The organism is Micromonospora sp. NPDC047762 (assembly GCF_043204655.1).
Lineage (GTDB): Bacteria > Actinomycetota > Actinomycetes > Mycobacteriales > Micromonosporaceae > Micromonospora.
Map to the genome: position 1 here is coordinate 227,543 of NZ_JBIDCQ010000003.1, position 113,743 is coordinate 341,285.

Consider the following 113,743-nt stretch of genomic DNA (forward strand, 5'->3'; position numbering starts at 1 on the left):
CGCACCAGCACCGAGGGCGCCGCCGAGCACATCGACCAGTTGGCGCAGCGTTACCTCGGTGGGCCGTACCCGTGGTTCGGTGGCCAGGACCAGGTCCGGATCATTCTGACCATCGAGCCCGACCGGGTGCGGTCGATGGGCTGACAGTCGGCGGTGGGTATGAATGGCCCGGTCAGGGGAAGACCGGCCGTTCCACCGCGGAACAGGAGAGCCGGGATGAGAGCCGTCGTCTACACGGACGTCCGGACGGTCGCGGTGCGGGAGGTGCCCGACGCGATGCTGGAGGCGGAGACCGACGCGCTCGTGCGGATCACCTCCACCGCCCTGTGCGGTACCGACCTGCACATGTACGACGGACGGACCAGCGCCGAACCCGGCCTGGTGCTCGGTCACGAACCGCTCGGCGTGGTGCAGGAGGTGGGCGCCGCGGTGCAGACCGTCCGGCCGGGGACCCGGGTGGTGATCCCCACGCACCTGTTCTGCGGGACGTGTGTGATGTGTGCCCGCGGGCTCTCGGCGGCCTGTCTACGGGCCCGGGCCGAGGGGCCGGGCGCGGCATACGGCTACGCGGGGATGGGTCCGTACCGGGGCGCGCAGGCCGACCTGCTGCGCGTGCCGTGGGCCGACGCCAACTGCGTGGCCCTCCCGGGCGAGCCGGGGGACGCGTACGAGGACGACTTCGTGCTGCTCGCCGACGCGTTCGTCACCGGGTGGCATGCCGCCGCCTCCCTCGCCGAGGTCGAGCCCGGTGACACAGTGGCGGTGTTCGGCGCGGGCACCATCGGTCTGCTGGGCGCCTACGCGGCGCTGCTCCGAGGCGCCCGGGTGGTGTACTCCGTCGACGGGGTCGACGCCCGACTCGACAAGGCCGGCGAGATCGGCGCCGTGCCGATCGACTTTCGCCGGGGCGACCCGGTCGAGCAGATCCGCGCCGACAGGGCCCGGACCGGGCTGCCGCTCGGCGAGGAGAAACTGGGTGGGGTCGACAAGGTCATCGACGCGGTCGGGTTCCAGGCCCGCGACCGGGAGCACCCCGCACGGGAGCGTCCGAACCAGGTGATCGCCGACGCGGCCCGGCTGGTCAACCCCGCCGGTGCGATCGCGGTCGCGGGCGTCTATCCGGACCGGGACCCGCACCCCGGTCCCGGCGCGGACGGTCACGAGAACCTGGTCGCGCCCTGGGGTGCGCTGTTCAGCAAGGGGGTCGCGGTCCGCTTCGGTCGCACCCACGACCGCCGCTACACGGTCCTGCTGCGGGACCTGGTGGTCGCCGGTCGGGCACGGCCCAGCGTGATCGTCACTCACCACGGCACTCTGGCCGACGCCCCCGACCTGTACCGCCGCTTCGACCGCCGGGAGGACGGGGTGATCAAGGCGGTGCTGCGCCCGTCCTGAGCCGTCGACGTGGGAGGGGCGGTGGCGCAACCGGCCCGATCCGCACTTAAGGGACGTTAAGTCGCACGTCCCCCTCCTGGTCGCGCACCTGACGAGACGATCACCGTCGATCGGGCCTCAGGACCGAGGCGTGGGTCACACCGTCGGCCATCGGCCGTCGTCGCGTCGTGGGTGCGACGTCGGGGTCCTGGCCGAATCACGATCACTCGATGACGACGAGATCGCCCGCCCACCGCCCGCGCTCGGCGGGTAGTGGATCGTGCCTGGTGGCGGGCCTGTCGAGGATGACCCGAGCCGATCGAGCCGCCGCGCTACATTTGACAACGTTGCCACCGGCAGGCCAAGGTGCCCGAAGGGGCTCCTGAGGTAGCAGTGACAGGCGAATACTCTGCTACGTCGATATTGCCGGATTGTTACTTTTTCAACAGTCCCTCGCCTTGCGGATGGCCCTCCGGCCGCAATACGTTGCCGTCAACAACAAAACCAAGTGAAGGTTCAACCTTCCGGAGGCAACCGATGACGTTGGCGAGGTGGTACGAGCAATGAGCAACGTGCCCACCCTCCTTGAGATGCGCTCCATCACCAAGGAGTTCCCCGGAGTCAAGGCCCTCTCCGACGTCAACCTGGTGGTTCGCGCCGGCGAGATCCATGCCATCTGCGGCGAGAACGGTGCGGGCAAGTCCACCCTGATGAAGGTCCTCAGCGGGGTGTACCCACACGGCACCTACGACGGCAAGATCATCTACCAGGGGTCGGAGAGCAAGTTCTCCGACATCCGGGCCAGTGAGAACGCCGGCATCGTGATCATCCACCAGGAGCTCGCGCTCATTCCAGGGATGTCGATCGCCGAGAACATCTTCCTCGGCAACGAACCGCGCAAGCGGGGCGCGATCGACTGGAAGGCCGCGAACCGGATGGCGCTGGACCTGATGGCCCGGGTCGGCCTGGAAGAGGACCCGGACACCCTGATCAAGGACATCGGGGTCGGCAAGCAGCAGCTCGTCGAGATCGCCAAGGCGTTCGCCAAGGACGTGAAGCTGCTCATCCTCGACGAGCCCACTGCGGCGCTCAACGAGGCCGACTCCAAGCACCTGCTGGACCTGCTGCGCGGGTTCCGCTCCCGCGGCATCACCTCGATCATGATCTCGCACAAGCTGAACGAGATCGAGGCGATCGCCGACCAGATCACCATCCTGCGCGACGGCCGGACCGTGGAGACCCTCGACGTCAAGGCGGACGGGGTCGACGAGGACCGGATCGTGCGGGGCATGGTCGGCCGCGAGTTGAGCAGCCGGTTCCCGGACCACACCCCGAAGATCGGCGACGTTTTCTTCGAGGTCCGCGACTGGAACGTCCGGCACCCGATCTCCGCCGAGCGGCAGGTCTGCAAGAACGAGAGCTTCGTGGTGCGCCGTGGCGAGATCGTCGGCTTCGCCGGTCTCATGGGCGCGGGCCGCACGGAACTCGCGATGAGTGTCTTCGGCCGCTCCTACGGGGTGTTCGAGTCGGGCACGATCATCAAGGACGGCAAGGAGATCGTCCTGAAGTCGGTGGCGGATGCCATCGACAACGGCCTCGCCTACGTCAGCGAGGACCGCAAGGCGATCGGCCTCAACCTGCTCGACGACATCAAGACGTCGACGGTGGCCGCCAAGCTGTCCAAGATCACGCACCACGGCGTCCTGAACGAGGTCGAGGAATACCAGGCGGCTGAGTCGTACCGCAAGGAGTTGCGGACCAAGGCCCCGACGGTCGACGAGAGCGTCTCCAAGCTCTCCGGCGGCAACCAGCAGAAGGTCGTCCTGGCCAAGTGGATGTTCACCGACCCGGACCTGCTGATCCTGGACGAGCCGACGCGCGGCATCGACGTGGGTGCCAAGTACGAGATCTACGGCATCATCCAGCGGCTCGCCGACCAGGGGAAGGGCGTCATCGTCATCTCCTCGGAGCTGCCTGAGCTGATCGGGCTGTGCGACCGCATCTACACCGTGTTCGAAGGCGCCATCACGGGCGAGATCGCCCGGGCCGACGCCACCCCGGAAACCCTCATGAAGCAGATGACCTCGACGAAGAAGATGGCCACACGATGAGCCGATTGAAGGACCTTCAGAAGAACCTGTTCGGAGGCACCACCTCCAACGCTCGCCAGTTCGGAATGATCTTCACCCTGGTGGCGATCGTCGTCCTGTTCCAGATCCTGACCGACGGCCTCACCCTGCGGTCGGACAACCTGATCGCGCTGTTCCAGCAGAACTCGTACATTCTGATTCTGGCCATCGGCATGCTCATGGTGATCGTGGCCGGGCACATCGACCTGTCGGTCGGCTCCGTCGCGGCCTTCGCCGGCATCCTGGTCGCCAAGTCGATGACCGAGTGGGACCTTCCCTGGCCCGCTGCCATCGTGTTCGGCCTCGCCATCGGCGCGGCGATCGGCGCCTGGCAGGGCTTCTGGGTGGCCTACATCGGTGTGCCGGCGTTCATCGTCACCCTGGCGGGCATGCTGCTCTTCCGGGGCGGCAACCAGTTCATCGGTAACGCCAGCACCGTCCCGGTGCCGGAGGGCTTCCGGGAGATCGGCTCCGGCTTCCTGCCCGAGTTCGGCCCGAACACCGGCTACAACAACGCCACGCTGCTCCTCGGCCTGGCCGCGGCGTTGGCGGTGGTGTGGCGCGAGATCCAGGCCCGCAAGACCCGACGGGCGATGGACGCCGACCCGGCACCCATGTGGATCTCCATCCTGCGGATGGCCATCATGGTCGGCGTGATCGCCTTCGCGGCGCTGCGCTTCGCCAGCGGTCGCGTCGGCACCAGCTTCCCGATCTCCGGCATCATCCTGCTGGTCCTGGTCATCGCGTACTCCTTCTACACCCGCAACACGGCCGGTGGCCGGCACATCTACGCGGTGGGCGGCAACTCCCGGGCGGCCGAGCTGTCCGGTGTGAAGCTCAAGCGGGTCAACTTCTTCGTCATGATGAACATGTCCGTCCTGGCTGCCCTGGCCGGCATGATCTTCGTGGCCCGTTCGGCGGCCTCCGGACCGCAGGACGGCAACGGCTGGGAACTGGACGCCATCGCCGCCGTCTTCATCGGTGGCGCGGCCGTCGCCGGCGGTATCGGCACCATCAGCGGCTCCATCGTCGGTGGTCTCGTCATGGCCGTGCTCAACAACGGCCTCCAGCTCATGGGTGTCGGCACCGACCGCGTCCAGATCATCAAGGGTCTGGTCCTGCTGCTGGCCGTCGCGATCGACGTCTACAACAAGAGCCAGGGGCGCTTCTCCATCATCGGGAGCCTGATGCGGCCGTTCCGCCGCGAGGACTCCGCCCCACCCGCCTCACCGCCGGACGCGGAGCGCGAGCCCGCCAAGGCAGCGGTGTCCGGCTGACGGCCACCGACCTCTCTACCCGCCTCACCATCTAGAAAGGCAAGTCCTCACCATGCGTAAATTCTTCGGCACTTCGGTGGTGGCCATCAGCGCCGCCGCGATGCTGGCCCTCGCCGGCTGCGGTTCCGGCCGCGACGGCGACAGCGGCTCCGGCGGCGAGGCCGCCAAGGGCTTCCCGGCGAACTCGCTGATCGGCGTGGCCCTGCCGGCCAAGACCTCGGAGAACTGGGTCCTCGCCGGTGACCTGTTCAGCAACGGTCTCAAGGAGGCCGGCTTCCAGGGTGACGTGCAGTACGCCGGCGCGTCGACCACTGTCGCCGACCAGCAGGCTCAGATCACCGCCATGGTCACCAAGGGCGCCAAGGTCATCGTCATCGGCGCGACCGACGCCGCGCAGCTGTCGACCCAGGTCGCGGCGGCCCACACGGCCGGTGTGAAGGTCATCGCCTACGACCGGCTCATCACGAACACCCCGGACCTCGACTACTACGTCGCCTTCGACAACTTCAAGGTCGGCCAGCTCCAGGGCCAGGCCCTGCTGGACGGCATGAAGGCCAAGAAGCCGAACGGCCCGTACAACATCGAGCTGTTCTCCGGCTCGCCGGACGACAACAACGCCGGTGTCTTCTTCAACGGCGCGATGGACGTGCTCAAGCCGGAGATCGACAAGGGCAACGTCGTCGTCGCCTCGGGTCAGAAGGACGTCAAGCAGACCGCCATCCAGGGCTGGAAGGCCGAGGGTGCGCAGGCCCGCATGGACCAGCTGCTGACCTCGACCTACGGCAACAAGGAGCTGGACGGCGTCCTCTCCCCGAACGACACGCTGGCCCGCGCCATCCTGACCTCGGTCAAGGGTGCTGGCAAGCCGACCCCGGTCGTCACCGGCCAGGACTCCGAGGTCGAGTCGGTCAAGTCGATCGTCAAGGGCGAGCAGTACATGACGATCAACAAGGACACCCGCAACCTGGTGAAGGAGACCATCAACATGGTCAAGGCTCTCCAGGCCGGCGACAAGCCGCAGGTCAACGACACCGAGTCCTACAACAACGGCAGCAAGGTCGTCGACACGTACCTGCTCCCGCCGGTCGCCGTCACCAAGGCGAACGCGGCTGAGGCGTACGCCAACGACCCGAAGCTCGCGCCGCTCACCAAGTAATCACCGCACGGTAGGTAGCAACGCCGATGGGTCCCGGGTCTCCTCTACCGGGACCCATCGTCGTCCCTGCACCCCCGCACCAACCGGCCTCGACCCGGAAGGAGGTCTGACCGTGGCGACACCAGTACGGGCCAGGCCAGCCGGCGTCGGCCGCAACGCGGAAACCCCGCTTCCGGCGCTCCCCGGCGCCAGCCAGGAGGAGATCCGGAGGCAGAACCTCGGCGCTGTGCTGCGCTACGTCCACCTGCACGGACCGACGTCCCGCGCCGAGCTGACCAGCCGGCTCGGCCTCAACCGAAGCACCATCGGCGCCCTCGCGGCCGACCTGGTCACCAGCGGCCTGGTCACGGAGGAGGTGCCGGCCACCACCCGCCGCGCCGGCCGACCCTCACTCGTGGTCAGCCCTCGCTCCGACCGGGTCTACGCACACGCGTTGAGCATCGACGCGGACCGGCTGCGTGCCGCCCGGGTCGGCCTGGGCGGGCAGATCCTCGATCTGCGGGAGATCCCTCGCCCCAGCGGCATGTCGGCGATCGACGCCGTCGGACCCCTCGGCGACCTGGTCCGTGACATGGGACGCTCGGTGGCCGGCGACGGCCTGCTGGTCGGCGGTGCCGCGGCGGTCACCGACACCACCCGCGACCCGGACGGCAGGCTCCGGATCGCCAGCATCGACGAAACGCTCGGCGTCGCGCTGGAGGCGGAGTTCAGCCCCGGGCCTGGTTTCGTCGCCGGCGACCTGGCGGACATCGCCGGCCTGGCCGAGCACACCAGGGGCGTCGCGGTCGGCATCGACGACGTCATCTACCTGCACGGAGACCTGGGCATCAGCGCCGGCATCATCGTCGGCGGCCGACTGGTGATCGGCCACCGGGGCCACAGCGGCAAGGTCGGCCACATGGTCGTCAACCCCAACGGCCTGCCGTGCGGATGCGGTTCACGCGGCTGCTGGGAAACCGAGATCTCCGAAGCCGCGCTGTTGCGGCACGCCGGCCGTGATCCGAGCGACCGCGCGGCGGTGGCCGAGGTCCTGCGCGCCGCGGCTGCCGGCGACCCGACCGCCCGCGCGGCCGTCGAGCAGGTGGCGGACTGGCTCGGTTTCGGCGTGGCGAACCTGGTCAACGTGGTCAACCCGGACGCCGTGGTGTTCGGTGGCTCGCTGCGCGACATCTTCACCGCCGGTGCGGACGTGGTCCGGGACCGGCTCGACACCATGCCACTGCCCGCCTCCCGCGAGCACCTGCGGTTGCGCGCGGCGGCGCTCGGCCGCGACGCCGTTCTGATCGGCGCCGCCGAGTTGGCGTTCGACAAACTCCTGGCCGACCCGTTGAACGTCGGTGTCGTGGGCCAGGTCGGGACCGCCGACCCCGAGTAGCCGCGACTTTCCACCGGCGTGTGATCCAACGTCTGCCGCGATGCTCACCGCTGGCACCGTTCTGCCCCCTCGCTCGGGCCTTCACTGGCGTTCCCGTACGCACTATCGTACGTTGTACGGTAACGGGGACACGGTTTCAGGAGGGGAGCGCTCTGATGACAGGAGCCGACGCGATAGTGGCGCACGGGCTGCGCAAGCGGTATCGGGACCGGTACGCGCTGGACGGGTTCGACCTGCGGGTGCCGCGGGGAACCGTGTGCGGCCTGCTCGGCCCGAACGGGGCCGGCAAGACCACAGCGGTACGGATCCTCACCACCCTGCTCCGACCCGACGAGGGTCGTGCCGAGGTGGCCGGCTTCGACGTGACCAACCAGGCCGATCAGGTGCGCTACCGCATCGGGCTGGTAGGACAGCATCCCGCGCTCGACGAGGCGCTGAGCGGCCGGCAGAATCTGGTGCTCTTCGGCCGGCTGTTCCACCTGGGCCGCCGCCGGCCCCGCCAACGGGCGGTCGAGCTGCTGGAACGCTTCGGTCTCGCCGACGCCGCCGAGCAGCCGGTCAGCACGTACTCCGGCGGCATGCGCCGACGGCTCGACCTGGCGGCCGGCATGATCCTGGCCCCCGCGGTCCTCTTCCTCGACGAGCCCACCACCGGGCTGGACCCGCGTGGCCGCAACGAGGTGTGGGAGTCGGTCCGGGAGTTGGTGCGTACCGGCACCACAGTGCTGCTGACCACCCAGCAACTGGACGAGGCCGACCAACTCGCCGACCGGATCTCGGTGGTCGAGGCCGGCCGGGTGATCGCTGAGGGAACTCCGGACGACCTCAAGGCCCGGCTCGGCGGCGATCGCATCGAGGTGGTCGTCGCGGCGCCGACCGACCTTGCCGCCGCCGTCGCCCAGATACGCCGGGCGGCCGACGACGAACCGACTGTCGACGTGGACCGACGGATGGTGAGCGTCCGGGTCGGCCACCAGGCCGGTGCGCTCGTCGACGTGTTGCGGGCACTCGACGCCGTGAACGTCCCGGTGGCGGACGTCGCGCTGCGCCGCCCAACCCTGGACGATGTGTTCCTGCACCTCACCGGCCACCGGGCGGCGACCGCGGAGGTGGCGGCATGAGCGCGGTGAGCATTCCGGCCCGGCCGGTGGATCTGACGCCCGGCCGGCCCACCCTCCTGGCCGACAGCGGCACGCTGATCTGGCGCGCCCTGGCCCGGTGGGGACGCGATCCCGGCCCGCTGGTCGCCTCGCTCGGCTTCAACATCCTGATCGTGCTGATGTTCGCCTACCTGTTCGGTGGCGCGTTGCAGGTGCCCGGCGGTGGGAGCTACCGAGAGTTCCTGATGCCTGGCATGTTCGTGATGACCATGGTCTTCGGCATCAGTCTCACCACGATCGCCGTTGCCGAGGACCTGGAGCGCGGGGTGACCGACCGGCTCCGATCGATGCCCGTCTCACCGCTGGCGCCGCTGGCGGCCCGGGCGGTGGCCGACATGCTGTTCGCGCTGGTCACCCTCGGGGTCCTGCTGCTGACCGGTCTCGCGATCGGGTGGCGGGCACACGGTGGGGTCGGTGCCACGCTGGCGGCGGTGGGGTTGATCCTGCTGCTGCGCTTCGCCCTGATCTGGGTCGGTATCTTCCTCGGGTTGGTCACCCGCGGCCAGACGGCCGTGGTGGCCGTGCAGACCCTGGAGTTTCCGCTCGGATTCCTCTCCAACGCGTTCGTCGCACCGTCCACAATGCCCGCCTGGCTCGGTGCGGTGGCAGCGTGGAACCCGCTGTCGGCGACCGTCGGTGCCACCCGTGAGCTGTTCGGCAACCCCGGTTGGGGTGGCGACTCCTGGGCGGCCCAGCACTACCCGGTGCTGGCGGTGCTCTGGCCACTCGTTCTGGTCGCGGTCTTCCTGCCGCTCTCGGTGGCCCGGTACCGACGGCTGGCCGGCTGAGCCCGAACGGACGCCGGGTTCGCCTCTCCGGGCCCGATCGGTGTCGGTGGGCGTCGTTAGGCTCACCGGCGTGGACGTGCACCGACTCGACCGGGCCCAGGCGCGGCGGATCGCCATCCGGGCCCAGCTGCTGGCCGCTCCGCGTCCGACCGACCTGCTGACCGTGGTCCGCCAGTTGACGCTGGTGCAGATCGACCCGACCGCAGCTGTCGCGCCCAGCGCCGACCTCGTCTGCTGGAGCCGGCTCGGCTCGTCGTACCAGCCAGCGCACCTGCGTGAGGCCCTCGAACGGGACCGGACGCTGTTCGAGCACCACGCGATGGTGCGACCGATGGATGACCTGGGGCTCTTCCTCGCCGAGATGGCGGTCTCGCCCGGTCATGAGCGCCACCGCGAGTGGCTGCGCGTCAACGACTTGTTCCGGCGCGACGTGCTCGACCTGCTCGGCCGCCGTGGCCCACTGCTCTCCCGTGACATCCCGGACACCTGCGTCGTGCCCTGGCCGTCCTCCGGTTGGACGAACAACCGCAACATCACCCAGATGCTGGAGTTCCTGGTCCTGCGCGGCGAGGTCGCGATCGCGGGCCGCCAGGGGCGGCAGCGGCTCTGGGACGTCGCGGAGCGGGTCTATCCCTCCGGGGTGCCCGTCATCGAGCTGGAGCAGGCGCGCCGGCTTCGCAACGAGCGGCGGCTGCGGGCTCTGGGCATCGCCCGGCGGAAGGCGGTCATCGTTCCTGGAGAGCCCGCCGAGGTCGGTGACGCGGGGGAGCCGGCGGTGATCGAGGGCGTCGTGGGGGAGTGGCGGGTGGATCCGGCCGCGCTCGGGCAACCCTTCACCGGGCGTACGGCGCTGTTGTCACCGTTCGACCGGCTGGTGCATGACCGGGTCCGCCTGGCCGACCTCTTCGAGTACGAGTACGTGCTGGAGATGTACAAGCCCAGGGCGAGTCGACGGTGGGGCTACTTCGCGCTGCCGATCCTGCACGGCGACCGGCTGGTCGGGAAGGTGGACGCCACTGCCGATCGGCGGCGCGGCATGTTCACCGTGCACGCCGTCCACGAGGACGTGCCGTTCACCCCGGAGGTGACCCGGGCCGTGCACGAGGAGGTGCGCGACCTGGCGTCCTGGCTGTCGCTCACCGTCGAGGGTCTGCCCTGACGGGTGATCGCCGAGCCCCGTGGCCCCGGCGATCACCCGCCGTCGAGCTACGCGATCCGGCGCACCCGGCGAATGGCGAGGTAGAGCAGCAGGAAGGCCAGAGCGACGAAGATGCCGGTCTCGATGCCCTGGAACAGCCAGAACCGGTCCGCCGGTTGGTAGAGCTGCCAGTTGTACGCGCCCGGTTCGAGGCCCAACTCGGCACCGCAGACCCGACCGTCCGGCCCCTTCCCGCCCGTTGGGCACTGGATCCGGCCGTCCGAGACCCACTCTCCGTCGGGGTTACGGATGCCCTGGGCGAGGACCCAGTCCCCCCGGCTGACCTCCGGCGGCCCTTCCCCCTCGATGGGGAAGGTCTGGGTGCGGGCCGGCTGGTAGTGCGGTCGGGCCAGGATCGCCACAGCCGCCCGCACCCCGATGAACCCGGCGAGGGTGATGCCCATGGCGGGCAGCATCCGCTTCCAGACGGTGCCGACGAAGACGCCGAGCGCGACGGCGAAGAGGGTGTAGCCGATCGGAGCGACGCCCTGCAGGTCGAAGACGATCACGCCGAACCGACCCTCGAACGCGGCCTGGGTGAGCGGGTCGACCCACCACGACATGCCCAGCCCGTAGACCACCGCGAGGAGCACGACCGCCGCGCCCACCAGCCCGAACTTCACCACGGCCCAGCGGGTCCGGCCGACGCCCTGCGTCCAGACGAACCGGTGCGTGCCCTGCTCCACCTCGCGGGCGACGAGCGGGGCACCCCAGAACAGGCCGACAAGCGCCGGCAGGGTGATCAGCAGTACGGCCACCAGGTTCAGGCTGCCGTACTTGTTGCTGAAGCGGTGGAACCCCGCGTCGCAGGTCTCCCGGGTCGCCTGCGCCACGTCGGCGCGGGCGAGTTGGCTGGCACAGTCGGTCAGCCCGAGGTCGGCGAAGGTGTGCCGCATCGCGATGCCGATCGGCACCAGCAGGGCGGCGAGCGCGGCGAGCGCCAGCAGCGTGTAGAACGCCTGCTTGCGGTGTTGCCGCCAGGTCAACCAGATCATGCTGCTACCCCCCACTCGCTGTGACTGGTCTTCGTGGTGCCGTCGGCCAGGTATGCCAGCACGACGTCCTCCAGGCTCACCTCGCGGACCGTCCAGGCCGGATCGGTGACCGGCCCGTCGGCGCGGACCAGCAGAGTGGACTGCCGGTCGGTGTGGCTGGCCCGGATCACTGCGGCGACGCCCCCGATGACGCCGCCGTCGTGTCGTGGCCCGACGAGCTGCCGGTGCTCGGCGACCAGGTCGTCGACCGCGCCGGTGAGTTGCACCTGGGAGGCGTTCAGCACGATCAGGTAGTCACAGACCCGTTCCAGGTCGGCCAGCAGGTGCGAGGAGAGCAGGACGGTGGTGCCCGACTCCGCGACGCTGCCCATCAGCGACTGGAGGAACTCCCGTCGCGCCAGCGGGTCGAGGCTGGCGACCGGCTCGTCGAGCAGCAGCAGTCGGGGCTGCTTCGCCAGCGCCAGAGCCAGCGCGACCTGGGCCCGTTGACCGCCGGAGAGCTTGCCGACCGGCTTGTCCGGCGGGATGCCGAGCTGCGCCAGCCGCTGGCGGGCCAACGCCGCGTCCCACCGCTTGTTCAGCTTGCCGCCGGCGATGACCAACTCGGCCGCCGTGAAGTCCCGGTACAGCGGGGTGTCCTGGGCGACGAAGCCGATGTCGGCCAGGCCCTCCGTGTCGCCGTACGTGGATCGGCCGAACACCCGGACCGCACCGGCATCGGGCTTGAGCAGCCCGACGGCCAGGTGCAGCAGCGTGCTCTTACCCGCGCCGTTCGGCCCGACCAGCGCGGCGATCCGGCCGGCCGGCAGATGCAGCGAGCAGTCCCGCAACGCCCAGGTGCTGCCGTACCGTTTGCCGAGCCGGTCTGCTTCCAAGACCATGTCCATTCCTTGTCCTCTCGTTCCGTTCACGCCACCGTTTCGCGGTCGCGCGGGCGCTCGTGCTGTCTGATGGTTCGTTCGATCTGCTCGCTCACGCGCGTTCCGGCTGCGGGGCGTCGTCGGCGAGGGTGGCGCGCAGCGTCGTCTCCACCAGGGCGATGACGTCCTCCGCCGTGAGGCCGGCCGCCTGCGCCCGGTGCAGCCACGCGACCAGGTCGTCGCGCAGCTCGGCCTGGTTGGGCAGGGACGCGCTGGCCAGCGTGCGCTGGACGAACGTGCCCACCCCGGGTCGGCCGCCGACCAGACCCTCGATCTCCAACTCCCGGTACGCCTTCAGCACCGTGTTCGGGTTGATCGCCAGGGATTGCGCGACGTCCCGGACCTTCGGCAACTGGTCGCCCGGCGTCAGCAGACCAACCCGGAGCGCCTGTTTCACCTGCTGCACGAGCTGCATGTAGGTGTTCACCTTCGACCGGCTGTCCAGTACGAACTCGATCACTCCCGATGACCCTTCCTGTTGTCCTACGACAGTAGGACTAATAGACAGCTTCATCGGTGGCCCACCGGCTGTCAAGCCCGAAGGGGCACGTTCTGTTCGGGCGCGGCGCGTCTCGCCCGGCGCGCCGCGTTGCCTGCCGGCGGGCGCATCGAGTCCTGCCGGGCGGGCCGACCCAGGTGGCACCGGCAGGCCACCGGTTGGCACCCAAGGGTCAGCACGGGGGGAAGGGACCGGCAGCGATCCGCGCGGACGGGAGGTGTTCGATGGTCACCAACGAACTGACGACGTCGAGGGCGACTCCACTCCAGGCAGCTCGCGCCCGGGGCCGCGTACGCGGGCGGTTGATCCTGCTCGGTCCGGCGTTCGTCGCCGCCGTCGCGTACGTCGACCCCGGCAACTTCGCCACCAACTCCGCCGCCGGCGCCCGCTACGGCTACCTGCTGGTCTGGGTCGTGGTGGTGGCGAACCTGATGGCGATGCTGGTGCAGACGCTCACCGCGAAGCTCGGTCTGGCCACCGGGCGCAGCCTGCCCGAGCTGTGCCGGGAACGCCTGCCCCGACCGCTGAACCGGGTGATGTGGGTGCAGGCCGAGTTGGTAGCCATGGCCACCGACCTGGCCGAGGTGATCGGTGGCGCGGTCGCCCTGTACCTGCTCTTCGGCATCCCCCTGCTGCCCGGCGGGATCATCATCGGCACCGCCGCCTTCGCCGTGCTCGCCCTGCGCTCACGCGGGTACCGCGCCTTCGAGATCGCCATCGCCGTCCTGCTCGGGGTGATCGTGCTGGCCTTCGCCGCCAACCTGCTCGCCTCCGGCTCCGATCCCGGCTCGGCCATGGCCGGCATGGTGCCGCGCCTACAGGGCACCGACAGCGTGTTGTTGGCCGCCGGCATCCTCGGCGCGACAGTCATGCCGCACGTCATCTACGTGCACTCCGCGCTCACCCGCGATCGCATCCCCGCCGCCGACGACAGCGAGCGTCGGATCCTGTTCCGCGGCCAGCGCACCGACGTGCTGCTCGCCCTGAGCGCCGCCGGCGCGGTCAACCTCGCCATGCTGCTGATCGCCGCGGCCAGCTTCCGCGGTGGCGGCCCGGGGGGTGCGGACAGCCTGGAGGGGGTGCACGCCGGGCTCGGTCAGACCATCGGGATCGCCGCCGCGTTCGGCTTCGCCGTCGCCCTGTTGGTCTCGGGGCTCGCCTCGACGAGCGTCGGCACCTACGCCGGAGAAGTGATCATGCAGGGCTTCCTGCGGCGGCGGGTACCGTTGCTGCTGCGTCGGCTGGTCACCCTGCTGCCCGCGTTGGCCGTGCTCGCCATCGGCCTCGACCCGACCCGGGCGCTCGTGTTGTCCCAGGTCATCCTCAGCTTCGGCATCCCGTTCGCACTGATCCCGGTGGTCGCCTTCACCCGCCGACGCGACCTGATGGGCAACCTGGTCAACCACCCGCTCACCACCGCCGCCGCGTCCCTGGTGGCCGTGCTGGTGGTCGCGCTGAACGCCTTCCTGCTCTGGCAGGTCGTCGCCGGGTGAGTAGCCCGATCACGCGTGCACAACCCCGTCAACCAGATCGACCGACAACGGCTCGGCTGTTCAGGCTGGGGCTCAGGGGTTCACGACCTGGTAGGAGCCGGAGCGCACGTCGTCCGGCAGGGCGGGACCGCTGGTGCTCCAGCCGAACGTGTCGCGCGCCTTGTGAGAGGTGATGCGCGCCGAGGATCCGAGCAACGCGGCCATCGGCCCCATGGCGCTCTCGGCCTGTTCGGCGGTGATCGAGGTCGCGGTGGTTCCGGTCAAGTCCGCGATCGCCTCGGCAAGCTCGCGGAAGGTGAACTGTTGCGGTCCGGTCGCGTTGTAGGTGCCCGCCACCGGGCGCTCCAGCGCCGCCAGATACAGGCGGGCGAGGTCGTCCACGTGCACCGGGGTCCACTCGTTGTCACCAGCGTCGATGTAGGTAGCCGCGCCCGACTGGGTCGCGGCGCCGATCAGACTGGTCAGCAGCAGGGAACCCCCGCGACCATAGACCAGACCCGCGCGGATGATGATGCTGTTCAGGCCCGCCGCCTCGCGCACCAGTCGCTCGCCGACGAGCTTGAACGGCTGCAGGCCCGGCTCCGGCAGTTCGGCGTCTTCATCGCGGGAATGGGTGGGGTCGAGCCCGTAGACCAGGTTCGTGCTGGTGTAGAGGAACGGCTTGCCGGTTCCCGCCGCGCCCGCCCCACGGGTCAGCGCCTCCACGGCAGCGGCCTCTGCCCTGATCGCGTCCTCGCCACCGAAATAGTCGACTGCGGTGTGCACCACCGCGTCGGCTTCCGCCGCAGCCTTCTCAAGGAGCGCGGTGTCGGTCAGGTCGCCGAGCAGGGGAGACGCACCGGCCTTTGTCATCTTGGCTGCTGATTCCGGGGACCGGGTCAGCGCCACCACGTCGTGGCCCGCGGCGACGAAGTGTTCGACGAGCACCGAGCCCAGGTAGCCGGTGCCGCCGGTGATGAGGATCTGCATGTTCTCTCCAGAGCCGAACCAACGGTAAAACGGATGGATCATCCGTTTGCCAACTGTAGCACGAACCGGATGAGGCATCCGTTTCACCGTTCATGGCTGCCGCTCGGGGCTACGGACACAGGCTGGGCAAGTGGAGCTGTTATCCGCTTATGCTGGAGGGGTGACCGCTTCGCCGCCCCGTAAGGACGCAGTACGCAACCGCCAGCGAATCATCGAGATCGGCCGGACGTTGGTCGCGGACGGCACCCCGATTCAGCTGAACGAGGTGGCACGCGCGGCCGGCGTTGGCGTCGCCACGGTGTACCGGCACTTCCCAACGCCTCAGGCGTTGATCGAGGCGGTGTCGGTGGACGGACTTGAGGCGCTGATCCAGGCCGCCGAACGGGCCGTGCAGCAGGACGACCCCTGGACCGCTTTCCGTGATTTCCTGGTCAGGGTCGTGGACGCGCAACTACTCGACGTCGCCCTGTCCTCGGTGCTGTCCACGCCCGCGGCCACCCTGCCGGGCACAGCGCACCTGCTCGATGAGCTGTCCTCGTTGTTCGACAAACTGTTCGTACGGGTCAGGGCGGCAGGCTTGCTGGCGCCCGGCATCACGCTCGCCGACATGACGCCACTGATGTGTGGAGTCGCCTTCTCGGCCAGGATGCATGCAGCCACCGATTCGCAACAGCAGCAAGCCGCAGCCGGTCGCCACTACCTCGATGTCGTACTGAACGGGATCCGGACCCGCTGAGCGCCAGGGGATCGAAACCTGACCTCACGCGTCACGTCCGACGGCCCTCGTCGCGGACGGGAATCTCCTGGAGCTGTTCGAGGGCGTCCGCCGGGTTGGCGTCGGCAGGCAGGGACGTCACCTCCTCCAGCGTGCCCGCCGGAAGGGCGCCCTGCTCGGCCAGGTCCGCCTCGGACGCTTCGGGGTCGACGTCACCCGACACCCGGTCCGGTGGCCCGACGTCGAACGCGTCCTGTCGTTGCTCCTGGGCGTCCGCCTCCGGAGGAGGGAACGTTTCGCCCTGATCATCCCGGTACGTGCTCATCGAAGCCTCCCACCCGGCGGGTGTCGACATGCCGCCGGGCCGCTGCCTACCCGCCAGCGCCCCAGTCAGGCCGGCACGTCGGTCGAGATCTCGGCAGTTTCCGGGACGATGCTGCCTCGGTAGCGGCGGAAGCAGCACTGTCCCGGTAGTTGCGCGGATCTTGAGAGGTACGGCGTCATGCGCGCCGGCAGTGGGCAGCGGTCGGCGTCCGCACCCTGGTGGGTGCGCCCAGGTCGACCGGGGCCGGGCCGCCCGAGCAGGCCAACGCGCCGACCTCGCCGCCGGCGAGGATGGGCGCCGATGCATTACCGGTCAGCGCCAGCGGCCCGGCCACCCGGGCCCCCACCATCGTGACGTGGTTGGCGGTGCCGGTCAGCGTCACCGCGCCGCGTACCTCGGTGTTCAGCACCTCGACGGCGGTGGCGCCCGACGCCGTCAGGTTTCCGGCGATCGTGGAGCCCTGGGTGACCAGTGCGGCGCCGGGCGCGACGGTGACCTTGCCGGTCACGGTGGCCGCGCGCAGACAGGTGACACCGGCCGTGACGGTCAGCGGGCCGGCGTGCCGGCCGGTGACCACAGTGGTGCAGGCCGGTGGTGGCGGGATCAGCGTGGCCACGAACGCGCGGGCCGGCCCGATGTTGCCGACGGCGTCGATGCCCCGGTATTCGACGCGGTGCCGGCCGTACCCGGGAGACCGCTCAGCGAACGGGGACACCGACAGGCCGCCCGAGCCGAGGTTGCCGTAGACCAGGCCGTCCACGTCGGTGCCGGTGGCGGTGAACAGGAACGGCGATCGGGCGTCGGTGGGCCAGCCGTAGTAGTTGTGCCACCCGTCGCCGTCGAGCCGGAACTCCGACGTGACCTGGCCGGTGCCGTCGTCGGTGCCGGTCAACCCCATGGTGAACGGGCCGTTGAACACGTACTCGGTGGGTCGGCCGGGCCGAGTCGCGGTGAGCAGCGGCTCGGAGAGGGCGTACGCCACGTCGGGTCGTGTCGCGTCGACCGTCCAGGTGCGGGTCACCGCCCTCCCGGTGCCCGGCTCGCTGACCCGGGCGGTCAGCCGGTGGGAGCCCCGCGACAGGCGCAGGGTGCTCAGGTCCACGTCCCGGTCAGTGCCGGTGTCGGCCACCGGCCGGCCGTCGAGCGTCCAGCGCACGCGTGGCGCCCGATCGGTGGGCTGGCTGGTCCGCACGTACACCACGTCCTGCGCGCCGACCGGTCGGTCGGTCGCGGTGGACGCCGTGATCGCCAGCGGCGAATCCACCGTCGGGGTACGCACCGCGGTGTCCACGGCCCAGGTGCGGGTCTGGGTCAGCGCCGGTGAGCTGCGGATCGCCGGGTCGCGGACGAACTCCGTCGGGTCGGTCACCGTGGCGGTCACCGTGTGCCGGCCGGGGGAGAGCCGTAGTTTCCGCAGGTCCAGATGGCGCGTGTTGCCGGTGCGGGGCACCGCCCTGCCGTCCACGGACCACGTCACCGTCAACGTGTGGCTCACCGGGTGCAGGGTGTCCACCCAGAGCAGTCGGTCCGCGCCGACCGCCTGATCGGTGGCCGTGCCGCCCTGCACGATGCCGACCCGGGCGGCGATCCGTTCGGTCATCCGCTCCCGGCCGACCTGGTCGAAGTAGAAGCCCAGCGACTTCATCATCGAGTGCCGGCTCGGTCGCCACACTCCACGCTGGAGGTACAGGCCGCCCTCGTAGCGGCCGATCGTCCCGCCCGCCTCGCTCGGCTCACCCAGCCAGCGCCACCACTTGGCCCGGGTGTCGCGCATCTGCCCCTCGGTCAGCACGGTGTGGTGCACCGAGCCCGGTTCCGGCCCGCTGTAGGTGTCGCCCGGCACCCCACGACCGTAGTAGTCGTACTCGTCCTGCAGGCCACCGAGCGAGTGCCCCAGCTCGTGCGGGCTGATCAGCGCGGAGAGCGCGTTGCCGCCGGAGGCGGTGGCGTTGCTGCCGCCGGCCCCACCGTAGGTGCCGCTGTTGGCCAGCGCGATCAACTGCCGGTTGCCGGGGTTGGTGCCGCCGGCCAGGTCGGCGTACGCGTTCGCGGCGACGCCGTCGACGGTGAGCAGGCGTTGCACGCTCGCCGGGTTGCAACCACCCCAGAAACCCATGCCCAGCGCGGTGTCGCGTCGCGGCGCGGACAGGCCGGGGTCGCAGTCCACCCCGGACTCCGCCGAGACGATCTCCACGGCGTAGACGTTGAAGTAGCTGCGGTAGGACTTGAACGGCTCGATCGTCCACAGGGTGTTGAGGTGCCGGTCCACGTGTGCTCGAAAGGTGGGCAGATCGGCCTCGGTGTAACCGTCGCCCAGCAGCACCAGGTTGAACCGCGTCGCCGGGTCACCGGTGACCTGGATCGGCACCACTGTGGCACCAGCCGTCGGGGTGACGGCCGGTGCGGCGGCGGCCGGTGTGCCGACCGTCAGTCCCGCCGCGACGAGCGCCGCGACACACAACCCCGCTCTGATCCGCACCCTGCGCCCCTTCCATGGCCGTTCGGCCTGGCGGAGACGGGCGTCGGGCCCGGCGGGGCGCCGTCGTCCGGGCCTGCCGTGACCGTGGACATCTCGGACCGTACCGGTCTGACGAGCGACAGGTAACCCTCGGCGGTCAGTCGGCAGTCGCCTCGGGCGTGGTGTTCCGGCGGGTACCGGCGGCCAGCCCCAGCCCCAGCGCCAGCAGCACGCACACCGCGCCGACCAGAAAGAGCAGCGACGCGGCCGGCTGGCCCAGCCACTCCCAGTACGGGTGCCAGGCCGGGTGCGGCTCGCCGAGGTGGTGCGACAGCAGGGACGGGACGCGCAGCGGCAGCGGCAGCCACCACAGCACCGTGGCCACACCCAGCAGACCGTTCACAGTGCCGCGGCTGCGTCGTCCCTCGGTGCGTCGGCTGACCCAGCCGAAGACCAGCCAACCGGCCACCGCGCCCAGCACCGTGCCGAGCACTCCGGCGGGGACCACCAGGGGTGGCGGCGCGCGGTGCAGCTCGACCGAGAGGTAGCTGGCGTCGGCGGCTGTCTGCGAGGAGATCGAGGCGTTCAGGATGGTGTCGTCACGTCGGGCGGTCAGCGCGGTGTCGGTGACCGCCTGCGGGGTGGCGCACATCTTGTCCGCGCAGCTGACACGGTCGGACACCTGTGGGTCGTACACCCGCCAGCCGGCACCGGTCAGGCGCTCCCGGGCCACCGTGACGATCTGCTCGGCGGGCACCGGTGGCGCGCCGAGGGCACCGGCGCCGGTGGCGCTCTCCTGGTACTCGCCGCCGTCACCGAGCACGAGGGTCTTGACCGTCGACAGGCGCAGCGCGTGCCCGTAGACGACGAACAGCGCCGGCGGGGTGTCGATCTCGTCGAGGTCGTGGCCGGGAAAGACCTCGGTGAGGATGGCGGCGGCCTCGGCCCGGTCGGGTTGCGGTCGGGAGGTCTCCCAGGCGGCCCGGCTGGCCAGGGCGCCGGTGAAGAGGCCGCAGACGACAGCGGCGAGCGGCACCCAGGCGACGGCGGGGCCGCTGGCCGGGCGGCCGAGGCGGCGCAGCAGCCGCCGTGCGAACCGGGTGGCCGGCGCGGTGTCGCTCACGGACATGTCCACCCCCGGCGTGAAGATCAGGCGGAGCGACAGTACATCGACCAGGGGTCCCGGCGCGTCCCCCCGATCACCGCCGACCGTGGCCGGGATCGGCCAGGATGGGCGGGTGGCCGGTCACGGCCGCGACGAGGAGGGTGGGCGATGCGGGTACGTGGACGGTTGACCTGGGGGCGGCGTGCTCGTGCGGGGGCGGTGGTGACCGCGTTGCTCGCGGGCGTGCTGCCACCGGCAGTGGTGCTGGCGCCGGGCGCTGCCACGGCGGGCGCGGCAGCGGGGACGCCGGTCTGCCAGGTGCGCGACGACCGGCTGCGCGAGATCTCCGGGATGGTAGCCACCGACGACGGGTACGTGGTGATCAACGACGGGGCCGACGACGAGGCCCGCCGCCGGATCTTCTACCTCGACCAGCGCTGCGCCGTGGTGCGCACCGTCTCCTTCCCGTCCCGGCCCCGCGACACCGAGGACCTGGCCATCGGCCGGGACGGCACCGTCTGGGTCGCCGACATCGGTGACAACGACCGCTCCCGGCCGACGGTCGGCGTGTGGCGGCTGGCACCGGGGGCGAAGCAGCCGGTGCTGCACCGGATGACCTACCCGGACCGTCCGCACGACGCCGAGGCGCTGCTGCTCGACGCGTCCGGTCGGCCGCTGATCGTCACCAAGGGCGGCAGCGGCACTGTCTTCCTCTACGCGCCGGCCACCGCGTTGCGGCCGGACGCGACGACGCCGCTGACCGCGCTCGGCCAGGTGACAGTGCCCTCGACCACGACCAGCAACCCGTTCTCGTTCCTGGGGCGCGGCGTGATCACCGGCGCGGCCAGCGCACCGGACGGACGGCGGGTGGTGCTGCGCAGCTACGCCGACGCCTTCGAGTACGACGTCCCCGACGGCGACGTGGTCCGCGCGTTGACCACCGGCACCCCGAGGATCACCCCGTTGCCGGACGAGCCCCAGGGCGAGTCGATCACCTACAGTCGCGACGGCCGGTCGTTGCTGACCGTCTCCGAGTCCGCCGGTCAGCCAGCCGGCACCCGCTCGACGATCCTGCGCTACCCGGCCACTGCCACCACTGTCACCGCCGCGCCCTCCACGGAGTCCGTCGACCCGGTGTCGCCCACGGCGCTCCGTCCGGCCGCCGGAGAGGCCGGCGCAGGGGGTGGGCGGACCTGGCCGCTGGCCCTCGGCGCGGGGACACTGCTGGTCCTGCTCGGGGTCGGCGGCGTGCTGTGGTGGAGACACACCGCGCGCCGCTGAGCGGGCCGGGGCTGCGGCAGGATGGGGGGATGTCCGTCCTGTCCACGTTGCGCCACCCGATCATCGCCGCCCCGATGGCTGGTGGCCCGTCCACGCCCGCGCTGGTGGCCGCCGTGTCCGCCGCGGGTGGGCTGGGCTTCCTCGCCGCCGGGATGATCGACACCGGCGGGCTGCTCGCCGACGTCGCCGAGGTCCGCTCGCGTACCGATCGGCCGTTCGGTGTGAACCTCTTCCTGCCCGATCCCGGCGGCGTCGACGAGGCCGCCGTCCGGGCGTACGCCGAACGGCTCTCCCCGCAGGCCGCGCGACGCGGCGTGAGCCTGGGCGAGCCGGTGGGCGGCGACGACGCGTACCCGGAGAAGCTGGCCGCGCTGCTCGCGGACCCGGTCCCGGTCGTGTCCTTCGTGTTCGGGCTTCCCGACCGGACGGCGGTCACCGCCCTGCGCGAGCGCGGCACCGAGGTGTGGGCCACCGTCACCCGCCCGGACGCCGCGACCGCCGCCGCCGACCTCGGTGTGGACGCGGTGGTGGTGCAGGGCACCGAGGCCGGTGGGCATCGCGGCGGCCTGCCGGACGACGACGACTACGGGTTGCTGCCGCTGCTCCGGCTGGCCGCCGCCCGCTGCGACCGGCCGCTGGTGGCCGCGGGTGGCCTCGTCGACGGCCCCTCGGTGGCTGCCGTGCTGGCCGCCGGCGCTGCCGCCGCGCAACTCGGCACGGCCTTTTTGCGCTGCCCGGAGGCGGGCAGTTCGCCGATGCACCGGGCGGCGGTGGCCGGTGCCGCACCGACCGCGTTGACCCGGGCGTACACCGGTAAGCGGGCCCGTGGCGTGGCCAACGACTTCCTGCGCGAGCACGACGCGGTGGCACCGCGTGGTTACCCCCAGGTGCTGCACCTGACGCGGCCCCTGCTCGCCGCCGCCCGGCGCGACGCGGACGCATCGGTGGCCAACCTGTGGGCCGGGCAGGCGCACCCGCTGGCCCGGGACGTGCCGGCGGCGCAGGTGGTCGCCGAGGTGAGCGCCGACGCCCGGGCCGCGCTGGCCACAGTGGTCGAGCGGTCCAGCCGCTGGGGCTGACCAGGCCGTCGGCAACCGGCTCGGGCGGGCGGGACAGGCCGGGCGGGCAACCCGTTAGAGTCTCGCCGTGATCGAGATCGGTGCGCAGGTCGAGCTGTCCCACCCGGCTGAGCGGGTCTGGCGCGCCCTGACCGATCGGGAGTTGCTCGGCCGGTGGTTCGCCGAGGCCGAGATGGTCGAGGGCGTACCGGACCGCATGCTGCTGCGCACCGCCGGCCTGCCCGGCTTCCAGGCCGACGTCGAGGTCGAGGTCACCGAGCGGCAGGAGCCGGACCTCCTCGTGCTGGCCTGCGACGAGGCCGGTCGGCTCAGCGAGGTGACCTGTGACGTCACGACCACGACTCAGGGCTGCCGGCTGGAGGTGCGGGAGGTCACCACGCACGGCGGTTGGTCGGTCGAGCAGCAGAAGCCGCGCGAGCAACAGCTCCGGCAGGCGCTGACGGTACGACTGCCGGCCATTCTCGACTGGCTCGCCTTCCAGCAGGTCGACCTGCGCCGGGCCGACGGTGGGATGACCGCGGAACTGCCGCTGATCGGCGTACGCGGCAGGGCCGGCCGCAACCCCCGTCGGCGTCGCACGCTGGTCGCCGTGGTCGCCGGGGCCGTGCTGCTGGCGGGGACGGCGGCATGGGTGACGTTGCCGCGCGACTCGAAGCCGGTCGCCGCGCCCGCACCGACCGCGACCGCGTCCGCGTCGCCGACCGCGACGGCCGGCAGGGCCACGGTCGCCTCCACGGCGACCCCCTCGGCGCGCCCCTCCCGGGCCACCGCATCGGCGACCACCCGGCCGAGCCGGACCCCGTCGGCGAAGCCCTCGCTGACGCCCACGTCGGCGGCGCCACCTCCGCCACCGGCGCCCGTCACGGCCCGCTACGAGACCGAATCCGACCGACTGTTCGGCTACACCGGAGAGATCGTGGTCGGCAACCCCGGCGGCGCACCGGTGGCGGACTGGGCAGTGGTGGTCACCCTCGCCGAAGGCACCACTGTCGACGACGTCGACGGCGCGAACTGGCGACAGGACCGACGGGTGCTCACCTTCACCGGAGCCGCCGTGGCGGCCGGGGGATCCCAGACGATCAGCTTCGACGTCCGCGACAGCCGGCCGAACGCCAGGGAGCCGGAGAGCTGCACGATCGGCGGGCAACCCTGCGCGGGCCTCTGACTAGGCTGCCGTCATGGCACTGCTGCACAGGGCGACCCTGCACCCCACGAAACTGGACCTGCTGACGGCCTGGCTGCCCACCCGACAGTGGTACGCCGGACCGACCGGCGTCGAGGTGGTCAGCCGGGGCGCCTACCGCTTCGACGACCCGGACGGCGAGGTCGGCATCGAGACGATGCTGGTCGGCGCCGCCGACGGCCCGGTCCACCATGTTCCGCTCACCTACCGCGCCGCGCCCCTCGACGGTGCGGACGGCTGGCTGGTCGGCACCACCGAGCATTCGGTGCTCGGCCGGCGCTGGGTGTACGACGGCTGCGTCGACCCGGTCTACGCGGCCGCGCTCGCCCACGCGATCCTCACCGGCAGCGGTCAGGCGGAGCAGTACTTCGAGGTCGACGGTCGGCGCGAGGTGCGTGAGCCGACGGTGACGGTCGTCGTCGACGGCGCCACCGCCCAGGTACCGGCCGTCGGCGCGGTGCGACGGGTGGTCGACGAGGACCGCACGCTCATCGCCACCGACACCGTCGAGCTGGTCGTCGTGCGCCGGCCGGGGGCCGGGGCCGACGGCTCGACCGGGGGCACGCTGAGCGGCAGTTGGGACGGTCAGCCCACGACCGTTCCGCTGGCGTACGCCAGGACGCGCTGATCCGTGTGCGGTGGGCGGCCCGATCGATCGGGCCGCCCACCGCTGTCACCACTGTGCCGGAGGCGGGGGCGGCGACACGGGCGGCCGGTCGTCGCAGGTGATGGTGTTGGGCAGCAGCCACGGCGCGAGCCACCCGCCGTCGTTACCGCCGAGGTCGGTCAGTGTGAACTCCGAACCGGCCGGGGTGAAGTGGAACGATCCGCAGTTGTTGACGCCGACCGCGCCCACGTTGCGAGCGTCCACGTTGGCGAACGAGGCGGACCCGGCAGCGCGGGCGCTGAGCACCGAGGTGCCGGTGCCGTCGACCCGGACGTCTCGGAACCGCGCGTCGGAGATCGAGTAGAGGTCCTTCACCGGCCAGTCGCTGACCAGCATGATCGCGTTGTACGTGTTGTCCAGGTACGCGTCGCCGGTCACCTCGATGGGCGCCTCGATGCTGCGATCCAGGGCGAAGACCCAGATCGCGCCCAGCCCGATGTTCCAGTTCAGCTCGTACGTGCCGGCGCGGGCTGTGGTGTTGTTCGTGAAGCGCAGGTGCCCGGTGAACGGCTCCGCGCCGAAGCGGGCCCCGGCGTGCAGGCCGCTGCCCTCGCGTACCGGGTCGGCGACCAGGTTGTGCGAGACGGTGGTGTCGGTGCCGCCGTAGATGGCGATGCCGTTGGCAAGGGTCGGTGACTGCACGGTGTTGTGGTCGAACGTGTTCCGTGCGTTGGCCGTCTTCTCCGACCACATCGCCAGGCCGTCGTCGCCGGTGTTGCGGACGAAGTTGTGCGACACGAGGGAGTCGGTCACGCCGGTGTGGAAGTTGAGCGCGTCGGCGATCTGGTCGACGATGATGTTGTTGGTGACGCGGACGTTGCGCATCGGGCCGTCGAACCACAGACCTGCCTTGGTGTGGTGCAGGTAGAGCCCGTCGATCGTGGAGTCGCTCATCGCCCCACCGATCGCGTTGACCTGGTCGGTGTCGATGCGTTCCCGCACGTCGCCCTCGATGGCGAAGCCGGAGAGGTGCACGTTGCGGCTGCCGCCGTCGGCGGCGTCCCGCCCGTAGAACCCGACCCCGGTGTGCACGGAGCCGTCCGGCGCGGGAGTCGGCAGGGCGACCTCGCGGCCCTTGATCGTGGTGTACCAGTTGCCGGCGCCCTCGATGGTCACGTCGTCGACGATGATGTGCCGGTTGACCTGGTAGGTGCCCGGCGGAATGTAGACCTTGAGGTGGGCGCGCCGGGCGAAGGTGATGGCCCGGTCCAGCGCGTCGGCGGAGTCCCGCCGGCCGGTGGGGTCGGCGCCGAAGGCGAGCACGTTCGCCGCGAGCAGTCGGACGTGCGGCGGTGCCACCAGCTCGGAGTCGAGCAGGTCGATGACCGTCCAGGCGGCGGCGCTGCCGGGCAGCGCGGTGAGCCGGACCTTGTCGCCGGCCCGGTAGGTACGCCCGAGCAGCAACCGCTGCTCGTCGTAGAAGTGGGTGGGCCGGAACGGCTTGGTGATGCTCGGGTACGGCGTGGTGGCCGACGGCACGCACTGGCACTCGGTGATCCACCAGTCCGGGTGCAGCAGCCCGGCCTGCGGGTCGTTGGTGAACGGGTACTGGTTGTAGAGCCACGAGTACTGCGATGTGAGCGTCATGGTGCGCAGGTGCTTGCCGTTGACGGCGACCCGCAGCGGCGCGGTGATCCCGCCACCCTGCGGCGCGTCCGGGATGCTGTACCGGACGGTGATTCCGTTCGCCGCGCTGGGCAGGACGAACTCCACGTACTCCCCGGGGGTGAGCCGGACCGCCCGTCGGCCGGAAGCCTCCGCGGGCAGCGTGTAGGCGGTGCGGTCGGGCCCGATGATCTCGCCGTTGGTGCGGGCGTTCTCCGCTTCCTGCTCAAGGAAGTCGACGTCCGCGCCGCGTCCGGCGACCAGCGCCGGATCGAGGGCGGCCCGGGTGACCACCGGCTGCGCGCCGGCGGACGCGGGTGGACTGGCGACGGCCGCGGTGGGTCCGGCGACCAGCACGGCGAGACCGGCCGCGAGCGCGACGGCGGTGCCGCTGGGCCGGCCGGGGCGTCCCCGCGCCGGCGTGAGGCTGCGAAACATCGGTGACCCTCCTGGGTGGGTGGTGGTGGAGGTCCGCCCGGCGTCCCCCCGACGCCCGACATTGATCGTCATGATGCAGCACCAGACAGGGCGCTGCAAGACAACTATCGAACAACGAAAATAAACGACTATCAGGCCGCAAGAAATGGACGGTCGACGAGTTGAGGTGCCGCGCGTCGCCTGCCCCCACCAGCTCACGCCCGGCGTAGGCTGATCCGCGTGGATCAAGAAGACCGGATTGCCCTCTTCCTCGATTACGAGAACCTCGCGTTGGGCGCGCGCGACCATCGTGGCGGCGCGGCCTTCGACTTCCGGCCCATCGCCGACGCGCTGGCCGAACGAGGTCGGGTGGTCGTCCGGCGGGCGTACGCCGACTGGTCCTACTTCGACGAGGACCGCCGGATGCTCACCCGGTCCCATGTCGAGCTGATCGAGATCCCGCAGCGGATGGGCGCGTCCCGTAAGAACGCCGCGGACATCAAGATGGCTGTCGACGCGATCGAGTTGGCGTTCGAACGCGACTACATCTCCACCTTCGTGATCTGCAGTGGTGACAGCGACTTCACCCCGCTGGTGCACAAGCTGCGCGAGCTGAACAAGCGGGTCATCGGCGTCGGGGTCGAGGGGTCCACCTCGGGGCTGCTTCCCCCGGCGTGCGACGAGTTCCTGTACTACGACCGCTTGGAGGGCGTGGACATCCCGCCGGCCCGTGGTCGGCGCGCTCGTCCCGCCACCCGGCAGGCCGGCGCGGAACAGCGCCCACCCGAGCCGGAGCAGGAGCTGGAGCGTCGTACGCAGGACGCGGAGCCCGATCGGGATGTCGACGCCCTCGCGGTGCTCGTCGCCCAGTCGGTCGCCGGGTTGCAGGGCAGCGCCAACGGTGAGGTCACCGCCTCCCGGCTCAAGCGGACCCTGTTGCGCAAGGACCCCACCTTCAGCGAGTCCGACTACGGCTTCCGCACCTTCGGCGAACTGCTGCGCCACCTCGCCGAGCGCAACGTGATCGAGCTGGCCGAGGGGCCGGCGAAGGGTGACCCCGAGGTCTCACTGCCCGAGCACGGCGACCGGGAGGTGGCGTTCGGTCTGCTCCGGGGCGTCGTGGCGGACCTCGGTAGCGGCGGCAACCCGGTGGCGTTGTCCGGGTTGAAGAACCAGGTGCGCCGGGCCCGCCCCGACTTCAGCGAGAAGAAGCTCGGCTACCGCAGCTTCCTGCAGTTCTGCAAGGCCGCCGCCACCGCCGGCGTACTGGACCTGCGCTGGAGCCCCGAGGCCGACGACTACCTCCTGACAACCCAAACCTGACCGCCCCGCCGACCCACACCCCGCCCCCTCCCCGCCCTCCCGCCCTCCCGCCCTCCCGAGCTGATCAAGAGGTTTCCGTCAGTGGGAACGCGATGCCTGACGCGAACTTCTTGATCAACAAGGTTGGGGATTGCGGGCGGGCTGCACGGCAGAGCTTCCTGATTCGCAACTCAGGAGCGGGAGAACCGCCCGTTATGGTTTCGAACCGCCAACGGTTGGCCCGAAATGCGCCTGGATTGTCGCCCTTGCCCCGGTCCGGGCATACCTGCGCCGTACCCTCCGCGCGGGAATTGCTATACGGTCGGCGAATGAAGGTGGAGGAGCACTGGTGGAACGGAGACACGACCCCGCGCGGGCGCCGGGACGTGTACATCCGTACTGACGGGCAGGGTTGGGAGGTCCGCGCCCAGATCGGTGGGGCGTCGGGTCGTGAGCGGGTGCAGCAGTGCCCAAGCCGGGCCTCGGCGGCCATCCTCGCCGACGCCTGGCGCGGCACCCACCCATCCTGGCGCGAGCTGAAGCAGCGCTGATCCGGCACCGGGCCGGGTCGGCAACGCTCCCGGGCTGCAGCCCGGCGCGCCCGCCGACCGGCCCGGCGCTCGGTTACCACTCCACAACTCGGCGGGCCGGCTCGACTACTCGTCATCAAGTGATCAAAAGTAGGTCCCGGCGAGCGGATTGAGCTACTTTTCATCACCTGATCAAGGGATGGCGGCGGATCTCCGTGTCCCCGCCCTCAGGTCGGGTATCCGGAGGGCTGCCGGTCGCGCCCGATGGAGGTCGCCCATGTCGCAGGGTCCCGACGAGGAGAACTTCAGGCTCGACGAGGAGGTCCGAGAGGCCGAGCGTCGGCTCGCCAACCTCGGCGCCTCGTCGGACGACGCGCTGACCGACGACGACGCCCGCGCGCCGGACGGTGCTCCCACCGAGGAGAACGCCGAGTAGGGCCTGCCCGGCGTCCTGCCGGACAGGCCCCCACGATCGGCTCAGCGCTTCAGCGTGAAGGTGAAGTCGCCGGAGAGCTGGCCGCTCAACCGGAACGCCGAAACGACCTTGCCCTCCATGATCAGTCGGTCGATCTCGCCGCGCGACAGACGGCAACCCTCAGCGATCAGTCGGGTCGGCCGGACCGGGACCCGTGCCGCGTTGCGGACCGCGACGTCGATCACGTCGAGGTCCAGGTGCTCCAATCCGCCGGTGTCTAGACGCCAGGCGTTGGTCCAGTCCAGGGCGAATCGGTTCCGGTGCTGGACGGCCGGATCCTGGAGCAGCTCGGCGACCAGGCCGCCATCGTTCGCATGGAGCCGGTCCAGCAGTTCGGGTGGGATGGTGCGGACGGTCATCCGTTCCAGGACGGTGAGTTTCGCCGTCTCCCCGCACTCGGTGCAGAGCACGAGAAGCCAGACGTCGAGGAGCTTGTGGTTGGCGTTGACACGGAACTTGCCGCTCGCCCGAAAGCGTTGGGACGGGCACGCGTGGCAACGGCGGTTGACGATCGGCAGGCAGGTGGGCACGACGGCCCAGTGAAAGAGCACAGAGGTACACCGGTTTCAGTGAGAAGTCCGCAGCAAAAAGGAGCGCGGCGCACAGGCGCGACGCGCGACAGATCAGCTCTCGGGAGGTCTCACAGGGTGTACAACGGCACGTCCTTGCCTAGACGACCTGGTTGCGCAGCAGGGTAACGGCGCACGGCGGCGCCGCTCCACTGGTTTTACGCGTCAGGAGCCCGGGTGGCGGGACGAGCGGACCGGTCAGGCCTTCGGGACCGGCAGGACCACGCCCTCGGCCGCCGACCGGTGGGCCAGCTCGATCAACTCGACAGTGTGGACAGAGTCCCGTGGGTCCACCGGCATCGGCGTGCCGTCGCGCAGCGCAGCCGCCACCTGGGCGTAGAAGCTCTGGTACGCGCCGGGTTCGGTCGGCACCGGCCGCAGGTCACCGTCGACGCCGAGCAGGCCGTAGCGGTCCGGCGGAACCTCACCCCAGCCCGGCTGGTCCGGGCGGCCACCCTCGTGCAGCGCCGCCTCCTGCACGTCCAGCCCGTAGCTGGTGTAGCCGGCCCGGTCGCCCAGCACCCGCAGGCGCGGCCCGAGCTGAGCGGTCACCGCACCCATCCACAGGTGCGAGTGGACCCCGCTGGCGTGGGTCAACGCCACGAAGGCGTCGTCGTCGACGGCCGCGCCCGCGCGGCGACGGTCCACCTCCGCGTACACCCTCTCGACCTGGCCGAACAGCTGCACCGCCTGGTCGACGAGGTGGGCGCCGAGGTCGAAGAGGGCGCCGCCGGCCTCCTCCGGACCGGCAAGCTCCCGCCAGCCCGGCTTGATCGTCGGACGGAACCGCTCGAACCGGGACTCGAAGCGCAGCACCTGCCCCAACTCGCCCTGCTCGACCAGGCGGCGGACGGTCAGGAAGTCGCCGTCCCAGCGCCGGTTCTGGAAGACCGTCAGCGGCACCCCACGCTCGGACGCCTCGTCGATCAGCACGCGGCCCTCAGCGGCGGTCGGGGAGAGGGGCTTGTCGACGACGACCGGCAGGCCGGCGGCGAGCGCCGCGCGCGCCATCGGCACGTGCTGCCGGTTCGGCGTCGCCACCACGACCAGGTCCAGTGCGTCCGGGGTACGCCACAACTCGTCGGCGTCGTCGACCAGGCGGGCGTCCGGGAAGTGCTGCCGCGCCTGCTCGCGTCGCTGCGGATCACGGGTCACGATGGCGTCGAGCCGCAGCCCGGGGGTCGCGGCGATCAGCGGCGCGTGGAACACCCGGCCCGCCAGCCCGTACCCCAGCAGACCAACCCGCAGCGCCTTCGCCATGCCGTGCCCCCGTCTCCCTGGTCCGCGCCCTGACCTGGCGCCGGTACCGTTGAGAAGAATCTACGCCGGGCCTGATCTCGGCCCGGTGCCGGTCAGGTCACCGGGTCGGCGCGCAGGTAGGTGAGGACCGCGAGCACCCGCCGGTTGGTGTCGTCGCTGGGGGGCAGGTCGAGCTTCAGCAGGATGTTGCCGACGTGCTTGCCGACCGCCGCCTCGCTGACGTGCAACCGGCCGGCGATCGAGGCGTTGGAGCGTCCCTCGGCGAGCAGCGCCAACACCTCGCGTTCCCGGGCGGACAGCGCGGCGAGCGGGTCGCGGGGGCGGTGCAGCAGTTGCCGGACCACGTCCGGGTCGATGGCGGTGCCGCCGTCGGCGACCCGGCGCAGCGTGTCGACGAACTCGGTGACCTCGGCGATACGGTCCTTGAGCAGGTAGCCGACGCGTTGGCCGTCGCCGCTGTCCAGCAGCGCCGCCGCGTACCCGGTCTGCACGTACTGGCTGAGCACCACGACCGGGAGGTCAGGTCGCTCGGTGCGCAGCGTGACGGCCGCGCGCAGCCCGTCGTCGCGGCGGCCCGGCGGCATCCGGATATCGGTCAGCACCAGGTCCGGTTGGTGGGCGCGGGCCGCCGCCAGCAGGTCCGGTGCGGAGCCGACGGCCGCGCACACGGTGAAGTCGAAGCGGGTCAGCAGCGCGACCAGACCCTCCCGCAGCAGCACCTCGTCCTCGGCGAGCACCACCCGGGTCACCGACGACATGGCAGCTCCACCCGGACCACTGTAGGGCCGCCGGGCGGGCTGGACAGGAGCAGCCGGCCGTCCACGGCGGCGACCCGGTCGGCGAGCCCGGTCAGGCCGGTGCCCCGGGCCGGGTCGGCGCCGCCGTGACCGTCGTCGGTCACCTCGACGACAAGGTCACCGCCGACCTGGGTGAGGCGTACGTCGGCGCGGGTCGCCCGGGCGTGCCGGGCCACGTTGCCCAGCGCCTCGGAGACCACGAAGTAGGCGGTGGTGTCCACGATCTCCGGCAGCTCGTCGTGCAGGTCGGCGTGCACGGCGACCGGGATGGTGGCGGCGTCGGCCAGCTCGCGGACGGCGCCGGCCAGGCCGAGGTCGGTGAGGCTCTGCGGGCGGATGCCGTGCACCAACTGCCGCAGCATCACCATCAGGCCCCGGGCCTGGTCGTGCGCCACGGCGAGGGGGCGGGACGCGGGGGAGTCCTCGGGTACGTCCAGCCGGGCCAGCCCGAGCTGGAGGGTGAGGCTGGTCAGCCGGGGCTGGGCGCCGTCGTGCAGGTCGCGCTCGATGCGACGGCGTTCGGCCTCGTACGCGCCGACCAGTCGGGTGCGGGAGCGGGTGACCTCGCGCAGCGCCGCCGCGTCCACCGGGTGGGCCAGCAACCAGCGGGCCACGGCTGCCTGGACGGCGGCGAGCAGACCGACGGCGTACCAGAGAACCGGGATCAGCAGCACCCCCACGATGGCGTACGGAATGGCTTCGCCGGTGCTGTCGATCGGCTGCCAGATCACCACCGGCTGGTTGGCGTCTCCGGCCAGCCAGGGGCTGGAGATCATTCCGAGGTCGAGCAGCACCAGCACGAGGAACACCCAGTAGGCGACCGGAGTGAACCCGCCCAGCCAGAACAGGTAGGCCACCTCCCGCCAGGTCGCGGCGTTGCGGTAGCGGGCGACCAGGCCCGGCCACGGCGACGAGGGCAGCGGGCGACCGTCGACGAGCCCGACCCGCCACCGCTCGACGACGGCCACCGGGAAGCTCACGAGCGGGGCCAACGCCAACAGGGTGAGGCTGCCGGTCGCCAGGAACAGCATCAGCGCGATGCTCGGTGGTCGGCCGTGCAGGCGGAGCCCGTTGGCGGCGGCCAGCAGGGGCGCGCCGATGACGAGCAGCCCGACGCCGAGCACGCCGGCGATCGGCACCGTGGTGACCAGGTAGGCCAGCGCGCGCCAGGGCCACGCGGAGATCAGCCAGCGGCGGCGGCGCAGCGCCTCGGCCAGGTGCGAAGGGTGTTCCGTGGTCATGCAGCAGACGCTAATCGGGGGCGACCGGGTGCCCCAGCCGTCCAGATCCCCTCTTCGGGGTATGCCCAGCACTACCAGCGAACGGGTGTGCGGGGCCCGGAAACGGGAAGAACGCGAGGTCACGCGACCCGCGTGACCTGTGGTGGCGGCGGCTGGAGAGACATGGGTGCCAGAACCTTCGTGGTGGTCGGCGGGACCAGCGGTCTCGGCCTCGCGGTGGCCCGACTGCTCGTCGACGAGCATCAGGTGGTGGTGTTCGGCAACGTGCCCGCCGAGGTCGCCGCCGCTACCGACGAGCTGGGTTGCGACGGCGCCGTCTGCGACATCTCCTCCTACGAGCAGGTCCGCGACGGGTTCGCCGAGGTGGTCGAGCGCTACGGCACGATCGACGGGGTGGCGGCCTGCGCCTCCATGTGGGCCGGTGGCGACCTGGGGGACCTGTCGGTGGAACACATCCGCCGGGCCGTGGAGATCAACGTTCTGGGCATCACGTACCTGCTGCGGGAAGCGGTGCGGCACCTGCACCGGCAGGGCCACGGCAACGTCGTCTACATCGGCGCGCTGGCGCTGGCGGCCCCCCGGCCCGGCATCCCCGTCTACCGGGCCACCAAGAGCTACGGCAACAGCCTTGTCGATTCGCTGGCCGAGGCCCAGCACAGCAACCGGGTCAAGGTGATGCAGCTGCACCCCGGGCCGATGCCGACCCGGCTACAGGAACGGGTGGGTGCCGAGTTCCTGGACGAGGTGTACGCCATGCCCGAACAGGTCGCCACCGAGGTCGTCCGGTTGCTGCTGCTCGAACCCGACGACCTCTACGTCTCCGGTGAGCGCGTGCTGCGCGCGGACGGGCGGTGGTGACGGCCGCAGCCGGACCCGCCGACCGTCCGGTCTCGGCCTGGGCGCCGCTGCGGACGGCGGTCTACCGCAACCTGTGGCTGGCCCTGCTCGCCGCCAACATCGGCACCTGGATGCAGACCGTCGGCGCGCAGTGGCTGTTGATCAACCACTCCAACGCCTCCACCCTCGTCGCGTTGGTGCAGACCGCCAGTCTGCTGCCGGTGCTGCTGCTGGCGTTGCCCGCCGGGGTGCTGGCCGACAGCTTCGACCGCCGGCACCTGCTGATCGCCGTGCAGTTGTTCCTGGTGGCGGTGGCGGTCGTGTTGACGCTGCTCACCGTGACCGACCGGATGCCGCCCGCGCTGCTGCTCACCCTCACCTTCGCGTTCGGTGTCGGGCAGGCGCTGACCCTGCCGGCCTGGGCGGCGGTGATCCCGGAGCTGGTGCCGCAGGACCAACTCCGGTCGGCGTCCGCGCTCGGGTCGATAAGCGTGAACGTGGCGCGGGCGGTCGGACCCGCGGTGGCCGGCGTGCTGATCGCCCGTACCGGCGTCGCCCCGGTCTTCGGCATCAACGCGGTCGCCTTCGCGATCTTCGCGTACGCGCTGTGGCGCTGGCGGCCCGGCAATGCCCGCGCGGTCGAGGTGCCGGAGCGGTTCACCGCCGCGTTGCGCGCCGGCAGCCGCTACGTACGCCACTCGCCGATCGTCCGCCGGCTGTTGCGCCGTGCGTTGGTCTTCGTGGTCCCGGCCAGCGCGCTGTGGGCGTTGCTGCCGTTGGTGGCGAGTCGGCGGCTGGGGCTGGGCTCCGGCGGGTACGGGGTGCTGTTGGCCGCCCTCGGCGTGGGCGCCATCGCGGGTGGCGTGCTGCTGGCCGTGATCCGTACCCGGCTGACGGCCAACCAGCTCCTGCTGATCGCCGGGGCGCTGTTCACAGTGGCGCTGACCGTCGTCGGCACCGTCCGGGCGGTGCCGCTGGTGCTGCTCGCCCTGCTGCCCGCCGGGATGGCCTGGGTGACGGTGCTGGCCAACGTCAACGCCGAGATGCAGCTCTTCCTGCCGAGTTGGGTACGGGCCCGGGGTCTGGCCGTCTACCAGGTGTGCTTCGCCGGTGGGCAGGCCGCCGGCGCGCTGCTGTGGGGTCTGGTGGCCGAGATGGCCGGGCTGCTCCCCGCGTACCTGGCGGCGGCGGCCCTGATGCTTCTCGGCACCCTGACGAGTCGGATCTGGCCGTTGCCGGACCTGCGCTCGGTCAACCGGGAACCGGCCGCATACTGGCCGCAACCGCACCTGGCGCGGGAGCCGGACCCGAGGGTGGGACCGGTGCTGGTGACGGTGCAGTACACGGTCCGGCCGGAGCGGACCCAACCGTTCCTGGCGGCGATGGACCTGGTGCGTGGCGCTCGGCAGCGGACCGGCGCGATGCGGTGGGGGCTGTTCCGCCCGGCCGAGACGGTGGACCGGTTCGTCGAGGTGTACCTGGTGCCGTCCTGGGACGAGCATCTGCGCCAGCACGGCGGCCGGTTGACAGGCGAGGACCGCGCGGCCGAGCAACGGGCCCGGGAGCTGACCGACGGGGAACCGGAGGTCCGACACCTGGTGCCCGCCGCGGCCGGCCCGACGCTCTCCGACGACCGCGAGGCGCTCTGACACCGCGCGGCACCCCCGGAGCAGGGTCGGCGCGGCCGCGTACGACGTACGGTCTCGTTGTTAGGATGGCCGCACCATGGCGAGTGAGCGCAAGGCGACCGCGGACCCGGCCCGCAGCCTGGCCCTTCTCTGGCGCACCCGGGAGCCGACCAGCCGCAGCGCGGGTCCGGCGCTCAGCGTCGGTCGGATCGTCCGGGTCGCGATCGACATCGCCGACGCCGAGGGTCTCGACGCGCTGACCATGCGCCGGGTCGGTGAGGCGCTGGGGGTCGGCACGATGTCGGTCTACACCTACGTGCCGGGCAAGGCCGAACTCGTCGCCGTCATGATCGACACCGCGTACGGCGAGATGTCACGCCCCGCCGTCGAGGGTGACTGGCGTACGCGGTTGGAGCGGATCGCCCGCGACAATCTGGCGCTCTACCAGCGCCATCCCTGGATGCTGAGGGCCGAGACGGCCCGACCGGTGCTCGGTCCGCACCTGATGGCCAAGTACGACTACGAGCTGAGCGCCATCGTCGACATCGGGCTCACCGACGTCGAGGTCGACGCCGTGCTCACCCTCGTGCTGGGTCACGTGAAGAGCGCCGCCCGGGCCGCCTCCGAGGTGGTCGACCTGGAGCGCGAGACCGGCATGACCGATGGCCAGTGGTGGCAGTCGCACGCGCCCTGGCTGGAGACATTCCTGAAGCCCGACGCCTACCCGACCGCGTCCCGGGTCGGCACCGCGGCCGGCCAGCAGCACGGTGCCGCGTACGGCCCGGAGTACGCGTTCGAGTTCGGTCTGCAACGCGTCCTCGACGGGATCTCGGTGGCGGTCGCCGAGCGGGCGGCCAACCGGTAGCCGCTAGCGCGGTGCTGCCCGTCGAGCCAGCCGGGCCAGCGAGCGCGCCGACGGGCTGCCCGGCTCGGCGTGATAGACCACCAGCGACTGGGTGGTGCCGTTGATCGTGAGCTTCTCGTAGCGCAGCGCCAACTCGCCCACCTCCGGGTGCTGGAACACCCGCACCCCGCCGCCGGCGCGGGCCGTGACGTCGTGCCGGGCCCACAACCGTCGAAACCGTCCGCTGCCGGCCGTCAGCTCCCGCACCAGCTCGATGAGGTGGGGGTCGTCCACCTCGGGGCCGACCTGTGCGCGCAGGCCGGCCACCGCGTTGGCCGCGACAGCCGTCAGAGCCGGGTAGAGCGCCGGCACGCTCGGGTCCAGGAAGACCGCGCGCAGGAGATTCACCCCGGCGGTGAAGATCGGCGCCAGCGCGGTCGCGGCGGGGTTGGCGAAGAGCACGTCCAGGTGTCGACCGTGCACGAAGGCGGGTGTCTCGGCCCACGAACCGACCAACTGCCGGATGCCCACCGGCACCCGCTCCGAGGGTCGCGCCGCCCGGCGGGCCGGCACCGGCCGGGCCAGGGCGTGCAGGTGTGCCGCCGCGTCCGCGTCCAGCCTCAACGCGCGGGCCAGCGCCTCGACCACCTGCGTCGACGGGTGCCGGTCACGCCCCTGCTCCAACCGCAGGTAGTAGTCGGCGCTGATGCCGGCGAGCAGGGCGGCCTCCTCGCGCCGCAGGCCGGGGACCCGCCGACGGCCGTGCGCGGGCAAGCCGACGTCACCCGGCCTGATCAGCTCACGCCGGGCACGCAGGTATTCGCCCAGCGGGCCGGCCGCGCTCACCCGCCCATCGTAGGAGCCGCCACCGACCGCCCATCCTGGTCCTGCCACTACCAGGAAAAACAGGGAACCGGCTAACGCCTGAGGCCCGGGTGACAGTGTCGGAGTAAGCGTGATCGAGAGACGGGACAGCAATGACAGAGCGCATCACGACCCCCTTCGGTTTCGCCTCCACCGCCGACGAGGTCATCGCCGGGGTGGACCTCAGCGGCAAGCGGGCCATCATCACCGGAGGTGCCGCCGGCATCGGCATCGAGACGGCCCGTTCGCTCGCCGCTGCCGGCGCCGAGGTCGTGCTCGGGGTCCGCCGGGTCGCGGCGGGTGAGCAGGCCGCCGGCGACATCGCGGCCAGCATCGGCGCGGAGCGGGTCACCGTCCGCGCGCTGGACCTGGCCGACCAGGATTCGGTACGCCAGTTCGTCGCCGGCTGGGACCAGCCGCTGCACATCCTGGTCAACAACGCGGGGATCATGGCGCTGCCCGAGTTGGAGCGCACCGCCGAGGGCTGGGAGATGCAGTTCGCCACCAACTTCATGGGGCACTTCGCGTTGACCGTCGGCCTGCACGACGCCCTCGCCGCGGCCGGCGGCGCCCGAGTCGTGTCGGTCAGCTCCAGCGGCAACCTCTTCTCCCCGGTGATCTTCGACGACCTGCATTTCGCGTTCCGGCCGTACGACCCGCTGCTGGCCTACGGGCAGTCCAAGAGCGCCGAGGCCCTGCTCGCCGTGGAAGCCACCCGCCGTTGGTCCGGCGAGGGCATCTACGCCAACGCGCTGAACCCGGGTGCCATCGCCACCGGGTTGCAGAAGCACACCGGTGGGCTGAAGTCGCCCAGGGAGATGCACAAGACCCCGCAGCAGGGCGCGGCGACCTCCGTGCTGCTCGCGGCGTCCCCCCTGCTGAACGGTGTCGGCGGTCGCTACTTCGAGGACTGCGCCGAGGCCCCGGTCGTCACCGAGCGGCCCGCCGACTACAGCGGCGTGGCCGCGTACGCGGTCGACCCGGGCAACGCCGCTCGGCTCTGGGACGTGGCGTCGGACCTGATGTCGTAGCGCGGCGTCGCCGCCGGGCGGCCCAGCTCGGCGGAACCACGCCGGGCCTGGCAGTCCGGGTGGTACGACTGGGGCGGCGGTGGCAGCTGCGGGCCGGGGAAGGATGGCGATGGCGGGCGGGCTTCCGGGACGGCTGCTGCTCCGGGGGGAGAACCCGGGCAGGGCGTCGTTCCTGGAACTCTTCTTCGACCCGGCGTTCGTCTTCGCGGTCGTCGCCGGAGTGCTGCTGCTCATCGTCCTGGTCGACGGGATGCCCGGCCTGCGGGGATACGCGCGACAGATCAGCGGACGGGACGGGTCCGACCAGCGGCGGCACGGGGAGCGGCCCGATGCCTGAGAGGAAGCCGGACCACGGCGACCAACCGCGCAGACCCGACGTGGTGGAGTTGCGGGTGCACGGCGTGTCCGGGGGCGACCCCACAGTCATCCTCGACCGCCCGGGAGTCCGGCAGGTCGCCGGCGACGACCGCGGCGGCTTCCACCGGCCCGACCGGTCGGAGGGCACCGACCCGGACGGGGTGACGCTGGAGGCGTACCGCTGGGGGGACCTGCCCGCGGGCACCGTGGCCCGGACCCTCTCCATGGTCTTCCTGCTGCCGTTCATGTTCAGCAACGTGGCCGTGTGGATGCTGCCCACCGGCCGCCGCCGTGCCGCCGGGGTCACCATGCTGTGCCGGCTCCTCGCGCTCAACCTCACGGTGCTGTACGTGGTGTCCATCGCCGGGGTCGCCCTCGACCTGTTCGCCTGGCGGTGTCTCGGTGCGGCCCGCTGCCGTGAGCCCTTCGACACGATGGCCGGGCTCGATGGCCGGCACCTCGGGCAGCGGCTGTGCGTGCTCACACTCCTGCCGATCGCCGCCATCGTGTTCCTCCTACTTGTCGGCAAGCGCCGGTCCCACCCGGACGGCAACGCGGTGTGGACTGTGGAACCGCTGGTGCAGCGGCTGCGAGCGATCCACGTCGCCGCCGCGCTCGCCGTACTCGATCTCATGTTGCTGGTGGCCCGTCACACCGGTGGCGCGACGCTCGGTACGACGCTGCTGCTGACCCTCAGCGTGGTGGTGCTGCTGGTCTGCGTCGGTCTGCTCGCCGCCCCCGGGCTGGCCGACCGGGCCGCGATGGCGCGAACCGCGGAATGGACCGCCCGCACCACAGGCGTCCTGGCCGTCGGTCTGAGCGTGGCGACCCTCGTCCTCGTCGCGCGCGACGACCAGGGCTGGCCGTCGTCGACCGGGATGCCCGGCTACGGCGGGATCGCGGCCGGGGCCCTGTTCGGTCAGATGACCCTGCTGGTGGTGCTCAGCGGGCTGGTGCTGTGGCACCGTGGCCGTGCGGGCGGACGGTCCACGCTGCGGCGTGGCCTGGGCGCGGCGGTCGTCGCCGCCTTCGCGGTCGGCCTGGCCGGCGGGCTCTCCGCCGGTCTCGTCTACCAGATCGGGCAGCTGCTCGGCGGTTACTCCGGCGACGGTGGACCGCCGCTGCCGTACCGCTGGACGCTCCTGTCCTTCTTCCTGCACGTGGTCGCGGGGGTGCTGGTGTGTGGCGCCCTGACCCTCCTGTCGCGGCGACGACGACGCGCTGCGGCAACGGCGATCACCCGTCTCGACTTCCCGGTGGTTCCGCCGGAGGCGGCGGGGCGGCTACGGCTGACGATGACGACCATCGCCCGGGCGAGGTTCACCGAGTGGCTGGGTCTGATCGCGACCACGTACGCGGTGCTCGCGCTGATCGGACTGATCACGAGCCTGTTGGGGCGCACCGGGCGTGAGCCGGAGGAGTTGGCGCGACAGGTGTTCGGGCTGCCGCCACGAGCCGTCGAGATGGGGCTCACCGGAAGCACCTACCTCCTCGCGGGACTGCTCCTCACACTGTTGGCCGGGGGTGTGTTCGCCTATCGGACCGCGTGGTTCCGCCGGCACGTCGGCATTCTGTGGGACCTGGGCACCTTCTGGCCCCGGGCCGCGCACCCGTTCGCCCCGCCGAGCTACGCCGACCGGGCCGTGCCGGAGCTGGCCGACCGGATCAGCCAACTGGCCGAGCGACACGCCGGGGTGTTGCTCTGCGGGCACAGCCACGGGTCCGCGCTGCTGGCGCTGGCGGTGCTGCGGCTGCCTCCGCGCGTACGCCGACGGGTCGCGCTGCTCACCTACGGTTCACCGCTGGACCGCCTGTACGCCCGGCTCTTTCCGGCCTACCTCAACGATCAGGTGCTGCGGGAGGTGGGGGAGCGGGTCGAGTGGCGGTGGCTCAACCTCTGGCGGGAGACCGACCCGGTCGGCGGCTGGGTGTTCGCCGCACACCGACCCGGTGATCCAGCTCCGGACCCGGCCGATCCGGCGGGCCAGGTCGACAGGCGGTTGCGGGACCCCGCACACCTGCTGCCGGCGCCGGGAGAGCGGTCCGCGCCGCCGCTGCGGGGGCATCATCCGGGCGAGACCGACCCCGAGTTCCGGGCTGCGGTGCGCGAACTCACCGAACGCCTCCGCGACGCCAATTGAGGGTTACCGGCCACGGGGGGGCAGCGACGCCGGTCAACGATCCATCTCAGGAATCCGGTCGGACTCCGCCACCGTCGCGCGGACCTTGCGCAGGGTGGCGTCGGGGGCCCGGATCGCGGCCCGCCAGCGGTCCAACGTCCGGGTGAGCACCCGGACGACGAACTGCAACTGGTTGACCTGCTCGCGCAGCGTGCCCAGCTCGGACCGGGCGCTGAACGCCTCGACCTCCAACTGGGTGATCCGTGTCTGCAACGGCTGCACGAGCGTGAGGGCGGCCTCGGTGAGCGTGTCGGCGGCATCGGCCTTGAACTTGCCCCGCTGCACCACGACTGTGGCGATCGCGGCAAGGCCGGTGCCCCCGCCGAGGATGCCGAGCACGCTGAGCGCCACCTGCACCCAGTGCGGGGCAGCTGGCGCGGGTGCGGTAATCACGTGACACCTGCCTGCAACTGTTCGTAGGTCACAAATTCGCATGCTCGCGCCAGGCGACGTAGGTCGATCGCGATCTGCGCGGCCCGCCAGAGCGACCCGACCGTCACCGCCATCACGAACGACGTGGCGACGATGGAGTTTCGGCCCGACATGACCAACAGGGCCACCGCGTACATGCCGGTGATCGTGCCCAGCACCAGCACCGACGCGAGTTCGAGGCCGAGCCCTGTGGAGAGCCGGCCGGGCCACAGGATGCCCAGTAGTCCGCCCACGCCCACCGCGACCAGACCCAGCTCCCAGGCGACCTGGATGGGCTCCGGCATCGACGTCTGAACGGACGTCGGCCGGACGTTGAGGGTCATCATCAGAACGCCGCAGAGAGGTGCTGCGGCCAGGACAGCGATCTCGTACGGCTGGTGGCGGGATCGGATACGAAGGTTTCCCACGGCAACTCCTTGGTCGAGGACCGGCGTCCGGCAGCGCCCGGTGGGCCGGTGCCGTTCGGTGGGTCGCGGCCGTGGAGCCGCGAACCGTGCGGCGGAGCCCGGTGGTGCGTTGCCTGTGGACGGTCGTTGGGCGAGAAGATGGAGCGACTCGACGTCGTTGGCTGCCGGTATCTGCCTGTGTATCACCGATCGCCGGTTGGCGTCCACCTGTGTAACGTCGCATTCCCGCAGGTCAAGGGGCATTGCACGCTGGTTTTTGGGCGGTGGGAAGGGTGAAGCCCGACGACCCGGCCGCACTGTCGCCCGGTGACAGGGAGTGTCAGATATCTTCCCCAGGGTGACGATTGTGGGCCGGGTCGTCGTCGATCAGCGAGCGAGCAGGGCGCGCAGCGCCCGGAGCACCTCGGCCGGGGCCTCCTCCGCCATGAAGTGCCCGCAGCTGACCGTCTGGTGGTCGAGATCCGGCGCCCAGGCCCGCCACACCGCCGCCGCGTCGTAGCCCAGCGCTGCGCCCCAGTCCTGCTGGAGCACCGCCACCGGCATCCGCAGCTTGTTGCCGGCCGCCCGGTCAACGGCGTCGTGAGCCACGTCGATCCCGGCCGACGCCCGGTAGTCGGCGACGATCGAGGGGACGGCGTCGCGGGACGCGCGCAGGTAAGCGGCACGCACCTCAGCCGGCAGAGCCTCCGGATCACGGGTCCAGACGTCCAGGAAGTGACCGAAGAAGGCGTCCGGGCTGCCGGCGATCAGCTCTTCGGGCAGGCCGGGCGGCTGCGCCATCAGATAGAGGTGAAACGCCACAGCGGCGCTGGCGCCGTGCAACACCTCCCACATGTCCAGCGTGGGTAGCACGTCGAGCAGGGCCAGGTGACTGATCGCCGCCGGATGGTCCAGGCCGGCACGGAAGGCGACCAGGGCGCCCCGGTCGTGCCCGGCCAAGGCGAACCGCTCGTGACCGAGCGCGCCGGCCAGCGCGACGATGTCGGCGGCCATGGTGCGCTTGGCGTACCCGGTGCCATCGGTGTCGAGGGGCTTGTCGCTGTCGCCGTAGCCGCGCAGGTCCGGGCAGATGACCGTGTGGTCGGCGGCCAGATCGGCGGCGACGTGCCGCCACATGAGGTGAGTCTGCGGAAAGCCGTGCAGCAGCACGATCGCCGGCCCGGAACCGCCCACGGCGGCGTTGAGCGTCACGCCGTCGGCGACGGTGACACGTCGGTAGTCGAATCCGTTGATCTTCGGGTCCACGGGGGAACCTTCCTGGTGAGCAGTCCCGGCGGGGGCGGTGGCCCGTCGCCGTCGTACCTCACCGAGCCTGCCCGGCGGTGATCAGCAGCCGGTCAGCGTCGGATCAGTGCCGGGCCTAGATTGGTGCCGTGACCAGGCATCTGACGGCGCCCGTCGCGGTGACCTTCGGCGTACTCGGGCCGGTGATCGCCGCGACCGAGCGCGGCCCGGTCGCCCTGCGGGGACACCGGCAGCGCCTGGTGCTGGGTCGGCTGTTGATCGCCCACGGTCGGGTGGTGCCGGTGGATCGTCTCGTCGACGACCTGTGGGAGGTCGCACCGGACGGCGCGGTGGGAGCGATCCGGACCTTCGTCGCCGACCTGCGCCGGGCCCTGGAGCCCGATCGGCCACCCCGGCAGCCGCCCCGGATCCTGGTCACCGAGCCGCCCGGGTACGCGCTGAAGGCCGCCCCGGACGCGGTGGACGCCGGACAGTTCGAGGCGGCCGTGGGTGAGGCGGCCCGGCTGCTGGCGGCCGGGCGTCCCGCGCCGGCCCTGGCCGCGCTGGAGTCGGCGCTCGGGCTCTGGCGCGGGCCCGCGTACGCCGACTGCGCCAACGAGTCCTGGGCGGTCGCGGAGATCAACCGGCTGGACGAGCTGCGGATGCTCGCCGTCGAGCGGCGGGCTGAGGCGCTCCTGGCGGTGGGCCGACCGGACGAAGCCGCCGCTGACCTGCCGGCACACCTGGCCAGCCATCCGCTGCGCGAGGACGCGTGGCGGCTGCTCGCGACGGCCCGGTACCGCGCCGGCCGCCAGGGCGACGCGCTGGCCGCACTGCGGGAGGCCCGCCACGTCCTGGTGACCGAGCTGGGGGTGGATCCGGGACCCGAGCTGCGACGGCTGGAAACCGACATCCTCGCCCAGGCGCCGCACCTTGCCCCGCCCCTCGACCGGGCCGCCACCCCCGGCCCCGGGGAACCCGTGCGACCCGTCGAGACGGAGCAGCGTCCGTTCGTCGGCCGCGACGCGGAGCTGGAGCGGCTGCGGCACGCCGCCGAGGCCGCGTCCCGCCGCCGCCAGCCCACGCTCGCCCTGCTCAGCGGCGACCCGGGTGCCGGCAAGACGGCGCTGGCCGAGGCGCTGACCCGGCAACTCGCCGCCGAGGGCTGGACCACGGCGTGGGGACGCAGCCCGGAGTACGAGGGAGCCCCACCGGCGTGGCCGTGGACCCAGATCACCGACACGCTCGCCGGGACCGCCGAGCCCGCTGCCGACCTGGAAGGCGGCTCGGCCGACCCCGCCACCGTGCGGTTCGGTCGACACCGCGCGGTTGCCTCGCTGATCGCGGCGGTCGCCGACCGGGAGCCGGTCCTGCTGGTCCTCGACGACCTGCACCGCGCCGATGGCGACACCCTGGACCTGCTGACCGCGCTGCTCACCGGCCCGCGGCCGGCCAGCGGGCCGGTGCTGATCCTCGGCACCTACCGGGCCACCGAGATCAGCCCGGAGCTGACCGCCACGCTGGCCCGCGCCGCGGGGCTGGAGCCGGTCCGGGAGTATCTTGCCGGCCTGCCCGCGTCGGCGACCGGCGAGCTGGCCGGCGCCATCGTCGGGACGGAACTGGACCAGGCCACCGCCCGGTCGATCCACCGGCGCAGCGGCGGTAACCCGTTCTTCGTCCGCGAGCTGGCCCAGCTGTACGCGAGCACGGGGCAGGCAGGGCTGGCAGCCGTGCCGCCCGGGGTACGCGACGTGATCCGGCACCGGTTGGCGCAGCTACCCGCCTCGACCCGTACCGTGCTGCGGCAGGCGGCCGTGCTCGGTCGGGACCTCGACCCGGACGTGCTGGGCGCGTTGGCCGGTGACCCGACGGCAGCGTTGGACGCCGTGGACCGCGCCCTGGCGGCCGGGTTCCTCACCGAGCGGGAGTCCGACGGGCGGCTGCGCTTCACCCACATCCTGGTCCGCGACACGCTCTACGCCGACCTGTCAGCGCCGCGCCGCGCCGCCTGGCACGCGGCCGTCGCCGAGGTGCTGCGACAGCGGGAACCCGTCGAGCCGGCGGCCCTCGCGTACCACCTGCTGCACGCCGGCGGGCCGGTCCACGCCGCCGAGGCGTCGACGTACGCCCAGGTGGCGGCCGAGCGGGCCGAGCGGGGCGGCAACCCCCACGAGGCGGCCCGCCTGTGGGGCCAGGCGATCGACGCGTACGACAGTGCCGGCGGGGTCGAGCCGCGCGGGCGGGTGACCGCGCTGCTCGGCCTGGGGCGGGCGCTGGCCGTGACGGGCCGGCTGGCCGAGGCGCGGCTACGGCGTGCCGAGGCGATCACCGTCGCCGAGTCCACCGGCGACCCCCTGCTGATCCAGGAGGCGCTGGCGGGCTTCGACGTGCCCGCCAGTTGGACGCGCAACGACGACGACCTGCTCTCCGGGCACATCGTCCGGGCCGCCGAACACGCCCTGACCGCGCTCGGCCCGATCGGCTCGGCGCAGCGCAGCCGGCTGCTGAGCACCCTCGCGCTGGAGCTGCGCGGCACCACCACCGATCGTGGCCGCCGCGCCGCCGCCGAGGCCGAGACGATCGCCCGCGACATCGGCGACCCCGCTCTGGTGGCGTTCGCGCTCAACGCCCGCTTCATGCACGCCTTCCACCGCGTCGGCCTGGCTGACGCGCGGGCGCGGATCGGCGTGGAACTGGTCGAGCTGGCCGCCCGGCACCATCTGGTGACCTTCGAGGTGCTCGGCCATCTCGTCCTGGTTCAGGCCAACTGCGCGCTGGCCGACCGGCCCGCCGCCGACGCGCACGCCCTCGCCGCCGACCGCCTCGCCGAGGCGTACGAGCTGCCGTTGGTCGGTGTCTTCACCCGGTGGTACGCCGCGCTGCGGCTGGCGTTGGGCGGCGATCGGGACGCCGCGGCAATCGCGTACCGTGCTGCCGCCGAACAGCTGCCCGCCGACGGTATGCCGGGCCTGGCCCAGGGGTTGCTGCCGCTCGCACTGCTCGGCCTGCGCCTGGCCGACGCCGTCAGTGACGCCTCGCCGGCAGGCGACCCCCGGCTGGCCGCTGCACTGCGGCCGATTCCCGGGCCGGACGACGAGGACTGGGAGCGGCTGGACTGGGGCCCGCATGAGCCCTGGGTGCGGCCCCTGCTGCTCGCTGCCGCCGACGACCCCGGTGCTGCCACAGCGGCGTTGCGGGCCCTGCCGGACGGGCCGCACGACCTGCTTCGGGAGGTGCGGCTGTGCCTCACCGCGCGGGCGGCGCTGGCCGTCGGCGACCGTCCCACGATGGAACGCGTCGCCCGCGCGCTCCGCCCGGCCGCCACCGAACTGGCTGCCGGCAGCGGGGTGGTCACCGTCGGCCCGGTGGCAGCGCACCTCGCCGATCTGGCCGCTGCGCTGGGCCGCGACGAGGAAGCCGCCGAGCATCGCCGCAGCGCCCGGGTGCTCCTGGCGCGCGTCCGCGCCGACGACCCATCCTGAGCGCCGAGGCGGGGTGTGTCCGGCCAACGCGCTCTGGCTCCCCGGCGACTTGCCGGTTTCGGCCGGAACCAGCCGTGGGGTGCGGTCAGATGGAACCACCGGCGCGTCCACCGTCGGCCATGATCGGAGGGGGTACGCGTGGAGGCGCTCGTCCTGATCGTGGCACTCGGCGTCACCGTCCTCGTCGGCACCACCCTCGGCGGCCGGTACCGGGTCGCCCCGCCGGTCCTGCTCATCGCGTTGGGTGTGCTGCTCGGGCTCACGCCGCCGCTGTCCGAGGTCACCCTGGAACCCGACCTGGTCCTGCTGATCTTCCTGCCGGCCATCCTGTACCGGGAGAGCCTCACCATCAGCCTGCGGGAGATCCGGGCCAACCTGCCGGTGATCGGGCTGCTCGCCGTGGTGCTGGTGGTGCTCACCATGGTCACCGTGTCGTTCGCCGCGCAGGCGTTCGGGGTGAACCCCGCCGCCGCCTGGGTGCTCGGCGCGGTCCTCGCGCCGACCGACGCCGCCGCGGTCACCGGCCTGGCCAAGCGGCTGCCCCGGAAGCTGCTCACCACCCTGCACGCGGAGAGCCTGGTCAACGACGGCACGGCGCTGGTGGTCTTCGCTGTGGCCGTGGGGCTGCTCAGCCACAGCGCCGAACCCGGTGTGCTGGGCATCGGCGAGGAGTTCGTCGGCGCCAGCGTCGGCGGTGTGGTCGCCGGCCTGCTGGTGGGGGCCGCAGTGGTGCTGATCCGCAAACGGCTCGACGATCCGTTGCGCGAGGGCGCGCTCAGCGTGCTGACCCCGTTCGGTGCCTTCCTGCTCGCCGACTCGGTGCACGCCAGCGGTGTGCTGGCGGTGGTGGTCGCCGGCCTGGTGCTTGCCTACGCCGGCCCACGGGTGATCCGCGCCCGGTCCCGGGTCCTGGCGTACGCGTTCTGGGACCTGTCCACCTTCCTGATCAACGGCGGGTTGTTCGTCCTGCTCGGCACGCAGATTCCCCGCGCGGTCCGGGGGATCACCAGCACCTCGCCCCAGCGGGCTCTGGTGATCGTGCTGGTGGTCACCCTCGTCGTGATCGGCACCCGGCTGCTCTTCGTCTACCTCACCTCACAGATCGCGAGGCTGCGGCGTCGCCGCATCATGGACCCGAGCCAGGGACCGTCGAGCTGGCGGGTCGGAACCGTCGCGGGCTGGTCCGGTTTCCGGGGCGCGGTGTCGCTCGCGGCGGCCCTGGCCGTCCCGACGGTGATGGTCGACGGTCGACCGGTGGTCGAACGCGACCTGATCATCTTCGTCACCGCGCTGGTGATCGTGCTGATCATGCTGCTTCAGGGCACCACCCTGCCGTTGGTGGTGCGCTGGGCCGGGCTCACCGGCGACCCGGAACGCGTCGACGAGGCCCGCAACGCCCGGCGGCGGGCCACCGAGGTGGGCCTGGCCGCCCTACCGCAGGTCGCCGCGGAGGTCGGTGCCCAGGACGACTCGGTGCGCCGGCTGGAGGCCGAGTACCGGCGTCATCTGGAGGACCTCAACGAGAGCGGCGGGAACACCGCCGAGGAGCGCCGGTTGGAACACCGACTGCGCCTCGGCGTCCTCGCCCACAAGAGGCGGGAGGTCACCCGACTGCGCGACAACCGGGAGATCGACGACCTGGTGCTCCAGGAACTCCAGTCCGCGCTGGACAACGAGGAGATCCGGCTGCTGGGCCGCGGGCCCAACGAGTGACCGAGTGCTCAGAGCACCTGGTCGAGGAACCGGCGAAGCCGCGGGTGCTCGGCCCGTTCGAAGATCGCCGCGGGTGGGCCGGCCTCCAGCACCACGCCCCGGTCCATGAACGCGACGGTGTCGGCGACCTGCCGGGCGAAGCCCATCTCGTGGGTCACCACCACCATGGTCATGCCGGCGGCGGACAGGTCGGCCATCACCCCGAGGACGCCCTTGACCAGCTCCGGGTCGAGCGCCGACGTCGCCTCGTCGAAGAGCATCACCTCGGGGCGCAACGCCAACGCGCGGGCGATCGCCACCCGCTGCTGTTGACCACCGGAGAGCTGCGCCGGCCGGGAATCCGCCTTGCCGGCCAGCCCCACCAGCTCCAACTGGGCCCGGGCCACGGCCTCCGCCTCGTCCGTGTCGAGCTTGCGCAGCCGGCGCAGCGCGAGCGTGACGTTGCGCAGCACGCTCATGTGCGGGAAGAGGTTGAACTGCTGGAACACCATGCCCACCCGCTGCCGCAGCGCGTCCGGGTCGTCGCCCAGCACGCTGCGCCCGTCCAGCAGCACGTCGCCCCGGTCCGGTTCGATCAGCCGGTTGATGGTGCGCAGCAGGGTGGACTTGCCCGACCCGGACGGGCCGATGACGCAGGCCGTCGCGCCCCGCGGCACCGAGAGGTCGACGCCGCGCAGCACCCGGTTCGGCCCGAAGGCGAGGTGCACGTCGCGTACGTCGAGGCTGACCGAGGTGGTCGTTTCCGTGGTGGTCATCGCCGGTCTCCCTGGGTGGCGGTGGGCAACAGGGGCTCGTCGTCCTCGTCGTCAGGTGCGGTGGCCGGCCGGCCGTTGCGCAGCCGCCGGTCGATCCAGTTGACGACGTGCGTCAGCGGGACTGTCAACGCCAGGTAGAAGAGGCCCGCCAGCAGCAGCGCCGACTCGTTGCCGGTGGTGGCCGCATAGTCCTGCCCGATCCGGAACAGCTCCCGCTGGCTGGCCACCAGGCCGAGGAAGTAGACCAGGCTGGAGTCCTTGATCAGCGCGATGAGCTGGTTCACCCAGGCCGGCAGCACCCGCCGGATGCCCTGCGGAATGATCACCAGCCGCATCGCGTCGGCCCAGGAGAAGCCGAGCGCCCGGGCACCCTCCAACTGGGCGGCCTCCACCGACTGGATGCCCGAGCGGAAAATCTCGCCGATGTACGCGGCGGCGATGAGCGACAGCGCCAGAATGCCCAACGGGTAGGGATCCGGCCCCCAGACCTGCATGCCCAGCGGGGCCAGCCCGACCCCGATCAGCAGGATCGTCGCCGCGGCCGGCAGCCCCCGGAACACGTCGGTGTAGACCCGCGCCGGCCAGCGCAGCCAGCGGCTGCGGGAGATCCCGGCGACGGCCAGCAACAGGCCCAGCACCGAGCCGAGCAGGGCGGCGGAGACCGCCAGGATCAGCGTGTTGGGCAACCCGACGGTCAGCATCTCGGGCAGCGCCTCGCGCATCGCGTCCCAGTCGAAGAAGGTCTCCCACAGGGTGCTCAACGGATCCATCGGTTGCTCCTCCTACCGCCCCGCTCGCTCGTCACCGGCTCAGGACGCGGCCGACGCGGACGCCGACGGCGCGACCTTGACCGCGCCGCTGCCCGGGGCGAAGTCCGCCGGGATCGGACGGCCCGGGTAGTACTGGGCCTGCAACCGGGTCCAGGTGCCGTCGGCGATGACCTCGTCGAGGGCCTTGTTCAGCGCCTCGCGCAGCTTGTCGTTCCCCTTGGCCACCGCGTACGCGGTCGGTGCCGGGCTGAGCTGCTTGGCCGCCACGGTGATCTTGCCCTTGCTGTCGGCGGCCGACTTCTCACCGATCTCGGCCGGTGCGATCCAGGCGTCGGCGGTGCCCGCCTTGAGCTGGTTGATCGCGCCGTTGTAGTCCGGCACCCGCACCGGGTTGAGCTGCTTGCCGGTGGCGTAGTCGTCCTGGACGGTGCCCTGCACCACCACGACCCGCTTGCCCGCGAGCTGGTCGAAGCCGGTGATCGGCGAGCCGGCCGGGACGTCCAGGCCGAAGTAGCCGAAGTCGTAGCCGTTGCCGAAGTCGACGGTCTTCTTGCGGGCCTCGGTGATGGTGATCGAGGAGCTGCCGACGTCGAACTTGCGGTTGTTGACCTGGCTGAGCAGCGCGGAGAAGTCGGTGCCGACGAACTCGACAGTGAGACCGAGCTTGCCGGCCACGGCGGTCAGCAGGTCGTTGTCGAAGCCGGTGAACTTGCCGTCCTCGAGGTACACGTTCGGCGGGGCGTCGGTCAGCGTTCCGGCGCGCAGCACGCCCGACTGGGCCAGGCCGTACGGGTTGGCGCCGGCGTCGGAGGAGCTGTCGTCTCCGCAGGCGGTGAGGGCGGTGGCGGCAAGGATCGTGACCGCGCCCAGGGCGGCGGCGCGGGTCAGGGCAGGAAGGAATCGCACTGGTGTCTCCGAAGGGTGGTGTCTCGGCGGGCACGGGCGTGCGCCACCGACGGCGCGCCCGATGGGCGTACCGGTGGGAAAGGAGCTCGGGAAGGGGGTGCTAGAGCGCGGTGCCGCGACGACAGGCGGCGCTGCACATTCGCATCATGTCCACGTGCCGTCGCCGGATCAGGGCGGGCGAGGGTCGACCGGTGCGGGCGTCCGCGACGTCGGTCGGTGGGGTGGTGCTGAGGATGATGCGCATGGTTCTCCCGGGTCTGTGCTGACCTGGGTGCCAGGCCACGCTTGCACCGACGTCCTGCCGGTGCCTGGTCTTCACCCGGGGCACCCCACCGCGGAGGAGGGTTGCCGGCCAGCGAGCCGGGGCTTCGCGCTGGCGCTCATGACCTACGCCGAGGCTAGCAGCAGGAACGGGTGGATCGTCCAGTCGGTATGACCACGCTCACTGTGCGCGACGGACTGTCGGCTCGCAGGTCAGCCGGCATGCACGTGCGGTCGACGGTTCGGGTCGGGCTCCTGGCGGCGCAGGATCTCCCGGGTCACCGGGGCGATGGCGCCCTGTCCGAACGCCAGGTAGCGCAGGAAGTTGCGGGTCGGGCCACCCTCGGACCACTCGAAGTAGATGTGAGGGCGTCGACGGCTGCGGTCGCGGATCTCCAGCAACAGGGCGGCGAGCGCGGTGGGCACCGACGAGCTGGCCAGGCTGAGCACCGGGAAGCGGCCGTCGACCACCCCGCCGCGGACCAGCAGCTCGGTCTCGAAGTCGGACGGGTCGGTGACAGTGACCTCGACGAAGATGACGTCGCTGTCGTCGGGAAATTCGTTGTCCGCCATGGTCTGCGCCAGCTTGGCGCGGTACTCCGACTCGTCGCGCCGGTCGGGTTCGTGCGCGATGAGGCGGATCCGTCGTCCGGCACGTTCGTCGATCATCCGAGCGGCGGTGTGGTCCAGCTCCACGTGGTCGACGCGCAGCTCGTAGGCCCGCATCAGCCGGGACAGCACCGACACCAGGATGATCCCGCCGATGAAACAGCCCGCGATCTTGACACCGTCTGGGCGTTCCACCACGTTCGCCGACGTGGTGTAGACGAAGATCACCGCGATGACGCCGAACGCGATGGTGCGGCCGCGCTGACGCTGCCGGCGCGCCGCGAGCGTCACCGCCGTCGCGGCCGAGGTGATCAACACCAGGACCCCGGTGGCGTACGCGCCGCCCTGCGCGTCCACGCTGGCCTCGAAGACGATCGTGATCAGAAACGCCACGGCGGTGAAGACCAGCACCAGCGGCCGGACGGCTCGCGCCCAGGTCGGCGCCATGCCGTAACGGGGCAGGTAGCGCGGCACGAGGTTGAGCAGACCAGCCATCGCCGATGCCCCGGCGAACCAGAGGATTCCGATAGTGGACAGGTCGTAGATGGTGCCGAACACCTCGCCGAGGTGGGCGTGCGCCAGGTAGGCCAACGCGCGCCCGTTCGCCGGTCCACCCGGCCGGAAGGCCTCCGGCGGGATGAGCACAGTGGTCGTCACGCTGCTGGTGATCAGGAAGACGCTCATGATCACCGCTGCGGTGGTGAGGAGCCGTCGCGCGCCGCGGATCCGGCCCAGCGGTCGTGCCTCCGAGTCCTGCGGGTCACCCCGTACGCTCGGCATGACCGCCACCCCGGTCTCGAAGCCGGACAGACCCAACGCCAGCTTCGGAAAGACCAACAGCGACAGCCCGACCACCATCCACGGATCGCCGTGCCCGGTGGTCAGCATCGTGGTCCAGTCGCCGACCGCGCTCGGATGCGTCGCCACCCGCCACAGCGCGTCGGCCACCACCACCGCGTTCAGCGTCAGGTAGACCGCGACCAGGACGACGGCGATCCCGATGGCCTCGGTGAATCCCTTGAGGAACACCGCGCCCAACAGCGACACCAGCAGCAGCGTGACAAGTACCTCGTGCCCCTTGAGCCCGCTCGGCCAGAACGGATTCTCGTCGATGTGCGCCGTCGCGTCAGCGGCCGAGAGGGTGATGGTGATGATGAAGTCGGTGGCCACGAAACCGAGCAGCACCAGCACCAGCAACTTGCCCGGCCAGTAGCTCAGCAGGCGTACCAGCATCGCGATGGAGCCCTCGCCGTGTGGGCTCTCCACCGCCACCCGCCGGTAGACCGGCAGCGCCCCCAGCAGGGTCACCAGCACCAGCACCAGGGTCGCCACCGGTGAGAGCGCCCCGGCGGCCAGCGCCGCGATGCCCGGCTGGTAACCCAGCGTGGAGAAGTAGTCGACCCCGGTCAGGCACATCACCTTCCACCACGGGTGGTGCCGGTGCTCCGGCGGGCGCCCGTGCGGCCCCGGGTGCTGCACGGCCTGGTCCGAGCCGGCTTCGAGCAGCCACCCCCGCAACCGGCCGGTGCGTCTGTCGACCTTCACCGGCGCGTCCCCCGTCATCCCGCCCACGGTCACCGTGAGTATCCGCCCGGCGGGCGGGCCCCGTCCGCTGGTGCGGGGAACCCAACCGACTCCACTGCGGGTTTCAGGGCCCGGGACAGAGGGGAAGCAGCGCCCCGGGCTGGTCGGGACGGCACCGGGGGAGGGGACAGGGCATGGTCGGCGGCCGTCGCTTCCGCCCGGGTGGGGGCTTCGGCCGCCAACTCGACGAGTACGAGACGAGGGTCGGTGTGCCGCCGCCCACGGAGTCACCCGCCGCCGCGTCCCACGGCGGCCTGGTGGACAGTGCGGTCTACATCCGGGGGCACCGGTTCGCCTCGCCGTCCGGCCTCGCCGAGACGTACCGCTGCCTCCAGGAGCAGGAAGGCGCGATGGCCTGGATCGGGTTGTACCGGCCCGACATCGAGCAGATCACCTCGCTGGCCCGGGAGTTTCGGCTGCACGACCTGGCGGTCGAGGACGCGATCAACGCCCACCAGCGGCCCAAGCTGGAGCGCTACGGGCACACCCTGTTCGTGGTGCTGCGTGCCGCCCGCTACGACGACCTCCGGGAGGAGGTCGAGTTCTCCGAGCTGCACCTGTTCATCGGCCCGGGGTTCGTGGTCACCGTCCGACACGGTGAGGCACCCGACCTGGCCGCGGTGCGGCGGCGGCTGGAGACCGAGGCGCAGATGCTCGCCCGGGGGCCGGAGGCGGTCCTGTACGCGATCCTCGACCAGGTCGTCGACGGGTACGCGCCGGTGGTGGCCGGACTGGAGAACGACATCGACGAGATCGAGACCCAGGTGTTCGGTGGCGACCCGAACGCCAGCCGCCGCATCTACGGGCTCAGCCGCGAGGTCATCCAGTTCCAGCGGGCTGCCCGCCCGCTGCTCAGCGTGCTCGACGCGTTGGCCGACGGCGCCGGCAGCGCCAGCGCCGACGAGGAGCTGCGCCGCTACCTGCGCGACGTGACCGACCACCTGACCCAGGTGGTGGAGCGGGTGGACGGTTTCCGGCACCTGTTGCAGAACATCCTCACCGTCAACGCCACCCTCGTCTCGCAGCAGCAGAACGAGGAGATGCGCAGCCTCACCGCGGCCAGCTACAGCCAGAACGAGGAGCTGAAGAAGGTCTCCTCCTGGGCGGCGATCCTCTTCGCTCCCACGCTCATCGGCACCGTGTACGGCATGAACTTCGTCCACATGCCGGAGCTGAACTGGCGCTTCGGTTACCTCTTCGCGCTGCTGTTGATGCTGCTGGTCTGCGGCACCCTCTATGTGATCTTCAAGCGGCGCGGCTGGCTCTGACCCGCGCGGCCGGGATTCACTCGATGCCGCGCAGGATGTGCCGTTCGTCCTCGACGTCGTCGTCGCCGGCACTGATCCGGCCGAGCAGTACGGCGGCCGCCCAGATCGTCAGTGGCGTGGCCGCCCCGGTCATTCCCCCGCCGGTCCGGTCGTCCCGGGTCTGGCTCCGCTCCGTGCGCGGTGGCCTGCGCTGAGCCTGCATGGGCCCTGCCTCTCCTCGTCGAAGCCGCCGTGGGTGGCGCGGGGTGACCCCGCGCCACACCGGCCGGGCGGACCGCCTGTGAGCAGCCCACCACCGGTACGACAGCCACTCGAACCTTCCCACGCCCGGCCGCATCCGCACCGCTTGTTTTCGGGTTTCCGACTGCCGCCCGCCAAACCGGACATTACGCCTCGACGGTCGAGGTGCGGTCACGGCAGCGGGTGGGCGATTCCTCGCGCGTGGTCGGTGAGCGCCGCGCCGACCACTGTCGCGCTCAGCGGCAACACCTCCAGACAGCGGCGCACCGCGGCGGCCATCAGCGTGTTCGGCACCCGCATGGAGAGCGTGCAGTGCGGCACCCACCGCCCCGGCCGGTAGTGCTCGGCGAGGGCGATGCCGGCGGCGGCGAGCCGGTCGTGCACCAGCCGGTGGTGCGCCAGCAACTCCGGGGTGGGCGCCGGCCCGAGCCAGAGCACCCGACCGACGAACTGGCCGGCATGCTGGAAGTCGAGCCGCAGCGGGGCGGCCACCACAGTCCCCTGTAGCGCCTCGGCGACCTGCTCCGGGTCGAAACGGGGAGCCACCATGAGCGAGACGTGTGGACGGTGGCGCTGCTCCAGCAGCGAGCGCATGCTCTGCACCCCCTCGGCCTCCAGCGCGTCCCAGAGCACCCGGATCCGGCGGGTGGCGTCCGGGTCCAGGTACAACTCCACCGCGGCGACCATTCGATCACCGTAGCGGCCGAGGTTTGCGCGCCCTGGGTTGGCGGTATCTGTTCGGAAACCGATCTGGAAGGCGTGCCCGTGGACGTGAGTGACCTGCTGACCGAGGCGTACGACAGGCTGCCCGACCTCGTCCGCGCGGCGGTCGACGGCCTCAGCCCCGAGCAACTGCGCCACCAGCCCGGACCGGGCGCCAACTCGGTCGGCTGGCTGGTCTGGCACCTCACCCGGGTGCAGGACCACCACGTCGCCGACCTGCTCGACGCCGAGCAGATCTGGGTGAGCGGCGACTGGGCGGGTCGGTTCGCGCTCGCCGCCGACCCCGACAACACCGGCTACGGGCACTCGCCCACCCAGGTCGCCGCGGTGCGGCCGGAGAGCGCGCAGGCGCTGATCGACTACTACGAGGCGGTCGCGGCGCGTACCGGAAGCCTGCTGGCCGGCCTGGGCCCGGCGGACCTGGACCGCGTGGTCGACGAGTCGTGGGACCCGCCGGTCACCCTCGGCGTCCGGTTGGTCAGCATCGTCGACGACGACCTGCAACACGTGGGTCAGGCCGCCTACGTGCGCGGCCTCCTCCAGGCCGACTGACCGCCGGGCTCACGGCACGATCACCGCCCGGCCCTCCAGGGTCCCGTCGCGCAACTGGCGGTACGCGTCCGGCGCGTCGCTGAGCGCGAAGGTGGTGGTCTTCGGACGGACCAGGCCCCGGGCACCCAGGTCGAGCACCTCCACCAGCTCGGGGCGGCTGCCCCAGTACGTGGTCGCGATACTCACCTCGTAGGGCACGGAGAAGAACGACACCCCCACGGTGCCGCCGCCGATCCCCACGATGGTCAGGTCGCCCACGGTGCGGGCCACCGCCACGCCGAGCGCCAGGGTGGTGTCCGTGCCGACGAAGTCCAGCACCACGTCGGCGCCCCGCCCGCCGGTGGCGTCCCGGATCTCCTCGGCGGCGGTCGGGCCGGAGGTCACGGTGCGCTCGGCACCGCACTCCTCGGCCAGCCGCAGCGCCTCGGCCCGGGTGTCCACGGCGATCACTCGCGCGGCTGTGGTGGCTTTGAGGATCTGCACACCCACATGCCCCAGCCCGCCGACCCCGATCACCACGGCCGTGCTGCCCGGTGGCAGCTTCGGCCAGGAGCGCCGGATGGCGTGGTACGGGGTGAGCCCTGCGTCGGTGAGCGGTGCGGCCTGTGCCGGGTCCAGACCCTCCGGAAGAGGCACGACGTGCCGCGCGTCCGGGACCAGTTCGAACTCGGCCATGCCGCCGTCCAGTCCAAGGCCGCCGCCCCCGCTCGGTACCGGCGCAGCGGACGGGTTCTCGCAGTACGGGTCGAGCCCGACCCGGCATCGGGCGCAGGTGCCGCAGCCCCAAGCGCCGAAGACGGCGACCGGTTGGCCGACCGACAGCCCGGTCACCCCGGCACCGAGGGCGTGCACCCAGCCGGCGTTCTCGTGCCCGAGAGTGAAAGGTGGGTTCCAGGGCATCGTGCCGGGCTCGAACTCGTCCATCAGGTGCAGGTCGGAATGGCAGGCGCCGGCACCGCCGATCCGGACCACCACCTGACCTGGCCCCGGCGTCGGATCGGGAACCTCGACCAACTCCGGTTCCGACTTCCACTCCCGCAATCGCAGCGCGCGCATAACCGGTGCTCCCGTCCGCTCGGCTGAACCACTGGGCTGCCCACCTCGTCCCAGAGCAAACGGGCCGACGCCGCAGCAGATCCGGCACCTCACCCGTTTCGGGTGAACCGGGCTCACCCCGACGCGGGTGATCCTGCGGGGAACCGTGGGGAGGGGAGCCGATGGGCGCGACGGCGGAGCAGTACCTGCGACAGCTGGACACCGGTCGGCGGCCCGACCTGCCGGAGACCACAGCGGGAACGCTGCGGCTGGACGTGCGCGACGACGGCAGCACCGACCACTGGTACCTCACAGTCGCCGACCAGCAGGTTCAGGTGGCACGGTCGGCCGACGACGCCGACCTGGTCGTCAGCGCGGACCGGCGGGTGTTCGACCGGATGGTCAACGGGCAGCTGCACCCCGGCGCGGCTCTGCTGCGCAACGACCTCGCCCTTCACGGCGACATGCGACTGCTGATGCTGCTGCGGCGGATCTTCGGGGGGCCGAGCGGGGCCCGGCATCCCCGGGAGCTCGGCCGGGCTGCCCTTGCCGCTCGGCCCTCGGACCGGAGCGCGGCGGGTGCCCAGGCCTCAGACCGTCGCCCGGTGCACGCTTGGGAGGGACGGTCGTGAGGCAGGAACTGCTCCACGTGATCGCCGGTAACGTGTTCGCGATCTCCGACGCTCAGGGCGACATCGAGGCCGACCCGCGGTCACCCGTCGGGCTCTTCGCGTACGACACCCGCTTCCTGTCCCACTGGGTGCTCAGGATCGACGGCGAACGGATCAACGCGCTCTCCCGCGACGACCTGACGTACTTCGAGACGCGGTTCGTCCTGGTCCCCGGCGCGGCCAGCCACTACGTCGACGCCGACGTGTCGATCATCCGCCACCGCTCGATCCACGACTGTCTGCACGAGAACATCACGGTGCTCAACCACTCGTCGGAGCCGGCCGACTTCACGATACGAGTGGAGATGGGCAGCGACTTCACCGACATCGCCGAGATCGGGCACCTCCGCCAGCGGGCCGTCGAGGTCGCCGCGGACTCGACGAACCAGCAGCTCGTGCTGCGGTACCAACGGCAGCGCTTCGTCCGCCAGACCACAGTGCGGAGCACCGAACCGGTCGAGGTGGACGAGGGAGGAATGACGTTCCGGGTCCGGATCGCTCCGGAGGGGAAGTGGGAGACCGACCTGCACATCGCCATGACCATGGGCGGTGCGGAGGGGCAGGACGTCCGCGACTCCCTGGAGTCCCACCAGCGGGCCGTGCGTACCGGGATGCGCGAGAGCCTGGCGAACTGGATGGACCAGGCGCCGCAACTGGTGGCCGAACGCGCCGGACTGGAGGAGATGTACCGGGGGAGCCTGGCCGACCTGGCGGCACTGCGGTACCGGCCGCTGTCGTACGACGCCCGTGTGCCGATCGCCGGTCTGCCGTGGGCGATGTGGTTGTGCGGACGGCACAGCATCATCACGTGCCTGGAGACGCTGGCGTTCACCCCGCAACTGACCCCCGCGACGCTGCGGATGCTGGCCTTCATGCAGGGCGGCCACCTCGACGACGATCTCGACGAGGAACCAGGCAAGATCCTGGCCCACCTCCGGTACGGCGAATCCGGCGTGTTTGGCGACCGGGCGAACGCGCTGTACTACGGATCGGCGGACACCAGCCCGCTCTTCGTCATCCTGCTCGACGAGTACGAGCGGTGGTCCGGTGACGGGGACCTGGTACGCGAGTTGCGCCACCCGGCCCGGATGGCGCTGGACTGGATCGACGAGTACGGCGACCTGACCGGAGACGGCTATGTGCGCTACCAGCGTCGAAATGAGCGCCACGGCGCCGTCAACCAGTGCTGGAAGGACTCCCCGGACTCAATCACCAGCGCCGACGACAGGCAACCCGCATTTCCCCGCGCCACCTGCGAGTTGCAGGGCTACGCGTACGACGCGAAGAGGCGGGGCGCCCGGCTGGCCCGGGAGTTCTGGGACGACCCCGCGTACGCCGACCGGCTGGAGCGGGAAGCCGCGGCGCTGAAGGACCGCTTCAACCGGGACTGGTGGCTGCCCCACCGGGACTACTACGCGTTGGCGCTCGACCCGTACGGTGAGCCGGTCGACGCGTTGGCCTCCAACATGGGGCATCTGCTCTGGAGCGGGATTGTCCCGGACGACCGCGCGGAGACGGTCGCCGAGCATTTGGTCGGACCGCGCTTGTTCAGTGGTTGGGGGGTGCGCACCTTCGCCACCGGGCAGCGCCCGTACAACCCGGTGGGCGCCCACCTGGGGGCGGTGTGGCCGGCGGACAACGCTCTGATCGCCGCCGGTCTGCGCCGTTACGGCTGCGACACGCACGCGGCCATGATCGCGGGCGGCATCTTCGACCTGGCGCAGACTCTCGGCGGCGCGGTGCCGGAGGCGATCGCCGGGCACGAGCGCAGCCTGACGAAGTATCCGGTGCAGTTGCCGGGGGCCGCGCGCCCGCAGTCGTGGTCGTCCGGGGCACTGCTGATGCTGTTGAGCACCACCCTGGGGTTGCGACCCACCGGCGACAACCTGCTGGTGAACCCGGCCGTGCCCGAGGGGTTCGGTCGGCTGGAACTGCTGGACATCCCGGGCCGCTGGGGCCACTCCGACGCCTACGCCAGGGACCGCACCACCGAGGTTCGGGCACGCACCCGACTCCGCTGAGGCTTGTTCGGCGACCACCGCGCGGCCCGCCCGCGCGGTGGTCGGGTCAGCCCATGGTCTTGGCGCCGTCGATCGACTCCCGCAGGATGTCGGCGTGCCCGGCGTGCTGGGCCGTCTCGGCGATCAGGTGCAGCAGCACCCGCCGGACCGTCCAACTCGCTCCCGGCTCGAACCAGGGCGCCTGCGGCAGCGGGTGCGCCGCGTCCAGGTCGAGGGTCGCTGTCAACTCGTCGGTCCGGGCGGCCACCTCCTGGAAGCGCTCGACCAGCCCGGCGAGGGTCTCGCCCGGCAACATCTGGAACTGACCGACCCAGTCGATCTCCTCGCGGTTCATCGCCTCCGCACCACCGGCGGCGAAGAGCATCCACCGGTGCTCGACGCCGGACACGTGCTTGATGAGGCCGCCGAGGCAGAGACCGCTGACGGTGGGGTGGCTGGCCGCCTGCTCGTCGGTGAGCCCGTCGACCGTCTGCAGGAGGAAACCGCGGTGCCTGCGGAGTGTCTGCAGGAGATCGGCGCGCTCACCGGTGAGCCGCTCAGTGCTGGTCATGCCGCCACCCTTCGTTGATGTCCACCCGGTGCCACCGTAGGGCGAGGCACCGACACTTCCCGGGCACGACACCTCCTCGACCGAAGACCCGCCAGCGGTTGCCGATCCGCGCCGGTGGCGGTCCACTGAATGACATGGGTGTGATTAAGGTGGGCACGTCGTCCTGGGCGGACCAGTCCCTGCTGCGTTCCGGGTGGTACCCACGCTCGGCCAGCACGCCGGCCCGTCGACTGGGCTTCTACGCCAGCCAGTTCCCGATGGTCGAGGTGGACACGTCCTACTACGCCATCCCGGTGCCGGAGACGACCCAGGGCTGGGTGGACGCCACCCCGGACGACTTCACCTTCGACGTCAAGGCGTTCAGCCTCTTCACCGGTCACCCGACACCGGTCGCCGTGCTGCCACGGGACCTGCGACCGGCCGGCGGCCCGAGCCGGATCCGCCGCCGAGACCTGCCCGAGCCGGCGTACGACGAGCTGTGGGCCCGGTTCCGCGCGGCCCTCGACCCGATCGCGGCGGCCGGCAAGCTCGGTGTGGTGATGTTGCAGTTCCCGCCGTGGCTGGTGCGCAGCCCCGCTGCCGAACGCCGGATCGTCGAGCTGGCGCAGCGCTGCCGCCCGTGGCGGGTCGGTGTGGAGCTGCGGCACGGCTCCTGGTTGGACGACGGCGCGGCGGCGGACACTCTGGACCTGCTACGCGCCCACGACCTGTCCCTGGTCTGCGTCGACATGCCACAGGGGCACCCGTCGTCGGTGCCGCCGATCCTGACCATGACGGCGGAGCCGGCGATCGTCCGGTTCCACGGTCACAGCGACGCCTGGCGCGAGGGCGACAAGCAGGAGAAGTTCCGGTACGCGTACGCCGAGGACGAGCTCCGACACTGGGCCGGGCTGCTGGCCGAGTTCGCCGACCTCTCGGACGAGTTGCACGTGCTGTTCAACAACTGCTGCGCAGGGCAGGCCCAGCGCGACGCCACCCGGCTGGCGCAACTGCTCGCCGAGACGATGCTCGTCGAGCAGGCCGTCCCGGCGACCGGCTGATCTTCGCACCGGTCACCCGGCCCGACGCCGGTCCGCTCAGGACCGCCGTCCCCGGCTGCGCAGGGCGTCCTGGGTCGACTCGCCGATGTCCGCGTCGTCGGGGAAGCTCCTGCCGCTGGGGGCGGGATCGGGTGGGGCACCGGGTCCGGCCATCGTCGTACGGGTCGGCTCGACCGAGCCGAAGCCGTGTCGTCCCGCCGGGTCCGACCGGCCCACCGGGGCACCCGCGCGTCGCTCTCCGCGCCGTCCCTCGGGCACCGCGGTCTCCTCGCTGCCCTCGTCCATCGGTGAGTCGTCGCCAGTGCCCCAGGGCGCGTCGGCGTCGAAGCCGTCGCCGGTGCCCCACGACTTGGTCGCCTCCGGCTCCAGCCGGTCGTTGTTCCCGCTGCGTCCCTCGTGCGCCGTCATGGCCACCCCGCTCGTCGGTCCGCCGCTACGGCGGACGATGTGCCGTCCTCGGGCCGGGACCGCCCGCCCGAGCGCGGCGTACGACATGTCGCCGGCACGCCCGCCGCCCGCGCGGGACCCGTCATCGCTCCGGTGCGCGCGCAGGCCGGTCAGCGCCCCGCCGTCGAGGTGGCGGCGGGACGCCGGCCGGCCTGCCGTTCAGCGTCCGGCCATCGCCATCGGCCGCTTGCCGTTGCTCATCCCCGCCATCTTGATCATGCCCTTCGAGGCGCCCTTCATCCCACCGGCGCGACCGAGCATCCCGCGGAACACCTGGCCGGGCTTCTGCTGCTCACCCATGTACGCGGTGACCACGACCAGGGTCCCGGTCAGCGCCGGAATGGCCCACTGGAGCAGCTTCATCTGCCGCTGCGACGAGGCCACACTGGCCGGTGTCTGGTGGTTCGGCTCGGTGGCACCGCTCACCGACGGACCGCCCGCCTTCTCCAGCCGCATGCCGACCAACCGGCTGTAACCGGTGACCGCCAGCGCGCCGATGGTCAACGCGGTCTTGATGGCGCTGACCCGGCCCACGCCGGCCTGGGCCGCCACCCGTGGGCTCTCGGTCACCAGCTCACCGACGGCGCCGGCCAGGTGGGCGCCGATCGCGGCCGCGTTGACCGGTGTCCACTTGGACCATCCGGCCGAGGCGACCGGGAGCCGCTGGGTCGAGTCGCTGATTTTCGCCGCTGCGCCGTTGACGCCGAAGGCACCCATGAGGGAGCCGCCAAACCAGGCCGCCAGGCCCAGATCGTGCATCGAGCGCAGTGCGGTATGCCGTTCGGACATGTGATCCCCTTCCGCCGTGTCGGGCGGTGCGGCTTACCCGCCGGTCGAGCGGCTAACCCCGCCCCGGGCGGGCCGATCACCGCCGTGGCGGGCCGCTACCGGACATCAGCGGCGTCGGCGGTTCTACCTGCCCTGGGCAGGAGTCGTTCGCCCGGCGGCGGGTAGATCCCGAGCGACGCCGACGAGAGGGGAACGCGATGTCGCAGCCGGACGAGAGCCGGGAGAAGACCCCCAAAACAGACGCGGTGCTCATGCACCCCGACAACGACCCACACCGGAACACCGCAGAGGTCGCACCCCGCAAGGAGCACGCCGAGATCCAGGTGGAACGGGACGGGAAACTCGTGCCGCTGGACCAGGACGAGTGAGTCGACCGGCCGGTACGGCTCAGCGGGGCGGCAGGTCGCCGACGAACCCGGCGATCCGCCGCGCCAGCGGGGCACTCGCCCGGACCCAGGTGAAGTGGTCCAGTGCCGCCCCGGCCTGCGCCACTGTGTAACGCTCCCGGGTCACCGGCGCGTCGACGAGCTTCGCGCAGAGGTGGTCCATTGTCTCGTGCGGGGTGAACTGGTCGTCGTCCACACTGACGGCCAGCACCGGGGTCCGCACCGCGCGGACCGCCGCCTCGGTGTCCGTACCGTCGAGCCGGGGGAAACGGCCGCTCCGCGCCGTGTACGCCCAGTCACGGACAACGCCGCGCGCCTGCCGCCCGCCGAAGCCCCAGCCTGGCCAGACCCCGAGCAGCGCCGCCGTCGCGGCGATCCCCTGGGTGAGAGGCAGCACGCCGAGGCCGCGCCGGCCCGGGTAGGTCCGCCAGTACGGGATGCCGACCGCGATGAGCGCCAGGCCGTCCACCTCGTCGGTGCCGTGCAGGGCGAGATGCAGCAGGCTGGCCTGACCGCCGAGTGAGTGCCCGAGGAGCAGTCGGGTGCGCCCGTCCAGTCGCGGCTTGAGAGCGGCCAGGACGGCACCGACGTCGTTGGCCAGTTCGGTGTAACCGTGCCGGTCCGCCCGACTCGGCGTGGGCGTGCTCGCCCCGGTGCCGCGCAGGTCGGCCACGACCACGGCGAGCCCGGCGGCGCGCAGCTCGGCGGCGAAGGGCCGGTAGTACCGGGCCCGGACCCCCATCGCCGGCCAGATCACCACCACCGGCGCGCCGGTCACCCCGGGCGGCTCCGGATAGACCTGCACACCCAGCCGGCCACCGTCGACGTCGACGAACTCCTGCGCGTATTCCGGGTCCCCGTTCACCGACCCAGCCTACGGCCTGACGTTACCGGCGGGTAGTAGCCGGCCGTGCGGCCCACGACAACGACGGGCGGACGTGTCGCGCGCTCGCTGCACGCGACGGAGGGCCCCGCCGATCGGCGGAGCCCTCCGAAGGATGCTGTGGTCAGGAGACCGAGATCGCCCCGTTGCTGGCCCGGACGCAGGCCACCGCTCGGGCGCTGGTGGAGGCCGCGCCGCTCAGGCACTGGCCGAGCACCTGGTGCCCGGTGGCGTTCGGGTGCCACGACTCCTGGCAGGTCTGGAAGTAGCTGACGCAGGTGTTGGCGATGCGCTGGATGGCGATCTTGTCCTTGCCGGCGAGGCTGGTGACGAAGGTGCCGGTCGCGCCGTCCTGGAGCCGGATCGGGGTGGCCAGCGCGCCACTCGGGCTGCTGGTCTGCTCGCAGAGCCGGGCACCGTTGAAGGCCTGCTGCACGTTGAGGTACACCAGGTCGTCGGCGGGGAACTCGGCAGCCAGAGTGTCCCGGGTGGACTTCACGATGCCGCCCAGACCCTGGGAGAAGCGGTGCCCCGGCGCCAGGCTGGCCCGGTGGATCGGGCAACCGGCCGCGTACCGCTCGGCACCCAGGTCACGGAACTTGTCCCGGGTGTCGTCCCGGCTGTCCTCCTCGTGGAACTGCTGGTTCAGGTCCAGCGGCAGCGGGTTCGTGTAGTCCTGGAACACCACCCGGTGCTGCCCGTCCGCGTCCACCTGGTCGAGGGTGGTCAGGATCTGGCGTACGGCCGCGGTGGTCTCCGCGGTCGCGGCGCTGAGCTGCGCGGCGGTGGCCAGGTCGGCGTCGCTGCACGGCTTCTGCTCCACCGGCCCGTTCAGGTACGCCCAGAACTCCCACCAGCCGGTCCAGGCGTCGGCGATGAACCGGTTGGCGCACTTCTCCGCGACGCTGCCGAAGGTGAACGAGCTGTTGTTGGAACCGAGGCCGATCAGCACCAGGTCGATGTCCTGGGTCTGCGCGACGGCGCGCAACTGGCTCAGCTGCGAGGCCACGGTACGACCGTTGGTCCGCGCCTGGGAGGCGTTGGCGATGTCGTGTGGCTGGCCACCGGAGCAGGCCAGGTTGAACCGGTTCTGGATGCCCGGCAGGTTGGCCTGGTTGAGCGAGGCGTTCGCCGAACGGTGGCAGAAGAACGCGTTGTTGTTCGCCGCCGTCCAACCGGGGAAGCCCTGGCTGACTCCGTTGACGTCGACGACCGGGGTGTACGCCCCGGCGCCCTCGCCGCTGATGAAGCTGTCCCCGAGTGCCACCGCGGCGGTGGGCAGCGCGGCAGCCGCGGGTGCGGGCAGCGCGACGGCGGTCGACAACGCGGCCATGGCGATCGTTAGTCCCGCGGCGAGCGCGGTACGCCGGAACCTGGGCATGGGGCCCCCAACCATCGAAAGATGAAAGATTCTCTGAGAGCGCGATCAGATCACCCCGGCGCGACAGGCGTCAATGGCCCGTAACAGATTCGTTCGATGAAAGACACGGGCGCGTAGGGACGAGGGGCTAGCGCGTCGAGTTGGCCCGCGTGCCGGTGGCGGTGTCTCTGCGTGGTTTCATGATCACCCGAACGCTGTTCGTTGGCTCACGTCCGGACGGCCACGCGCGGCGGGTCGCGTAGGTCCTCCGGTAGTTGTCCTAGCCTCGGGCTAGGCTCGCTGCGGCGCGCCACGCCGGCTGATGTCGCCGGTGACCGGCAGCACACCGCCGAGACCGGGGAGTACGACCAGTTGACCGCAGAGCCAGACACCCTGTACGGGGCCGATGACCTCACCCACCTTGAGGGGCTGGACGCTGTCCGCAAGCGGCCCGGCATGTACATCGGTTCCACCGACAGCCGTGGCGTGGGTCACCTCGTCAACGAGATCCTCGACAACTCCACCGACGAGGGTGTCGCCGGTCACGCCAGCCACGTCGAGGTGATCCTGCACGCCGACGGCTCGGTGCAGGTCGACGACGACGGCCGGGGCATCCCCACCGACGTGCACGCCAAGTCCGGCATCTCCGGCGTCGAGCTGGTGCTGACCCGGTTGCACGCCGGCGGCAAGTTCGGCGGCTCCGGCTACAAGACCTCCGGGGGTCTGCACGGCGTCGGCGCGTCGGCGGTCAACGCGCTGTCCCGTCGCTTCGACGTGACCGTCCGCCGGGCCGGCAAGATCCACGCGATGTCGTTCCGACACGGCGTCCCGGGCATCTTCGACGGCGACGGGCCGGACGCCCCCTTCACCGCCGGCCCCGGGCTCCAGGTGACCGGGGCCATGAAGCGCGGCCAGCGCACCGGCACCTCGATCCGCTGGTGGCACGACGCCCGCTACTTCGAGACCGGCGCCGCGCTCGACGTCGACGCCGTCCGGATGAAGCTGCGCAACACCGCCTTCCTGGTCCCCGGCGTGACCTACCTGCTCCGCGACCTGACCGGTGAGGCGCCCGCCGAGGAGCGGTTCCACTACCCCAACGGGCTCAGCGACATGGTGGAGTTCCTCGCCCCGGCCGGCGACCGACCGGTCTCCGGCACCCTGCTGGTCAACGGCGAGGGCACCTACCGGGAGAACGCCGCCGACGCCAACGGCGTCATGCAGTCCAACGTGCAGCGGCGCGCCGAGGTCGAGGTGGCGTTCCGGTGGGGCACCGGTTACGAGCGCACCGTCGAGTGCTTCACCAACACCATCCGTAACGCGCACGGCGGCACCCACCGCAAGGGTTTCGAGCGGGCCCTCGTCCGCGCGCTCGCCGACGCGATCCGTAACACCCGCGGCCTGCTCAAGGCCAAGGAGGAGCCGCCCACCCTGGACGACGTCCTGGAGGGGATGACGGCGGTGGTGCACGTGCGGATCCCCGAGCCGCAGTTCACCTCGCAGACCAAGGACGAGCTCTCCACCACCGGCATCACCAAGGTTCTCCAGTCCCTGGTCGACGCGCACATCAAGGCATGGCTGGAGGACCGGCGCACCAAGGCCGAGGCGCGCACGGTCCTGCAGAAGATCGTCGACGCCGCCCGGGTGCGGCTCACCCAGAAGCAGCAGAAGGACGCCGCTCGGCGCAAGACCGCCCTGGAGGGCGCGTCCATGCCGCCGAAGCTCGTCGACTGCCGGGCCACCGGCATCGATCGCAGCGAGCTGTTCATCGTCGAGGGTGACAGCGCCCTGGGCACGAGCCGGATGGCCCGTTCCTCGGAATACCAGGCGCTGCTGCCGATCCGCGGCAAGATCCTCAACGTGCAGAAGGCCAACCTCCAGCAGGTTCTGGACAATGCCGAGTGCGCGGCCATCGTGCAGGTCCTCGGCGCCGGCTCGGGGCGCACCTTCGACCTCTCCGCGCTGCGTTACGGCCGTGTGCTGATCATGGCCGACGCCGACGTGGACGGCGCCCACATCCGTACGCTGCTGATCACTCTGTTCGCCCGGTACATGCGCCCGCTGATCGAGGCCGGTCGGCTCTACGCGGCGATGCCGCCCCTACACAAGATCACCACCAAGGGGCGCAGTCCGCAGACGGTCTACACCTACACCCAGGCCGAGATGGAGACGACGGTCCGCAAGCTGGAGAAGGCCGGCAAGCAGATCGTCACGCCCATCCCGCGGTTCAAGGGTCTCGGTGAGATGGACGCCGACGAGTTGTGGGACACCACGATGAACCCGGCCACCCGGGCCGTCCGCCGGATCACCCTCGACGACGTCGACGCCGCCGAACGCATCCTCGAACTGCTGATGGGCGAGAAGGTCGAGCCGCGCCGCAACTGGCTCATCGACTCCGCCGACCGCGTCGACCGGGATGCGATCGACGCGTGAGCGAGCGACAGCGAGCGAATCTCGATACAGCGCGATGGTGTCTCACGCCGTTGCGAAGCAACGGCATGAGCGCCCGTTCCGTTCCAATGGAGAGCTGAGTCATGGCACGCCGTAAGGAAAACAAGGTCGACCTCTCCTCGTTCGACCAGGCCGGCGCGCGGGTCTTCGACAACCCGCTGGTCACCGAGGTTTCCGACTCCTACCTGGAGTACGCGTTCTCGGTCATCCACTCCCGCGCCCTGCCCGACGCCCGCGACGGCCTCAAGCCCGTGCACCGGCGCATCCTCTGGTCGATGTACGAGCAGGGCTACCGCCCCGACCGTGGGCACGTGAAGTCCGCCCGAATTGTCGGGGACTGTTTCGTCGCCGGCACACTCGTCTCCACACCTGATGGCCTGCGGCAGATCGAGAAGATTGAGGTCGGGGACCTCGTGCTGGACGGTGAGGGTGCATCGGTCCCGGTCACCGCCGTGTATCGAAACCCGACCTCCGACCTCGTTCGCCTCACCTGGAGTAATGGGCACACGATGCTCGTCACCCCAGGCCAACGCTTCCGGGTGGTCGCGGACGACCTCTCGGTGCAGTGGGCCGAGGCTCGGGATCTGGCGGGACGCCTTTCGCTGGCCTACGGGAGCCGTCGTAGCGAGGTGTCGACGCAACCTGGCAACGTCTACGACTACGTGCGCGGACTGCTGGTAGCCGAGGGCTTCCCGGCCGACCGGAATCGCGCAGCGGACGGCCGGGTTCGGATCCACATGTGTGACATCGAGCCGCTCGATGTCGCTCACGGCTGGGCCATCGCCAGTGGGGTGAACGTCTCCCGAGGTAAGCGCGAGGCGCGCAACCCCCTCCATCGCGACCAGCACATTCTGACCTTCAGTCGGCACGAAGGGCTGCTGGAGGCCACGGAACCGCTCAGCCGCGACAAGTACGTTCCCCGTGACATCGTCGAGAACCGATCGGCGTGGGCACCGTTCCTCGCTGGCTTCTTCGACGGAGACGGTTACGTCCGTAAGCGCTTCAGGGAGATCGTCTTCGTCAGCACGAGCGAGGTGCTGGTACGGCAGATCTACGCCATGCTCGCCGACCTTGGGCTGCATGGGCATCATTGGATCAGCGGTCGTGCCTCCGCCGGTAACCCACTCTTTGGCCTATCGGTCTCCGGGCGGGACGCCGCAGAGCTTGCCCGTTTGCTGTTGCCCTGGGTGCGGACCGGATACAAGCACGATGGCTTGCAGCGGGTTACCGATATCGGCTACGAGTACAGCGGCAAGCAGGGCGACGACCGGTTGCCGTACGGTCCGGTCGTCGCGGAGTTCACGGCCGCGCACCAGGGCGGCGGGTGGTTCCGGGACCAAGACGGCCAGGCGTTTCGCGCCTCGCTCTCGGCGAGCGGCGGACCGAAGGTACGGTACGGCAAGGACCGCAATGGCGTAGCGCTTGCGGACCGGTCGTTCCAGTTGGAGCGTGCGGTCCGGGACGGTTGGATCGACAAACTCCACCGCCTCGGCTCTCCACTCGCAGCTCGACTGGAAGCGTTGGTCGGGAGCTCGTTTCTCCGAGTCACCTCGGTCGAGGAGGTGTCACCTGACGTTACGTACGACATTCAGGTTGGCAGTGACGAGCACGCGTTCGTCGCCGAGGGCTACGTCGTTCACAACTGCATGGGAAAGTACCATCCGCACGGCGACACGGCGATCTACGACGCGATGGTCCGCCTCGCGCAGGACTTCTCGCTCAACGTGCCCCTCATCGACGGGCATGGAAATTTTGGATCTCCAGACGACGGCCCGGCTGCCAGCCGTTACACCGAAGCCCGAATGTCCCGCGAGGCCATGCTGCTCGTCGGTGAGCTGGGCGAGGACACCGTCGACGTCGAACCCAACTACGACGGGTCGCTGACCCAGCCGACAGTGCTGCCGGCGGCCTTTCCCAACCTGCTGGTCAACGGCGCGTCCGGGATCGCGGTCGGGATGGCCACCAACATGATCCCGCACAACCTGGCAGAGGTCGTCTCCGCGGCCCGCTGGCTGATCAACCACCCGGACGCCACTCTGGACAAACTCATGGAGTTCGTCCCCGGCCCCGACCTGCCCACCGGTGGGGTGCTGCTCGGCCTGGACGAGGTGCGCCGGGCGTACGAGACCGGCCGCGGCGTGGTGCGGATGCGCGGCAAGGTGGAGATCGGCCCGATCGAGGGCAGCCGGGGCCGTCAGGCGATCACCGTTGTCGAGCTGCCCTACGGTGTCGGCGCGGAGAAGGTCATCGCCGCGATCACCAACGAGGTCACCAAGACCAAGCGGCTGACCGGCATCGCGGACGTCAAGGACCTCACCGACCGGGAGAGCGGCACCCGGCTCGTCGTGGAGTGCAAGGTCGGAGTCAACCCACAGGCGTTGCTGGCCGACCTCTACCGGTTGACCCCGCTGGAGCAGTCGTTCGGCGTCAACAACCTGGTCCTGGTCGACGGGCAGCCGCGCACGCTGGGCCTCAAGGCGCTGCTGGAGGTCTTCCTGGCCCACCGGTACGAGGTGGTCACCCGGCGCACCTCGTACCGTCGGCGCAAGCGTCAGGAGCGGCTGCACCTGGTCGACGGTCTGCTGATCGCGCTGTTGGACATCGACGAGGTGGTCCGGCTGATCCGGGGCAGCGATGACGCGCAGGCAGCGAAGGACGGGCTGATGAGCAGGTTCGGCCTCTCCGACATCCAGGCCACCTACATCCTGGACACTCCGTTGCGCCGGCTGACCAAGTTCGACCGGATCGAGCTGGAGGCCGAGCAGGAGCGGCTGCGCTCCGAGATCGCCGAGCTGAGCAAGATCCTCGACGACGAGCGGGTGCTCAGGAAGGTCGTCTCCGACGAGCTGGCGGCCGTGGTCAAGCAGTTCAGCACCGAACGCCGTACGACGCTTGTCGACGGTGACCTCAAGGAGGTCTTGGCCGCGTCCGCGCCGGCCGGCCCGCTGGAGGTCGCCGACGACCCGTGCCAGGTGATCCTCTCCGCGACGGGGCTGGTCGCCCGGACCGCGGCCGAGTCGGAGGAGAGCTCCGAAGGGCGCCGACGCAACGGCCGGGTCAAGCACGACACGGTACGCGCCACAGTGCACTCCACCGCCCGTGGTCGGGTGCTGCTGTTGACCAGTGCCGGTCGGGCGTTCAAGGTCGACGTCCTGCCGCTGCCGGTGCTGCCCGAGCAGGCGGGCACCGTGTCACTGCGTGGCGGTATGTCCGCGGCCGAGCTGGTGCCGTTGGCGGCGGGGGAGACCGTCGTCGGCCTGGCCCCGCTCGGCGGGCAGGCGGAGGGCTCACCGGGGCTGGCGTTGGGCACCCGACAGGGCGCGGTGAAGATCTGCTCACCGGAGTGGCCGGTGCGCTCGGACGAGTTCGAGGTGATCGGTCTGCGCGACGGTGACGAGGTGGTCGGGGCGACCTGGCTGACCGACGGCACCGAGACGCTGACCTTCGTCACCTCGGAGGCGTCGCTGTTGCGCTTCCCCGCCGGGCTGGTGCGGCCGCAGGGCCTCAAGGGCGGCGGTATGGCCGGCATCAACCTGCCGGTCGGGGCGCGGGTCGCGTTCTTCGGCGCGGTGCGCACCGACGACCCGGGGCACGGCGAGCCGATGGTGGTCACCTCCACTGGCGCGACGGTCAAGGTGACGCCGTTCAAGGCGTACCCGGCAAAGGGCCGGGCGACCGGCGGCGTGCGCGCGCACCGCTTCCTCAAGGGTGAGACGGACGTGGCCGTCGCCTGGGTGGGCCCGCGACCGGTCGGCGCGACCGGCACCGGCGAGCCGGTCGAGCTGCCCGCTGCGGACCCACGCCGCGACGGCAGCGGCTTCGCGGTGATGCTCGGCCCAACGGTGGTAGGCCACCTGATCGAACGCGACTGACCCCGTTGTCGTGCCGCCCCGGGGGCACGCCGGGGCGTGTCCGGCCCCAAGATCTGCACAACGTGGGGGAAGTTGCTGCTTCCGGGATGCCGCAGGCAGCAGTTTCCCTGGCTGTGCGGATCTTGACGGTCGAGCCGCCGAAGATCGTGCTCGATCCAGGAAGTAGTGGTTTCACCGGCGCGGTGATGCCACTCGATCCTGGATCAAGCACAATCATGCGCAGTGGGGCGTCCGCCGGCGCGGTATGGTGGTGGCCTCTGTTGTCGGTGAGGGTCCGGGTGCACCGCGAAGCACCCCTCAACATGATTTCTTCTTTGTCCGGCGGAGTCGCCGGCGCGGCGTGAGCGCCGCCATCCGGGTCCGGCCGAGGCGTGAGTTACGTGCCGCCCGCCGTCCCCGGCCACACCGCTGTTGGGGCCACCTGATCGCCGCGCCACTCTGGCCGCTGCACGGCGCGAACCTGGGCACCCTGTTGCGTACGTGCGACGCGGTCGGCGCCTGCCTCGCCGTGCCGCCGTTCCGTTGGGTGGACGAAGCCGTCGCCCGGGGCAACACGCTGCGCCAGCCGGGCTGCGTCCACCGGGTCGGCAGTCCGCTGCGCTGGCTGGCCGCCGAACGGGCCGCCGGTGCCCGGGTCCTCGGGGTGGAGTTGGCCGACGAGGCCGTCCGGCTCGGTGATCTGCCCGCCGCTCGGAGCCGTACCGTGGTGCTGTTGGGCCACGAGGCGACGGGCATCCCGCCCGAGGCGCTCGACCAGCTGGACGCGGCGGTGGAGATTCCCATGGTCGGCCACGGCCACAGCCTGAACGTCGCCGTCGCCGGCTCCCTGGTCCTCTACAAACTAGCCGGCCTCCTCTAGGGCCTGTTCATAAGAGCTGGCCGGCCTGCGGCGGGCCCGGACGACGACCGGCGGTGTTGCGCCTTCGTCCGGATACCGGTGTTGTATCCGGACGAAACCACGCCTTGCCGGATCGCCGACCGGACTCCGCCTCGACTCGACCGCCCCTATGAAACAGACCCTGGGGCAGCCGCCGGTTGAGATGTTGCCGGGGCGGACCGGGTAGCTGGGCGAGGTCAGCAGGTGCGGGAGTTGTAGGCGGCCCAGTAGGGGCCGCCGCCCTGAGGCGGGTAGAACCGGTAGTTTCCGTCGGGCGATCGCTGCAGGACGAACTGGTGCGAGCCGTACGGACTCCGGGAACCCGTCGCCCCGCGGTACACCACGTACGCCCATCCGTTCTGGCTGTCGTCCTGCACCAGCTTGTCGCCGGCCTTCGTCCAGCTGTTCCGGCCTGCGGAGCCATCCGCTGAGAGGCCCTTGTCGCGCTGGAAGTTCCTCGTCGCGGCATCGGTCTGGTCGCCGAAGACACCGTCGATCCCAGACGAGGGCAGGTAGCCATTCGCCCAGAGGATCGTCTGCCACAGACAGGCGACGTTCGAGTTGCGGTGCGTGGTGACGTTGGTGACGCCTTCGTCATCGAAGTCGTCAGACACCGCGCCGGTGCCATGGACGTACGCCCTGCCCGTGTAGGAGCCGCTGGCTGCGGCCGGCGTGGCGATGGTGACGTTGACGCCGATTGCCAACGCCGCGCCGATGGCGGGTACCGCAGCTCTCTTGAGGACGCGGCGGATGGAGCGGTGCGACGACATGCATCTCCTTCGGTCGGGAATCATGGGGGGCAACGGTGCTGGGCGACGCGCAGACGGCGGTGTCAGACCTGGCACGACGAGGCGAGGTGCCTCGCGCCAGGTGTGGATGGTCCCGTTTGGCTTCACTCCGTCGTCGTGCGACCAGTCCTGGCGATTGGTGCTCTTGGATGGAGCGGTGAGGACAGTAGAACCGTCCTCACCGCTCCGGGGCCCCCCGTGAAGAAGGTACGGTGGGGCCGGTACACCCGCCGCACAACTAACGCATAGATCCTTTACTCGCCCGCGTTGTCCGGGTGTTGTGCGCATTGCGGTACATGGCTGTGCCCACATGTGAGGTGCCTGGTTGCGTTTCGAACTCCTTGGCCCGTTCCGGGTGTACCGCGACGACCGGTCGGTTCCACTGGGCTCGGTGAAGCAGCGTCTCCTGCTGGCGACCCTGTTGCTGCGCCCGAATGAGGTCGTCGGCACCAACGAGTTGGCCGCGATGCTGTGGGGCGACGACGAGCCGGCGTCGGCCGCCGCGAATCTGCGCACCTATGTGCGCGGGTTGCGGCGGTCGCTGGGTGGTGGAGCGACCTGGGATGGGATAACCGCTGCGGCAGGCGGCTACCTGCTGCGGGTGGGCCCAGGCGAACGGGACCTGGACCTGTTCGACGCCGCGGCGGCGCGGGGCCGCGAGGCGCTCGCCGCTTCCGATCTGGACCGGGCTGAGGCCGAACTTTCCGCCGCAATGCGCCTGTGGCGTGGTGTTCCGCTGTCTGACCTGCCGCTGCGCTCGGCGCTGGCTCGGCGGGTGGCGCAGTTGGAGGAGCGTCGGCTGCTCGTCGAGGAGGACTACGCCGAGGCGATGCTGGCCCGCGGCGCGTCGGCCGACGTCGTGCAGCGGTTGCGCGGCCTGCTCGACCGGCATCCGTTGCGGCAGCGGGCGTGGGGCCAGCTGATGGTGGGCCTGTACCGCATCGGAGACGTAGCCGGCGCACTTGATGCTTTCCGGCAGGCCCGACAGAGGCTCGCGGAGGAGACCGGCCTCGATCCCGCGCCCGAGCTCGTCACGCTGTACGACGACATCCTGCATCACCGCCCGAGCCTGATGGCGCAACCGTCAACGGGGCCGGACCGGCCGGCGCCGGAGACGACAGGGGGGCCGCTCATTCAGCGCCCCGAGCAACTGCCGCGTGCGGTGCCGGAGTTCGTCGGACGCAGCGTCGAGTTGGCAGGCCTCGACGGGCTTCTGCACGGCGGGGCTGAGGGGCCGACGAGCGTGGCCATCTCCGTGGTGTCCGGCATGGCCGGAGTCGGCAAGACGGCCCTGGCGTTGCACTGGGCGCACCGGGTTGCCGACCGCTTTCCGGACGGTCAGCTCTATGTGAACCTTCGCGGCTACGACGAAGCCGGCGTGGTGTCCCCGTCCGACGCCCTGTCCGGCTTCCTCGAAGCGCTCGGCGTGCCGCACGCCCGGATACCCTCCGACATGGAGGCTCGGACTGGTCTCTACCGCAGCCTTCTGGCTTCGCGTCGGATGCTTCTGGTGCTGGACAACGCTCGCGACTCGGCCCAGGTGCACGCCCTGCTGCCCGGTGCGGGCAGCTGCATGGTTGTGGTCACCAGCCGTGATCGTCTCGGCGGCCTGATCGCCGCCGAGTGTGCCACTCCGTTGACACTGGACGTGCTGACGGCGGAGGAGTCGAGGAGCCTGCTCGCCAGACGTCTCGGGGTCAGCCGGCTCGCCTCCGAGTCGGTGGCGGTGGCCGACATCATTGAGGCCGCAGGCCGGCTTCCGCTGGCACTGTCGATAGTGGCGGCGCGTGTCGCGACCCATCCCACGTTCCCGCTCGGGGCGATCGCCGCCGAACTGCACTCGGCCGAGGCGAGGCTTGACGCGTTGGCCGACGGTGACGTCCGGCGCGTCTTCTCGTGGTCGTTCCTGGCCCTGGGGGCGGACGCGGCCCGGCTGTTCACCCTGCTGGGGCTGCATCCGGGCCCGGACCTGACCACCGCCGCGGCCTCGGCGCTCGCCGGTGTGTCGGCTGCTGCGGTCACGCCGATCCTGCGGGAACTGACCCGGCTCCATCTGCTGGCTGAGCACGTGCCCGGCCGGTTCGCCTTCCATGATCTTCTGCGCGCCTATGCGGCCGAGCTTGCACAGTCGTCGGAGCGCGGCGACGAACACGTCGCGGCCCGACGGCGCCTGTACGACCACTACCTGCATGCCGCCTATCCGGCCGCCCGGCTGCTCCAGCCGCAGTGGCCCCCGATCGAGCCGGTGCCGCCACTGTCCGTACCCGCCAGGTCGCCGGTGACCGATCACGACGGCGCGCTCGCCTGGTTCACGGCGGAGCATCGGGTGCTGGTCCGGGTGGTCCGACAGGCCGCCGAGAACGGCTTCGAGACGTACGCCTGGCAGATCGCCTGGGCGCTCACCACCTTCGTGGCGCCGCGCGGTCTCTGGCAGGACCAGCTCGCCATCCAGGAGGTCGCGTTGGGCGCCGCGGAGAAGATCGACGACCTCAGCGGTCAGGCCGTCGCCAACCGGCTGGTCTCCCGCGCGCTGACCCGACTGGGCGACCGCACCACGGCCGAGTACCGCCTCAAGCGTGCGCTCGAGCTGCACGAACGTCTCGGCGACCCGATCGGCCAGGCCCAGACGCTGCACAACTACTGCGAACTCTGCTACCTGGACGGCCGGCTCGACGAGGCGCTCGCACACGGTCGCGAGGCGCTGCGGCTCTACCGGCTGGTCGGCAATCACGCGGGCGAAGCCCGGACGCTCAACGCGATCGGTTGGCTGCTCGCCACCACAGGCGATTACGTCCAGGCCATCGCCAGCTGCACCGAGGCCCTCGACCAGCAACGACGGACCGACGACCGCAATGGTCAGGCTGCGACGCTTGACAGCCTCGGCTTCGCCTACGACCGCCTGGGTGAACGCGACCGCGCGGCCAACTGCTACGAGCAGGCGATCGAACTCTTTCGCGACTCCGCGGACCGGTATCACGAGGCGGAGACCCTCATCCGGCTCGGGGACACCCGGGAAGGGATGGGCGACCGTGACGCGGCCGCTGCCGCTTGGCGGCTGGCCGCGCGGATCTACGAGGACGTGGGCGATCCCGCAGCCGAGGAAATCCGCAGCCGCCTTGAACGTCTGGTCTCGCCCTAGTGCAGCCGCGGGGTCAGGCGACGTTGTGGGGGCGGAACTGGACGCTCACCCGGGGGCCCACCGGGCGGGTGGTCTTGGGGATGGCGTGTTCCCAGGTGCGCTGGCAGGAGCCACCCATGACGATCAGGTCGCCGTGGCCCACCGGGAAGCGCAGGCTCTCGCCGCCGCCGCGTGGGCGTAGGAGCAGCGGTCGGGGTGATCCGAAGGAGACGATCGCGACGATGGTGTCGGTGTGCGCCGAGCGGCCGATGGTGTCGCCGTGCCAGGCCACGCTGTCGCGCCCGGAGCGGTAGAGGCACATGCCGGCGGTGACGAAGGGCTCGCCCAGCTCGGGCGCGTAGTGCTCGCTGAGTGCGGCCCGTGCGGAGGTGAGGACGCGGTGGGGGAGCTGCCTCGCCCCGTCGTACCAGCAGAGCAGGCGGGGCACGTCGACCTCGGCGTCATACATGGTGCGCCGCTCGGCACGCCAGGGCACCTCGCTGAGCAGGGTGTCGAGGACGGTGTCGGAGCCGCGCACCCAACCGGGGAGGTGGTCGACCCAGGCACCCCGGCTGAGCTGGTGCCGGCGGATCTGGCCGGGCAGTGGCCCCAGGGTCGGCCCGGCGTCGGCCAGGTCGAGCATCGACGGCTGGTAGGCGGCCTGCGTCATACGGCCACCCTAGCAGCAGTTTCGTACACCCGTGCTAGTGGCGTCTGGCGTCGAACACCGCGTCCGCCACCCGCGCCCGGCCCTGGCCGTCGACGGTGGACCAGGCGCGCGCGGCGAGCGTCGCGCGCCGCTGCGGCGAGCTGAGCAGCCCGTGCAGGGTTCGCGCCGCCGTCGCGCGGGCGGCTCGTCCGGCGACGCCGCTCGCGGTCAGTTCCGGCAGCTCGCCGAGGCCGGCGGCCAGGCCGTGACGAACCACCCGGGTGTACGACTCACGTTGGTTGTCGACCACGCAGACCAGTGCGCTGGGTGCGCCGAGGCAGCAGAGTTCCCAGGTCGACGTGCCGGCGGCGCTCACCACCAGGTCGGATTCGGTGATCAGTGCCGGCAGCGAGGTGGTGGGCGGGACCGCTCGGATGGTCTGCCCCCGGCCGGGGGCGACATCGTCGACCTCCGCCTCGATCTCGGGTCGGCCGACGATGACCGTGAGGTCCATCGGGTGACCGGTGGCCGCCAGCACCCGGGTCAGGACCGGGGCCGCGCCGACCGCGTCGGTGCCGCCGAAGAAGGCCAGCACCCGGGGGCGGCTGACCGCCCTGGCGGGCGGGGCGACCGGCGGCCGGGCGCTGATCACGGTGTCGCGCAGCAGGGCGTACCCGCTGCCGGCGAGCAGCCGGCCGGGCAGCGCCGCGGCGGACCCCAGCTCGGGCAGGTCCGCCCCGGCACTCAACCTGGGCAGCTCCGCTCCGAAGTTCTGGTCGAGGTAGAGGTCCGCGACCTGGCCCCGGCTGTCGCCGTCGATGATGGCGAGGGTGTGGACCCCGGCGGCGCGCACGGCGCCGGCTCCGGCCGGGTCCAGTTCGTAGGAGTCGAGGACCAGTACGTCCAGGTGGTGTCGGCGGGCCGCCTCGACCAGGTCGGCCGCCGACTCCGGGCCGGGGAGTAGCGGGATGCCCCGCGCGGCCAGCTCCGTGGTTGCCCAGTCGAGCCGTTCGACGGTGCCGAACACTGTGACGTCGGCACCCCGGGCGAGGAACTCCTCGGCGAGCGCCAGGCAGCGGACGAGGTGGCCGACGCCGCGCCGTGGCCCGGCGTCACAGCGCAACCCGACCCTCAGGGTGCTCAGGATTCCTCCAGGTGCTTCTGTCGTACGTCGGCGTTGAGCGCGCGCAGCCGGGGCTGGCCGTCGAGCCAGTCGGCGAGCTTGGCCAGCGGCACGCTGACGTCACCGAAGTGGTCGATGATCGCGCTGACCAGCGTCCAGTCCTGCTCGGTGTCGAGGGTGAGCCGCAGCGCGGAGCGGTCCGGGGTGAGCGTCACCCCGAGCACCCGGAACAGCTCCGGATGGGTGTACGCGTACGAGGTGACGTGCACCCGGTGGTGGTCGGTGGCGAGCCGGCCCAGGGTGCGCAGCGTCTCCGCTCGGATGATCTCGACGTCGAGCCCTCGGGGCAGGGTCCGGGCGATGGACGTGCTGGCGTAGTCCAGCCCGGGGACCGCCCGGTACACCGATGCGACCAGGGTGATGATCTCCGGGTCGAGCAGGGGACAGTCGGCGGTGAACCGCATGACGGCGTCTCCCGGGTGCGCCGCGAGGGCGCCCACGAACCGGTCGAGCACGTCGTCGACCGGCCCGCGGTGGCACGGCACGTCGAGCCGCGCGCACTCGGCGGCCACCGCGTCGTCGACCGCGTCGGTGCTGGTGGCAACGACCAGGTCGGCCAGGACGCCGCTGTCGTAGGCGGCGCGTACGACCCGGCCCAGCACTGAGCGTCCGGCGAGCGGGCGGAGCACCTTGCCGGGCAGCCGGGACGAACCCATCCGAGCCTGCACGATGCCGACGATCCGCAGCCCCGCGTCGTCCGTGGAGGCCCCGGCCACCGGTACGCCGGTCACTGCTGCTCCTCCTGCTTGGGGGCGAGCACCGCGGTGGCCCGGCGTTTGGCGGCGCGGGCACCCCGTTTGGCCAGCCGGGCCGGGGTGATGGCGAGCCGGCCCACCCGGTAGCTGAGCGACCCGCTGAGCAGGCTGATCGTCGTCTCGGCCCGGCGCAGCGCCCGTTCCCGCGAGGTGAGCAGTTCCTCGGTCCACGCGGCCAGCGCCGCCAACCGGGTGAGTTCCTCGCGCTGGCGCAGCCACGCCTCGCGTAGCTGCTGGTAGCTGTGCCCGCCGACCGGCGGGTCGGTCGGCGTGACGGCGTGCAGTTCGGTGGCGAGGCCGACAGTGCCGTCGGCGTCCAGCCCGTGCAGCGCGGCGGCGATGGCCGCCTCGGCCTCGATCGCCTCGCTGACTGTCGCGCGGTCGAGGTCGTGGCCGGCGAGTCCGCCGAGCACCACGGTCAGGCCCGCGACGTCGAGAGTGGACGACCATGGGTGGGCGTACCCGCCGGTGAGCAGGCCCGCGGCGAAGCGCCACAGCCCGCGGGCGAGCACCACGTCGGCGGGCAACGCGGCGGTGGCCCGCCAGCTGGGGTCGAGCACCGCGTACCGCTCGCCGTCGACCACCACGTTGTCGGTGCCGGCCAGCGCCGCCGCTCCGGCGATCCGGCCGTCGGCATCGGCCTGGCCGGCGAGCCAGCCCGCGTACCCGTGCAGCAGCGCGCGCAGGGTGGCCAGGTCGCGGCGCAGCGAGGCGTCGAGCAGCAGGGTACGCAGCAGCCGGCCGGACGGCACCGGTCCGGACAACGCGTCGGCGTCGCGGTAGGCGGCCTCGCGGCTGGCGAACGGCGCGGCGGCCGGCGTCGTCGCGTCGGTGGCCGGGATGAGCCCCCAGCGCCAACCGGACGGGCCGTGCAGCACCTCCTGCACGCCGATGCCGGGGCGACCGGTCTGCACGAGAGCCACCGGCAGGTCCGCCTCGACGACCGGCGTGGCCGGGTCCGTGGGTTCGGCGGGCCGGTGGGCGAGGGTCAGCCAGCCCGGTGCGAGGTCGGCGGCACGCCCGGCGTGCAGGGCGTCCACCGCGAGCCGGGCCGGGTCCTGGAGCACTGTGGCGCTGGTGAAACCCCCGGCGCAGGCGCCGTGCAGCACCGCGTCGAACAGGCCGGAGCCCGCGTCCCGGTCGAGGTGGTCGGCGTCCAGCAACGCCGTCGGGGTGCTGACATCGGGGTACGCGGCCCAGCACGCGGCCGGTCGCAGCCCTGCCGCGCCGAGCCGCTCGCGCAGTTGGTCCCGGTTGGCCGGGTGGGCGCGGTCCAGCACACCACCGATGGTCCAGGCGGAGTCGTCGCGGCGGGCGTACCAGGGGCTGGTGTCCACGAGCCGGTGCAGGCCCAGCGGGTTGTCCAGGCGCAGCAGCAACGCGCCGCCCGGCCGGACCGCGGCGACGAGTCGTGCCAGCACGGCGTCCCAGCCGAGGCGGGTGCCCTCCACCGACTCCACCGGGTCCAGCCCGGCAGCCGCGATCACCACGTCGTACGTCTCGTCGTCGGGTAGCCCGGCCGGGCCGCCCACCACCACGCGGGCGGCCCGGTCCGCCAGCGCCACCGCGTCCAGGTGGCTGCGCAGCAGGCAGGTGACCTCGGCGTGGGTGAGCTGGTCGAGCAGTGCCGGGTCGTGTGGACCGGCCACCAGGACCCGGGCGCCGGGCGGCACCAGCCGTGCGGCCAGCGCGGCGAGCGGCCCACCGTTGGCCAACCGTTCCTGCGGCAGGTCCGACCAGGCCAGCATCTCGCCGCCCGGCAGGGTGATCCGGTCGGCGGGTGCCGTCTCAGTCGTCACTGTCTTCCTCTTCCTCCTGGAGGTTCGCCCAACCGAGCAGCTCGCGAAGCTCGGCGGGCGTGCATCGGTGGTCGGTGCCCAGCTCGGCGCGGGCGATCTCGACGGCGGTGGGCAGGTCGACAGTGGTGCCGTGCAGCTGCGGCCACTGCCGTCGGATCCGAGCGGTACCGCCGAAGGTGGGGTCCTCGTTGGACAGGATCATCGGGTCGCCGTAGACCGCCGGCTCGCATCCGGCCGCGATGCCGTAGAAGATCGCGCTGGTCAGCCGGTTGGATGCTACCCGGCGGTGGCGGCGCAGTTCGGTGAGCTGTCGGTCGAGGAACTCCGGGTCGGTGTCCTTCCACCAGTGTCCCCGGTAGCCGTGGCAGATCACCCGGAACCCGGCGCGCTCGTAGAGCCGGCGTACGTTGCGCATCCGGTACTCGTGCCAGTACAGGCAGACCGTGACCGGACCGGGCTCGGTGTCCTGGATGAGGTCGATCAGTTTGCGGTGGTCGCCCTTGACGTGTTGACCCTCCCAGCCGTGGAACGGGTACCAGATCGTGCCCTCCCGCTCCTCGGCCGGTGGTTCCTCGGGTCGCATCGCCAACAGGTAGGTGAACGGCGCGCCGATGACCACCACGTTGCGTCGCCCCACCGACCAGGCCCGGCGGCGGGTCTGCTCCGACCAGAGCAGGCTGGGGGTGCGTTCGGCGTACGGGTGGCCGGGGGCCAGGCCGTCACCGATGTTCCAGCCGTGCTGCACGTACCCGTTGATCCGGGGTGGGTGCCGGTCGCCGAGGCCGGCGTAGCGGGCCAGCACATGCGCGTGGCCGTAGAAATGGTTGGCGTGGTGCATCAGGTTCCCATCAGACGGCGAGACGCACCGGGCCACCGCGCACAGCGGCGGTCAGCGCGTCGATGACGCGGTCCTGGTCGGCGTCGCTGAGCCCCGGGTACAGCGGCAGCGAGAGCTGCTGGGAGTAGAACGACTCGGCCACCGGGCAGGATCCGCGCCGGTAACCCAGGTCGGCGAAGGCCGGGTGCCAGTGCACCGGGATGTAGTTGACCTGGACGCCGATGCCGGCGGCGCGCATCCGGTCGTACACCTCGCGGCGGCGTCCGTCGAGCACTCGGATCGGGTAGAGGTGCCAGGCCGGGTCGGCCCACGACCTGCGGTTGGGCAGCAGCACGCCGTCCAGGTCGGCCAGCGCCTCGTCGTAGCGGGCGACCAGGGCGCTGCGGCGGGCCGTGAACTCGCCGAGCCGACGTAGTTGGCTGCGGCCCAGGGCGCAGAGCACGTCCGGCAGCCGGTAGTTCAGCCCGAACTCGTGCACCTCCTGGTGCCAGTCGCCCTCGTCCGGGAACCGCAGGTCGTCGCGGTCGCGGACCACGCCGACACCACGGAACCGGCGGGCCCGCTTCAGGATCTCCGGGTCCAGTGCCGCGACCGCGCCACCCTCGGCGGTGGTCAGGTTCTTCGTGGGAAAGAACGAGAACGTGGTGAGGTCGGCGAGCGAACCGACCGGCCGACCGTGGTACGTACCGCCGACGGAGTGCGCCGCGTCGGCGAGCAGCAGCGCGTCGCTGCCCTCGATCGACGTGCGCAGCGCGTCGTAGTCGGCGGGGTGGCCGGCGTAGTCGACGGCGGCGACGACCTTCGTGTGCGAGGTGACCGCGGCGGCGGCCGCCGCCGGGTCGAGGCAGAACGTCTCGTCGTCGACGTCGGCGAACACGATCTTCGCGCCGAGGGCGACCGCGCTGCTGGCGGTCGCCACGAACGTCATCGGCGGGACGACCACCTCGTCGCCCGGCCCCACCCCGGCCGCCGCGTACGCCACGTGCAGCGCCGCGGTGCCGTTGGAGACGGCGGCGACACCGACTCCGCCGGTCCACCGGGCGAGGTCGGCCTCGAAGGCGTCGACCTGCGGACCGGTGGTGAGCCAGTCGCCGCGCAGCACGTCGGCGACGGCGGCGACGTCGTCCTCGCTGATCGACTGCCGGCCGTACGGGAGCATCCCCGTCATCCGTTGATGCCGAGCATGTCGCGCAACTGCTCGACGCTGAGCCACTCGTCGTTGGTGTCCGACTGGTAGGCGAAGCCGTCCGGCACCGGGTCGCAGTCGCTCGGCGCCTGGTAGCCCCAGGTGGCGATGGTCGGTTGGACGATGAACCGGCCGTCGGCACGCAGCGTCCGCCGGCTGTCGTCGGGCGCGATCATCTCCTCGTGCAGCTTCTCGCCCGGCCGGATCCCGATCTCGTGGGTGGTGGCGTCCGGGGCCACGGCCTCGACCAGGTCGAGGATGCGCATGCTCGGGATGCGCGGTACGAACAGCTCGCCGCCCTGCATCTGGTCGAACGAGTCCATGACGAACTGCACGGCCTGGTCCAGGGTGATCCAGAAGCGGGTCATCCGCTTGTCGGTGATCGGCAGACTCTTGCCCTCGGCGGCCAGCCGGCGGAACAGCGGGACCACCGAGCCGCGGCTGCCCACCACGTTGCCGTAGCGCACCACCGAGAACCGGGTGGGGTGCTGGGCGGCGTAGTGGTTGGCCGAGACGAACAGCTTGTCGCCGACCAGCTTGGTCGCGCCGTACAGGTTGATCGGGCTGGACGCCTTGTCGGTGGAGAGCGCGATGACCTTCTTGACGCCGGCCTCGATCGCCGCGTCGACGACGTGCTGCGAGCCGGTGATGTTGGTGGCGATGTACTCCGAGGGGTTGTATTCCGCGGTGTCCACCTGCTTCAGCGCGGCGGCGTGCACCACGTGGTCGACGCCGTGCATGGCCCGGGTGAGGCGGTGCCGGTCCCGGATGTCGCCGATGAACCAGCGCAGCCGCGGGTCGTCGCCGAGCTGCTGGCGCAGCTCGTACTGCTTGAGCTCGTCGCGGGAGAACACCACCACGCGGGCGGGGTCGGCCTCGTTGAGGATGTGCCGGAGGAACGTCCTGCCGAAGGAACCAGTTCCCCCGGTGATCAGAATGGACGATCCATTCAACTCACTCAATGTGGTGCTCCCGTGTTCGTGGATGAACGAGCGGCCCTGGGCCGGCCGACCGGGGTGACACGCTAGCCATGGCGGGTTAACTCCCCGACGCTCGCGGGTGAACCGCAACCTCTGCTCCCGTGAATGCCGAACACCGCGCAGGCGAACACTTCCGACCGCCCCGGATGTGGGCTGACCTGGCCGGACCGGGCCGTTACAGTGACCGCGCGAACGACCCGGCGGCCCGGCGCGCAGCCAGGTCAGGCGTTCACCCGACATCCACACCGGCTCGGTGCGAGCGGGCCGCCCCGAGCGTCTCCGACGCCGGGCGGTGGGCCCGTGAATCCGCGCGGGCCCGGTACGGCCGGCAATTCTGGAGGCGTTCATGGCACCCGGTAGTGACGTGATCGAACGGCCGGTGGTGGCGGCCGGGACGCCGAGCGGCCCGCCCGCCCGACGGTGGCTGGTGCCGCTGCTGCTGGTCGTCGGTTGGATGCTCAGCGTGGCCTGGCGCATGTGGTGGTCCCGGCACACAGTGCTGCCCATCGCGCACACCGACGAGGACAGCTACCTGAACACCGCCCGCGCGTTGGCCGGCGGTCCGGGGGGCTTCAGCAGCGAGAACGACCTGCTGCGCCGGGTCGGCTACCCGATGCTGATCTCGCCGGCGTTCCTCGGGGACCGGGACTTCACCGACAGCTACCGGATCGTCCAGCTGATCAATTCGATGGCGAACTCGACGTTGCTGCCGCTGGCGTACCTGTTCGGTCGTCGTCTGTTTCAGCTGCGCCGCTCGTACGCGCTGCTCGGCGCGGTCGCGGCGGCGACCCTGCCGGCCACCGCCTTCTACGCGGGCGTCGCCATGATCGACGCGGTGATGGCGCCGCTCGTGGTCGCCTGGCTGCTCGCCGTGCACCGCTGGATCACCCGGCCCGGCCCCCTCGCCGCCGCCACAGTGGGCCTGCTCGTCGGCGGGTTCCACCTGCTGCACTCCCGCGGCCTGGTGATCGTGGCCGTGCACGCCGGGCTGGTCCTGCTTCTGTTCGTCCGCCGCCGGATCAGCCCGCCCGTGGTGCTCGCGGCGCTGCTGCCGGTGCTCGCCATGGCGCTCGTCAACGAGGCCGCCATCCGCTACCTCGGCGGCAAGGTCTACCTGCTCGGCAGCACTCCCGGCGGCAGCACGCTCGACGCGATCGCCTCCGCCCAGGGCGTGGTCCGGGTGAGCGCCGCGGTCACCACCCAGCTCTGGTACCTCGTGGTGATCACGTTCGGACTGGCCGGGGTGGCCTGGGCCGGGGCAGTCCGCGAGCTGTGGCGTCCGCGGCACGGCGACGCGGCCCGCTGGACGATGGGCGTGGCACTGGTGGTGACCGTCGGGGTGGCCGGCGGCGCGTCGGTGATCCTGTCCGGCATCACCGGCAAGCCGCTGGACGCGATCTACGGCCGGTACGTGCAGATGCTCGCGCCGTTCTGGCTGCTGGTCGGCGTGGGGGTGCTGTTCACCGCCGGCTGGCGGGTGGTGCTGCGCCGGGCGGCGGTCGCGGTGGCGTTGCTGGTTGGTGGCGGCGCGCTGATCGCGGCCCGACTCGCGTACGTGGCCAGCCAGGGCCACGAGCTGCGCTACGGCGGTTTCAGCGCACCGGACCTGGTGGCGTTGACCGGGGGCTGGCGGGAGTTGCGACCGGTTGTCGGGTCGCTGGTCGGCATCGCCGGCTGTGTGCTGCTCGTCGCCGCGGCCCGGGTGCCCCGCCTGCGGCTGCCGATCCTCGGCGCCCTCGTGGTGGTCAACCTCGTCACGATGCAGGTGATCGACCAACGAATCGTACGACCGGCCGCCGAGAGCACCGCCCCGACGCCCCGGGTGGCCGACGTGGGCGTACGCCCCGGCGAGCGCGTGTGGGCCTCGACCGGCGTGCACTACGTCCTGCGGTTCAACCTCAGCCACCAGGTGACCTGGACCGACGTCCGGTGGTTCGGTGACAAGCAGCCGCCGGCAGCGGCGCAGGTCGTGTTCGCCCGCTGGGCACCCGGGCAGGCCGACGACTGGGACGGGGCGGCCTACGGCTTCGTTCGACTCGGCGGTAACCCGGCGCAGCACTGGGCCGCCTGGCGGCGCGTCTGACCCACCGCGCCCGTTGGAATCCGCTATTCGTGAACGGCGGATGTCCACCGGGAGCACTGTCGGTTAATGGTTCCCGTCCATTTCGGAAAATGGTCCACCAATCAGCGCTGGCGGCGGTCCGCCCGAGCCAGGGAAATCGGGACGACGGTGATTTCCCGGCCGTCGGACAGCTCCTGTCGCGGTGAGCCCTCGACAAATCGGAAACGTCGGTTCATCTGTCGTACGACGGTATTGTGGCCGAGCACCTCGCCGTCGAGTCGATCCAGGTGCAGCCCGTCGAAGGCGTACTCGACGGCCTCCCGCATGACCCCCAGCCAGGCCGGCAGCGTCTCGCCCCGGGCGTCCAGGCCCTCGGCGTCGAGATAGAAACCCCACGCGCCGGTCCGAGGGCCATCCAACCGCAGGTCGAAGAAGGTGACCACACCGCAGGGCCGGTCGTCGCGGACGTACACCAGCACCCGCCGGGACGGGTCGTCGCGGACCGCCGACCACCAGCGGGCGTGCTCGGCGGCGGTGATCTCGTGGCTGGTCTTGCTGACCTGTCGATTGGTTTCCTGATTACGCCAGGACAACATCAGATGAACGTCGTCCGCCGTCGCTTCGCGCAGCACGTGCGTCTCGCTTTCCTAGCCGTTCACGTCGGGCCCCGGCACCTTACCCGGGCCTACCGGGAAATCAGATATGCATTCGTTGGGTTGTAGACTGCGGCGCATGAACGAATTGAGTCGCGCGCAGATCCGCGACCTCATGGCTCAGGTGCTGAAGAATCAGGACAAGGAGCTGCCCGCTGACGACGCGGCGCAGTTGCGGGAGATCGGCTTCCGGTCGCTCGACTTCTCCGAGCTGGCCCTGCGGGTGGAGGACGAGACGGGGGAGGAGCTCAACTTCGACGCCCCCGGGCTGCGTCGCATCGCCACCGTCGGGGATGTCCTCGACTTCCTCGTCGAGCTCCAACACCAGTGACCGTCGCGACGTCGCGCCACCCGACCCCCGCCAGCCCGGAGCCAGCCGGTGTCGACAACCGGCTCGTCGTCGGTGGCGCCACGCTGGCCTGGCGTTCGCTGCCGACGCCCACACTGCCCGACCCGGCGGCGGTGCTCGCCCGCTCGGCCGTGCACGCGCTCACCGCGGCGCGGCAGCACGCCGTGCACGGCACCGAGTTGCTGCTCAGCACCGCGAGTCGGGTCGACGCGGTGATGCGCACCGAGCTGCTGGAAGCCGGGTTCACCGTCGGCGTCCTCGACGACGACGGCGTGCACCCGAGCGCACCGGCCCGCCCGCGAGCCGCCGAGCCGGGCCGACTCTGGCTGCTCACCTCGGGCTCCACCGGGCGTCCGAAGCGGGTCGGGCACACCCTCGACACGCTGACCACAGTGCGTGCCGACCAGCCCGACCGGACCTGGCTCTGCCCGTACGCCCCGGGCACGTACGCCTGGTGGCAGGTCGTCACCCTGTCGCTGACCCAGCCCGGCCAGCACCTGGTGGTGGTCGAGCCCGACGAGTTGGACGACTGGCCCACTGTCGCGGCCACCCACGGGGTGGACGCGGCCTCCGGCACCCCGACCTTCTGGCGGCGCACCCTCTACCGCGACGCCGAGGCCCTCGCCCGGGTGCCGCTGCGCCAGATCACCCTCGGCGGGGAACCGGTGGACCAGGCGATCCTGGACCAGCTGCGGGAGGTCTTCCCGACGGCCCGGATCTCCTGGATCTACGCGTCCTCCGAGGTGGGGGCGTCCATTGTGGTGCACGACGGGCGGGCCGGGTTCCCGGTGGACTGGCTGGGCCGGGAAGCCCCGGGCCGGCCGACGCTCTCCGTCCACGACGACGAACTGGTGGTCACCTCCCCGTACCACGGGGCTGGTCTCGCCGGCCCGATCCGCACCGGGGACCGCGTGCAGGTGCTCGACGGCCGGGTGCTGATCACCGGCCGACTCGACTCCGACGAGATCAACGTCGGTGGTAGCAAGGTCTCCGCCGGTGTGGTCCGCGGTGTGCTCGCCGCTCATCCGGCGGTGGCCTGGGCCCGGGTGACCGGCCGCCGCGCCCCGGTGCTCGGGCGGATGGTGGTCGGTGAGGTGGTCCTCGGCCCGTCCTCTGTGGACACTGACGAGGCCGCGCTGGTCCGCTGGTGCGCCGACCGGCTCCCCGAGCACGCGGTGCCGCGCCGCATTCGCGTCCTGACCGACATTCCCGTCAAGGAGACCCTGAAGAGCGATGTCTGAGCCAGCCGACAACCAGCTCGTCCCGCCCAGCTCCGTGGTCCTCGTCTCCGGCGGGTCCCGTGGCCTGGGACTGGCCATCGTCACCGACCTGCTCGACGCGGGCGTACGCGTGGCCGCGTTCGCCCGCACCATCACCCCGGAGTTGGAGAAGCTCGCCGCCGAGCATCCCGACCGGGTGCACGTGGGTTCGGTGGACGTCACCGACCTGCGCGCCGCGCAGAGCTTCGTCCGCGAGGTGGAGCAGCGCCTCGGGCCGATCGACGGCATCGTCAACAACGCCGCCATGGGGCAGGACTCGCTGCACGCGCACACCGCCACCGACGACATCGCCCGGATCATCGAGACCAACCTGACGGCCCCGCTGCAGCTGACCCGACTGGTGATCCGTCGGATGCTCGCCAAGGGGTTGCGCGGGCGGATCGTCAACATCACCTCGATCTGCGGGCAGCGCGGTTTCCCGGGTCTCGTCGCGTACTCGGCCACCAAGGGCGGCATGGACGCCGCCACCCGCTCGCTCGCCCGCGAACTCGGTGGCCGGATGCTGGTCAACTCGGTCGCACCCGGCTTCTTCGCCTCGGAGATGTCCGCCGTGCTCGGTCCGACCCAGCTCGACCAGATCGTGCGCCGCACCCCGACCGGTCACCTGACCGAGCCGGTGGAGGTCACCCCGGTCGTGCGGATGCTGCTCCGGGAACACACCAACATCAACGGCCAGGTCATCGTGGTGGACGGTGCCGCCGCCATCTGACCTGCGGTCGGTTCCCCTGCCTGTGCAACCGGGGCGGCGGATCGGCCGCACCGGGCCGGCCCTGTCGTCGGGGACGGGCAGCGGGGCCGCGCCGCGTCCGGTGCCGGGGCTGCTCGCCGCCGCCGAGCAGCATCTGCGCATCGGCGCCCCCGCCGACCTGGCCGACGCGGTGACCCGAAGCCACCTCGACGACGGCCGTTGCGTCGGCTGGTACGGTCCGCCGACGCCCGACTGGCGGGTGGCCATCGACGTGGAGCGCACCGACGCCCCGGTGCCGCCGGCGCTGGCCCGCCGGTTCGGCGCCGGTGACTTCTGGGCCCGGTGGACCCGCGCCGAGTGCTGCTGCAAGCTGGCCGACGTGCCGGTGGCGGCCTGGTGGCGGCGTCACGGCCTGGGTGCGCCGGCCGACGGCTCGGCGGTCTGGCGGACCCTCCGGCTGGCCGACCTGGTGGTCACCGTCGGCTTCGCCGCCAACGCCCGAGGCACCGCCACCAACGTCCCACCCCGCTAAACCCGCCCCGCCCCGCTCCACCCCGTCGATCATGGAGTTGTGGTGCCTGACAAAGCAGGCGCCGGGGGTCTTAACGACCACCACAAGTCCATGATCGACGCGGGCAGGCCGGGCCGGGCCTCGTACGGGCCAGGTGGGGTGGGGTTGGGGGTCAGATCTGGTTCCAGCTCAGGGGGGTGCCGCGGGGGACGTCGGTGGTGAAGGTGCGGCCCAGGACCCGGTCGATCTCCACGGGGGCCAGCCCACCGGCCGGCCGGATCGAGCGGACGTTGTGCGCGGTGACCGGATCGCCGGCCCGGACGTCCTCGACCACGAAGAGCGACCGGCGGAACCGGAGCCCCTCCCGCTCCGCGGGGGTCGGTCCGATCGCGGTGCCACCCAGCGCCTCGAACGCGCGGCCGGACTCGGCGACCAGGGCCGTGAGCTCCGCGGGGTTCAGGGAGAAGTCCGAGTCCACACCGCCGTCGGCGCGGTCCAGCGTCACGTGCTTCTCGATGAAGCAGGCACCGAGCGCCACCGAGGCGACCGCCACTCCGATGCCGGGGGTGTGGTCGGAGAGCCCGACCGGCACGTCGAACGCGCCGGCCAGCACCGGCAGCCGGCGCAGGTTGCTGTCGGCCGGCGGGGCCGGGTAGGACGCGGTGCAGGCCAGCAGGACGATGCCCGCCGCGCCGCCGGCTCGGGCGGTGCGCACGGCGGCGTCGATCTCGGCGACCGTCGCCATTCCGGTGGAGATCACCATCGGTTTGCCGGTGCTGGCCACCAGCCGGATCAGCGGCAGGTCGACAAGCTCCGACGACGCGATCTTGTACGCGGGCGCGTCCAGCGACTCCAACAGCTCCACGGCGGTCGCGTCGAACGGCGACGAGAAGACGGTCAGGCCACGCTCGCGGGCCCGTTCGAAGATCGGGGCGTGCCACTCGTACGGCGTGTGCGCGCGTTCGTAGAGGCGGTACAGGTTCTCCCCGCCCCACAGCTCGTGCCCGCTGGAGATTCGAAAGGCCGGGGTGTCGACGTCGATGGTGATGGTGTCCGGCCGGTACGTCTGGAGCTTGAGCGCGTGCGCCCCGCTCGCTGCCACCGCGTCGACGATGGCCAGCGCCCGGTTCAGATCGCCGTTGTGGTTGCCGGACATCTCGGCGACCACGAACGGTCGCTCCCCGGCGCCGACCGCGTGCGGTCCAATCTTGATTGTCGCTGTCATTCCGACCTCTGCTCAGGTACGCCCGCACCGGGGTGCGGTGGTGCTGTCGTCGTCCACCCGGCGGGCGGACGACCTGGAAAATCAGCACGCCGGGAGCAACCCCGGCTCCCGGCGTGCTCAGCGGTGGGGGCGATCACGGCAGCCGTCCGCCGGCCAGCGCGTCGCGCCGCTCCGGCGCGAGCCCACCGTCGCGCGTCGACCCCGCGCTCGCCCCTCGCCCCGGGTCCTCGTCGGCGGCGAGCGAACCGCCCCCGGCGCCGCCCACTGGGCCGGATCGACGCAGGCGACCAGCGACCCGGTGGGCCTGGCGCAGCGCCGAGTACGCCACCCAGTCACCCCGCCCGACGAGGCGGTGCTTGAGCCCGGTCACGCCCGATGGCAGCGGGTAGCCGCCGGTGGGCAGGTAGCGACGGTAGTGCGCGGCGGCCCGGTGGAAGAAGCCGCGCCGCAGGTGTGGGTGCAGCCGGCCATCGTTGCCCACCACCACCAGGTAGTGGCTGATCATCAGCTCGAACAGCTCGGCCTGCAACCGCTCGTCCGGGTGCTTCCGGGCGACCCAGTCCATCAGCCGCTCGTACTGGGCGAAGGCGTCGAAGTGCCGGCCGCTGCGGGTGGAGGTGATCGCGCCCTGGCGGCCCTGGCGGTACAGGTAGCAGACCCGGTCCAGCACGGAGATCTTCTCGGCCCCGATCAGCAGGGGGTGGCTGAACGGGATGTCCTCGTACCAGCCGGGGAAGAACCGCAGCTCCAGCTCGTCCATGAAGTCCCGGCGGACCACCTTGTTCCAGGCGGTGTGCTGCACCCGCAGCAGTTGCGGCTGGTCGGCCAACCGGGTCACGCCGGTGATCCCGCGCAGCAGCGGGCTGCTCGCGTCGACCTCCCGCCGGCCGTCCTCGTGCACCCGCAGATGGTCGAGCATCAGCACGTCGGGCTGGTGCTGGCGCAGCCGGTCCAGCACCGCGGCGATCGTGCCCGGTGGCAACCAGTCGTCGCTGTCGACGAACCAGACGTACCGGCCGTTGGCCACGTCGAGCCCGGCGTTGCGGGCCAGCCCCAGACCCACGTTGCTGCTCAGGTGCACGACGCGCACGCCGTCGCGGCTGACCGCGTACGAGCGGAGCATGTCACCGCAGCCGTCCGGGGAGGCGTCGTCGACGGCGATCAGCTCGACCGCGTCCGACTCGCTCGCCGGGATGTCGGCCCGGATCGACTCGAGGCACTGGTACAGGTACGCCTCGACGCCGTACACGGGCACGACGATGCTCAGCAGCGGTGCGTGCGTCGGCTCATTGACCACGTCCGCCACCTTCGACGACCCGGGTGACCGGCCCCGGAACCTGACGTTGCCGCCGATGGTGGACTCTCTGAACTCCCGCCCAGCGGGAGGTTAACGCCGAGCCGGTGGGCGGTTTCCGGCCCGGGGAGCGCGGCCTCGTGGGGCGGGTGGGATGCGTCCGGTTCACCCGGGAGTGACCCGGTAGGGTGCCTCGGTGCGGCCCTGCCGGGTCGTCGTGGGCGTCGCCGTCGCGCCGTCCGACGCCGCGCCGAGGAGGCTACGACAGTGCTGGTGACCCTGCCGAGCGCCGGGATCCCGGCATGACGAGCGTCGCCGCGACGTCGGCCGCCCGGCCCGCACCGGCCCCGCCCCGGCTGCCCTCGCTGACCGGGCTGCGGTGGATCGCCGCTCTGCTGGTCTTCGGCTTCCACGCCGGCACCATGCGGATCATCGCCGAGCCGGACTACAAGGCCGTCATCGACGCGCTGTTCACCCTCGGTCTCTCCGGGGTGCAGTTCTTCTTCATCCTCAGCGGTTTCGTGCTGGTCTGGTCGGCCCGCGAGGGCGACTCGCGGCGTACGTTCTGGCGGCGACGGATCGCCAAGATCTACCCGAACCACCTGGTGCTGTTCGTGGCGACGCTGGTGGTCGCCTGGTGGTTCGCCGACCCGGTCCTGCCGGCGGCGGCGTTGGAGAACCTGCTGCTGTTGCAGGCGTGGGACCCCCGCCCGGGCTGGTTCTACAGCATCAACACCGTCAGCTGGTCGCTGTCCTGCGAGTTCTTCTTCTACCTCTGCCTGCCGCTGGCGCTGCCGCTGCTGCGCCGGGCCCGGCCGAAGCTGCTCTGGGCGCTGATCGTCGCGCTGCCGCTGCTGATCCTCGCCCTCTGGCCGGCGCAGGAGTTGGTGCCGGAGGTGAGCCGCTGGTGGTTCACCCAGATCTTCCCGCCGGTGCGGTCGCTGGAGTTCTGGTTGGGCGCGGTGGCGGCCGAGTTGATGCGCCGGGGGCTCTGGCGCGGTCCCAAACTGACAGTGGCCAGCGGGATCTTCCTGGTCACCTGGGTGGTGGCCGCGCAGTGGATCCGCGCCGAGCTGTGGACCACGCTGCTCGCGGTCGCGTACCTGTTGGTGATCACCGCCGCCGCGGACGCGGACGTGCGGGGTCGGCGCTCGCCGTGGCGGTCCCGGCCGCTGGTCTGGCTCGGTGAGGTCTCGTTCGCCTTCTACCTGGTGCACGTGCTGGTGATGACGAGCGTGCTGCGTTGGAGCGGAACCTGGGGGATCGGCTTCGGAGGCTGGCGTGGCCCGGCCGTGGTGCTCGGTTTCCTGGCGGCGAACCTGATCCTCGCCGGGTTGCTGCACCGCTTCGTCGAAACCCCGATGATGCGCCGGCTCGCGCCGCGCCGCGCGGATCGTCCAGCACCCGTCCCGCGACAACGCACGGCCGGCGACGACGACGCGCGAGACCCCGCGAGCATCGCCCGCGGCGAGGTCGACGGACCTGCCCGCGAGGTCGGTCAGGCCGGCGGTCGATCACCGTACGTCGACCTGCGCTGACGGCGTCCACCCTGGTCAAAGGGGTCGGCGCGGCGTGATCCGACACGCCCGTGGTCGATGCGCCCGGGTCGGCGCGAGGCGTAGCGTGGGGACGTGCTTCCGGTCGCGTTCACCTGTCCGCTGTGGTGGGTGGCGCGCTGGGCGACTCGGGTGCTGACCAGCCTCGCCGTCGTCGCGGCCCTGGCGCTCGGCGCAGGCCCGGCCACGGCCGCCACGTCGACGCCCGGCACGGGGCCCACGTCGAGCGTGGTGCCGACCACTGTCGCCGGTTCGCTGGCGGCCTCCTGCCGACACGCCGCGCCAACGGGGTCAACCGTCATCAACGCCGGCCGTGCGCAGGGCGACGATGGTGCCGACGCCATCGGGTCGGGGGCACACAGCGCAGCCCGTCCGGCCCCGGCGAAAGCCACCGAGGAGTCGGTCCCGACCTGGTCGGTCGACGCGCCGGTGGCGCTCCCCGGCGATCAGGGCACCATCGCGGCCGGCGTGCCGCCGGCCAGCGCGGCCGAATCTGACCGGCTGCTCCTCGCCGACCGTGCGAGCGGTCGGGCTTCCCGGGCCCCACCCGGGCGCTGAGCCACCGGGACGACCGTCCCGCCGCCGCGCCCTGTCGACCCACCCGCTCCCTGACCCGCCGACCCGTGGCCCGCCGTGGCCCGCTGGTCGGCGCGGCTTTCCATCGCACTGCTCTCTCCCCGAGGTGCCGACCATGGAGACCGTCGTCTTCTACCAGTTCGTGACCGAGGTGCCGCGGGCCGCCGCCATCTGGTCGACGCTGTTCCTGCTGACGCTGGGCCTGCTCACCGTGCTGGCCGCCCGCCCCGAACGGGCCCGGCCGACTGGCGACCCGGTCCCGGCCGGGCCCACTGCCCAGGAGTTGGCCGCCGCCGAGGCCGTCGACAGGCGCCGCTACGCCGAGGAGGTGGCCGTTGCCGCGGCCCGCGCGGCCACCACGGCCAAGCGGCGGCGTGCCGCCTGGCTGGCCGCTCAGGAACAGCTGGAGCAGGCCTGGATCGGGTACGACGAGGCGGACGCCGCCGCGCGTCGCTTCGCTGGCGCGGGGGCACTGCCCACCCCGCAGACCCCGCACACCCCCGCCGAGTACGCCGCCCGGGAACGTTATCTGCACCGGGCGGCGATGGCGGCGTACTGGCGGGGCGACCTGACCATGGCGCAGCTCGGCGACGTGTTCGGGCACCGGCGCGGCTGGGATCCCCGGCGACACCCGGTCGAGCAGGAGGTGCTGATCAGCCGGGTGATCCGGGATGCGCGGTCGACCGACTACCAGGTGGCCGCCGATCGTGAGCGGGTCGCCTGGCGCGACGCGGAGTTGGCCGCCGAGTCGGCCCGTGCCCTCGCCGAGGAGGCGTACGCGGCGGCGGCCCGGCTCCGCCCGACCCCGGTCCCCGCCCGCCGCACGGTCGCCGGGGCGTTGCGTCCCGCCGTCGTGGCACTGTGGCGCCCGGCCCGGGTGGGTTGAGCCCAATCCGTTATGTGAGGCCGGTCACCCAATCGCAAAATCGGACGTCCGGCGCGATCGACGGGATTGTTCCCGCGATTGTGGCCGCGTTCTTTGCGGCCTGTCCGGTTGTCGCCCGTAGGCGTCGCCGTAACTGGTTGTCCCATCGAGTCACATCATCGGCATTACGCGCAGAAATTGTGGCGCCAATTGGGGTTTACGCAGGTGAACCTGGCTTGGCAGGGCGTTGAGACGCCAGTAGTGTCGTCCCGTCCGGTGCGGTAACCGATCGCAAGACGCGACGCCGCATCGACCCGCTTAATCGTGATCAACGAACCGGGGACCCACCAGTAAGTCCGGGGTGAATCCGCGAGCCACGGCCCGCGGTAGGGCGTCTTCCCGCCCGAATCCGTCAGCTAACCCGGTAGGCGGTGTCGGAAGGAGTCCCATCCTCGTGCAGCACCTTTCCACCCCTCGGTTGTTCCCTCGCCTCCACGGCGCGGCGGTGCACCCGCTCATTCGTCGCGTGACGGTGAGCTGACCCCCGGGTCATCGCCTTTCCCGCCCGGCCGATCCGGGCGTTCCCCTGAGCGGTTCACACCCGCGGACCACGGTCCGCGCGCTGGCGCCTGCCCGGATACCGGTCCGGCCCCGGTGTGCCGCTCTCCCCCCGATCCGTGGAGGACCCCGTGAAGCACACCCTGCAGCGCCAGCTCCGTCGCCTCGCCACCGAGCGCCCGTACCAGATCGTCGCCGCCTCCGCCGCAGCCCTCGCGATCGCCACCACCACCGGCGCCCTGCTCACCACTGCCGACGACGCCCCGGCCGGCCAGCGCACCGCGACCACCGTCGCCGAGATGCGCAGCGACGTCGCCGCCTCCCGCAGTGAGGCTCGGGACGCGTCCCCCTCGGCCAGCGCCGCGCCGACCACGGCCGCCCCGGCCACCAGCGCCGCGTCGCCCGCCGCCAAGGCCAAGAGCAACCCCGACCTCACCCGTAAGCCGACGCCGCCGAAGCCCCCCGCGACGAAGGTGCTCGACTACGACTACGAGGCGCAGAACACCTACTACAACTGCGGCCCGGCGGCCACCCGGAACGCGCTCAGCGCCGCCGGCATCGACCGCACCCAGGAGGAGCTCGGCGCCGAGCTGGGCACCACCGAGATGGGAACCAACTCGGCCGCGGACACCACCCGGGTGCTCAACGCCGAGGTGAAGGGCTCCCCGTACCGGACCCGGATGTTCCCCGGCGCGCCCAGCCCGGCCCAGATGGACCGGCTCCAGGCCGACGTGGTGAAGGCCGTCACCGACGGCCGGGGCGTGGTGGCCAACGTCGTCGGGGACGCCGTCGACACCAACGGCGGGTGGCACTCCTACGGCGGTGGGCACTACATCGCCGTGGTGGGCTACAAGGACAACGGTCGCACCGTGCGGATCGCCGACTCGGCGAACCCGGCCGACCCGTCGTACTGGATCACCACGATCGACCTGGCCAACTGGATCACCAGCCGGGGCTACTCCGCCTGACCCGGGCACCCTGACCGCCGCGGGCGCCGTCTCCCACAAGGGGCCGGCGCCCGCGGCGTTTGTCCGCCCGGCCCGCCATCGACGGCCCTCGTACCCGACCGTGAACCGTGGGAGACTGCGGCCGTGGTGGATGAAACGGGTGGTCACACCGGCCGCGGGCCGGTCCTGCTGCTGCTGCACGGCATGGGAACGACCGGGGACGTGTGGTTGCCCTGGGCCCCGTACCTTGAGCAGCACTGGCCCGGGCGGTGGCTGGCACCGGACCTCGCCGGCCACGGCTGGGCGTCGCCGCTGCCCTCGTACTCCTTCGCGGGCTTCGCTCAGCAGATCGCGCGGGCCCTCGTCCCCGACGACCGGCTGGTCGTGCTCGGGCATTCGCTGGGTGGGGTGGTCGGCCTGGCGCTGGCCGCCCGCGACGCCGGAACGCCGGTGGACGCCGTGGTCGGGCTGGGCATCAAGGCACTCTGGTCACCCGCCGAGCTGACCCGCGCCGCCGAGCTCGCCGTCCGACCGGTGAGCTGGTTCGCCACCCGCACCGAGGCGGCTCGCCGCTACCTGCGGGTCGCCGGGCTCACCGGTCTGGTCCCGCCGGACCACCCGGTGGTGGAAGCCGGGCTGCGCCAGGTCGACGGCCGGTGGCGCCTCGCCATGGACCCGGCCGCCTTCGCCGTCGGCGAGCCCGATCTGGCCGTGCTGCTGGCGGCGACCGACGTGCCGGTGGTGCTGGCGCGCGGGGAGAACGACCCGATGGTCACCGACGAACAGCTCAAGGAGTACGGCGTACCGGTCGCCACGCTGCCCGGTCTCGGACACAACGCGCACGTGGAGGACCCGGCGGCGGTGCTGGCGCTGCTGGACCCGTACCGCTGAGCGGCTATGCCGGTGCGGTCGCGGTGAGCGCCTCGGCCGGCGCCAGCTCCCGGCGGGCGGCGGCCAGGAACGCCTCGGCGTACGACTCGGCCGGGAAGTCACCCAGGTAGCGGCGGCGGGTGGCCCAGCGGGCCTCGGCCAGCGGGTCGGTGTCCAGCAGGGCGGTCAGCACCTCGTCCACGTTGGACATGTCCCGACGCAGCACGTAACCCGACCCGGCCAGCGGGAACCGCTCCACGAACCGGTCGCCCTCGTCGCCCATGTCGGTGACCGCGTACGGCTTGCCGGAGTAGAGGAAGTCCGAGATCACTCCGGACACGTCGGAGACCAGCGCGTCGGCGGAGTTGACGCACTCGGTCAGGCTCAGCTCCCGAGCCGCCGCGCCGACCATGTGCTGGCGGCCGGTGCGGGCCCGGTCGGCGACGAGCAGTTCGGTCAGGCGGCCCAGTTGCCGGGCCGAGGCCGGGTTCTGCGTGGTGTACGGGTGGGCTCGCAGGATCACCGTCGCGCCGCGTTCCAACAGTCGGCGCAGCAGGCCTTCGGCCACCGGTAGCGAGCAGTAGTCGGCGTCGGCGTGGTGCCCGGTCCAGGTCGGCGTGTAGAGCACCGTCGGGTGCGCCAACCCTCGTGCGGGCTCCGGGCGCACCTCGATCGACTCGACCTGTGGACGACCCACCACGACGAACTTGTCGGCCGGGATCTGCACTCCGGCGCGGGCGTACCTGTCGATCGCCGCCTGCCCGGCCACGAAGATCCGGTCGAAGATCCCCGACACCGGGTTGGCGCTCGGCGCCTTGTCGCTGTCGCCGTGGTGCAGCTGGATGTGGGTGAGCTGGGTGAAGCGGACGCAGTGGCTGTTCTTCGCACCGTGGTTGACGTAGAAGGCCGCCCGTAGGCTCGGCACCAACGCCTGGTCCATCGCCGCCAGGGTGGGGCAGTAGACCACCGGCGCGTCGGTGGCCGCCGCGATCGGGGCCAGGAACTCCGGCTCACGCAGCACGACCAGGAACGGTCGGCCGATCCGTTCCAGGTACGGCAGCCACATGGTGACCTGGTATTCCGAGCCGGGAGGCGCGGAGAAGTAGAGCAGGAACTCCGGCTGGTGCCGGCGCAGCGCGGCGGCCACCGACCCGCCACCTGCGCGTGGCCGGAACCGTCGCCGGGCCAGGTCCAGCGCGACCGCACCGGCGCCCGCCCCGACCAGCAGGCTGGCGGTCAGGGCCACACCGGCCGGCAGGGCGAGCGCGGCGGCGAGCGCCAGGGCGGCGAGCAGCCCGAGCAGGGCCGTGCCGAGCCGGTCGGCGATCAGCGGCGTCCAGGCGCGAACCGGCAGGTTGGCCGTCCGGATCTCCAGACCGCCGGCGGTGCGCAGCGGCCCCACCAGCAGCACCAGACCCAGCAGGACCAGCCCGGTGGCGACCAGCGCGAGGTCGAGCCCGTCGTCCAGCCGCCGGGAGTAACCGACCAGGATCGCCGCGGCGATCAACGCGGTCTCCGCCACCAGGTCGGCGCCGGGCCGGATCCGCTGCTCGGCGGCCGAGGCGGCCAGCGCGGCGACTGCCAACGCCAGCCCCCAGCCGGTCGCGCCGGTCAAAGCCAGCACGACGAAGGCCAGCACGGCCAACCCGGTGGTCAGGCACCGGGCGGCCAGCTTTCGGACCAGGTCGCCGCGCATGTCGCTCCGTTCGTGGTTCCGCAGCCGTCGGCGTCAGTTGGCGGACGTCGCGCCGGCCGGTGCCTCGACCCGACCCGGCCCGGACTGTGCCGGCACGCTCGGCGTGGGCCCGTCACCGGGTGCCCGGCGTACGTCGATCACCTGACCGGTCAGGTCGGAGATCAGCACGTCCAGCGACGACTGGGCGACGGCCTCAGCGGCGAGCAGGGTGTGCTCCGGCTCCTCGCCGAAGGCCCGCGTCCGCATCGGGGTGGCGGTGCGCTCCGGGTTGATGCAGTTGACGCGGACGCCCACGTCGGCCCACTCGTCGGCGAGCGCCTGGGTGAGGTTGACCAGGGCGGCCTTGGTGGCCGAGTAGAGCGCGTAGCGGGCCCGGCCCCGGGTGTAGGAGCTGGAGGTGTAGAGCAGCAACTGGCCCTTGGTCTGCTGGAGGTACGGGAGGGCCTGGCGGGCGATGGTCACCGGGCCGACGAAGTTGACCTGGAGCAGCCGGTCCATGGTCTCCTCGTCCATCTCGGCGAGGGCGCCCTTCTCCAGGATGCCGGCGGTGACCACCACGTGGTCGATCCGGCCGGTGGCCTGGAAGGCGGTCGTCAGCGCGGCCTCGACGTCCTCGGCCCGCTCCACGTGGGTGCCCGTGCTGGAACGGCTGAACGGGAAGACCTGGGCGCCGTAGCGACGGGCCAGCTCGGTCAACTCGTGGCCGATGCCGTAGCTGCCGCCGAACACCACGATGGTCCGGCCGGTCAGCTCCTCGCTGTAGCTGCGGTGGTCGGTCAGCCGGGGGGCCTGCGCGGCGGCGAGCTGGAAGAGCTTGTCCGCCAGGTGCACGTCGACCGGGTGGGTGACCTTGATGTTCTCGTCCGAACCGTCGATCACCTTGATCGGGGTGCCGGGAAGGTAGCGCAGCACCACGCCGCAGTCGTCGGTGGCGGCGAAGTCCGGGTCGTCCTCGGCGATCTGGTACGCCGCCCGGATCGTGGGGGAGCGGAACGCCTGCGGGGTCTGACCACGGCGCAGCCGGGAGCGCACCGGGATGTCGGTGATGCAGTCGTTCTCGTCGACCTGGATGATCGTGTCCGCGGAGGGGATGGCCACGTCCACGGCGTCGTAGCTCCAGAGCGCGTTGACGCACTCGCGCACGATCCGGCCGCTGAGCAGCGGGCGTACCGCGTCGTGGAAGAGGATGTTGCAGTCTTCCGGGCCGACCGCGTCCAGGGCGATCCGGGTGGTGGCGTTGCGGGTGTCACCGCCCTCGATCACCTTGGTGACCTTGCGCAGGCCGGCTTTCTCGACGATCTGCTGGGCGTCCTCGACGTGGCCGGTGGCCATCAGCACGATGATCTCGTCGATCTCCGGTGCCGCCTCGAAGACCGTCAGGGTGTGCTCGATGATCGGCTTACCGGCGATCTTCAGCAGCTGCTTCGGGATGCCGAGGCCCAGCCGGGTCCCGGTGCCGCCGGCCAGAACCACCGCCACTGTCCGCGAGGGCCGCCACGGCGTCGGGGTTCCCGCTTCGGCGTCCGGGCCAGGGGTCTGGTCCTGCGTCATTGCCGGATCCTCACTCTCAGGGATGCGTTAACGGAAGGTTCCGCCCGAGCGGCGACGGAATGAACCTTAACGCGCGGACCGCGTCGCCCCAACGCGGGCGACGCGGTCCTCAGGCGCCGTGTCGATGCCGGACGTTCGCCGGAACTCTACTTGCTGTTCGCGTACGCCTCGTACGCCCGGATGACCTCGTCGGTGGGGCCGTCCATCCGGATGACACCCGATTCCAGCCAGATCGTCCGTTCGCAGGTGTCCCGGACGGAGGAGAGTTGGTGGCTGACCAGGAACACAGTCCCCGCGCCCTCCCGCAGCTCCCGCACCCGCTGCTCGCTGCGCTTGCGGAAGCCCTTGTCGCCGGTGGCGAGCGCCTCGTCGATGAGCAGCACGTCGTGCTTCTTGGCGGCGGCGATGGAGAACCGCAGCCGGGCCGCCATGCCCGACGAGTACGTCCGCATCGGCAGGCTGGCGAAGTCACCCCGCTCGTTGATCCCGGAGAAGTCGATGATCCCCGCGGCCTGCTTGGCCACGTCGTCGGGGTGCATGCCCATGGCCAGGCACCCGAGGACGACGTTGCGCTCCCCGGAGAGGTCGTTGAGCAGGGCGGCGTTGACGCCCAGCAGCGACGGCTGACCCTGGGTGTGGATGGCGCCCCGGTTCACCGGCAGCAGGCCGGCGATGGCCCGCAGGATGGTGGACTTGCCGGAGCCGTTGCTGCCGATCAGCCCGATCGCCTCGCCCCGGTACGCGGTGAACGAGACGCCCTTGACCGCGTGCACCTCCCGGACGTTCGGCGCGTGGGTGCGCTTGACCAGCCGGCGCAGCGCGGCAACCGGCGTGGTGCCACCGGCGGCGCCCTGGTGCACCCGGTAGATGATGTGCGCGTCGTCCACGACCACTGTCGGGATGCGCTCCTGGGTCCGGGTCATCGTCGCGCTCGCCTCGATGGGGGCGTCGAAGTGCTCAACCACGGCCGTACTCCTGTTCGCCGCGCCAGAAGTAGATGAAACCGCCGATGCCGGCCACCAGCGCCCAACCGGCGCCGACCAGCCAGAGCTGGGTCAGCGACTCGTTGAGCAGCGGTGCCTCCTCGAGCAGCGCGTAGCGCGCCAGCTCGATGTAGACGAGCAGCGGGTTGTACTGCACGAGGGTCGTCGCCCAGCCGGGCAGCCGGTCGAAGAGGGTGACGCTGTAGAGGACGCCGGAGCCGTACATCCAGGTCCGCATGATGAACGGCATGACCTGCTTCAGGTCGCTCGACTTGGAGCCCAGCCGGGCCACCAGCAGCACGACGCCGGCGTTGAACACCGCCTGCAGCAGCAGGGCCGGCACCAGCAGCAACCATTCCCAGGTGAGCGGTTCGCCGGTGGCGAGCACGATGCCGACCAGGACCACCATCGAGGCCAGCAGTTGCTGGAACTGGGTGATCGTGGTGGACAGCGGCAGGCTGGCCCGGGGGAAGTGCAGCGCCCGGATCAGCCCCAGGTTGCTGCTGATCGACTGGGTGCCGGCCAGGACCGCGCTCTGGGTGAAGTTGAAGATGAACAACCCGGTGGTCAGGTAGGCGATGAAGTTCGGGATGCTGTTCTGTGCGAGCACCACCCCGAAGATCAGGTAGTAGACCGCCGCGTTGGTCAGCGGGGTGAGCACCTGCCAGAGCTGACCCAGCTTGGCGTTGCTGTACGAGGCGACGAGCTTGGCATTGGCGTACGCGGCGATGAAGTGCCGGTAGGCCCAGAGTCGGCGGCTGTACTCGACGAGGCTGGGACGCTCACCGGCGACCCGTAGCCCGTGCCGAGCGGCCAGCTGCGCCTGGGTCAGGCCCGTGTCGGGGTCGACCAGCGCGGTGGTGGCCATGGAAATGGCGCTCCGATCTTTCGTGCAGACGGGGGTTGCTCGCGACGATCGAATCCTAGTGGGAAATTTGCGCGGGGCGCCGCCTCGTCGCTGCGTGGACAGTAGTCCGAAACACGTCGGGACGCAACCGTACCGTCGTTGCGCTACGCTGTCCGGCGTGACCTGCGATAAGAGCCCTCGATGACCACCGAGAAGAGGCGGGCGCCGGCCGGCGCGGCGGTGCTGCGCGACGAGATCACCACGGCGATCCGGCGGGCGCTGATGCAGGAGCTCGCCGCGGTCGGCTACGGCCGGCTCTCCATCGAGGCGGTGGCCCGGCGGGCCGGCGTCAGCAAGACGGCAATCTACCGACGGTGGAGCTCGAAGCTCGACCTGGTGCTGGAGGTCGTCGCCGCCGCGGCCCATGGCAAGCTCCCCGCACTCGACACCGGCACGCTGCGCGGTGACCTCGCGCTGCTGTTCCAGGCGGTGGCGCACGCGCTGCGCCACCCACTGGCGTCGCAGATCATTCCGGATCTCCTGGCGGAGGCCGCCCGCAACCCCAGCATCGACGCGACCCTGCGTCAGGTGCTGCACGCCCGGCAGCAGGAGATCGGCGGTCAGCTGGTCACCCGTGCCGTGCAGCGTGGCGAGCTGCCCGCCGACACCGAGTTGGACGCCGCGATCGACCTCATCGTCGGGCCGCTCTACTGGCGGCTCGCCATCGCCCGTCTCCCACTCACCGACGACTACCTCGACAACCTCGTCGAATCCGTGGCGGCCGGGCTCGGCGCCGACAGCGTGCTGCCCCGCCCCCGGGCGGCCCCGATGGCGGGGTGACCAGCCCTCCGACACCCGGCCGCCGGCAGCACCGGTCTCCCTGCCCGATTCCGCTACGCTGCCCCCTTGACACCCGGCCGTCACCGTGCCGATGCCCCTCATCCGCCTGACGAGTAAGGACGCCCGTGGCCAACGTCGACAGCATCGCCGTAGCGCCCGCCGAACCGGATCCGACGCCGCGGCCCGGGCAGGCATCCCGACCCGCCGACGCCCAAGGCGGGCTGTCCCGGGTACGCGCGCTGGTGGCAGTCGCCCCGGCGGTGCTCACCGACGGCGCGGTGATCGCGTTCGCGCTCTTCACCGTGCTCTATCACCTGGCCTTCCTGGGTGACCTGCGTCCGTCGGTCACCTTCCGGATCTGGCTGGTGGCCTGTGTGGTGCTCGCGGTCGTGGCCGTGCTGCGCGCCCGCCGCCGTGCCCCGGCCGGCAGCACCCCGGCCGACAGCGCGCCGGCGGCACAGGAAGAGCCCGTCAGCGCGCGGCCCGCCGCCGACCGTCGCCTGCTCGTCGGTGTGCTGGTCGCCGCCGCCGTGGCCGCCGTCTCCGCCGGTCTGGCCAACACCAGCGTCAACGTCTCCTGGTGGATCCCGGCCGTGTCCGGCCTGCTCGCGGCCGTCGGCGGGCTGCTGCTGGTGCGCCAGGCCTGGCTGAGCGGCCCGACGCCCACCCCGGCCGCCCCGGCACCCACTCCGGCGCAGTCGGCGTACGCGCTGGTCGTCTCGGTCCTGGTCGGCATCTCGTCGTTGTTCATGGCTCGCAACACCCCGGACGACGTCTACTACGTCGGCAAGTCGGTGTGGATCGCCGAGCGTGACCTGATCCCGCTCAACGACTTCCTGTTCTCCGAGAACGTGCTGCCGTCGATGGGCTCGCAGCCGCCCATCCCGTCGATCGAGGTGTTCGACGGCGCGTTCGCCAACGTCATCGGCATCCACGCCAGCTCGGCTCTCTGGTTCGTGCTGCTGCCGATCATGGCGGTGCTCGCAGTGCTGGCGCTGTGGCGGCTGACGCACCGGTGGGCCCCGCGCCGTCCGGTGCTCGCCTTCACCGTGGCGATCGCCTACCTCTACCTCGTCGCGGGCGGGGACGCCGCACTGGGCACGTTCCACCTTCCCCGGCTGCACGAGGGCAAGGGCATGTTCGTCTCGGCGGTCATCCCGCTGATGTGGCTCTACCTGACCGAGTGGTTCGACAACCGGTCGCGGCGCAGCCTGCTGCTCATCGTGGCGCTCTCGATCACCGCGATCGGGCTCACCAACACCGCGGCGATCATCCTGCCGATGCTGGTCGGCGCCGCCGGGTTCGCCATGCTGCTGGTCGGCCGGTGGAAGGCGGCCGTGGTCGCGGCGGTCGCCGCCCTCGCGTACCCGATCGGCTCGCTGGTGGTCTCCCGCCTGGTGCTCGGCGGGATGAGCGCGACCGGCGCGGACGACGCCTTCTTCGACGCGGCGTACACCTACCGGCGAACCCTGCTGTTCGGCGTGGTCGGGGTCATCAGCGGTCTGGCGCTGTGGTGCGGCGCGTTGCTCGCCCGTCGGCGTACGCCGGCCCTGCTCGCCGCTGGCGCCGCCCTCGCGCTGAGCGTGTTGTTCGTGCCCGGCGTGCTGGAGTTGCTGAGCGCGTTGAGCGGCATCTCGGTGGTGCTCTGGCGCGTGCCGTGGCTGCTCGCCCTGCCGACGCTGATCGGTCTGCTCTGCACCGTGCGCGTGCCGGCACCGACTCCGGCGCTGCGCCGGGCGGCGTCCGGGGGGATCGCGGTGCTGCTGGTCGCCTCGTTCGCGTTGTTCGCCACCCCGATGTGGTCGCCGAAGAGTTGGGTCGACGTGCACGACCGCCCCACCTGGAAGCTTCCGCAGCAGCGTCAGGCGATCGCATTCTGGATCAAGGGCCTGGACCGTCCGCAGGGCCTGCTGCTCGCCCCGAAGACGATCATGCGCACCACGCCGATCGTCACCAGCGAGGTCCGGGTTGTCCTGCCCCGTGACTTCTACCTCGTCGAGTACGACCTCAACTCCCAGTTCGCGAAGGACCGACTGCTGCTCGCCGGCTTCGCGGACGGCGCCGACAGCCCGACGCCGGCCGAGTTGACGCCGGCACTGGCCCGCCTCGACGTGGGCACCATCTGCGTCTACAACGGCAACCGGTATGCCCGCGAAACCGTGCCGCAGCTGGGCTACCAGGAGTTCGCCAAGCGCAAGGCACCCGGTGCGATGACCTGCTTCCGGCGGATCGGCTGAGCGCTTCACCCGCGCCGAGCGCCCGACCCCGTCAGGGGGTCGGGCGCGCCCCGGTGCGGAACTTTGCCCGAAATGGTGCCGGATACCCGAGCGACACCGAGCTGTCCCCTCGCGTTAAGGTCGCAGTCACACGCAGCCGGCCGCGACTGAGCCGCTGCGCGACGGGGGAGTGACGTCGGTCCATCACGGGCACCGCCCGCAACGAAATCTCGTAGGGAGCGAACTCGTTTGTTCGGCACGTTGACAGCACGCCTCGGGGTGGCCGCCCAGAGTGCGCTACTGGTACTGGCCTACCTGGTCATGCTCGTCGGTGGCGTATTCGGTTGGATCGGCCTGTTCGCCGTCGCCGGGTTGGCCGCCATCATCGGCGAGTTCGCCGTCGCCCGCTGGTCACCGCCCTCGCAACTGCTGTTGGAGAAGGTGGGCCTGCACTGGTCGTACCGGCAGCTGACCCGCGACCTCGCCGCCGTGTTGCTGGTCGTCGCCGAGGTGCGGCTCAGCGGCGGCGAGCTGACCATCCTGCTGGTGCTGCCGGCCGCGGTGTGGGTCGTGTCGGTCTTCGCGGGTGCGCTCTCCACCATGATCGAGCGGCGTAACCCGCTCTCCGCCATGGTGCGCAACATCGAGCTGGGTCCACTGTCCAGCGCCCCCCAGCCGCCCGCCTGGGCGGCGGCGGTCGCCGGTGACCGGATGCCCCTGCTCAACCTGCTGCTGGTGCCGGCCGGCGTGGCCGCCGCGGTGCAGCACGATCCCACGCCGTTCTTCGTGGCCGGCGCGGTGGCGGTCGTGGCGACGGGTCTGGTGGGCGCCATCATCGCGCTGACCTGGCTGCGGGGTCGGGGCAGCGGGCAGGGTCCGTTGCTGCCGGCGGTCCAGCGCTGGATGGACAACTACAAGCCGGAGGTGGCGCTCTACTTCGCCGGCCCCGCCAAGGATGTCTACCAGGCGAACATGTGGCTCGCCCCGACCGAGGCGCTCCAGCAGCGCGCTGTGGTGCTGATGCGCAGCCGGGAAGCGTTCCTCGAGCTGGCCGACACCCGGCTGCCGGTGATCTGCGTACCGGCCGGCGTCGACTTCATGAACCTCGACCTCGGCGGCATCCGCGCGGCGCTCTACGCCGCGAACGTCGGCGCGAACATCCACATGCTCCGCGAGCCGGGTACGAAGCACGTCTTCGTCGGGCACGGTGACAGCGACAAGCAGGCCAGCGTCAACCCCTACAGCAAGGTGTACGACGAGGTCTGGGTCGCCGGCCTGGCCGGCCGGGAGCGCTACGCGCGGGCCGGCGTGGGGGTGCTCGACTCGGACATCGTCGAGATCGGCCGGCCGCAGCTCGCCGGGGTGCACACCTTCGGCGCCGAGTCGGTGGACCGGCCGTTCACAGTGCTGTACGCGCCCACCTGGGAGGGGTGGCTCGACGACGACCCGTACCACACCTCACTGGTGCTGATGGGTGAGCGGATCGTCAAGGGGCTGCTCGCCACGAACCCCCGGGTGCGCCTGATCTACAAGCCGCACCCGCTCACCGGGTCGCGGTCCAAGGCGGCGAAGGCCGTGCACGAGCGGATCGTCACGGCGATCCGCACGGCCGGCGGCAACCCGGACGCGTCCTCCCTGGACGGCACCGAGCACCTGGTGGTCACCGGCCGCACGCCGGCGTTGTTCGACTGCTTCAACCAGACCGACCTGCTGATCAGCGACGTGTCCAGTGTGGTGTCCGACTTCGTGCAGAGCCAGCGGCCGTACGTGGTGGCCAACCCGGCCGGTCTGTCCGAGGACGATTTCCGCCGCGAGTACCCGACGGCGCGGGCCGCGTACCTGCTCTCCAAGGACTGCGGCGAGCTGGAGAAGATCGTGTCGGTCACCCGGGCCGGTGACGACCCGATGACCGAGGCCCGCCGGGAGCTGAAGACCTACCTGCTCGGCCCGGCCGAGGCGAACCCGATGGACCGGTTCCAGCAGGAGATCGAGCGGCTCTGCCGCTGAGCCCCGCCGCTACGGCATCGCGCCCGGCCCGACACTGTCGGGTCGGGCGCGTCCGCGTCAGCCGGTGGGGCGGCCACCGGGTCAGCCGCGTCCGTGTCGGCCACCGGTTCAGCCCAGCAGGGCGGCCACCGCGTCGGCGACCGGAACGTCCGCCGGCAACGCCCGCGCCGCCACCACCGCCGCGACCGGCAGCGGGCCGTACACGTGCGGGAAGAGCTGCCCGCCGCGCGACGGCTCCCACCGCAGCGCGTCGCCCAGGCGCTCCTCCTCGACGCTGAGCATTGTCAAGCCGGTCGCCCCGGTGAAGTACCGTCGCGCCGTCTCGACCACCTGGTCGGCGCCGGAGAGATGGATGAAACCGTCCTGCCGGTCCACCGCGGAGCCGGTGAAGGCGCCGGCGGCGCGGGCGTCGTCCCATTCGGCGCTCGACAGCAGTTTGTAGATCACCACAGCAGCGTACGGGGCGGTGGTCGGCGCGCCCGCCCGGTTTTCGCCGGTACCGCCGCGCCCGTCGCCTCCCGCCGGGCATGCTCAGGTCAAGGGCCGCGGAGGGATGGGCGATGCAGAGCTACGACGACGACTGGACCGACAGCCAGCGCGCGCTGTACGACGAGTGCTACCGGGCCGGCGGTGAGTGGGCCGAGGACCCGGACACCCCGTCCGAGGACGTGCAGTACGTGATCAACCTGGCGGAGGCGGACGACGACGCCTTCCAGGACGCCGAGATCGACTACCCGCCCCTGGTCGACGCGGTCACCCAGGCCGGCGGGGTCAGCGTCACCAGCGTGCCGGCCAGCCACGAGGATCCGGGTTTCCGCGGCTTCACCGACGGCGTCCGGGACGCTACCGCCGACGACACCTTCGGCCTTTAGGGCGGGTGGGCGGCCTCCCGGTTCGCGCGCACTTCTGCCACCATTCGCAGAACAGCGCTGCGAGGGACGGGGGCACGGGTGCGGATCCTGCTGGTGGAGGACGACCGCCGGGTGGCCGCCGCGCTGTCGTCTGCCCTCACCCGCCGGGGATACGAGGTCGAGCACGCGGCGACCGTCGCCGCCGCGCTCTCCGCCGCGCCCTGTGACCTGGTGCTGCTTGACCTGACCCTGCCTGACGGGGACGGCACGGACCTGTGCCGGGAGCTGCGTCGGCGCAGCAGCCAGCTCGGCATCATCGCGGTGACCGCCCGGGGTGAGGAACGTGACCGGGTGCTGGGTCTGCGCCTGGGCGCTGACGACTACGTGGTCAAGCCGTTCTCGATGGTGGAGTTGCAGGCCCGGATCGAGGCGGTGTTGCGCCGCGCCGCGAACGCCGCGCCCGAGCGGCACCTCATCGAGGCCGGACCGGTCCGCATCGACGTGGCCGCGCGGACGGTGACCGTCGAGGGCCGTGCCGTCACGTTGACCCGCAAGGAGTTCGACGTGCTGCTCTCGCTGGCCCGCCAGCCCGGGGTGGCGGTGCCCCGCGATCGGATCCTGCTCGACGCCTGGGGCACCACCTGGGCCGACCGGCACACCGTCGAGGTGCATGTCGGGTCGCTGCGCGGCAAGCTCGGCGACGCCCGCCTGGTGGAGACCGTACGCGGCGTCGGCTACCGGCTGCGCGACTCGTGAGGAGCTGACGTGCGCCGTCGCCTGGTGATCAGCTATCTGCTGCTGATGGTCCTCGTCCTCATCGCGTTGGAGACACCACTGGCCGCCACCATGGCCAGCCGCGAGACCGAACGGGTCCGCGCCGACCGGCTCGCCGACGCGACCCGGTTCGCCTCGCTGGCCGGACCGGCGTTGCGTGACGGCGGGCCCGGCCCGATCGAGTCGGAGCTGACCAGCTACGACGACCTGTACGCGATCAGCGCCGCGATCGTCGACCGGGACCGGAACATCCCGGTCTCGTCGCCGGGTTGGCACGCCAGCCCGGGGACCGCGACGGTGCTGGACGTCGCCCTCTCCGGGCAGCAGACCAGCGCCCCCGAGTCGGTCTGGCCCTGGACGACCGACCCCGTGGTGGTGGCCGTACCGATCAACGACGGCGGTGAGGTGCTCGGGGCGGTGGTGATCGTGACCCCGGCCGGCCCGATCCGCCGAGCCGTCGTCTCGTGGTGGCTGCTGCTCGCCCTGGCCGGTCTGCTCGCCGTGCTGGCCTGCGTGCTCACCGCGTTCGGGCTGGCCGGTTGGGTGCTGCGCCCGGTCACCGAACTGGACGCGGTCACCCACGAGATCGCCGAGGGCGACCGGGGCGCCCGGGTGCAGCACCGGCTGGGCCCGCCGGAGCTGCGCCGCCTCGCGGCCAGCTTCAACCACATGGCCGACGTGGTCTCCGACGTGATGGACCGGCAGCGTGCCTTCGTCGCCCACGCCAGCCACCAGCTGCGCAACCCGCTCACCGCGCTGCGGCTGCGGGTGGAGGAGTTGGGGCCCAGTCTCACCGACCCCGACGGTCGGTCCGAGCACCGGCTGGCCCTGGAGGAGACCGACCGGCTCGCGCTGGTGCTCGACGCGTTGCTGACCCTCGCTCGGGCCGAACGGGAGGAGAACGAGCGCGTCACGGTGGACGCCGCCGCGGTGGCCGCCTCCCGGGTGGCCGCATGGGCGCCGCTGGCCCGGCACCGGTCGGTCGCGTTGCGGCTGGCCACTACCGACGCCCCGGCGTACGCGCAGACCGTGCCGACCGCCGTCGACCAGGCGCTGGACGCCCTCATCGACAACGCGGTGAAGTTCAGCGGGGCGGGCGGGGCGGTGACGGTGACGGTGGCCCGCCGCGACGGCGGGGTGGCGCTGGAGGTCCGCGACTCGGGCCCCGGCATGACCGAGAGTCAGCTCGGCCAGGCGACCGAGCGGTTCTGGCGGGCCCCGGACGCGCAGAATGTGGACGGCGCGGGGCTCGGGCTGACCATCGCCGCCGTGCTGGTGGACGCCTCGGACGGGCGGCTCACCATGCGCCCGGGGGAGTCGCGGGGGCTCATCGCCGCCCTGTGGTTCCCGACGCCGGCCCTTCCGGTGGAGCCGGCGGAGGAGGAACCGGCCGCCGACCTGCGACCCTCCCCGGCGCGGTGAGGCTCGGCCGTCACGGTTTGGTGGCGCGGTACCAGGATGCGGCGCCGGGGTGCAGCGACAGCGGCGCGGTGACGATCGCCGAGCGGGGGCTCATCCGTCCCGCCGCCGGATGGGCGGCGGCCAGTTCGGCCCGGCGTTCCATCAGCAGCCGGGTCACCTCACGGACCAACGGCTCCGGCAGGTCGGCCCGGACGATCAGGTAGTTGGGGTCGGCCACGGTGGTCACCGCATCCACCCCGTACACCGAGCGGGGGATGTCGCGGGAGACGTAGACCTGGCCGTACCGTGAGCGCAGCGGCTCTGTCCACTCGCTGAGGTCCACTATCCGAATGGCGCTGGCCTCGGCCAACTCCTCGATTCCCCGGACCGGCAACCCGCCGGAGAAGAAGAACGCGTCGATTCGCCCGGAGCGTAGCGCCGCCACCGAGTCGTCCAGTCCGAGCCGTTCCCGGCGCACCTCGTCACCACCGAGGCGGGCCACCTCCAGCAGCCGCGTCGCGGTGATCTCGGTGCCCGAGCCGGCCGCGCCGACGGAGACTCGCCGGCCGCGCAGGTCGGCGACGGTGCGGACCGGGCCGCCGCTCGTGGTGACCAGGTGCAGTTGGTCGTCGTACACCCGGGCGACGGCGTCGACAGCGGGGCTTCCCACCGTGCTGGTGGGCAGCACATCGGCCTGGGTGAAGCCCAGCTCGGCCCCGCCGGAGCCGACGAGTTGGACGTTCTCCGCCGAGGCGGCGGTGATCACCACGCTGGCCCGTACGTCGGGGAGTTCCCGGTTGAGGATGGCTGCCAGGGACCGCCCGAACGCGTAGTAGACAGCGGTGGGGCTGCCGGTGGCGATCCGGATCGACGTCGGCTCGGTCGGGGCGTCCCGGCAGCTGGCGATGGCCAGGTTCGCGATCAGCAGCACCGTCGACAGGGCGGCCAGGCCGGCGCGGCGGGACGAGGTACGACTCACGCGGTGCACTGTGCGCCGTCGGGCGGGTGCGCGCAAGCCCGGGTTGGCGGTGTGCCGGACGGTCGGGACCCGATCAGCAGGCCGCGCGACCTGCCGGCGCCACGCCCACGCCCCGTGCCGACGCCGGGGTCATCCCGCGCGCCGTCGCCGTCCCGGGTTCCGCCACCGGGCCGCGCGCCGGCTCCAACGCCGCGCTGCGCAGGATCCGCTGCCGGTCCGGGCCGTCGGCCACGCTGACCAGGAAGCAACCGGTGCCGGGGCGGAGCCGGGCCGGTACGTCGAGCACGGCCGCTCCCCGGATCAGCACCGCGGCCAGCTCCCGGTCGGTGAGCCGGACACCGAGGATGTGCCGCCGGACGTGCCGCCCGGCGGCCAGCAACGCCGAGCGCCAGGCTGCCTCCGCCAGGCGGGTCACCAACCGTCGGCGGGCCGGTGAGGCGCCGGGCAGCGGCCCGCCGAGCAGCTCGCGTCGCCCCTGCCACCAGCCCGCGTCCAACATCCGGGTGTACGCGCCCTGGTGCTCCCGGGGCACCCACAGCCGGTGCAGCTCGTAGCGGCGACGCAGGCCGCCGACGGCCACCTCGTGGGTGACCGGGATGTCCAGCCGGTTGAGCAGTTGCCGCATCCGCTGCGCGGCGTCCTCCCGGTTGAACTCCACCCCGGCGGTGTGCTCGGCCCGGACCGCGCTGGGCCGGGCGGCGGTCGGTGGCGGTGTGCAGCGCAGCAGGCAGGCAGCCTCGAACGCGTCGCCCAGGGTCAGCCAGCCCAACGGGGACGGGGTGGTCGGGGTGTGCGGTCGGTCGAGCAGGGCGGGTTCGTGGGTCAACGGAGGCTCCCTTGTCGGAGTCTGGGTTGCCCTACCGTGGCCCCTGGCACGCCGTTACGGAACTCCTCCGGCCCAGCCTTGAGCAAATCTTGCGGCTGCGGTGCCGCTAGAGGTCGGTGACCACCAGATCCACCTGCCGCATCCGCCCGGGAGCGGCGGGCTGCTCCACCACTGTGTGCTTCAGCTCCCGCAGCGTGCCGACCAGCTCCGCGGGCGTGCGCGGCCGGGCGCCGGCGACGAGCAGGTCCCGGACCAGCCGCCCCTTGGTCGCCTTGTTGAAGTGGCTGACCACCGAGCGGACCGGCACGCCGTCGACCTCCCGTTCGTGCAGCACCCGCACTGTGACAGTGCGCTCGGCCAGCTCACCGCGCGGCGTCCAGGTGGCCGCGTACGCGCCGGAGCGCAGGTCCAGCACCGGGCCGCGCCCGGCGGCGCCGTCCACCGTCGGCGTCAGCTCCCTGCGCCAGTACGTCGACAGCGCCCCGACGTCGGGCAGGCGGGCGCCGATCGGGCAGCGGTACGGCGGAATCCGGTCGGCCAGTCGGACCGCGCCCCACAGCGCGGAGCTGATCAGGATCGACCGGCGGGCCGCCCGCTGCGCCGTGGCCGGCAACGAGGCCAGGTCCAACGCCTCGTAGAGCACCCCGGTGTAGAGCCGCCCGGCCGGCGCGGTGGCCGCCTCCCGCAGTCTCGCGTTGCGCCGCAGTTCGCCCCGCTGGCCCTCGCTGAGGCCGAGCGCCGCCCGCGCGGCCTCCTCGTCCGGCCCGGCGCTCAGCGCCACCAGGGCGTCCAGCACCCGCTCGCGGGCCGGGTTCAGCTCCGGCAGCGAGAGCCGGTCCGGGGTCCAACGCCGTCCGGTGCCGGCGTCGGCCTTTCCCTCCGAGGGCGGCAACAGGATGAGCATGGGTCTCCTCGACGGGCGAAACGGCGGCGCCCCACGCGCCGGCCCGGCCAGCGTACGACCAGCCCCTACCGCCAGGGCCGCACCGGGGTGTCGGGGTGGTACACGCGATAGCCGCCGACCTCCCGCACCGGCGCGGCGTCGGCCCGGTCGGCGAGCAGCCTCCGCAACCGCCGGTCCATCGGTGAGTCGATCTCCACCACGTAGCCCGGCCGCTCGGCCCGCCCCACCTGCCGCCAGTACGGTCGGTAGCGGTTCTGCCCCGGTGACAGGTTCCCGTCGAGCACCCCGCAGACCACCGACTCATCCGTGTTGAAGATCAACCGGTTGCAGGTCCAGTAGTCCCCGTACACCTCATGGGGTCCGTCGGCGCGCAGCGCGGCGGCCAGCTCCCGGGCCTGGCGTTCCTCGGTCCGCGACGCCGCGGTGCCGGTGGCCGCGAACAGCACGGTGATCACCAGGGTGGTCACTGTCAGCGCGGCCAGCACCGCGGCGGACAGCGCGCCGGTGAATCGTCCCAGCACGCTGCTGGTGCCCCGCCAGGCGGTCAACGCCGCCACCCAGAGCGGCCAGAGCACCGCCGGCAACGACAGTTGCAGCACCGACAGGTAGCGGGCGTTGTCCAGCGGGCTGGTCGCGGCGAGCGGACTGCGCACGTACGACAGCAGTGTCAACGCCGCGCCGACGACCAGCGCGAGCTGCACGACCGGCCCGACCCGAGCCCCACGTAGCCCGCCGGCCCCGCGTCCGACCCGCTCCGCACGCGGGGCCCCGGCGGCGCGCCGGTACGCGAGCACAGCGAGTGCCGCGGCGGCCAGCAGCAGCACCGGGTACAACACACCGAACCACTGCTGCCAGCGTCCGCAACCGTCCACCGGGCAGAGCCCATGCGCCAACGGCACGCCCTCCAGCAAGCCGCCCCGGATCCGGTCGGACCACGGCGGCTGCGGGCCGACCTTGGTGCTGACCTGCCGGAACACCGACAGCGAGTCGTCACCGGGCCCGGCCCGCAGGTTGTCGATGATCATCGGGGCGACGCCGACGACCACCCCCGCCACCAGCAGCAGACCGGACCAGCCGAGCAGCTCCCGCCGTACCGCCCAGACCAGGGCCAACCCGGCGACAGCGAGGTACGGCAGGATCAGCCAGTCCGACCAGACGGCCAGCCCGACGAGCAGCCCGAACAGGCCTATCGCCAACCGTCGGCGGTGGACCGTGCCGGCGGCCAGCCCCACGGTGATCAGCAGCATCAGCAGCACCGCCGGCTTCACCTCCGGACGCCCGCCGACGACGGTGAGCTGGTCGCGCACCACCCGCTCCGGCCCGAGCGCGAGCAGACCGACCACGAAGGCGGCGAACCACGGGGTGCAGAGGCGGCGGGTCAACCGGTGGATCAGGTAGAGGAAGACCGCGTACAGCGCGAGCATCGGCAGGCGCAGCACCGGCCAGCTCGGCCCGGCCACCGCCACCAGGGGAGCGGCCAGGTATGACTCCAACATCCCCATGTAGTGCTGGCCGTAGAGGAAGACCGGGCGTTCCCGGCCCTGCCCGATGTGCAGCGCGGCGAGACCGAACGTCGCCTCGTCGCTGTTCGACACCGGCACCGTGAACAGCGTCAGGACCAGCCGGTAGACGACACCGGCGAGCCCGAACAGCAGCGCGGCGAGCGCCGGTCGATCGAGTCGCGGGCGCCATCGCCCACGGTGCTGCTCTGGATGCGACACGACCAACGCCCCCGTCGTCGTCCCGACCG

At 71.7% G+C, this 113,743-nt stretch carries 101 protein-coding genes, 2 pseudogenes and 2 riboswitches (1 of these 105 only partly in view); of the genes and pseudogenes, 54 read left to right on the forward strand and 49 right to left on the reverse strand.

Annotated elements, in window-relative coordinates; translation table 11 throughout:
- From ACGF3C_RS11890 to ACGF3C_RS11930, 9 genes are all read left to right on the forward strand, one after another.
- A protein-coding gene (locus ACGF3C_RS11890) for a PPOX class F420-dependent oxidoreductase (protein WP_393221251.1) crosses the window boundary here: on the forward strand, positions 1-144 show its 3' end. Its footprint begins 249 nt before the window's first position; only the last 144 of its 393 coding nucleotides appear in the window; its start codon lies off the left edge, out of view; its stop codon occupies positions 142-144.
- 72 nt (positions 145-216) lie between these two features.
- Positions 217-1,395, forward strand: a complete 1,179-nt coding sequence (locus ACGF3C_RS11895) for a glutathione-independent formaldehyde dehydrogenase (RefSeq protein WP_393221254.1) — start codon at positions 217-219, stop codon at positions 1,393-1,395.
- A gap of 542 nt (positions 1,396-1,937) precedes the next feature.
- Positions 1,938-3,485 (forward strand): multiple monosaccharide ABC transporter ATP-binding protein, encoded by a 1,548-nt coding sequence (gene mmsA, locus ACGF3C_RS11900; protein WP_357207873.1) that lies wholly within the window; start codon positions 1,938-1,940, stop codon positions 3,483-3,485.
- The gene (gene mmsB, locus ACGF3C_RS11905; protein WP_357207871.1) at positions 3,482-4,780 is read left to right on the forward strand and encodes a multiple monosaccharide ABC transporter permease; all 1,299 of its coding nucleotides are present in this window, start codon (positions 3,482-3,484) and stop codon (positions 4,778-4,780) included. Before mmsA ends, mmsB begins: the two co-directional genes overlap by 4 nt.
- A 52-nt stretch (positions 4,781-4,832) precedes the next feature.
- A complete protein-coding gene (locus ACGF3C_RS11910) occupies positions 4,833-5,936 on the forward strand; it encodes a sugar-binding protein (RefSeq protein WP_357228102.1) in 1,104 nt (367 codons plus the stop codon).
- A 202-nt stretch (positions 5,937-6,138) separates the two neighbouring features.
- Positions 6,139-7,311: an ROK family transcriptional regulator gene (locus tag ACGF3C_RS11915; RefSeq protein ID WP_357228126.1), complete on the forward strand. Its 1,173-nt coding sequence runs from the start codon at positions 6,139-6,141 to the stop codon at positions 7,309-7,311.
- A gap of 155 nt (positions 7,312-7,466) precedes the next feature.
- Positions 7,467-8,432: an ATP-binding cassette domain-containing protein gene (locus ACGF3C_RS11920; RefSeq protein WP_393221259.1), complete on the forward strand. Its 966-nt coding sequence runs from the start codon at positions 7,467-7,469 to the stop codon at positions 8,430-8,432.
- A complete protein-coding gene (locus ACGF3C_RS11925) occupies positions 8,429-9,259 on the forward strand; it encodes an ABC transporter permease (RefSeq protein ID WP_393221263.1) in 831 nt (276 codons plus the stop codon). The genes ACGF3C_RS11920 and ACGF3C_RS11925 overlap by 4 nt, the downstream gene beginning before the upstream one ends.
- Before the next feature lie 70 nt (positions 9,260-9,329).
- Entirely contained in the window at positions 9,330-10,418 is a 1,089-nt protein-coding gene (locus ACGF3C_RS11930) for a DNA glycosylase AlkZ-like family protein (protein ID WP_393221266.1), read from the forward strand.
- 47 nt (positions 10,419-10,465) lie between these two features.
- Here the strand turns inward: ACGF3C_RS11930 and ACGF3C_RS11935 are convergent, their stop codons facing one another.
- From ACGF3C_RS11935 to ACGF3C_RS11945, 3 genes are all read right to left on the reverse strand, one after another.
- Positions 10,466-11,452: an ABC transporter permease gene (locus ACGF3C_RS11935; protein ID WP_393221269.1), complete on the reverse strand. Its 987-nt coding sequence runs from the start codon at positions 11,450-11,452 to the stop codon at positions 10,466-10,468.
- A complete protein-coding gene (locus tag ACGF3C_RS11940) occupies positions 11,449-12,339 on the reverse strand; it encodes an ABC transporter ATP-binding protein (protein ID WP_393221272.1) in 891 nt (296 codons plus the stop codon). The genes ACGF3C_RS11935 and ACGF3C_RS11940 overlap by 4 nt, the downstream gene beginning before the upstream one ends.
- Before the next feature lie 85 nt (positions 12,340-12,424).
- Entirely contained in the window at positions 12,425-12,832 is a 408-nt protein-coding gene (locus ACGF3C_RS11945) for a GntR family transcriptional regulator (RefSeq protein WP_357228121.1), read from the reverse strand.
- Between the two features lie 263 nt (positions 12,833-13,095).
- Here ACGF3C_RS11945 and ACGF3C_RS11950 point away from each other — a divergent pair, with 263 nt between their 5' ends.
- Positions 13,096-14,364: an Nramp family divalent metal transporter gene (locus tag ACGF3C_RS11950; protein WP_393221276.1), complete on the forward strand. Its 1,269-nt coding sequence runs from the start codon at positions 13,096-13,098 to the stop codon at positions 14,362-14,364.
- 72 nt (positions 14,365-14,436) lie between these two features.
- Here ACGF3C_RS11950 and ACGF3C_RS11955 read toward each other — a convergent pair whose 3' ends face one another.
- On the reverse strand, positions 14,437-15,375 hold the full coding sequence (locus tag ACGF3C_RS11955; RefSeq protein ID WP_393221279.1) for an NAD-dependent epimerase/dehydratase family protein: 939 nt from the start codon (positions 15,373-15,375) through the stop codon (positions 14,437-14,439).
- A 118-nt stretch (positions 15,376-15,493) separates the two neighbouring features.
- Between ACGF3C_RS11955 and ACGF3C_RS11960 the strand changes: the two genes are divergently transcribed.
- A complete protein-coding gene (locus ACGF3C_RS11960) occupies positions 15,494-16,069 on the forward strand; it encodes a TetR/AcrR family transcriptional regulator (protein WP_393221282.1) in 576 nt (191 codons plus the stop codon).
- A 31-nt stretch (positions 16,070-16,100) separates the two neighbouring features.
- Here ACGF3C_RS11960 and ACGF3C_RS11965 read toward each other — a convergent pair whose 3' ends face one another.
- The 3 genes from ACGF3C_RS11965 to ACGF3C_RS11975 all read right to left on the reverse strand — a co-directional run bounded on the left by ACGF3C_RS11965 (position 16,101) and on the right by ACGF3C_RS11975 (position 19,954).
- On the reverse strand, positions 16,101-16,373 hold the full coding sequence (locus ACGF3C_RS11965; protein ID WP_357206283.1) for a hypothetical protein: 273 nt from the start codon (positions 16,371-16,373) through the stop codon (positions 16,101-16,103).
- A gap of 175 nt (positions 16,374-16,548) precedes the next feature.
- Positions 16,549-18,852 (reverse strand): M64 family metallopeptidase, encoded by a 2,304-nt coding sequence (locus tag ACGF3C_RS11970; RefSeq protein WP_393221286.1) that lies wholly within the window; start codon positions 18,850-18,852, stop codon positions 16,549-16,551.
- A gap of 136 nt (positions 18,853-18,988) precedes the next feature.
- Entirely contained in the window at positions 18,989-19,954 is a 966-nt protein-coding gene (locus ACGF3C_RS11975; RefSeq protein ID WP_393221289.1) for a hypothetical protein, read from the reverse strand.
- 150 nt (positions 19,955-20,104) lie between these two features.
- On the opposite strand from ACGF3C_RS11975, the gene ACGF3C_RS11980 reads away from it, so the two are divergent.
- The 4 genes from ACGF3C_RS11980 (at position 20,105) to ACGF3C_RS11995 (ending at position 24,107) form a co-directional block, all read left to right on the forward strand.
- Entirely contained in the window at positions 20,105-21,217 is a 1,113-nt protein-coding gene (locus tag ACGF3C_RS11980; protein WP_393221292.1) for a hypothetical protein, read from the forward strand.
- 29 nt (positions 21,218-21,246) lie between these two features.
- Positions 21,247-22,296, forward strand: coding sequence for an NAD(P)H-dependent flavin oxidoreductase (locus ACGF3C_RS11985; RefSeq protein ID WP_393221295.1), 1,050 nt, complete (start codon positions 21,247-21,249; stop codon positions 22,294-22,296).
- A gap of 67 nt (positions 22,297-22,363) precedes the next feature.
- Entirely contained in the window at positions 22,364-23,461 is a 1,098-nt protein-coding gene (locus ACGF3C_RS11990) for an SRPBCC domain-containing protein (protein ID WP_393221299.1), read from the forward strand.
- 13 nt (positions 23,462-23,474) lie between these two features.
- Entirely contained in the window at positions 23,475-24,107 is a 633-nt protein-coding gene (locus tag ACGF3C_RS11995) for a hypothetical protein (protein WP_357230774.1), read from the forward strand.
- Between the two features lie 45 nt (positions 24,108-24,152).
- On the opposite strand, the gene ACGF3C_RS12000 is transcribed toward ACGF3C_RS11995, so the two are convergent.
- A complete protein-coding gene (locus ACGF3C_RS12000; RefSeq protein WP_393221302.1) occupies positions 24,153-26,189 on the reverse strand; it encodes a glycosyl hydrolase family 28-related protein in 2,037 nt (678 codons plus the stop codon).
- 219 nt (positions 26,190-26,408) lie between these two features.
- On the opposite strand from ACGF3C_RS12000, the gene ACGF3C_RS12005 reads away from it, so the two are divergent.
- From ACGF3C_RS12005 to ACGF3C_RS12015, 3 genes are all read left to right on the forward strand, one after another.
- Positions 26,409-27,491 (forward strand): NYN domain-containing protein, encoded by a 1,083-nt coding sequence (locus ACGF3C_RS12005; RefSeq protein WP_393221305.1) that lies wholly within the window; start codon positions 26,409-26,411, stop codon positions 27,489-27,491.
- 308 nt (positions 27,492-27,799) lie between these two features.
- Positions 27,800-28,021, forward strand: a complete 222-nt coding sequence (locus ACGF3C_RS12010) for a hypothetical protein (protein ID WP_030335934.1) — start codon at positions 27,800-27,802, stop codon at positions 28,019-28,021.
- A 256-nt stretch (positions 28,022-28,277) separates the two neighbouring features.
- Positions 28,278-28,436 carry a hypothetical protein gene (locus tag ACGF3C_RS12015; protein ID WP_357233847.1) on the forward strand — a complete coding sequence of 53 codons (159 nt, stop codon included), beginning with the start codon at positions 28,278-28,280 and terminating at the stop codon, positions 28,434-28,436.
- Positions 28,437-28,477: 41 nt separating this feature from the next.
- On the opposite strand, the gene ACGF3C_RS12020 is transcribed toward ACGF3C_RS12015, so the two are convergent.
- From ACGF3C_RS12020 to ACGF3C_RS12035, 4 genes are all read right to left on the reverse strand, one after another.
- A complete protein-coding gene (locus ACGF3C_RS12020) occupies positions 28,478-29,026 on the reverse strand; it encodes a DUF1062 domain-containing protein (RefSeq protein ID WP_393221309.1) in 549 nt (182 codons plus the stop codon).
- Between the two features lie 216 nt (positions 29,027-29,242).
- On the reverse strand, positions 29,243-30,304 hold the full coding sequence (locus ACGF3C_RS12025) for a Gfo/Idh/MocA family oxidoreductase (protein ID WP_393221311.1): 1,062 nt from the start codon (positions 30,302-30,304) through the stop codon (positions 29,243-29,245).
- Positions 30,305-30,396: 92 nt separating this feature from the next.
- Positions 30,397-31,062: a response regulator transcription factor gene (locus tag ACGF3C_RS12030; protein ID WP_357231828.1), complete on the reverse strand. Its 666-nt coding sequence runs from the start codon at positions 31,060-31,062 to the stop codon at positions 30,397-30,399.
- On the reverse strand, positions 31,050-32,342 hold the full coding sequence (locus ACGF3C_RS12035) for a sensor domain-containing protein (RefSeq protein ID WP_357231825.1): 1,293 nt from the start codon (positions 32,340-32,342) through the stop codon (positions 31,050-31,052). Before ACGF3C_RS12035 ends, ACGF3C_RS12030 begins: the two co-directional genes overlap by 13 nt.
- A 162-nt stretch (positions 32,343-32,504) precedes the next feature.
- Here ACGF3C_RS12035 and ACGF3C_RS12040 point away from each other — a divergent pair, with 162 nt between their 5' ends.
- From ACGF3C_RS12040 to ACGF3C_RS12050, 3 genes are all read left to right on the forward strand, one after another.
- Entirely contained in the window at positions 32,505-33,200 is a 696-nt protein-coding gene (locus ACGF3C_RS12040) for an SDR family oxidoreductase (protein WP_357231822.1), read from the forward strand.
- The gene (locus ACGF3C_RS12045) at positions 33,194-34,828 is read left to right on the forward strand and encodes an MFS transporter (protein ID WP_393221315.1); all 1,635 of its coding nucleotides are present in this window, start codon (positions 33,194-33,196) and stop codon (positions 34,826-34,828) included. The genes ACGF3C_RS12040 and ACGF3C_RS12045 overlap by 7 nt, the downstream gene beginning before the upstream one ends.
- Before the next feature lie 76 nt (positions 34,829-34,904).
- Positions 34,905-35,672: a TetR/AcrR family transcriptional regulator gene (locus ACGF3C_RS12050; protein WP_357235062.1), complete on the forward strand. Its 768-nt coding sequence runs from the start codon at positions 34,905-34,907 to the stop codon at positions 35,670-35,672.
- A 3-nt stretch (positions 35,673-35,675) separates the two neighbouring features.
- On the opposite strand, the gene ACGF3C_RS12055 is transcribed toward ACGF3C_RS12050, so the two are convergent.
- A complete protein-coding gene (locus ACGF3C_RS12055; RefSeq protein ID WP_393221319.1) occupies positions 35,676-36,497 on the reverse strand; it encodes a helix-turn-helix transcriptional regulator in 822 nt (273 codons plus the stop codon).
- Positions 36,498-36,628: 131 nt separating this feature from the next.
- Between ACGF3C_RS12055 and ACGF3C_RS12060 the strand changes: the two genes are divergently transcribed.
- The 3 genes from ACGF3C_RS12060 to ACGF3C_RS12070 all read left to right on the forward strand — a co-directional run bounded on the left by ACGF3C_RS12060 (position 36,629) and on the right by ACGF3C_RS12070 (position 40,044).
- Complete coding sequence (locus tag ACGF3C_RS12060; RefSeq protein WP_393221322.1) at positions 36,629-37,546, forward strand: SDR family NAD(P)-dependent oxidoreductase; 918 nt, start codon at positions 36,629-36,631, stop codon at positions 37,544-37,546.
- Positions 37,547-37,655: 109 nt separating this feature from the next.
- Positions 37,656-37,883 (forward strand): hypothetical protein, encoded by a 228-nt coding sequence (locus tag ACGF3C_RS12065; RefSeq protein WP_393221324.1) that lies wholly within the window; start codon positions 37,656-37,658, stop codon positions 37,881-37,883.
- Positions 37,876-40,044: a hypothetical protein gene (locus ACGF3C_RS12070; protein WP_357232947.1), complete on the forward strand. Its 2,169-nt coding sequence runs from the start codon at positions 37,876-37,878 to the stop codon at positions 40,042-40,044. Before ACGF3C_RS12065 ends, ACGF3C_RS12070 begins: the two co-directional genes overlap by 8 nt.
- 33 nt (positions 40,045-40,077) lie before the next feature.
- Here the strand turns inward: ACGF3C_RS12070 and ACGF3C_RS12075 are convergent, their stop codons facing one another.
- From ACGF3C_RS12075 to ACGF3C_RS12085, 3 genes are all read right to left on the reverse strand, one after another.
- Complete coding sequence (locus ACGF3C_RS12075) at positions 40,078-40,476, reverse strand: hypothetical protein (protein ID WP_355006817.1); 399 nt, start codon at positions 40,474-40,476, stop codon at positions 40,078-40,080.
- Positions 40,473-40,922: a hypothetical protein gene (locus ACGF3C_RS12080; protein WP_357196887.1), complete on the reverse strand. Its 450-nt coding sequence runs from the start codon at positions 40,920-40,922 to the stop codon at positions 40,473-40,475. Before ACGF3C_RS12080 ends, ACGF3C_RS12075 begins: the two co-directional genes overlap by 4 nt.
- Before the next feature lie 366 nt (positions 40,923-41,288).
- A complete protein-coding gene (locus ACGF3C_RS12085) occupies positions 41,289-42,167 on the reverse strand; it encodes an alpha/beta fold hydrolase (RefSeq protein ID WP_393221329.1) in 879 nt (292 codons plus the stop codon).
- Positions 42,168-42,295: 128 nt separating this feature from the next.
- Here ACGF3C_RS12085 and ACGF3C_RS12090 point away from each other — a divergent pair, with 128 nt between their 5' ends.
- Positions 42,296-45,628 (forward strand): BTAD domain-containing putative transcriptional regulator, encoded by a 3,333-nt coding sequence (locus tag ACGF3C_RS12090; protein WP_393221331.1) that lies wholly within the window; start codon positions 42,296-42,298, stop codon positions 45,626-45,628.
- A 138-nt stretch (positions 45,629-45,766) separates the two neighbouring features.
- Positions 45,767-47,341 (forward strand): Na+/H+ antiporter, encoded by a 1,575-nt coding sequence (locus ACGF3C_RS12095; RefSeq protein WP_357229422.1) that lies wholly within the window; start codon positions 45,767-45,769, stop codon positions 47,339-47,341.
- An 8-nt stretch (positions 47,342-47,349) separates the two neighbouring features.
- Here ACGF3C_RS12095 and ACGF3C_RS12100 read toward each other — a convergent pair whose 3' ends face one another.
- The 5 genes from ACGF3C_RS12100 to ACGF3C_RS12120 all read right to left on the reverse strand — a co-directional run bounded on the left by ACGF3C_RS12100 (position 47,350) and on the right by ACGF3C_RS12120 (position 52,205).
- Positions 47,350-48,096, reverse strand: coding sequence for an amino acid ABC transporter ATP-binding protein (locus ACGF3C_RS12100; protein WP_357229425.1), 747 nt, complete (start codon positions 48,094-48,096; stop codon positions 47,350-47,352).
- Positions 48,093-48,866 (reverse strand): amino acid ABC transporter permease, encoded by a 774-nt coding sequence (locus ACGF3C_RS12105; RefSeq protein WP_357196873.1) that lies wholly within the window; start codon positions 48,864-48,866, stop codon positions 48,093-48,095. The genes ACGF3C_RS12100 and ACGF3C_RS12105 overlap by 4 nt, the downstream gene beginning before the upstream one ends.
- A gap of 39 nt (positions 48,867-48,905) precedes the next feature.
- Complete coding sequence (locus ACGF3C_RS12110; protein ID WP_357229427.1) at positions 48,906-49,772, reverse strand: ABC transporter substrate-binding protein; 867 nt, start codon at positions 49,770-49,772, stop codon at positions 48,906-48,908.
- 100 nt (positions 49,773-49,872) lie between these two features.
- Complete coding sequence (locus tag ACGF3C_RS12115) at positions 49,873-50,016, reverse strand: hypothetical protein (protein ID WP_357229430.1); 144 nt, start codon at positions 50,014-50,016, stop codon at positions 49,873-49,875.
- A 32-nt stretch (positions 50,017-50,048) separates the two neighbouring features.
- A riboswitch (SAM riboswitch) is annotated at positions 50,049-50,160 on the reverse strand.
- A gap of 86 nt (positions 50,161-50,246) precedes the next feature.
- Complete coding sequence (locus ACGF3C_RS12120) at positions 50,247-52,205, reverse strand: amino acid transporter (RefSeq protein WP_357229433.1); 1,959 nt, start codon at positions 52,203-52,205, stop codon at positions 50,247-50,249.
- 155 nt (positions 52,206-52,360) lie between these two features.
- On the opposite strand from ACGF3C_RS12120, the gene corA reads away from it, so the two are divergent.
- The gene (gene corA / locus ACGF3C_RS12125; RefSeq protein WP_393221338.1) at positions 52,361-53,494 is read left to right on the forward strand and encodes a magnesium/cobalt transporter CorA; all 1,134 of its coding nucleotides are present in this window, start codon (positions 52,361-52,363) and stop codon (positions 53,492-53,494) included.
- A gap of 16 nt (positions 53,495-53,510) precedes the next feature.
- Here the strand turns inward: corA and ACGF3C_RS12130 are convergent, their stop codons facing one another.
- Together ACGF3C_RS12130 and ACGF3C_RS12135 are read right to left on the reverse strand one after the other, a co-directional pair.
- Positions 53,511-53,696, reverse strand: a complete 186-nt coding sequence (locus ACGF3C_RS12130) for a hypothetical protein (protein WP_238677098.1) — start codon at positions 53,694-53,696, stop codon at positions 53,511-53,513.
- 209 nt (positions 53,697-53,905) lie between these two features.
- The gene (locus ACGF3C_RS12135; RefSeq protein WP_393221341.1) at positions 53,906-54,421 is read right to left on the reverse strand and encodes a 2'-5' RNA ligase family protein; all 516 of its coding nucleotides are present in this window, start codon (positions 54,419-54,421) and stop codon (positions 53,906-53,908) included.
- Positions 54,422-54,499: 78 nt separating this feature from the next.
- Between ACGF3C_RS12135 and ACGF3C_RS12140 the strand changes: the two genes are divergently transcribed.
- The gene (locus tag ACGF3C_RS12140) at positions 54,500-55,009 is read left to right on the forward strand and encodes a DUF664 domain-containing protein (protein WP_393221344.1); all 510 of its coding nucleotides are present in this window, start codon (positions 54,500-54,502) and stop codon (positions 55,007-55,009) included.
- A gap of 9 nt (positions 55,010-55,018) precedes the next feature.
- Here ACGF3C_RS12140 and ACGF3C_RS12145 read toward each other — a convergent pair whose 3' ends face one another.
- Positions 55,019-56,065 carry an NAD(P)-dependent alcohol dehydrogenase gene (locus tag ACGF3C_RS12145; protein WP_393221346.1) on the reverse strand — a complete coding sequence of 349 codons (1,047 nt, stop codon included), beginning with the start codon at positions 56,063-56,065 and terminating at the stop codon, positions 55,019-55,021.
- Positions 56,066-56,226: 161 nt separating this feature from the next.
- Here ACGF3C_RS12145 and ACGF3C_RS12150 point away from each other — a divergent pair, with 161 nt between their 5' ends.
- Positions 56,227-56,676, forward strand: coding sequence for an SCP2 sterol-binding domain-containing protein (locus ACGF3C_RS12150; RefSeq protein WP_393221349.1), 450 nt, complete (start codon positions 56,227-56,229; stop codon positions 56,674-56,676).
- Positions 56,673-58,736, forward strand: a complete 2,064-nt coding sequence (locus tag ACGF3C_RS12155) for a glycogen debranching N-terminal domain-containing protein (RefSeq protein WP_357230317.1) — start codon at positions 56,673-56,675, stop codon at positions 58,734-58,736. Before ACGF3C_RS12150 ends, ACGF3C_RS12155 begins: the two co-directional genes overlap by 4 nt.
- A gap of 46 nt (positions 58,737-58,782) precedes the next feature.
- Here the strand turns inward: ACGF3C_RS12155 and ACGF3C_RS12160 are convergent, their stop codons facing one another.
- A complete protein-coding gene (locus ACGF3C_RS12160) occupies positions 58,783-59,286 on the reverse strand; it encodes a DinB family protein (protein ID WP_357196842.1) in 504 nt (167 codons plus the stop codon).
- Between the two features lie 134 nt (positions 59,287-59,420).
- Here ACGF3C_RS12160 and ACGF3C_RS12165 point away from each other — a divergent pair, with 134 nt between their 5' ends.
- Complete coding sequence (locus ACGF3C_RS12165) at positions 59,421-60,326, forward strand: DUF72 domain-containing protein (RefSeq protein ID WP_357230319.1); 906 nt, start codon at positions 59,421-59,423, stop codon at positions 60,324-60,326.
- 36 nt (positions 60,327-60,362) lie between these two features.
- Here ACGF3C_RS12165 and ACGF3C_RS12170 read toward each other — a convergent pair whose 3' ends face one another.
- Positions 60,363-60,821 (reverse strand): hypothetical protein, encoded by a 459-nt coding sequence (locus ACGF3C_RS12170; protein WP_357230321.1) that lies wholly within the window; start codon positions 60,819-60,821, stop codon positions 60,363-60,365.
- 111 nt (positions 60,822-60,932) lie between these two features.
- Positions 60,933-61,562 carry a hypothetical protein gene (locus ACGF3C_RS12175; protein ID WP_357230323.1) on the reverse strand — a complete coding sequence of 210 codons (630 nt, stop codon included), beginning with the start codon at positions 61,560-61,562 and terminating at the stop codon, positions 60,933-60,935.
- 197 nt (positions 61,563-61,759) lie between these two features.
- On the opposite strand from ACGF3C_RS12175, the gene ACGF3C_RS12180 reads away from it, so the two are divergent.
- Positions 61,760-61,930 (forward strand): hypothetical protein, encoded by a 171-nt coding sequence (locus ACGF3C_RS12180; protein WP_357230325.1) that lies wholly within the window; start codon positions 61,760-61,762, stop codon positions 61,928-61,930.
- 19 nt (positions 61,931-61,949) lie between these two features.
- Here ACGF3C_RS12180 and ACGF3C_RS12185 read toward each other — a convergent pair whose 3' ends face one another.
- Positions 61,950-62,813, reverse strand: a complete 864-nt coding sequence (locus ACGF3C_RS12185) for an alpha/beta fold hydrolase (RefSeq protein ID WP_393221355.1) — start codon at positions 62,811-62,813, stop codon at positions 61,950-61,952.
- 142 nt (positions 62,814-62,955) lie between these two features.
- The gene (locus tag ACGF3C_RS12190) at positions 62,956-64,212 is read right to left on the reverse strand and encodes a hypothetical protein (RefSeq protein ID WP_357230173.1); all 1,257 of its coding nucleotides are present in this window, start codon (positions 64,210-64,212) and stop codon (positions 62,956-62,958) included.
- Between the two features lie 351 nt (positions 64,213-64,563).
- On the opposite strand from ACGF3C_RS12190, the gene ACGF3C_RS12195 reads away from it, so the two are divergent.
- The 5 genes and pseudogenes from ACGF3C_RS12195 to ACGF3C_RS12215 all read left to right on the forward strand — a co-directional run bounded on the left by ACGF3C_RS12195 (position 64,564) and on the right by ACGF3C_RS12215 (position 71,370).
- Positions 64,564-66,621 (forward strand): type IIA DNA topoisomerase subunit B, encoded by a 2,058-nt coding sequence (locus ACGF3C_RS12195; protein WP_091401367.1) that lies wholly within the window; start codon positions 64,564-64,566, stop codon positions 66,619-66,621.
- 101 nt (positions 66,622-66,722) lie between these two features.
- Positions 66,723-66,977: pseudogene (locus ACGF3C_RS12200) on the forward strand (DNA gyrase subunit A); the annotation flags it as partial.
- A pseudogene (locus ACGF3C_RS12205) lies at positions 66,951-67,781 on the forward strand (LAGLIDADG family homing endonuclease); the annotation flags it as partial. The pseudogenes ACGF3C_RS12200 and ACGF3C_RS12205, both read left to right, overlap by 27 nt.
- A gap of 420 nt (positions 67,782-68,201) precedes the next feature.
- Positions 68,202-70,511 (forward strand): DNA topoisomerase (ATP-hydrolyzing), encoded by a 2,310-nt coding sequence (locus ACGF3C_RS12210; protein ID WP_393221909.1) that lies wholly within the window; start codon positions 68,202-68,204, stop codon positions 70,509-70,511.
- A gap of 340 nt (positions 70,512-70,851) precedes the next feature.
- Positions 70,852-71,370 (forward strand): TrmH family RNA methyltransferase, encoded by a 519-nt coding sequence (locus ACGF3C_RS12215; protein WP_355006793.1) that lies wholly within the window; start codon positions 70,852-70,854, stop codon positions 71,368-71,370.
- 215 nt (positions 71,371-71,585) lie between these two features.
- On the opposite strand, the gene ACGF3C_RS12220 is transcribed toward ACGF3C_RS12215, so the two are convergent.
- The gene (locus ACGF3C_RS12220) at positions 71,586-72,158 is read right to left on the reverse strand and encodes a peptidoglycan-binding domain-containing protein (RefSeq protein ID WP_357233594.1); all 573 of its coding nucleotides are present in this window, start codon (positions 72,156-72,158) and stop codon (positions 71,586-71,588) included.
- Between the two features lie 343 nt (positions 72,159-72,501).
- Between ACGF3C_RS12220 and ACGF3C_RS12225 the strand changes: the two genes are divergently transcribed.
- A complete protein-coding gene (locus tag ACGF3C_RS12225) occupies positions 72,502-75,315 on the forward strand; it encodes a BTAD domain-containing putative transcriptional regulator (protein WP_393221360.1) in 2,814 nt (937 codons plus the stop codon).
- Between the two features lie 13 nt (positions 75,316-75,328).
- Here the strand turns inward: ACGF3C_RS12225 and ACGF3C_RS12230 are convergent, their stop codons facing one another.
- From ACGF3C_RS12230 to pseB, 7 genes are read right to left on the reverse strand one after another with little or no spacing between them, the layout of a single operon-like run.
- Positions 75,329-75,964 carry an alpha-ketoglutarate-dependent dioxygenase AlkB gene (locus tag ACGF3C_RS12230; protein WP_357233590.1) on the reverse strand — a complete coding sequence of 212 codons (636 nt, stop codon included), beginning with the start codon at positions 75,962-75,964 and terminating at the stop codon, positions 75,329-75,331.
- Positions 75,965-75,998: 34 nt separating this feature from the next.
- Positions 75,999-77,087 carry a PseG/SpsG family protein gene (locus ACGF3C_RS12235; RefSeq protein WP_393221912.1) on the reverse strand — a complete coding sequence of 363 codons (1,089 nt, stop codon included), beginning with the start codon at positions 77,085-77,087 and terminating at the stop codon, positions 75,999-76,001.
- The gene (locus ACGF3C_RS12240; protein WP_393221915.1) at positions 77,084-77,812 is read right to left on the reverse strand and encodes a cytidylyltransferase domain-containing protein; all 729 of its coding nucleotides are present in this window, start codon (positions 77,810-77,812) and stop codon (positions 77,084-77,086) included. Before ACGF3C_RS12240 ends, ACGF3C_RS12235 begins: the two co-directional genes overlap by 4 nt.
- Positions 77,813-77,853: 41 nt before the next feature.
- Positions 77,854-79,680, reverse strand: coding sequence for a class I SAM-dependent methyltransferase (locus tag ACGF3C_RS12245; protein WP_393221365.1), 1,827 nt, complete (start codon positions 79,678-79,680; stop codon positions 77,854-77,856).
- Positions 79,670-80,518 carry a hypothetical protein gene (locus tag ACGF3C_RS12250; RefSeq protein WP_357229967.1) on the reverse strand — a complete coding sequence of 283 codons (849 nt, stop codon included), beginning with the start codon at positions 80,516-80,518 and terminating at the stop codon, positions 79,670-79,672. The genes ACGF3C_RS12245 and ACGF3C_RS12250 overlap by 11 nt, the downstream gene beginning before the upstream one ends.
- A 10-nt stretch (positions 80,519-80,528) precedes the next feature.
- Entirely contained in the window at positions 80,529-81,686 is a 1,158-nt protein-coding gene (locus ACGF3C_RS12255) for an aminotransferase class I/II-fold pyridoxal phosphate-dependent enzyme (protein WP_357229969.1), read from the reverse strand.
- A complete protein-coding gene (pseB, locus tag ACGF3C_RS12260) occupies positions 81,683-82,666 on the reverse strand; it encodes a UDP-N-acetylglucosamine 4,6-dehydratase (inverting) (RefSeq protein WP_357229971.1) in 984 nt (327 codons plus the stop codon). Before pseB ends, ACGF3C_RS12255 begins: the two co-directional genes overlap by 4 nt.
- 364 nt (positions 82,667-83,030) lie before the next feature.
- Between pseB and ACGF3C_RS12265 the strand changes: the two genes are divergently transcribed.
- Positions 83,031-84,767 (forward strand): hypothetical protein, encoded by a 1,737-nt coding sequence (locus tag ACGF3C_RS12265; RefSeq protein ID WP_357229973.1) that lies wholly within the window; start codon positions 83,031-83,033, stop codon positions 84,765-84,767.
- Between the two features lie 101 nt (positions 84,768-84,868).
- Here the strand turns inward: ACGF3C_RS12265 and ACGF3C_RS12270 are convergent, their stop codons facing one another.
- Complete coding sequence (locus ACGF3C_RS12270; RefSeq protein WP_393221370.1) at positions 84,869-85,378, reverse strand: GNAT family N-acetyltransferase; 510 nt, start codon at positions 85,376-85,378, stop codon at positions 84,869-84,871.
- Between the two features lie 100 nt (positions 85,379-85,478).
- Between ACGF3C_RS12270 and ACGF3C_RS12275 the strand changes: the two genes are divergently transcribed.
- Genes ACGF3C_RS12275 through ACGF3C_RS12290 form a run of 4 tightly spaced genes read left to right on the forward strand, consistent with a single transcriptional unit; the run spans position 85,479 to position 88,248 of the window.
- Positions 85,479-85,730, forward strand: coding sequence for an acyl carrier protein (locus ACGF3C_RS12275; protein WP_091401397.1), 252 nt, complete (start codon positions 85,479-85,481; stop codon positions 85,728-85,730).
- Positions 85,727-86,989 carry an AMP-binding protein gene (locus ACGF3C_RS12280; protein ID WP_393221373.1) on the forward strand — a complete coding sequence of 421 codons (1,263 nt, stop codon included), beginning with the start codon at positions 85,727-85,729 and terminating at the stop codon, positions 86,987-86,989. The genes ACGF3C_RS12275 and ACGF3C_RS12280 overlap by 4 nt, the downstream gene beginning before the upstream one ends.
- On the forward strand, positions 86,982-87,737 hold the full coding sequence (locus ACGF3C_RS12285) for an SDR family NAD(P)-dependent oxidoreductase (RefSeq protein WP_393221376.1): 756 nt from the start codon (positions 86,982-86,984) through the stop codon (positions 87,735-87,737). Before ACGF3C_RS12280 ends, ACGF3C_RS12285 begins: the two co-directional genes overlap by 8 nt.
- Entirely contained in the window at positions 87,721-88,248 is a 528-nt protein-coding gene (locus ACGF3C_RS12290; RefSeq protein WP_393221379.1) for a hypothetical protein, read from the forward strand. The genes ACGF3C_RS12285 and ACGF3C_RS12290 overlap by 17 nt, the downstream gene beginning before the upstream one ends.
- Before the next feature lie 151 nt (positions 88,249-88,399).
- Here ACGF3C_RS12290 and pseI read toward each other — a convergent pair whose 3' ends face one another.
- Together pseI and ACGF3C_RS12300 are read right to left on the reverse strand one after the other, a co-directional pair.
- Positions 88,400-89,452, reverse strand: a complete 1,053-nt coding sequence (gene pseI / locus ACGF3C_RS12295; protein ID WP_357233773.1) for a pseudaminic acid synthase — start codon at positions 89,450-89,452, stop codon at positions 88,400-88,402.
- A 133-nt stretch (positions 89,453-89,585) separates the two neighbouring features.
- Complete coding sequence (locus ACGF3C_RS12300; RefSeq protein ID WP_393221383.1) at positions 89,586-90,749, reverse strand: glycosyltransferase family 2 protein; 1,164 nt, start codon at positions 90,747-90,749, stop codon at positions 89,586-89,588.
- Between the two features lie 299 nt (positions 90,750-91,048).
- Here ACGF3C_RS12300 and ACGF3C_RS12305 point away from each other — a divergent pair, with 299 nt between their 5' ends.
- The 5 genes from ACGF3C_RS12305 (at position 91,049) to ACGF3C_RS12325 (ending at position 96,139) form a co-directional block, all read left to right on the forward strand.
- Positions 91,049-92,284, forward strand: coding sequence for an acyltransferase (locus tag ACGF3C_RS12305; RefSeq protein WP_357228373.1), 1,236 nt, complete (start codon positions 91,049-91,051; stop codon positions 92,282-92,284).
- Between the two features lie 93 nt (positions 92,285-92,377).
- The gene (locus tag ACGF3C_RS12310; RefSeq protein WP_357228371.1) at positions 92,378-92,860 is read left to right on the forward strand and encodes a hypothetical protein; all 483 of its coding nucleotides are present in this window, start codon (positions 92,378-92,380) and stop codon (positions 92,858-92,860) included.
- Between the two features lie 133 nt (positions 92,861-92,993).
- Entirely contained in the window at positions 92,994-93,764 is a 771-nt protein-coding gene (locus tag ACGF3C_RS12315) for a hypothetical protein (RefSeq protein ID WP_357228368.1), read from the forward strand.
- A 284-nt stretch (positions 93,765-94,048) separates the two neighbouring features.
- A riboswitch (cyclic di-AMP (ydaO/yuaA leader) is annotated at positions 94,049-94,189 on the forward strand.
- 231 nt (positions 94,190-94,420) lie between these two features.
- A complete protein-coding gene (locus ACGF3C_RS12320) occupies positions 94,421-95,269 on the forward strand; it encodes a C39 family peptidase (RefSeq protein ID WP_393221387.1) in 849 nt (282 codons plus the stop codon).
- A gap of 123 nt (positions 95,270-95,392) precedes the next feature.
- Complete coding sequence (locus ACGF3C_RS12325) at positions 95,393-96,139, forward strand: alpha/beta fold hydrolase (RefSeq protein ID WP_393221390.1); 747 nt, start codon at positions 95,393-95,395, stop codon at positions 96,137-96,139.
- A gap of 4 nt (positions 96,140-96,143) precedes the next feature.
- On the opposite strand, the gene ACGF3C_RS12330 is transcribed toward ACGF3C_RS12325, so the two are convergent.
- From ACGF3C_RS12330 to ACGF3C_RS12345, 4 genes are all read right to left on the reverse strand, one after another.
- On the reverse strand, positions 96,144-97,814 hold the full coding sequence (locus ACGF3C_RS12330) for a CDP-glycerol glycerophosphotransferase family protein (RefSeq protein ID WP_393221393.1): 1,671 nt from the start codon (positions 97,812-97,814) through the stop codon (positions 96,144-96,146).
- 33 nt (positions 97,815-97,847) lie between these two features.
- A complete protein-coding gene (locus ACGF3C_RS12335) occupies positions 97,848-99,365 on the reverse strand; it encodes a bifunctional cytidylyltransferase/SDR family oxidoreductase (protein ID WP_357228356.1) in 1,518 nt (505 codons plus the stop codon).
- A gap of 146 nt (positions 99,366-99,511) precedes the next feature.
- Positions 99,512-100,288, reverse strand: a complete 777-nt coding sequence (locus ACGF3C_RS12340; protein WP_238657093.1) for an ABC transporter ATP-binding protein — start codon at positions 100,286-100,288, stop codon at positions 99,512-99,514.
- A 34-nt stretch (positions 100,289-100,322) separates the two neighbouring features.
- A complete protein-coding gene (locus ACGF3C_RS12345) occupies positions 100,323-101,216 on the reverse strand; it encodes an ABC transporter permease (protein ID WP_355007110.1) in 894 nt (297 codons plus the stop codon).
- Between the two features lie 180 nt (positions 101,217-101,396).
- On the opposite strand from ACGF3C_RS12345, the gene ACGF3C_RS12350 reads away from it, so the two are divergent.
- The 3 genes from ACGF3C_RS12350 (at position 101,397) to ACGF3C_RS12360 (ending at position 106,258) form a co-directional block, all read left to right on the forward strand.
- A complete protein-coding gene (locus tag ACGF3C_RS12350) occupies positions 101,397-102,035 on the forward strand; it encodes a TetR/AcrR family transcriptional regulator (RefSeq protein WP_357228352.1) in 639 nt (212 codons plus the stop codon).
- Positions 102,036-102,160: 125 nt separating this feature from the next.
- Complete coding sequence (locus ACGF3C_RS12355; protein WP_393221398.1) at positions 102,161-104,272, forward strand: DUF6077 domain-containing protein; 2,112 nt, start codon at positions 102,161-102,163, stop codon at positions 104,270-104,272.
- Between the two features lie 228 nt (positions 104,273-104,500).
- Positions 104,501-106,258 carry a CDP-glycerol glycerophosphotransferase family protein gene (locus ACGF3C_RS12360; protein ID WP_357231175.1) on the forward strand — a complete coding sequence of 586 codons (1,758 nt, stop codon included), beginning with the start codon at positions 104,501-104,503 and terminating at the stop codon, positions 106,256-106,258.
- A gap of 108 nt (positions 106,259-106,366) precedes the next feature.
- Here the strand turns inward: ACGF3C_RS12360 and ACGF3C_RS12365 are convergent, their stop codons facing one another.
- A complete protein-coding gene (locus tag ACGF3C_RS12365; protein ID WP_357231172.1) occupies positions 106,367-106,705 on the reverse strand; it encodes a DUF952 domain-containing protein in 339 nt (112 codons plus the stop codon).
- Positions 106,706-106,818: 113 nt separating this feature from the next.
- Here ACGF3C_RS12365 and ACGF3C_RS12370 point away from each other — a divergent pair, with 113 nt between their 5' ends.
- From ACGF3C_RS12370 to ACGF3C_RS12380, 3 genes are all read left to right on the forward strand, one after another.
- Complete coding sequence (locus ACGF3C_RS12370) at positions 106,819-107,130, forward strand: hypothetical protein (RefSeq protein WP_355007115.1); 312 nt, start codon at positions 106,819-106,821, stop codon at positions 107,128-107,130.
- A 78-nt stretch (positions 107,131-107,208) separates the two neighbouring features.
- A complete protein-coding gene (locus ACGF3C_RS12375) occupies positions 107,209-107,865 on the forward strand; it encodes a response regulator transcription factor (protein WP_357200340.1) in 657 nt (218 codons plus the stop codon).
- Positions 107,866-107,874: 9 nt separating this feature from the next.
- Complete coding sequence (locus ACGF3C_RS12380; RefSeq protein ID WP_393221404.1) at positions 107,875-109,305, forward strand: sensor histidine kinase; 1,431 nt, start codon at positions 107,875-107,877, stop codon at positions 109,303-109,305.
- A gap of 10 nt (positions 109,306-109,315) precedes the next feature.
- Here ACGF3C_RS12380 and ACGF3C_RS12385 read toward each other — a convergent pair whose 3' ends face one another.
- The 4 genes from ACGF3C_RS12385 to ACGF3C_RS12400 all read right to left on the reverse strand — a co-directional run bounded on the left by ACGF3C_RS12385 (position 109,316) and on the right by ACGF3C_RS12400 (position 113,714).
- Positions 109,316-110,272 (reverse strand): TAXI family TRAP transporter solute-binding subunit, encoded by a 957-nt coding sequence (locus ACGF3C_RS12385; RefSeq protein WP_393221407.1) that lies wholly within the window; start codon positions 110,270-110,272, stop codon positions 109,316-109,318.
- Between the two features lie 64 nt (positions 110,273-110,336).
- A complete protein-coding gene (locus ACGF3C_RS12390; RefSeq protein ID WP_393221410.1) occupies positions 110,337-111,089 on the reverse strand; it encodes a hypothetical protein in 753 nt (250 codons plus the stop codon).
- Between the two features lie 106 nt (positions 111,090-111,195).
- Positions 111,196-111,993, reverse strand: a complete 798-nt coding sequence (gene yaaA, locus ACGF3C_RS12395) for a peroxide stress protein YaaA (RefSeq protein WP_357233127.1) — start codon at positions 111,991-111,993, stop codon at positions 111,196-111,198.
- A 65-nt stretch (positions 111,994-112,058) separates the two neighbouring features.
- Positions 112,059-113,714, reverse strand: coding sequence for a hypothetical protein (locus ACGF3C_RS12400; protein WP_357233129.1), 1,656 nt, complete (start codon positions 113,712-113,714; stop codon positions 112,059-112,061).
- Between the last annotated feature and the right edge of the window lie 29 nt (positions 113,715-113,743).

What these genes read in the sequence shown, in the direction of transcription:
- ACGF3C_RS11895 (WP_393221254.1), top strand. Translation starts at nt 217, where the DNA reads ATGAGAGCCGTCGTCTACACGGACGTCCGGACGGTCGCGGTGCGGGAG.
- mmsA (WP_357207873.1), top strand. Translation starts at nt 1,938, where the DNA reads ATGAGCAACGTGCCCACCCTCCTTGAGATGCGCTCCATCACCAAGGAG.
- mmsB (WP_357207871.1), top strand. Translation starts at nt 3,482, where the DNA reads ATGAGCCGATTGAAGGACCTTCAGAAGAACCTGTTCGGAGGCACCACC.
- ACGF3C_RS11910 (WP_357228102.1), top strand. Translation starts at nt 4,833, where the DNA reads ATGCGTAAATTCTTCGGCACTTCGGTGGTGGCCATCAGCGCCGCCGCG.
- ACGF3C_RS11920 (WP_393221259.1), top strand. Translation starts at nt 7,467, where the DNA reads ATGACAGGAGCCGACGCGATAGTGGCGCACGGGCTGCGCAAGCGGTAT.
- ACGF3C_RS11925 (WP_393221263.1), top strand. Translation starts at nt 8,429, where the DNA reads ATGAGCGCGGTGAGCATTCCGGCCCGGCCGGTGGATCTGACGCCCGGC.
- ACGF3C_RS11935 (WP_393221269.1), bottom strand. Translation starts at nt 11,452, where the DNA reads ATGATCTGGTTGACCTGGCGGCAACACCGCAAGCAGGCGTTCTACACG.
- ACGF3C_RS11940 (WP_393221272.1), bottom strand. Translation starts at nt 12,339, where the DNA reads ATGGACATGGTCTTGGAAGCAGACCGGCTCGGCAAACGGTACGGCAGC.
- ACGF3C_RS11950 (WP_393221276.1), top strand. Translation starts at nt 13,096, where the DNA reads ATGGTCACCAACGAACTGACGACGTCGAGGGCGACTCCACTCCAGGCA.
- ACGF3C_RS11955 (WP_393221279.1), bottom strand. Translation starts at nt 15,375, where the DNA reads ATGATCCATCCGTTTTACCGTTGGTTCGGCTCTGGAGAGAACATGCAG.
- ACGF3C_RS11965 (WP_357206283.1), bottom strand. Translation starts at nt 16,373, where the DNA reads ATGAGCACGTACCGGGATGATCAGGGCGAAACGTTCCCTCCTCCGGAG.
- ACGF3C_RS11980 (WP_393221292.1), top strand. Translation starts at nt 20,105, where the DNA reads ATGCGGGTACGTGGACGGTTGACCTGGGGGCGGCGTGCTCGTGCGGGG.
- ACGF3C_RS11985 (WP_393221295.1), top strand. Translation starts at nt 21,247, where the DNA reads ATGTCCGTCCTGTCCACGTTGCGCCACCCGATCATCGCCGCCCCGATG.
- ACGF3C_RS11995 (WP_357230774.1), top strand. Translation starts at nt 23,475, where the DNA reads ATGGCACTGCTGCACAGGGCGACCCTGCACCCCACGAAACTGGACCTG.
- ACGF3C_RS12000 (WP_393221302.1), bottom strand. Translation starts at nt 26,189, where the DNA reads ATGTTTCGCAGCCTCACGCCGGCGCGGGGACGCCCCGGCCGGCCCAGC.
- ACGF3C_RS12010 (WP_030335934.1), top strand. Translation starts at nt 27,800, where the DNA reads ATGAAGGTGGAGGAGCACTGGTGGAACGGAGACACGACCCCGCGCGGG.
- ACGF3C_RS12015 (WP_357233847.1), top strand. Translation starts at nt 28,278, where the DNA reads ATGTCGCAGGGTCCCGACGAGGAGAACTTCAGGCTCGACGAGGAGGTC.
- ACGF3C_RS12025 (WP_393221311.1), bottom strand. Translation starts at nt 30,304, where the DNA reads ATGGCGAAGGCGCTGCGGGTTGGTCTGCTGGGGTACGGGCTGGCGGGC.
- ACGF3C_RS12030 (WP_357231828.1), bottom strand. Translation starts at nt 31,062, where the DNA reads ATGTCGTCGGTGACCCGGGTGGTGCTCGCCGAGGACGAGGTGCTGCTG.
- ACGF3C_RS12035 (WP_357231825.1), bottom strand. Translation starts at nt 32,342, where the DNA reads ATGACCACGGAACACCCTTCGCACCTGGCCGAGGCGCTGCGCCGCCGC.
- ACGF3C_RS12040 (WP_357231822.1), top strand. Translation starts at nt 32,505, where the DNA reads ATGGGTGCCAGAACCTTCGTGGTGGTCGGCGGGACCAGCGGTCTCGGC.
- ACGF3C_RS12050 (WP_357235062.1), top strand. Translation starts at nt 34,905, where the DNA reads ATGGCGAGTGAGCGCAAGGCGACCGCGGACCCGGCCCGCAGCCTGGCC.
- ACGF3C_RS12060 (WP_393221322.1), top strand. Translation starts at nt 36,629, where the DNA reads ATGACAGAGCGCATCACGACCCCCTTCGGTTTCGCCTCCACCGCCGAC.
- ACGF3C_RS12065 (WP_393221324.1), top strand. Translation starts at nt 37,656, where the DNA reads ATGGCGGGCGGGCTTCCGGGACGGCTGCTGCTCCGGGGGGAGAACCCG.
- ACGF3C_RS12070 (WP_357232947.1), top strand. Translation starts at nt 37,876, where the DNA reads ATGCCTGAGAGGAAGCCGGACCACGGCGACCAACCGCGCAGACCCGAC.
- ACGF3C_RS12100 (WP_357229425.1), bottom strand. Translation starts at nt 48,096, where the DNA reads ATGACCACCACGGAAACGACCACCTCGGTCAGCCTCGACGTACGCGAC.
- ACGF3C_RS12105 (WP_357196873.1), bottom strand. Translation starts at nt 48,866, where the DNA reads ATGGATCCGTTGAGCACCCTGTGGGAGACCTTCTTCGACTGGGACGCG.
- ACGF3C_RS12115 (WP_357229430.1), bottom strand. Translation starts at nt 50,016, where the DNA reads ATGCGCATCATCCTCAGCACCACCCCACCGACCGACGTCGCGGACGCC.
- ACGF3C_RS12120 (WP_357229433.1), bottom strand. Translation starts at nt 52,205, where the DNA reads ATGACGGGGGACGCGCCGGTGAAGGTCGACAGACGCACCGGCCGGTTG.
- corA (WP_393221338.1), top strand. Translation starts at nt 52,361, where the DNA reads ATGGTCGGCGGCCGTCGCTTCCGCCCGGGTGGGGGCTTCGGCCGCCAA.
- ACGF3C_RS12130 (WP_238677098.1), bottom strand. Translation starts at nt 53,696, where the DNA reads ATGCAGGCTCAGCGCAGGCCACCGCGCACGGAGCGGAGCCAGACCCGG.
- ACGF3C_RS12135 (WP_393221341.1), bottom strand. Translation starts at nt 54,421, where the DNA reads ATGGTCGCCGCGGTGGAGTTGTACCTGGACCCGGACGCCACCCGCCGG.
- ACGF3C_RS12145 (WP_393221346.1), bottom strand. Translation starts at nt 56,065, where the DNA reads ATGCGCGCGCTGCGATTGCGGGAGTGGAAGTCGGAACCGGAGTTGGTC.
- ACGF3C_RS12150 (WP_393221349.1), top strand. Translation starts at nt 56,227, where the DNA reads ATGGGCGCGACGGCGGAGCAGTACCTGCGACAGCTGGACACCGGTCGG.
- ACGF3C_RS12160 (WP_357196842.1), bottom strand. Translation starts at nt 59,286, where the DNA reads ATGACCAGCACTGAGCGGCTCACCGGTGAGCGCGCCGATCTCCTGCAG.
- ACGF3C_RS12165 (WP_357230319.1), top strand. Translation starts at nt 59,421, where the DNA reads ATGGGTGTGATTAAGGTGGGCACGTCGTCCTGGGCGGACCAGTCCCTG.
- ACGF3C_RS12170 (WP_357230321.1), bottom strand. Translation starts at nt 60,821, where the DNA reads ATGTCGTACGCCGCGCTCGGGCGGGCGGTCCCGGCCCGAGGACGGCAC.
- ACGF3C_RS12175 (WP_357230323.1), bottom strand. Translation starts at nt 61,562, where the DNA reads ATGTCCGAACGGCATACCGCACTGCGCTCGATGCACGATCTGGGCCTG.
- ACGF3C_RS12180 (WP_357230325.1), top strand. Translation starts at nt 61,760, where the DNA reads ATGTCGCAGCCGGACGAGAGCCGGGAGAAGACCCCCAAAACAGACGCG.
- ACGF3C_RS12190 (WP_357230173.1), bottom strand. Translation starts at nt 64,212, where the DNA reads ATGCCCAGGTTCCGGCGTACCGCGCTCGCCGCGGGACTAACGATCGCC.
- ACGF3C_RS12220 (WP_357233594.1), bottom strand. Translation starts at nt 72,158, where the DNA reads ATGTCGTCGCACCGCTCCATCCGCCGCGTCCTCAAGAGAGCTGCGGTA.
- ACGF3C_RS12230 (WP_357233590.1), bottom strand. Translation starts at nt 75,964, where the DNA reads ATGACGCAGGCCGCCTACCAGCCGTCGATGCTCGACCTGGCCGACGCC.
- ACGF3C_RS12250 (WP_357229967.1), bottom strand. Translation starts at nt 80,518, where the DNA reads ATGCACCACGCCAACCATTTCTACGGCCACGCGCATGTGCTGGCCCGC.
- ACGF3C_RS12255 (WP_357229969.1), bottom strand. Translation starts at nt 81,686, where the DNA reads ATGACGGGGATGCTCCCGTACGGCCGGCAGTCGATCAGCGAGGACGAC.
- ACGF3C_RS12265 (WP_357229973.1), top strand. Translation starts at nt 83,031, where the DNA reads ATGGCACCCGGTAGTGACGTGATCGAACGGCCGGTGGTGGCGGCCGGG.
- ACGF3C_RS12275 (WP_091401397.1), top strand. Translation starts at nt 85,479, where the DNA reads ATGAACGAATTGAGTCGCGCGCAGATCCGCGACCTCATGGCTCAGGTG.
- ACGF3C_RS12285 (WP_393221376.1), top strand. Translation starts at nt 86,982, where the DNA reads ATGTCTGAGCCAGCCGACAACCAGCTCGTCCCGCCCAGCTCCGTGGTC.
- pseI (WP_357233773.1), bottom strand. Translation starts at nt 89,452, where the DNA reads ATGACAGCGACAATCAAGATTGGACCGCACGCGGTCGGCGCCGGGGAG.
- ACGF3C_RS12305 (WP_357228373.1), top strand. Translation starts at nt 91,049, where the DNA reads ATGACGAGCGTCGCCGCGACGTCGGCCGCCCGGCCCGCACCGGCCCCG.
- ACGF3C_RS12315 (WP_357228368.1), top strand. Translation starts at nt 92,994, where the DNA reads ATGGAGACCGTCGTCTTCTACCAGTTCGTGACCGAGGTGCCGCGGGCC.
- ACGF3C_RS12330 (WP_393221393.1), bottom strand. Translation starts at nt 97,814, where the DNA reads ATGCGCGGCGACCTGGTCCGAAAGCTGGCCGCCCGGTGCCTGACCACC.
- ACGF3C_RS12335 (WP_357228356.1), bottom strand. Translation starts at nt 99,365, where the DNA reads ATGACGCAGGACCAGACCCCTGGCCCGGACGCCGAAGCGGGAACCCCG.
- ACGF3C_RS12340 (WP_238657093.1), bottom strand. Translation starts at nt 100,288, where the DNA reads ATGACCCGGACCCAGGAGCGCATCCCGACAGTGGTCGTGGACGACGCG.
- ACGF3C_RS12345 (WP_355007110.1), bottom strand. Translation starts at nt 101,216, where the DNA reads ATGGCCACCACCGCGCTGGTCGACCCCGACACGGGCCTGACCCAGGCG.
- ACGF3C_RS12350 (WP_357228352.1), top strand. Translation starts at nt 101,397, where the DNA reads ATGACCACCGAGAAGAGGCGGGCGCCGGCCGGCGCGGCGGTGCTGCGC.
- ACGF3C_RS12370 (WP_355007115.1), top strand. Translation starts at nt 106,819, where the DNA reads ATGCAGAGCTACGACGACGACTGGACCGACAGCCAGCGCGCGCTGTAC.
- yaaA (WP_357233127.1), bottom strand. Translation starts at nt 111,993, where the DNA reads ATGCTCATCCTGTTGCCGCCCTCGGAGGGAAAGGCCGACGCCGGCACC.